Annotated in this window: 106 protein-coding genes and 3 tRNA genes (1 of these 109 running past the window's edge); 79 read left to right on the top strand and 30 right to left on the bottom strand. The window is 56.1% G+C overall.

Features of this window, described 5'->3' with window-relative positions; genetic code table 11:
• The 9 genes from Absy_RS00700 to leuB form a co-directional block, all read left to right on the top strand.
• Positions 1–372, top strand: partial view of a Spy/CpxP family protein refolding chaperone gene (locus Absy_RS00700; protein ID WP_048852799.1) — the 3' portion only. 147 nt of this gene lie to the left of the window's left edge; 372 of the gene's 519 nt are visible here — the last part of the coding sequence; its start codon lies off the left edge, out of view; the stop codon is at positions 370–372.
• Between the two features lie 116 nt (positions 373–488).
• Positions 489–1,889, top strand: a complete 1,401-nt coding sequence (gene ffh / locus Absy_RS00695) for a signal recognition particle protein (protein WP_048852798.1) — start codon at positions 489–491, stop codon at positions 1,887–1,889.
• Positions 1,890–1,949: 60 nt separating this feature from the next.
• Positions 1,950–2,300, top strand: a complete 351-nt coding sequence (rpsP, locus tag Absy_RS00690; RefSeq protein ID WP_048852797.1) for a 30S ribosomal protein S16 — start codon at positions 1,950–1,952, stop codon at positions 2,298–2,300.
• Between the two features lie 17 nt (positions 2,301–2,317).
• Entirely contained in the window at positions 2,318–2,857 is a 540-nt protein-coding gene (rimM, locus tag Absy_RS00685; RefSeq protein ID WP_048852796.1) for a ribosome maturation factor RimM, read from the top strand.
• Positions 2,854–3,603: a tRNA (guanosine(37)-N1)-methyltransferase TrmD gene (trmD, locus tag Absy_RS00680; protein WP_048852795.1), complete on the top strand. Its 750-nt coding sequence runs from the start codon at positions 2,854–2,856 to the stop codon at positions 3,601–3,603. Before rimM ends, trmD begins: the two co-directional genes overlap by 4 nt.
• Positions 3,604–3,616: 13 nt before the next feature.
• A complete protein-coding gene (gene rplS / locus Absy_RS00675; RefSeq protein ID WP_048852794.1) occupies positions 3,617–4,003 on the top strand; it encodes a 50S ribosomal protein L19 in 387 nt (128 codons plus the stop codon).
• Positions 4,004–4,151: 148 nt separating this feature from the next.
• Positions 4,152–5,555, top strand: coding sequence for a 3-isopropylmalate dehydratase large subunit (leuC, locus tag Absy_RS00670; protein ID WP_048852865.1), 1,404 nt, complete (start codon positions 4,152–4,154; stop codon positions 5,553–5,555).
• Positions 5,555–6,178, top strand: a complete 624-nt coding sequence (gene leuD / locus Absy_RS00665) for a 3-isopropylmalate dehydratase small subunit (RefSeq protein WP_048852793.1) — start codon at positions 5,555–5,557, stop codon at positions 6,176–6,178. Before leuC ends, leuD begins: the two co-directional genes overlap by 1 nt.
• Positions 6,179–6,201: 23 nt before the next feature.
• The gene (gene leuB / locus Absy_RS00660) at positions 6,202–7,326 is read left to right on the top strand and encodes a 3-isopropylmalate dehydrogenase (RefSeq protein WP_048852792.1); all 1,125 of its coding nucleotides are present in this window, start codon (positions 6,202–6,204) and stop codon (positions 7,324–7,326) included.
• Positions 7,327–7,490: 164 nt separating this feature from the next.
• On the opposite strand, the gene rpsU is transcribed toward leuB, so the two are convergent.
• Positions 7,491–7,694: a 30S ribosomal protein S21 gene (gene rpsU / locus Absy_RS00655; protein ID WP_003623949.1), complete on the bottom strand. Its 204-nt coding sequence runs from the start codon at positions 7,692–7,694 to the stop codon at positions 7,491–7,493.
• Positions 7,695–7,909: 215 nt separating this feature from the next.
• On the opposite strand from rpsU, the gene Absy_RS00650 reads away from it, so the two are divergent.
• From Absy_RS00650 to Absy_RS00630, 5 genes are all read left to right on the top strand, one after another.
• Complete coding sequence (locus Absy_RS00650; RefSeq protein ID WP_048852864.1) at positions 7,910–8,440, top strand: peptide deformylase; 531 nt, start codon at positions 7,910–7,912, stop codon at positions 8,438–8,440.
• A complete protein-coding gene (locus Absy_RS00645; RefSeq protein WP_048852790.1) occupies positions 8,437–9,102 on the top strand; it encodes a ubiquinone biosynthesis protein COQ9 in 666 nt (221 codons plus the stop codon). Before Absy_RS00650 ends, Absy_RS00645 begins: the two co-directional genes overlap by 4 nt.
• An 18-nt stretch (positions 9,103–9,120) precedes the next feature.
• Entirely contained in the window at positions 9,121–9,633 is a 513-nt protein-coding gene (locus Absy_RS00640; RefSeq protein ID WP_048852863.1) for a MarR family winged helix-turn-helix transcriptional regulator, read from the top strand.
• Positions 9,634–9,682: 49 nt separating this feature from the next.
• Entirely contained in the window at positions 9,683–10,357 is a 675-nt protein-coding gene (locus Absy_RS00635; protein ID WP_084596768.1) for a response regulator, read from the top strand.
• A 62-nt stretch (positions 10,358–10,419) separates the two neighbouring features.
• Complete coding sequence (locus tag Absy_RS00630; RefSeq protein WP_084596761.1) at positions 10,420–11,748, top strand: ATP-binding protein; 1,329 nt, start codon at positions 10,420–10,422, stop codon at positions 11,746–11,748.
• A 40-nt stretch (positions 11,749–11,788) separates the two neighbouring features.
• Here the strand turns inward: Absy_RS00630 and Absy_RS00625 are convergent, their stop codons facing one another.
• Complete coding sequence (locus tag Absy_RS00625; protein ID WP_084596759.1) at positions 11,789–12,349, bottom strand: outer membrane protein assembly factor BamE; 561 nt, start codon at positions 12,347–12,349, stop codon at positions 11,789–11,791.
• 254 nt (positions 12,350–12,603) lie between these two features.
• On the opposite strand from Absy_RS00625, the gene Absy_RS00620 reads away from it, so the two are divergent.
• The 7 genes from Absy_RS00620 to Absy_RS00590 all read left to right on the top strand — a co-directional run bounded on the left by Absy_RS00620 (position 12,604) and on the right by Absy_RS00590 (position 16,896).
• A complete protein-coding gene (locus tag Absy_RS00620) occupies positions 12,604–13,158 on the top strand; it encodes a DUF177 domain-containing protein (protein ID WP_048852786.1) in 555 nt (184 codons plus the stop codon).
• 172 nt (positions 13,159–13,330) lie between these two features.
• On the top strand, positions 13,331–13,534 hold the full coding sequence (rpmF, locus tag Absy_RS00615; RefSeq protein WP_048852785.1) for a 50S ribosomal protein L32: 204 nt from the start codon (positions 13,331–13,333) through the stop codon (positions 13,532–13,534).
• A gap of 85 nt (positions 13,535–13,619) precedes the next feature.
• Entirely contained in the window at positions 13,620–14,726 is a 1,107-nt protein-coding gene (gene plsX, locus Absy_RS00610; protein WP_048852784.1) for a phosphate acyltransferase PlsX, read from the top strand.
• Positions 14,727–14,798: 72 nt separating this feature from the next.
• Positions 14,799–15,764, top strand: a complete 966-nt coding sequence (locus Absy_RS00605; protein WP_048852783.1) for a beta-ketoacyl-ACP synthase III — start codon at positions 14,799–14,801, stop codon at positions 15,762–15,764.
• Positions 15,765–15,801: 37 nt separating this feature from the next.
• Positions 15,802–16,155, top strand: coding sequence for an integration host factor subunit alpha (locus Absy_RS00600; RefSeq protein WP_257006324.1), 354 nt, complete (start codon positions 15,802–15,804; stop codon positions 16,153–16,155).
• Entirely contained in the window at positions 16,145–16,744 is a 600-nt protein-coding gene (locus Absy_RS12985; protein WP_084596757.1) for a MerR family transcriptional regulator, read from the top strand. The genes Absy_RS00600 and Absy_RS12985 overlap by 11 nt, the downstream gene beginning before the upstream one ends.
• 78 nt (positions 16,745–16,822) lie before the next feature.
• A tRNA-Pro gene (locus tag Absy_RS00590) sits at positions 16,823–16,896 on the top strand.
• 65 nt (positions 16,897–16,961) lie between these two features.
• On the opposite strand, the gene Absy_RS00585 is transcribed toward Absy_RS00590, so the two are convergent.
• Positions 16,962–18,074, bottom strand: a complete 1,113-nt coding sequence (locus tag Absy_RS00585) for an AI-2E family transporter (RefSeq protein WP_048852781.1) — start codon at positions 18,072–18,074, stop codon at positions 16,962–16,964.
• A gap of 206 nt (positions 18,075–18,280) precedes the next feature.
• Between Absy_RS00585 and murJ the strand changes: the two genes are divergently transcribed.
• Positions 18,281–19,831, top strand: coding sequence for a murein biosynthesis integral membrane protein MurJ (gene murJ / locus Absy_RS00580; RefSeq protein ID WP_048852780.1), 1,551 nt, complete (start codon positions 18,281–18,283; stop codon positions 19,829–19,831).
• 27 nt (positions 19,832–19,858) lie between these two features.
• Positions 19,859–21,118, top strand: a complete 1,260-nt coding sequence (locus Absy_RS00575) for a UdgX family uracil-DNA binding protein (protein ID WP_048852779.1) — start codon at positions 19,859–19,861, stop codon at positions 21,116–21,118.
• Between the two features lie 55 nt (positions 21,119–21,173).
• Here Absy_RS00575 and Absy_RS00570 read toward each other — a convergent pair whose 3' ends face one another.
• From Absy_RS00570 to trxB, 4 genes are all read right to left on the bottom strand, one after another.
• Positions 21,174–21,464 (bottom strand): integration host factor subunit beta, encoded by a 291-nt coding sequence (locus Absy_RS00570; protein WP_048852778.1) that lies wholly within the window; start codon positions 21,462–21,464, stop codon positions 21,174–21,176.
• Positions 21,465–21,615: 151 nt separating this feature from the next.
• A complete protein-coding gene (locus Absy_RS00565; RefSeq protein ID WP_048852777.1) occupies positions 21,616–22,080 on the bottom strand; it encodes a MucR family transcriptional regulator in 465 nt (154 codons plus the stop codon).
• 488 nt (positions 22,081–22,568) lie between these two features.
• Positions 22,569–23,450, bottom strand: a complete 882-nt coding sequence (locus tag Absy_RS00560; protein ID WP_048852776.1) for a LysR family transcriptional regulator — start codon at positions 23,448–23,450, stop codon at positions 22,569–22,571.
• A gap of 103 nt (positions 23,451–23,553) precedes the next feature.
• A complete protein-coding gene (gene trxB / locus Absy_RS00555) occupies positions 23,554–24,507 on the bottom strand; it encodes a thioredoxin-disulfide reductase (protein WP_048852775.1) in 954 nt (317 codons plus the stop codon).
• Positions 24,508–24,712: 205 nt separating this feature from the next.
• On the opposite strand from trxB, the gene Absy_RS00550 reads away from it, so the two are divergent.
• The 8 genes from Absy_RS00550 (at position 24,713) to Absy_RS00515 (ending at position 32,228) form a co-directional block, all read left to right on the top strand.
• The gene (locus Absy_RS00550) at positions 24,713–25,198 is read left to right on the top strand and encodes an Lrp/AsnC family transcriptional regulator (RefSeq protein WP_173957995.1); all 486 of its coding nucleotides are present in this window, start codon (positions 24,713–24,715) and stop codon (positions 25,196–25,198) included.
• Positions 25,198–26,322: a glycosyltransferase gene (locus tag Absy_RS00545; protein ID WP_048852774.1), complete on the top strand. Its 1,125-nt coding sequence runs from the start codon at positions 25,198–25,200 to the stop codon at positions 26,320–26,322. The genes Absy_RS00550 and Absy_RS00545 overlap by 1 nt, the downstream gene beginning before the upstream one ends.
• A gap of 2 nt (positions 26,323–26,324) precedes the next feature.
• Positions 26,325–27,794, top strand: a complete 1,470-nt coding sequence (locus Absy_RS00540; RefSeq protein WP_245614644.1) for an ArnT family glycosyltransferase — start codon at positions 26,325–26,327, stop codon at positions 27,792–27,794.
• Positions 27,795–27,874: 80 nt separating this feature from the next.
• Positions 27,875–28,870, top strand: a complete 996-nt coding sequence (gshB, locus tag Absy_RS00535) for a glutathione synthase (RefSeq protein WP_048852773.1) — start codon at positions 27,875–27,877, stop codon at positions 28,868–28,870.
• 144 nt (positions 28,871–29,014) lie between these two features.
• A complete protein-coding gene (locus Absy_RS00530; RefSeq protein WP_048852859.1) occupies positions 29,015–29,710 on the top strand; it encodes a class I SAM-dependent methyltransferase in 696 nt (231 codons plus the stop codon).
• A gap of 154 nt (positions 29,711–29,864) precedes the next feature.
• Positions 29,865–31,133: a cbb3-type cytochrome c oxidase subunit I gene (locus Absy_RS00525; RefSeq protein ID WP_048852772.1), complete on the top strand. Its 1,269-nt coding sequence runs from the start codon at positions 29,865–29,867 to the stop codon at positions 31,131–31,133.
• Positions 31,130–32,089 carry a heme o synthase gene (locus tag Absy_RS00520; RefSeq protein WP_048852771.1) on the top strand — a complete coding sequence of 320 codons (960 nt, stop codon included), beginning with the start codon at positions 31,130–31,132 and terminating at the stop codon, positions 32,087–32,089. Before Absy_RS00525 ends, Absy_RS00520 begins: the two co-directional genes overlap by 4 nt.
• A 1-nt stretch (position 32,090) precedes the next feature.
• Complete coding sequence (locus Absy_RS00515) at positions 32,091–32,228, top strand: hypothetical protein (RefSeq protein ID WP_179287821.1); 138 nt, start codon at positions 32,091–32,093, stop codon at positions 32,226–32,228.
• A gap of 126 nt (positions 32,229–32,354) precedes the next feature.
• Here the strand turns inward: Absy_RS00515 and Absy_RS00510 are convergent, their stop codons facing one another.
• The 6 genes from Absy_RS00510 to Absy_RS00485 form a co-directional block, all read right to left on the bottom strand.
• On the bottom strand, positions 32,355–33,305 hold the full coding sequence (locus Absy_RS00510) for a Tim44 domain-containing protein (protein WP_048852770.1): 951 nt from the start codon (positions 33,303–33,305) through the stop codon (positions 32,355–32,357).
• A 24-nt stretch (positions 33,306–33,329) separates the two neighbouring features.
• Positions 33,330–34,670, bottom strand: a complete 1,341-nt coding sequence (locus tag Absy_RS00505) for a TldD/PmbA family protein (protein WP_048852769.1) — start codon at positions 34,668–34,670, stop codon at positions 33,330–33,332.
• Positions 34,667–35,932 (bottom strand): M16 family metallopeptidase, encoded by a 1,266-nt coding sequence (locus Absy_RS00500; RefSeq protein ID WP_048852768.1) that lies wholly within the window; start codon positions 35,930–35,932, stop codon positions 34,667–34,669. The genes Absy_RS00505 and Absy_RS00500 overlap by 4 nt, the downstream gene beginning before the upstream one ends.
• A 63-nt stretch (positions 35,933–35,995) precedes the next feature.
• Positions 35,996–37,396: a threonine synthase gene (gene thrC / locus Absy_RS00495; RefSeq protein ID WP_048852767.1), complete on the bottom strand. Its 1,401-nt coding sequence runs from the start codon at positions 37,394–37,396 to the stop codon at positions 35,996–35,998.
• A 66-nt stretch (positions 37,397–37,462) separates the two neighbouring features.
• A complete protein-coding gene (locus Absy_RS00490; protein ID WP_048852858.1) occupies positions 37,463–38,611 on the bottom strand; it encodes an L-dopachrome tautomerase-related protein in 1,149 nt (382 codons plus the stop codon).
• Between the two features lie 160 nt (positions 38,612–38,771).
• Positions 38,772–40,277, bottom strand: coding sequence for a carboxypeptidase M32 (locus tag Absy_RS00485; RefSeq protein WP_048852857.1), 1,506 nt, complete (start codon positions 40,275–40,277; stop codon positions 38,772–38,774).
• Positions 40,278–40,381: 104 nt separating this feature from the next.
• Here Absy_RS00485 and Absy_RS00480 point away from each other — a divergent pair, with 104 nt between their 5' ends.
• From Absy_RS00480 to Absy_RS00470, 3 genes are read left to right on the top strand one after another with little or no spacing between them, the layout of a single operon-like run.
• Positions 40,382–42,298, top strand: coding sequence for a tetratricopeptide repeat protein (locus Absy_RS00480; protein ID WP_048852856.1), 1,917 nt, complete (start codon positions 40,382–40,384; stop codon positions 42,296–42,298).
• A 34-nt stretch (positions 42,299–42,332) separates the two neighbouring features.
• Entirely contained in the window at positions 42,333–45,002 is a 2,670-nt protein-coding gene (mutS, locus tag Absy_RS00475) for a DNA mismatch repair protein MutS (RefSeq protein WP_048852855.1), read from the top strand.
• A gap of 45 nt (positions 45,003–45,047) precedes the next feature.
• On the top strand, positions 45,048–47,993 hold the full coding sequence (locus Absy_RS00470) for a [protein-PII] uridylyltransferase (protein WP_048852766.1): 2,946 nt from the start codon (positions 45,048–45,050) through the stop codon (positions 47,991–47,993).
• On the opposite strand, the gene Absy_RS00465 is transcribed toward Absy_RS00470, so the two are convergent.
• Positions 47,985–48,857 carry an NUDIX hydrolase gene (locus tag Absy_RS00465; protein WP_048852854.1) on the bottom strand — a complete coding sequence of 291 codons (873 nt, stop codon included), beginning with the start codon at positions 48,855–48,857 and terminating at the stop codon, positions 47,985–47,987. The two genes, Absy_RS00470 and Absy_RS00465, sit on opposite strands and share 9 nt — an antisense overlap.
• Positions 48,858–49,038: 181 nt before the next feature.
• Between Absy_RS00465 and Absy_RS00460 the strand changes: the two genes are divergently transcribed.
• From Absy_RS00460 to fusA, 4 genes are all read left to right on the top strand, one after another.
• The gene (locus Absy_RS00460) at positions 49,039–50,781 is read left to right on the top strand and encodes an ABCB family ABC transporter ATP-binding protein/permease (protein ID WP_048852853.1); all 1,743 of its coding nucleotides are present in this window, start codon (positions 49,039–49,041) and stop codon (positions 50,779–50,781) included.
• A 65-nt stretch (positions 50,782–50,846) separates the two neighbouring features.
• A complete protein-coding gene (locus Absy_RS00455; protein ID WP_048852852.1) occupies positions 50,847–51,161 on the top strand; it encodes a hypothetical protein in 315 nt (104 codons plus the stop codon).
• A 118-nt stretch (positions 51,162–51,279) separates the two neighbouring features.
• Positions 51,280–51,585, top strand: coding sequence for a 50S ribosomal protein L28 (gene rpmB / locus Absy_RS00450; RefSeq protein WP_048852765.1), 306 nt, complete (start codon positions 51,280–51,282; stop codon positions 51,583–51,585).
• Between the two features lie 231 nt (positions 51,586–51,816).
• Positions 51,817–53,904: an elongation factor G gene (gene fusA, locus Absy_RS00445; RefSeq protein WP_048852764.1), complete on the top strand. Its 2,088-nt coding sequence runs from the start codon at positions 51,817–51,819 to the stop codon at positions 53,902–53,904.
• A 246-nt stretch (positions 53,905–54,150) separates the two neighbouring features.
• Here the strand turns inward: fusA and Absy_RS00440 are convergent, their stop codons facing one another.
• Positions 54,151–56,949, bottom strand: a complete 2,799-nt coding sequence (locus tag Absy_RS00440; RefSeq protein WP_048852763.1) for a phosphoenolpyruvate carboxylase — start codon at positions 56,947–56,949, stop codon at positions 54,151–54,153.
• A 151-nt stretch (positions 56,950–57,100) separates the two neighbouring features.
• Between Absy_RS00440 and Absy_RS00435 the strand changes: the two genes are divergently transcribed.
• The 9 genes from Absy_RS00435 to Absy_RS00395 all read left to right on the top strand — a co-directional run bounded on the left by Absy_RS00435 (position 57,101) and on the right by Absy_RS00395 (position 65,260).
• Entirely contained in the window at positions 57,101–58,399 is a 1,299-nt protein-coding gene (locus tag Absy_RS00435; RefSeq protein ID WP_048852762.1) for a DUF445 domain-containing protein, read from the top strand.
• A 268-nt stretch (positions 58,400–58,667) separates the two neighbouring features.
• A complete protein-coding gene (locus tag Absy_RS00430) occupies positions 58,668–59,132 on the top strand; it encodes an SUF system Fe-S cluster assembly regulator (protein WP_048852761.1) in 465 nt (154 codons plus the stop codon).
• 3 nt (positions 59,133–59,135) lie between these two features.
• The gene (gene sufB / locus Absy_RS00425) at positions 59,136–60,620 is read left to right on the top strand and encodes a Fe-S cluster assembly protein SufB (protein ID WP_048852760.1); all 1,485 of its coding nucleotides are present in this window, start codon (positions 59,136–59,138) and stop codon (positions 60,618–60,620) included.
• Positions 60,621–60,633: 13 nt separating this feature from the next.
• Positions 60,634–61,404: a Fe-S cluster assembly ATPase SufC gene (sufC, locus tag Absy_RS00420; protein ID WP_048852759.1), complete on the top strand. Its 771-nt coding sequence runs from the start codon at positions 60,634–60,636 to the stop codon at positions 61,402–61,404.
• A 17-nt stretch (positions 61,405–61,421) separates the two neighbouring features.
• Positions 61,422–62,678, top strand: a complete 1,257-nt coding sequence (sufD, locus tag Absy_RS00415) for a Fe-S cluster assembly protein SufD (protein ID WP_181015886.1) — start codon at positions 61,422–61,424, stop codon at positions 62,676–62,678.
• Positions 62,678–63,931 carry an aminotransferase class V-fold PLP-dependent enzyme gene (locus Absy_RS00410; protein ID WP_048852757.1) on the top strand — a complete coding sequence of 418 codons (1,254 nt, stop codon included), beginning with the start codon at positions 62,678–62,680 and terminating at the stop codon, positions 63,929–63,931. The genes sufD and Absy_RS00410 overlap by 1 nt, the downstream gene beginning before the upstream one ends.
• The gene (sufU, locus tag Absy_RS00405) at positions 63,928–64,389 is read left to right on the top strand and encodes a Fe-S cluster assembly sulfur transfer protein SufU (RefSeq protein WP_048852756.1); all 462 of its coding nucleotides are present in this window, start codon (positions 63,928–63,930) and stop codon (positions 64,387–64,389) included. The genes Absy_RS00410 and sufU overlap by 4 nt, the downstream gene beginning before the upstream one ends.
• A complete protein-coding gene (locus Absy_RS00400; RefSeq protein ID WP_048852755.1) occupies positions 64,376–64,873 on the top strand; it encodes an SUF system Fe-S cluster assembly protein in 498 nt (165 codons plus the stop codon). Before sufU ends, Absy_RS00400 begins: the two co-directional genes overlap by 14 nt.
• A gap of 18 nt (positions 64,874–64,891) precedes the next feature.
• Positions 64,892–65,260 carry a HesB/IscA family protein gene (locus Absy_RS00395; RefSeq protein ID WP_048852754.1) on the top strand — a complete coding sequence of 123 codons (369 nt, stop codon included), beginning with the start codon at positions 64,892–64,894 and terminating at the stop codon, positions 65,258–65,260.
• Here Absy_RS00395 and Absy_RS00390 read toward each other — a convergent pair.
• The 3 genes from Absy_RS00390 to Absy_RS00380 form a co-directional block, all read right to left on the bottom strand.
• Positions 65,214–66,509 carry a class I SAM-dependent RNA methyltransferase gene (locus Absy_RS00390; RefSeq protein ID WP_048852753.1) on the bottom strand — a complete coding sequence of 432 codons (1,296 nt, stop codon included), beginning with the start codon at positions 66,507–66,509 and terminating at the stop codon, positions 65,214–65,216. The two genes, Absy_RS00395 and Absy_RS00390, sit on opposite strands and share 47 nt — an antisense overlap.
• A gap of 15 nt (positions 66,510–66,524) precedes the next feature.
• Positions 66,525–68,519 (bottom strand): DEAD/DEAH box helicase, encoded by a 1,995-nt coding sequence (locus tag Absy_RS00385; protein WP_048852752.1) that lies wholly within the window; start codon positions 68,517–68,519, stop codon positions 66,525–66,527.
• A 170-nt stretch (positions 68,520–68,689) separates the two neighbouring features.
• A complete protein-coding gene (locus Absy_RS00380; protein WP_048852751.1) occupies positions 68,690–69,145 on the bottom strand; it encodes a membrane protein in 456 nt (151 codons plus the stop codon).
• A 167-nt stretch (positions 69,146–69,312) separates the two neighbouring features.
• Between Absy_RS00380 and Absy_RS00375 the strand changes: the two genes are divergently transcribed.
• From Absy_RS00375 to Absy_RS00245, 27 genes are all read left to right on the top strand, one after another.
• Complete coding sequence (locus Absy_RS00375) at positions 69,313–70,800, top strand: bifunctional ADP-dependent NAD(P)H-hydrate dehydratase/NAD(P)H-hydrate epimerase (protein ID WP_048852750.1); 1,488 nt, start codon at positions 69,313–69,315, stop codon at positions 70,798–70,800.
• 35 nt (positions 70,801–70,835) lie between these two features.
• Positions 70,836–70,920 (top strand) — tRNA-Leu (locus Absy_RS00370).
• Between the two features lie 96 nt (positions 70,921–71,016).
• Entirely contained in the window at positions 71,017–72,351 is a 1,335-nt protein-coding gene (gene tig / locus Absy_RS00365) for a trigger factor (RefSeq protein ID WP_048852749.1), read from the top strand.
• Between the two features lie 172 nt (positions 72,352–72,523).
• A complete protein-coding gene (gene clpP, locus Absy_RS00360; protein WP_173958012.1) occupies positions 72,524–73,186 on the top strand; it encodes an ATP-dependent Clp endopeptidase proteolytic subunit ClpP in 663 nt (220 codons plus the stop codon).
• A gap of 120 nt (positions 73,187–73,306) precedes the next feature.
• Positions 73,307–74,572, top strand: a complete 1,266-nt coding sequence (gene clpX, locus Absy_RS00355) for an ATP-dependent Clp protease ATP-binding subunit ClpX (RefSeq protein ID WP_048852748.1) — start codon at positions 73,307–73,309, stop codon at positions 74,570–74,572.
• 201 nt (positions 74,573–74,773) lie between these two features.
• Positions 74,774–77,275, top strand: coding sequence for an endopeptidase La (gene lon / locus Absy_RS00350; protein WP_048852850.1), 2,502 nt, complete (start codon positions 74,774–74,776; stop codon positions 77,273–77,275).
• Positions 77,276–77,416: 141 nt separating this feature from the next.
• Entirely contained in the window at positions 77,417–77,704 is a 288-nt protein-coding gene (locus tag Absy_RS00345) for an HU family DNA-binding protein (protein WP_048852747.1), read from the top strand.
• Between the two features lie 90 nt (positions 77,705–77,794).
• Positions 77,795–77,869: transfer RNA gene (locus Absy_RS00340), tRNA-Val, on the top strand.
• A 214-nt stretch (positions 77,870–78,083) separates the two neighbouring features.
• Positions 78,084–78,449, top strand: a complete 366-nt coding sequence (locus Absy_RS00335) for an NADH-quinone oxidoreductase subunit A (protein ID WP_048852746.1) — start codon at positions 78,084–78,086, stop codon at positions 78,447–78,449.
• Between the two features lie 12 nt (positions 78,450–78,461).
• Entirely contained in the window at positions 78,462–79,025 is a 564-nt protein-coding gene (locus tag Absy_RS00330; RefSeq protein WP_025826157.1) for a NuoB/complex I 20 kDa subunit family protein, read from the top strand.
• Positions 79,018–79,680 carry an NADH-quinone oxidoreductase subunit C gene (locus tag Absy_RS00325; RefSeq protein WP_048852745.1) on the top strand — a complete coding sequence of 221 codons (663 nt, stop codon included), beginning with the start codon at positions 79,018–79,020 and terminating at the stop codon, positions 79,678–79,680. The genes Absy_RS00330 and Absy_RS00325 overlap by 8 nt, the downstream gene beginning before the upstream one ends.
• The gene (locus Absy_RS00320; protein ID WP_048852744.1) at positions 79,677–80,960 is read left to right on the top strand and encodes an NADH-quinone oxidoreductase subunit D; all 1,284 of its coding nucleotides are present in this window, start codon (positions 79,677–79,679) and stop codon (positions 80,958–80,960) included. Before Absy_RS00325 ends, Absy_RS00320 begins: the two co-directional genes overlap by 4 nt.
• Positions 80,957–81,592, top strand: coding sequence for a complex I 24 kDa subunit family protein (locus Absy_RS00315; RefSeq protein WP_048852743.1), 636 nt, complete (start codon positions 80,957–80,959; stop codon positions 81,590–81,592). The genes Absy_RS00320 and Absy_RS00315 overlap by 4 nt, the downstream gene beginning before the upstream one ends.
• A gap of 11 nt (positions 81,593–81,603) precedes the next feature.
• Complete coding sequence (gene nuoF, locus Absy_RS00310; protein WP_048852742.1) at positions 81,604–82,932, top strand: NADH-quinone oxidoreductase subunit NuoF; 1,329 nt, start codon at positions 81,604–81,606, stop codon at positions 82,930–82,932.
• Between the two features lie 5 nt (positions 82,933–82,937).
• Entirely contained in the window at positions 82,938–85,019 is a 2,082-nt protein-coding gene (gene nuoG, locus Absy_RS00305) for an NADH-quinone oxidoreductase subunit NuoG (RefSeq protein ID WP_048852741.1), read from the top strand.
• A gap of 4 nt (positions 85,020–85,023) precedes the next feature.
• On the top strand, positions 85,024–86,052 hold the full coding sequence (gene nuoH / locus Absy_RS00300) for an NADH-quinone oxidoreductase subunit NuoH (RefSeq protein ID WP_048852740.1): 1,029 nt from the start codon (positions 85,024–85,026) through the stop codon (positions 86,050–86,052).
• Positions 86,052–86,540, top strand: coding sequence for an NADH-quinone oxidoreductase subunit NuoI (gene nuoI, locus Absy_RS00295; RefSeq protein WP_048852739.1), 489 nt, complete (start codon positions 86,052–86,054; stop codon positions 86,538–86,540). Before nuoH ends, nuoI begins: the two co-directional genes overlap by 1 nt.
• A gap of 39 nt (positions 86,541–86,579) precedes the next feature.
• Entirely contained in the window at positions 86,580–87,293 is a 714-nt protein-coding gene (locus Absy_RS00290) for an NADH-quinone oxidoreductase subunit J (protein WP_048852738.1), read from the top strand.
• A complete protein-coding gene (nuoK, locus tag Absy_RS00285; protein ID WP_035371974.1) occupies positions 87,290–87,613 on the top strand; it encodes an NADH-quinone oxidoreductase subunit NuoK in 324 nt (107 codons plus the stop codon). The genes Absy_RS00290 and nuoK overlap by 4 nt, the downstream gene beginning before the upstream one ends.
• 8 nt (positions 87,614–87,621) lie before the next feature.
• The gene (gene nuoL, locus Absy_RS00280; protein ID WP_048852849.1) at positions 87,622–89,562 is read left to right on the top strand and encodes an NADH-quinone oxidoreductase subunit L; all 1,941 of its coding nucleotides are present in this window, start codon (positions 87,622–87,624) and stop codon (positions 89,560–89,562) included.
• Between the two features lie 62 nt (positions 89,563–89,624).
• Positions 89,625–91,067 (top strand): NADH-quinone oxidoreductase subunit NuoN, encoded by a 1,443-nt coding sequence (gene nuoN, locus Absy_RS00275; protein WP_048852737.1) that lies wholly within the window; start codon positions 89,625–89,627, stop codon positions 91,065–91,067.
• Complete coding sequence (locus Absy_RS00270) at positions 91,064–91,813, top strand: biotin--[acetyl-CoA-carboxylase] ligase (RefSeq protein ID WP_048852736.1); 750 nt, start codon at positions 91,064–91,066, stop codon at positions 91,811–91,813. The genes nuoN and Absy_RS00270 overlap by 4 nt, the downstream gene beginning before the upstream one ends.
• A 2-nt stretch (positions 91,814–91,815) precedes the next feature.
• The gene (locus Absy_RS00265; RefSeq protein ID WP_048852735.1) at positions 91,816–92,628 is read left to right on the top strand and encodes a type III pantothenate kinase; all 813 of its coding nucleotides are present in this window, start codon (positions 91,816–91,818) and stop codon (positions 92,626–92,628) included.
• Between the two features lie 9 nt (positions 92,629–92,637).
• On the top strand, positions 92,638–94,281 hold the full coding sequence (locus Absy_RS00260) for a ribonuclease J (RefSeq protein WP_048852734.1): 1,644 nt from the start codon (positions 92,638–92,640) through the stop codon (positions 94,279–94,281).
• Between the two features lie 144 nt (positions 94,282–94,425).
• Positions 94,426–95,742 (top strand): proline--tRNA ligase, encoded by a 1,317-nt coding sequence (gene proS / locus Absy_RS00255; RefSeq protein WP_048852733.1) that lies wholly within the window; start codon positions 94,426–94,428, stop codon positions 95,740–95,742.
• A 4-nt stretch (positions 95,743–95,746) separates the two neighbouring features.
• Positions 95,747–96,997 carry a lipoprotein-releasing ABC transporter permease subunit gene (locus Absy_RS00250; protein WP_048852732.1) on the top strand — a complete coding sequence of 417 codons (1,251 nt, stop codon included), beginning with the start codon at positions 95,747–95,749 and terminating at the stop codon, positions 96,995–96,997.
• A complete protein-coding gene (locus Absy_RS00245; protein WP_048852731.1) occupies positions 96,990–97,676 on the top strand; it encodes an ABC transporter ATP-binding protein in 687 nt (228 codons plus the stop codon). Before Absy_RS00250 ends, Absy_RS00245 begins: the two co-directional genes overlap by 8 nt.
• Positions 97,677–97,747: 71 nt before the next feature.
• Here the strand turns inward: Absy_RS00245 and Absy_RS00240 are convergent, their stop codons facing one another.
• Positions 97,748–98,275, bottom strand: a complete 528-nt coding sequence (locus Absy_RS00240; protein ID WP_048852730.1) for a glutathione peroxidase — start codon at positions 98,273–98,275, stop codon at positions 97,748–97,750.
• 223 nt (positions 98,276–98,498) lie between these two features.
• Between Absy_RS00240 and Absy_RS00235 the strand changes: the two genes are divergently transcribed.
• Both Absy_RS00235 and Absy_RS00230 read left to right on the top strand, forming a co-directional pair.
• The gene (locus Absy_RS00235) at positions 98,499–99,281 is read left to right on the top strand and encodes an IclR family transcriptional regulator (RefSeq protein ID WP_048852848.1); all 783 of its coding nucleotides are present in this window, start codon (positions 98,499–98,501) and stop codon (positions 99,279–99,281) included.
• Positions 99,282–99,313: 32 nt separating this feature from the next.
• Positions 99,314–100,180, top strand: coding sequence for a DUF3108 domain-containing protein (locus Absy_RS00230; protein ID WP_048852729.1), 867 nt, complete (start codon positions 99,314–99,316; stop codon positions 100,178–100,180).
• Between the two features lie 49 nt (positions 100,181–100,229).
• Here the strand turns inward: Absy_RS00230 and glmS are convergent, their stop codons facing one another.
• Both glmS and glmU read right to left on the bottom strand, forming a co-directional pair.
• Entirely contained in the window at positions 100,230–102,053 is a 1,824-nt protein-coding gene (glmS, locus tag Absy_RS00225; RefSeq protein ID WP_048852728.1) for a glutamine--fructose-6-phosphate transaminase (isomerizing), read from the bottom strand.
• Entirely contained in the window at positions 102,053–103,396 is a 1,344-nt protein-coding gene (gene glmU / locus Absy_RS00220) for a bifunctional UDP-N-acetylglucosamine diphosphorylase/glucosamine-1-phosphate N-acetyltransferase GlmU (protein ID WP_048852727.1), read from the bottom strand. Before glmU ends, glmS begins: the two co-directional genes overlap by 1 nt.
• A gap of 112 nt (positions 103,397–103,508) precedes the next feature.
• Between glmU and Absy_RS00215 the strand changes: the two genes are divergently transcribed.
• On the top strand, positions 103,509–104,207 hold the full coding sequence (locus Absy_RS00215; RefSeq protein WP_048852726.1) for an HAD hydrolase-like protein: 699 nt from the start codon (positions 103,509–103,511) through the stop codon (positions 104,205–104,207).
• On the opposite strand, the gene Absy_RS00210 is transcribed toward Absy_RS00215, so the two are convergent.
• From Absy_RS00210 to Absy_RS00190, 5 genes are read right to left on the bottom strand one after another with little or no spacing between them, the layout of a single operon-like run.
• The gene (locus Absy_RS00210) at positions 104,184–105,014 is read right to left on the bottom strand and encodes a nucleotidyltransferase family protein (protein ID WP_084596752.1); all 831 of its coding nucleotides are present in this window, start codon (positions 105,012–105,014) and stop codon (positions 104,184–104,186) included. The two genes, Absy_RS00215 and Absy_RS00210, sit on opposite strands and share 24 nt — an antisense overlap.
• Positions 105,011–105,796: a sterol desaturase family protein gene (locus tag Absy_RS00205; protein ID WP_048852725.1), complete on the bottom strand. Its 786-nt coding sequence runs from the start codon at positions 105,794–105,796 to the stop codon at positions 105,011–105,013. The genes Absy_RS00210 and Absy_RS00205 overlap by 4 nt, the downstream gene beginning before the upstream one ends.
• The gene (locus tag Absy_RS00200; protein WP_048852846.1) at positions 105,793–106,893 is read right to left on the bottom strand and encodes an LptF/LptG family permease; all 1,101 of its coding nucleotides are present in this window, start codon (positions 106,891–106,893) and stop codon (positions 105,793–105,795) included. Before Absy_RS00200 ends, Absy_RS00205 begins: the two co-directional genes overlap by 4 nt.
• Positions 106,894–106,906: 13 nt before the next feature.
• A complete protein-coding gene (locus Absy_RS00195; RefSeq protein ID WP_048852724.1) occupies positions 106,907–108,103 on the bottom strand; it encodes an LptF/LptG family permease in 1,197 nt (398 codons plus the stop codon).
• Complete coding sequence (locus tag Absy_RS00190) at positions 108,100–109,008, bottom strand: metallophosphoesterase family protein (RefSeq protein WP_245614639.1); 909 nt, start codon at positions 109,006–109,008, stop codon at positions 108,100–108,102. Before Absy_RS00190 ends, Absy_RS00195 begins: the two co-directional genes overlap by 4 nt.
• Before the next feature lie 131 nt (positions 109,009–109,139).
• Here Absy_RS00190 and Absy_RS00185 point away from each other — a divergent pair, with 131 nt between their 5' ends.
• The gene (locus Absy_RS00185; RefSeq protein WP_048852722.1) at positions 109,140–110,120 is read left to right on the top strand and encodes a diacylglycerol/lipid kinase family protein; all 981 of its coding nucleotides are present in this window, start codon (positions 109,140–109,142) and stop codon (positions 110,118–110,120) included.
• An 11-nt stretch (positions 110,121–110,131) separates the two neighbouring features.
• Positions 110,132–111,100 (top strand): hypothetical protein, encoded by a 969-nt coding sequence (locus Absy_RS00180; RefSeq protein ID WP_084596748.1) that lies wholly within the window; start codon positions 110,132–110,134, stop codon positions 111,098–111,100.
• Positions 111,101–111,106: 6 nt separating this feature from the next.
• On the opposite strand, the gene spt is transcribed toward Absy_RS00180, so the two are convergent.
• From spt to Absy_RS00160, 4 genes are all read right to left on the bottom strand, one after another.
• Positions 111,107–112,321, bottom strand: a complete 1,215-nt coding sequence (spt, locus tag Absy_RS00175; protein ID WP_048852721.1) for a serine palmitoyltransferase — start codon at positions 112,319–112,321, stop codon at positions 111,107–111,109.
• 6 nt (positions 112,322–112,327) lie between these two features.
• Positions 112,328–112,579 carry an acyl carrier protein gene (locus tag Absy_RS00170; RefSeq protein ID WP_025826198.1) on the bottom strand — a complete coding sequence of 84 codons (252 nt, stop codon included), beginning with the start codon at positions 112,577–112,579 and terminating at the stop codon, positions 112,328–112,330.
• A gap of 127 nt (positions 112,580–112,706) precedes the next feature.
• On the bottom strand, positions 112,707–114,473 hold the full coding sequence (locus Absy_RS00165; protein WP_095351325.1) for a fatty acyl-AMP ligase: 1,767 nt from the start codon (positions 114,471–114,473) through the stop codon (positions 112,707–112,709).
• Entirely contained in the window at positions 114,473–114,700 is a 228-nt protein-coding gene (locus Absy_RS00160) for a hypothetical protein (RefSeq protein WP_181015885.1), read from the bottom strand. The genes Absy_RS00165 and Absy_RS00160 overlap by 1 nt, the downstream gene beginning before the upstream one ends.
• Positions 114,701–115,343 lie beyond the last annotated feature (643 nt).

Genomic DNA, 115,343 nt, shown 5'->3' with positions numbered 1-115,343 from the left:
GATGGGCTGGATCTGAGCCGCAAACAGCGCAACCAGATTACGACGATCCTCAAAGAAGCGCACGATCAGGATCAGGCTCAGGACACGCAGGAGGAGTTTGAAAACCTGCATGAGCAGATTCAGGATCTGCTGAGTGTACCCGGTCCGCTTGATCAGGATAAAATTGCACAGGTGCAGCAGAAAATGGCAGCCCTGCGCGCGGAGCGCGAGGCAAGGCACCTCCAGACTGCCAGTCGGATTCATGATGTGCTGACCCCCGAGCAGCTTGCCCAGATGCGGGACCGGCAGAAGCGCATTCATGACCTGCTGGCACAGCTTAACGCGTTGCAGCACCCTGCCCAGCAGATTTCTTCTGACAGCTCAAAGAAGTAAAACCAAGAAGTTCCTTGACTCAGGGCCCGGTCATACCGTAAGCCCTGCAACAAATCAGGACCGCCACTCCGCGAGTGTTCGCGCAGTGGCGCGTCTCGTTATGGGGTATGTAGCACTTGTTCGAAGCTCTTTCAGGCAAGCTTTCCGGGGTTTTTGATGGTCTCGCCAAACGTGGCGCACTGTCCGAAGCCGATGTGATGGAGGCCATGCGCGAAGTGCGTCTGGCCATGCTGGATGCGGACGTCGCGCTCCCCGTTGTGAAGGACTTTGTTAACAAGGTTAAGGAACGTGCCGTAGGGCATGAGGTGCTGGAAAGCATCTCTCCCGGTCAGGCCGTTGCTAAAATTGTTAACGATGCGTTGATTGATGCGCTTGGTGGCGCAGGTGTTGTTCCGCTTAACCTGAATGCCATACCGCCAGTGCCGGTTCTTATGGTGGGGCTTCAGGGGTCTGGTAAAACCACCACGTCCGGTAAGCTCGCGCTGCGCCTTGCAACGCGTGAGCGCAAGAAAGTGCTGCTGGCTTCGCTCGATACGCAGCGCCCGGCTGCCCAGTTGCAGTTGGCGCAGCTCGCCCAGCAGGCCGGGGTTACGTCCCTGCCAATCATTGCTGGTCAGACGCCGGTGGAAATTGCCCAGCGCGCGCTCGATGTGGGTCGCCGCGAAGGGTACGATGTCGTTATCCTCGATACGGCGGGACGTCTTTCCATCGATGAAGCGTTGATGGAGGAAGTCCGCCAGATCCGGGATGTCACCCATCCGGCGGAAACTCTGCTGGTTGTGGATGCCATGACCGGGCAGGACGCGGTGAACACCGCCAAGGCGTTTAACGAGGCCGTGGGTGTGACCGGTGTTGTCATGACCCGTATGGATGGTGATGCGCGCGGTGGTGCTGCCCTGTCCATGAAGGCCATTACCGGCGCGCCCATTAAGCTGACAGGCTCGGGCGAAAAGCTGGATGCGCTGGATGAGTTCCATCCCGAGCGTGTTGCAGGCCGTATTCTGGGTCTGGGCGATATTGCGGGTCTGGTGGAAAAAGCGGCTGATACGCTTGACCACGAGGAAGGCGAGCGTCTGGCCCAGCGGATGATGGCTGGCAAGTTTGATCTGGATGACTATGCGTCCCAGATCCGCCAGATCAACAAGCTTGGCTCCATTTCCGGTATTCTGGGAATGTTGCCGGGTATGGGTAAGGTCAAGGAAGCGCTGGGGGACAAGGATCTTGATACGTCCGTCCTTAAAAAGCACCTTGCCATTATCGGTTCCATGACCCGTGGCGAACGTCGTGCGCCGGGGATCATCAAGGCATCACGCAAAAAGCGTATTGCTGCCGGGTCGGGGACAACAGTTCAGGACGTCAATAAACTGCTCAAGCAGTTTGATATGATGTCCACCATGATGAAGCGTTTTAACAAACTGGGCGTGAAAGGTCTCATGCGCCAGGGAATGTCTGCGCTCATGCCTAAAGGAATGGGTGGAGGCCCGCCGGGTGGTCCCGGTGGCTCTCCCTTCCGCTAAGTGCGGCCTGTTTCTGCCTAAGTTTTTCGGGTTTTGTTTTTTCGGTCTGGAGTATTCCGAATGAGTGTTAAAATTCGTCTTGCCCGCGCTGGTGCCAAGAAGCGTCCTTACTACCACATCGTTGTGGCAGACAGCCGCAGCCCGCGCGATGGCCGTTTTATTGAAAAAGTGGGTGCGTACAACCCAATGCTGCCATCTGACCATGCAGAGCGCGTGCGTCTGGTTAACGAACGCATTACCCACTGGCTCTCCCAGGGTGCGCAGCCGACCGATCGTGTTGCCCGATTCCTTGGTAACGCCGGTCTGATCGCCAAGCCGAGCTTCAACGAGCAGCCCAAGCAGTCTGCTCCCAAGAAGAAGGCTCAGGAACGTGCAGCCGCTGCCGCCAAAGCAGCAGAAGCCGCAGCCTGAACTGAACCGAGCTAGCCATGCAGCCTGACCTCATTCTGATTGGTGTTGTGGGTAAACCGCATGGAGTGCGCGGCCTTGTGCGTGTGCATTCCTATGCGGCAGACCCCGCGATGCTGGAGGAGTATGGGGTTCTGCTGGACGGGCAGGGCCGTAAATGGTCCCTGCGTTGGTGCGGTGCGGATGGCGTTGCCGAGATAAAAGATGCCAATGGCAAACCTCTGGCAGATCGGACTGCGGCTCAGGCGCTGGTGAATACCCGCCTGTTTGTGCCGCGCTCCTGCCTGCCAGAAACAGAGGAAGAAGAATTCTACCATGCCGATCTGATTGGTATGGAAGCATTCGAAAAAGGTCTTTCTCTGGGGCGTGTCATCATGGTGCATGATTACGGCGCTGGTGCCAGCCTTGAACTGGGCGATGGCTCCCTTGTTCCTTTTACCAAGGCATGTGTGCCCGAAGTAAAACTGGATGAGCGGACCATTGTGGTGGTTCGCCCCGAGGAAGTCTCGGGGGAGGAAGGGCGTGGTGTTGGCAAACGGCAGGCGGGGGCGCTGGCATGAGCTGGCAGGCCACCGTTATTACACTCTTCCCGGAAATGTTTCCGGGGCCTTTGGGGCTGTCCCTTGCCGGGCGAGCACTGGAGAATGGGGTGTGGACCTGCCGGACCGAAGACCTGCGTCAGCACGGTCTGGGTCGTCATCGTGCTGTTGATGATACACCGTTTGGTGGGGGCGCTGGCATGGTTATCCGCCCGGATGTGGCCGATGCGGCCTTGGCCGCAGCACAGACCACAACCGATCTGCCGTGTGTGTACTTAACACCACGGGGGCGTCCTCTGGCACAGGCCGATGTGCGGCGTTATGCGGCAGGGCCGGGTGTTATGCTGCTATGTGGCCGGTTTGAAGGGGTGGATGAGCGCTTTTTGCAGGCGCGGGGTGTCGAGCAGGTTTCCGTCGGGGATTATGTCCTGTCTGGTGGAGAGACTGCGGCTCTGGTTCTGCTGGATGCGTGTGTGCGTCTGCTCCCCGGTGTAATGGGCAGTGATCAGAGTGGTGTTGAGGAAAGTTTTTCCGATGGGCTGCTTGAATATCCGCATTATACCCGTCCGGCTGTATGGGAGGAGCGTGAGGTTCCCGAGGTTCTGCTTTCGGGGAATCATGCTGCCATAGCGCGGTGGCGTCAGGCACAGGCGGAAGAAATAACGCGGGAAAGAAGGCCGGATCTGTGGTCTGCCTGGCTTGCTCGCAAGAATGAAAACAGGGATGCAGCTGTGGGCGGGGCCGCACAGGCAGACCTAGGGGTTTGAGAAGGATACCGACATGAACATTATCCAGCAGTACGAAGCTGCAGAAATTGAACGTCTGACAGCCGCACGCGCAGTGCCAGTTTTTGATGCAGGTGACACGGTGCGTGTTTCCGTGCAGGTCAAGGAAGGCGAGCGCGTTCGTCTTCAGGCATTCGAAGGTGTTGTGATTGCCCGCTCCAACAAGGGCCTGAACAGCAACTTTACCGTGCGCAAGATTTCCAATGGTGAAGGTGTGGAACGTGTGTTCCCGCTGTATGCGCCGACCGTGGCCGAAATCAAGGTTGTGCGTCGTGGTAAAGTGCGTCGTGCAAAACTGTATTACCTGCGTGGCCGTAGCGGTAAGTCTGCCCGTATTGCAGAACGCCCGCGTGAAGTTGCTGCCCCGGCAGCAGCAGGCTAAAAGCCGCAAGGCTTTTGGGCACGATGCCAGACATGGCTTGTGTGAACCCGACTGGCCTATGGTCAGTCGGGTCTTTCTGATAAAACAGGGTGTAAGCAGCGGATAGCAAGAGGCTGTTTGCACGGATATAAAGTTAAGGAGGATGCGCATGGCTGCGCGTACGTTGTTCGACAAGATCTGGGACGATCATGTCGTGGAAACCCTTCCGGACGGCACCTCCATTCTTTATATCGACCGCCATCTGGTGCACGAGGTAACCAGCCCACAGGCGTTTGAGGGCCTGCGTCTGGCTGGCCGCAAACTGCGCCATCCGGAGCGGACAGTGGCTGTTGTGGACCATAACGTGCCCACATCCGACCGCAGTCAGCCGATTGAGGAAGAGGATAGCCGTAACCAGATTGAAACGCTGGAACGCAACGTTAAGGAATTTGGTGTTCCTTACTTTCCGCTTCTCTCGGCCAATCAGGGAATTGTGCATGTGGTTGGGCCGGAACAGGGGATTTCCCTGCCGGGTATGACCATTGTGTGCGGTGACTCCCATACCTCTACCCACGGTGCGTTGGGGTCGCTGGCGTTTGGCATCGGCACGTCCGAAGTTGAACATGTTATGGCAACGCAGACCATTTTGCAGCGCCCTGCCAAAAACATGCGTGTGAATGTGGAGGGTACGCCGGGTGCTGGTGTTTCCGCCAAGGACATCATGCTCGCAATTATTGGCCATATTGGTACTGCGGGCGGTACGGGCCATGTTATTGAATTTGCTGGCTCTGCCATCCGTGGGCTGGATATGGCTGGCCGCATGACCATCTGCAACATGGCTATCGAGGCTGGTGCCCGGGCTGGTCTGGTCGCACCGGATGAGACAACTTTTGAATATGTGCGCAACCGCCCCTTTGCTCCCAAGGGAGAAGCATTTGAGCAGGCTGTTGCGTACTGGAAAACCCTCTCCTCCGACGAAGGCGCGCATTTTGACCGTGAAGTCACTTTGCGTGCGGAGGATATTGGTCCAACGCTGACATGGGGCACCAGCCCCGAGACCGTGCTGGCCATTACCGATACCGTGCCTGACCCGGCACAGATCGAGGACGAAGCCGTAAAAACCCAGATGCAGCGGATGCTGGACTATATGGGGCTACAGGCCGGGCAGAAAATTGCAGGCACCCCAGTGGATGTGGTGTTTATTGGCTCCTGCACTAACAGCCGGATTGAAGACCTGCGCATGGCGGCCCAGATTGCAGCCGGGCGCAAGGTGGCTCCGGGTGTGCGGGCGATGATTGTACCGGGTTCGGGCAACGTCAAACGTCAGGCGGAAGAAGAAGGGCTGGACCGTATTTTTCTGGATGCCGGGTTTGAGTGGCGGGAGGCCGGGTGCTCCATGTGCCTTGGCATGAACCCCGACCGGCTGACCCCCGGCCAGCGTTGCGCCTCCACTTCCAACCGTAACTTTGAAGGACGGCAGGGGCCGGGCGGTCGTACGCATCTGCTTTCCCCCGCCATGGCGGCCGCTGCAGCGGTCACGGGTTGCCTGACCGATGTGAGGGAGCTGGCATAATGGAAAAGTTCGTCACGTTATCGGCCATTGCTGCGGCTTTGCCGGAAGCCAATATTGATACAGACAAGATCATTCCTGCCCGGTTCCTTAAAACCACGCAGCGCACGGGGCTTGGCAAACATGCGTTTGATGCCATGCGCTACCTGCCAGATGGTACGGAAAACCCGGATTTTGTGCTGAACAGGCAGCCTTGGCGCAAAGCCGAAATTCTGGTGACGTATGATAATCTTGGGTGTGGTTCCTCGCGCGAACATGCGCCCTGGGCGTTGCTGGACTTTGGTATCCGCTGCGTTATCGCCCCGTCTTTTGCTGATATTTTCTTTAACAACTGTTTCAAGAACGGCATTCTGCCCATCCGCCTCCCGCGTGAGATCTGTGATGAGCTGATGGGTGATGCCCAGATGGGCAGCAACGCCCGGCTTACGGTTGATTTGCCGCGTCAGGTGGTTATTCGCCCTAATGGCGAAGAAGTGCCGTTTGAGATTGATGCTTTTCGCAAGCACCTGCTGCTTGAGGGGCTGGATGATATTGGGCAGACCCTGCACCACGAAGGCAGTATTGCAACTTATGAACAACGGCAGGATCAGGCTAAATCCTGGTTGCCTACCATTCATTTTGACTGAACAGACCTTTACGGAGCATTGCCATGACCGAACCCAAGCAGCCCGTTAAACTCCTTGTCCTGCCCGGCGATGGTATTGGACCAGAAGTCGTGCGCGAAGTCGGCCGCATTATAGCGTGGCTGGAAAAAAAACGTGGCCTGACGTTTGAGCTGACCGAAGATCTGGTTGGTGGTGCCTCCTTGGCCGAATATGGCGTGCCAATCCGGGATGAGGTTATTGAAAAAGCATGGGCGGCAGATGCGGTTCTGTTTGGTTCGGTGGGGGACCCCAAATGGGGGCACGTCAGCTTTGACAAGCGACCGGAAGTTGCCATTCTCAAGCTGCGTCAGGAACTGGGGCTGTTTGCCAACCTGCGCCCTGCCAAAGTGTTTGATGCCCTGGTAGACTCCAGCACACTCAAACCCGATGTTGTACGCGGTCTGGACATTATGATCGTGCGTGAGACGGTAGGGGGTATCTACTTTGGTGATCCACGCGGGATTGAAACCCTGCCCGATGGTTCCAAACGTGGCATTAACACCGAGGTTTACACCACATCGGAAATCCAGCGCGTTGCCCGTGTTGCCTTTGATCTGGCCCGTAAGCGTGACAACCGTGTCTGCTCGGTTGAAAAATGTAACGTGATGGAAAGCGGCCTGCTGTGGAAAGAGGTCGTGACCGATGTGCACGCCCGTGAGTTCCCCGATGTCGCGCTTTCCCACATGCTGGCAGACAACTGCGCCATGCAGCTGGTGCGCAACCCACGCCAGTTTGATGTGTTGGTCACGGGGAATCTGTTTGGCGATATTCTGTCTGATCTGGCATCCATGCTGACGGGCAGCCTTGGTATGCTGCCATCCGCGACGCTGGGAGCAGAACAGGCCGATGGCCGTCGCCCGGCGCTGTACGAACCAATCCATGGTAGTGCGCCCGATATTGCTGGGCAGGGTATTGCTAACCCGATTGCGCAGATCCTCTCCTTTGCCATGCTGTTGCGCTATTCGCTCAACCTGCAAACAGAGGCGGATATGATTGAGCAGGCCGTTTCCAATGTTCTGGCCAGCGGTCTGCGTACGGCAGACATTATGGCTGATGGTATGGCACGCGTAGGTACGTCTGTTATGGGCGAAGCCATTGTGCGCGAACTGGACAAACTTCAGAGCAACTAAAAGCTCTTAATCATTCCATAAAAAAAAGCCGCTCACGACTGTGTGGCGGCTTTTTTTATGGGCATTGCCAATAAAATCACGCAATCACAAAAAACAGGCAAACAAAAAGGCCGGCACCATATGGCAACCGACCTTTAATGCCTGCAAAACAGGAGGAGGCTGGTTTAGAAGCCTTCGCGTTCCAGACGCTTCCGTTCCATTTTGCGCGCGCGGCGTACGGCTTCTGCCGCTTCACGGGCTTTGCGCTCGGACGGCTTTTCAAAGTGCCGACGCAGTTTCATTTCACGGAAGATGCCTTCGCGCTGCATTTTTTTCTTGAGCGCTTTAAGAGCCTGATCGACATTGTTGTCACGGACTAGAACGTGCACTTGGTCACTAACCCCTGTTCAAAAAAATCCGGCAAACCGGTTTTTGGGAAGCCATTATGGAAGGAGATCTGCGTTACCCTTCCGGGCTGCCGATTCCACTGTTGGCGGTCTCTATAACACGGCCTTAAGACAAGATACAATTCGTTCTTGCGTATCAGAACCGCACTTCCGTGTGTTTTATTGTGGATGTGCACAAAAACAGGAAAATAAAAAGCATGTCGGTTCTTGCCATTGCCCGCATGGGGCACCCCATTCTGCTGCAACGCGCCGTTGAAGTGGAGGATGTGAATGCTCCACAAATCAGGCTCCTGCTGCAAAACATGCGCGAAACCCTGACCGAGAGTGGGGGCGTTGGGCTTGCTGCGCCACAGGTGTATGTTTCGCTCCGGATGTTCCTTTATTCGGTGCCACCTGCCAGGAGTGAAGGGGAGGAAGATCCTCCGCGCTCCGTGCAGGCGTTGATCAACCCTGTGCTGGAACCTGTGGGTTCGGATACGGTGCCGCGGCTGGAGGGGTGCCTGTCCATTCCCGGTTTAAGGGGGGAGGTGCCGCGTTACCGGCAGGTGCGGTATAAGGGCTGGAACGAGCATGGCGTATGGGTGGAGGGTGTGGCATCAGGTTTTTGCGCCAATGTTATGCAGCACGAAATGGATCATCTGGACGGAATCCTCTATCCCATGCGTATGACAGACATGGCCCGCTTTGGTTTTGAGGCGGAAATAGGACGGTACGGGGTAAAGGCATGAGCATACTGCCGGGAAAATTGGAACAGGCTCTTTCTCTCGCGGTGGCAACGCTGGCGGCGGGGGTTATGCCTGCCCCTATGGAGCGGGATGCGGACCGGGATCAGGCTTTGCGCAAGCTGGCAGCCGTTGCAGGGGATAAAGGGTGGAGCATGGCTACACTGCGTGCTGCTGCAGGGCCGGATGCCGATCTGCTTTTCCCCGCAGGTGTGGTGGAAATGGTGGAGGCATGGTCCGACCTGTGTGACCGCGCCATGGTGGACGCCATGCTGGATACGGAAGAGCCACGGTTGAGCCAGCGGGTCCGGCAGGCCATTTTGCTCCGCCTGCCGCCAGATGAGCAGCGGCGTGCAGCGGCTGCAAAGGCAATGACGGTCTTTTTATCCATCAAAGGGCAAAAAGCCTTCAGGCGCGCATGGCTGCGTACGGTCAATGCTATATGGCAGGCTGCGCAGGATGATGCGACAGGTCTGACCTACGTGAGCAAAAGGTTAAGCCTTGGTGGGCTTTATGCCTCGGTTTTTCTGTACTGGCTGGCGCGCGGTAGCGATGCCGCAGGGTTTGAAGCCTTTGTTGATCGCCGTTTGGCAGATGTACTGCGTATTGGCCGCATAAAGGCCCGTTTTGGTGTGTCGGCCCCTCCATCATCCGCTCCGGCCCAGTAAGAGTTTTATGTGGCCATGATGCCAGCCCCCCATGAGCGCGCGGGTTCTGACCTGCTCTTTTTGCGAGAGGAGAGTCTGCGGCTGGCCCAAACGCTTATGTTCCTTGCTGCACGGGATATGGCCGAGGCTGTAGCACCCGTGCTGGAGGAAGATGGTCTGGGGCGTGCGCACTACAGGGTTTTGCAGGTTCTGGCTTTTAGCCCCGGTATTCCGGTCAGTCGTTTGCAGGACATTCTGGGCGTAACCAAGCAGAGTCTGGGCCGCACGTTGCAGGAACTGGATGCCCGGGCCTATCTGGAAAGCCGGGCAGGGCGGCAGGACAGGCGGCAGAAGCTGCTGTTTTTAAGCCCGACAGGTAAGGAGGCGGAAGCCCGACTGTTTGCAGTTATCCGGCAGAGGCTGGTTGCCGCATACCGGGAGGCCGGGGGAGCTGCGGTAGAGGGTTTTCGCCGTGTTATAAACGGCATGTTGTCCGAGCACAGCCGTGCTTTGCTAACCGAAGAGAGCGCAGGACGCAGGGAAGGGCGATAACGTGTCTGATCAGATAACGGCCACGGAAAGTGATGTTGCATCGCATGTTATGGTGGTGGACGATGACCCACGCCTGCGGCGTCTGTTGCAACGCTATTTGTTTGAGCACGGGTTCCGGGTCAGTGTTGCGGCCAATGCGGCAGAAGCCCGCCATACGCTGGAGGGCATACAGCCGGATGCACTTGTGCTGGATGTGACCATGCCGGGCGAAAACGGGCTGGAACTGACCCGTGCGCTCCGCGAGTCCGGGCAGGACCTGCCAATCCTGCTCCTGACCGCACGAGGGGAGCCGGAAGACCGCATAACAGGGCTGGAAGCCGGAGCGGATGACTATCTGGGCAAACCGTTTGAACCGCGAGAACTTCTGTTGCGGCTCAAGGCACATCTGCGTCGCCACCAGCCCCCACCGCCAACCGATAACCTGCGTATTGTGCGGCTGGGGGATAAGGAATTTGACCCGGTCAGACTGCTGCTCAGTGGTCCTGAAGGCAATATCCATATGACAGGGGGGGAGGCTGCCCTGCTCTGTGTTCTGGCACGCAAACCCAACGAAATTTTTACCCGCGAGGAAATCGCCAAGGCCATGGATATGACCGAGATCGGCGAGCGTGCGGTGGATGTGCAGGTCACTCGTCTGCGCCGTTGCATAGAGCCCGACCCGCGTGAGCCGCGCTTTTTGCATACGGTCCGTGGGCGGGGGTACGTGCTTAAACCGGGGCTTTAAGGCGTATGGCAGGCCGAAGGGGTTTTCGTCTTTTCCCACGGGGAGGGTGGAATGCGAGCACGATGGAAAAATCCGTCAGGCGCGTGTTGCCCCGCTCTCTTTTGGGGCGCTCGCTGCTGATTGTTCTGTTCCCTCTGCTTATCACGCAGGGAATCGCGCTTGAGCTTTATTACGGCAATTTTCTCAAGGTTGTGTCCCGGCGGCTTACCACTTCGGTTGCAGCAGAAATTGTATTGTCGCTCAATGCGCTGGAACGGCTTAAAAATCCGGCGGACAAGCAGTGGTTTATTGAGCAGGCCCGCGAGCAGCTCCAGCTGATAGAAATTTGGCGACCGGGTGGAAAACTGTCTCGCGTTGGGTCAACCCATGTGCTGGGACCAATGGATGATGACCTTGTGCGGGCATTGCACGAGGCCATTACCTACCCATTTTTTATTAGCTGGCGGCATTTCCACCATACAGTCCGTATTTACATCCAGTTGCCAGATGGTGTGCTGGAAATTGATGCCCCCAGAAAGCGGCTGGACATGGGGCAGATATGGCTTTTTGTAGCATGGACGGTGGGGAGCACCCTGCTGCTGTTCATTATTGCGGGCCTGTTCATGCGTAATCAGGTCCGTGCCATTCGCCAGCTTGCACAGGCGGCGGAACAGTTTGGCATGGGGCGGGATATTGGCCCCATACGCCCGGCAGGCGCGCAGGAAGTGCGTAAGGCTGCTGTGGCCTTCAACCGGATGCAGGATCGGATTACCCGCTTTGTTGCCCAACGTACGGGGGTTCTGGCGGGTGTTTCGCACGATCTGCGTACACCTCTGACACGTCTGCGGCTCTCCTTGGCCATGATGCCGCGTGAGGGCACCATTTGTGCTGCGCGCATGACCGAAGATCTGGATGAGATGATCGGCGATATTGCCGAAATGGAGCATATGATCGACAGCTACCTTTCCTTTGCCCGGGGGGAAGGTTCTGAGAGCGTCCAACTGGTTGAGATGGTTCCTTTTTTGGAAGATGTGGTTGGTGCAGCCCGGCGTGCCAATGTGCATGTTAGAGCGCTTGTGGTGGAGCCGGGTTTACGTGCCCACATGCGGCCGGATGCCATGCGGCGCGCTCTGGGTAACCTGTTTGATAATGCCCGCAGGCATGATGCCAGTGTGGTGCTGAGCGCACGCAGGGTTGCTGGAGGTGTGCGTATTCTGGTGGACGATGATGGACCGGGCATTCCACCAGACCGGCGTGCACAGGTGCTGCGTGCGTTTGAGAGCGGGCACGGTGGGGGCACTGGTCTGGGGCTGACCATAGCGCGGGATATTATTCGCGCACATGGGGGGGAAATGGAACTGGATGCCGCGCCAGAGGGTGGCTTGCGGGTCAGGCTATACCTGCCAAACTAGGGGCTTGCCACTTCTGCAGCAGGTTGAGCGGAGCGACCGTTTAGAGGGAGTTACCCGAACCGAAGTGCCCAGGCCCCGAATTGTTGTTGAACATGCCGCCCTGACCGCCTGCTGCGCCAGAGCCCATCATGTTCTGCATGGGGTTGTAGCGGCCGACATTGCCCAAAATCTGCTGGAGGGCGTTAATTTTGGTACCCGGTGTTGGGGTCACTTCGTTAATCATGGCTACGTGTATGCCGTCCTTGGCATTCAGCGTGCGCATACTTTCCAGTGTTCCGGCATTGTTGAACTTGAGCACAACAAGGTCCTGTTTGATCACACCGGGAAAATCCATGGGCACCAGATGGGTGGTCATGGAAATATAAATCCAGATGTTATCATCAAACGCCCCCTTGGTGGTGGGGGAGCCCATCAGGTCAATGGCATCGGCCCGTGTGCTGGAGCCGGGAACAAGCTGGCTGTATTCTTCCGGTTCGAGCAGTGAACCTCTGGGGGTCGGCGTGGGGCCAAAAACCTGACAGCCAGAGAGCACAAGAACAGTGGCAAGTGCTCCACAGGCACTTTTAAGGCGCATCATCTTGTTCTTGCGTGGCGGCGTCATCTGGTCAGGGTGTCCCAAACGTAAGATTGTGATCCATGATCGTCATCCAACTGGCAACGGCCATTCCTGTCCGATGCCCCAACACTCGCGGTGCGTCAATCGCTGAATGGCAAAAAGCACACGCTTTATGCGCTTCTGCCTTTGTCATTACTCCATAAAACTCTGCTTGTGTGGTAGATTGTGCGCACGGTGGCCGAAGCTTTGCCCCGAGCATGTTCCGCCCGCTTGTTTTAGCGTCATTTCAGGAGACTTCCATGACCGAAAAGCCAGAATTTTCTCGCCCTCTGGCCGTGCGCCGAATCGGAACACTGGGAACGGATATGACGGTGGAAGCCACACCGGATGAATGCCAGAAAGTTGCCAAAAGGCTGGGTTTGCAGGATGTGGCCATGCTGCGCTGCCGCTACCGCCTGAAAGATGATGGACGGGGCACTGTTACGGCCGAAGGCGCGTTGGCTGCGCGCTTTACGCAAACCTGCGTTGTGAGCATGGAGGCGTTTGAGGATGTGATGGCGGGTTCCTTTGTTGTCCGCTTTGTGCCCGCATCCCAGTTTGTGGAAGCCGATGCCCCGGATATGGACGCGATTGATGAAATTCCGTATGAAGGGCAGGACGTTGATCTGGGCGAGGCTGTGGTTGAGCAGTTTGCTCTGGATCTGGAACCCTACCCCCATGCGCCTGATGTTATTCTCCCTCCCGGTCTGATCATGGATGAGGACGAGGTGGAACGGCGCGGGGTTGAGGAAGAGTCTGAAAAAAAAGCCAGTCCTTTTGCCGGTCTGGCGCGCTGGCGGGGTGGAAACGCGTAACCATTCAAGGTGTGCGTGTTGGGTTTTCTTTTAGGATTGCTTGCGAAAACGCTGGCTGTCTGCTAGAGGCCGCGGCTCAGTGCTGGTGATAAACCTGTTATGTCGTCTGGCTGCGTTCGCGCGTGACCAGGTGTGTTGTTCTTAACCATTTTTATGAGAAGGGGCTGGGCTTATGGCTGTACCCAAAAAGAAAACCTCGCCTTCACGTCGTGGCATGCGTCGCAGCCATGAAGCTCTGCGCGCAGAAGCTCATGCTGAATGCTCCAACTGTGGCGAACTGAAGCGTCCTCACAATGTCTGCAGCCACTGCGGTCATTACGATGGCCGTGAAGTGATTGCAGCAGGCAAGGCACTCAAGGTCGCCGTTCGCGCCTGATTATTCAGGCGCGTAAACGCGTGTTGCATCCGTAGCACGCGGGATAATGGGGGTAAGGCATCTGCGGCATGGCAGAGAAGCAGGCATGAGCAAGACCGAGATTCCAGAAAGTTTTCCTTCCGATCCAGATGAGGTGTTCAACCTTGCCGTGGATGGAATGGGGGGCGATGGGGCTCCAGAAGTGGTTGTTGCCGGGCTTGCCCTTGCCGCCGAGCGGCACCGAAACATCAAGGTGCTTCTGATCGGGGATGAAGCGCGCCTGCTGCCTTTGCTGGCGAAGTATCCCAAGGCTGCGTCCATATGCACGGTGTGGCATACGGATGTGTCCATCTCCATGGACATGAAGCCAACATCCGCCCTGCGGATGCGTCAGTCCTCCATGCGACTTGCCATGGACGCCGTAGCCAGTGGGCGCGCCCAAGGGGTTGTGTCTGCCGGTAACAGTGGCGCCATGCTGGCTCTGGCCAAGATTGTTGTTAAAACACTTCCCGGTATTTCCCGGCCCGCCATGGCGGCCATCAGCCCAACCATCAAGGGCGATGTTGTCATGCTTGATCTGGGTGCCAACGTGGTGTGTGACTGGCGTAATCTGGTAGAGTTTGCCGTAATGGGTGAGGCCTTTGCCAAGTCTGTTCTGGGGCTGCCCGCACCAACGATTGGCTTGCTCAATATCGGGGCGGAAGAACTTAAAGGGGACGAAAAACTGCGCGTGGCGGCAGAAACGCTGCGCGAGAGTCCTCTTGCTGCCCAGTTCCACGGTTTTGTGGAAGGGCATGATATTACCGCAGGCACCACAGACGTGGTTGTAACTGACGGATTTACGGGAAATGTTGCCCTTAAAACCGGCGAAGGCGTGCTGAAAATGGCCACGACCCTTCTGCGCCGTGTTTTCCAGCGTGGGATTATTTCCCGCCTTGGGTATCTGCTTGTCCGTCCCGGACTTGAGCGGATGAAGGAGTGGCTGGACCCCCGTCGTTACAATGGCGCGGTTTTTGTGGGGCTTAATGGTGTGGTGGTCAAATCCCATGGTGGCACGGATGCCGAGGGGTTTGCCGCTGCAGTCGATGTGGCCATGGATATGGTCACGCATGGTTTTAATGAGAGCATTCGTGAGCGCCTTTCTCATATGGGAGCATTGCTGATGCGCCCACAGGTTGAGGAAGAATGTGAACCAGCCCTCCCGGTTTCCTGAATAAACGGGGCGAATGTATTGCGTGCGCAACGCCCGGAGTGGCGTGCGCTGGCGGATAATGAAAGAACGGTCATGGCAAAACGTTCGCGTCTGGTGGGTTTTGGCGGATTTCTGCCAGAAAGAGTTGTCACGAACGAAGAGCTGGCAACCCGCCTTGCAACTTCGGATGAATGGATCAGGACCCGTACCGGTATTACGCAGCGGCATGTAGCCGGACCGGAAGATACCGCAACAAGTATGGGAACCAGGGCCGCGCAGCGTGCTCTGGAGTATGCGGGTTTAAGTGCTCAGGACATCGATGTTGTTCTGGTTGCGACCTCTACCCCGGATCAGGCGTTTCCGGCCACGGCAGTGCGGATTCAGGCTGCTTTGGGTATGACCCATGGTTTTGGCTTTGATATTGCTGCGGCCTGCTCTGGCTTTATTTTTGCTTTGGCCACAGCGGATTCCTTTATTCGGTCTGGTCAGGTGCGTAATGCACTTGTGATCGGAAGCGAAGTGTATTCCCGCATTGTGGACTGGGAAGACAGAGGAACCTGCGTTCTGTTTGGTGATGGAGCAGGGGCCGTTGTGGTTTCAGCCACTGACGAATCCGATAGTCATGGCATTTTGTCCACGCATCTGCATTCGGACGGCACAACGGGTGACCTTTTGTATGTTGATGGCGCAGTTGGGCAGCCTGAAAAAAGTGGGCACCTGAAAATGAGCGGGCGGGACGTATTCCGCCATGCCGTTGCCAAATTATCCTCTTCGGTTGATGAAGCGCTGAACGCAGAAGGCTTGACCTATGCGGATGTGGACTGGCTTGTTCCTCATCAGGCCAACATCCGGATTATTGAAGGGGTGGCTAAAAAGCTGAGCCTTCCTGCCGAACGTGTGGTTGTAACGGTTGACCGGCACGCCAATACGTCTGCCGCGTCCATACCTCTGGCACTGGATGAAGCTGTCAGGGATGGGCGGATTCAAAAAGGTGAGCTGGTGCTTATGGAGGCACTGGGGGGCGGTTTGACCTGGGGCTCCGTGCTCGTTCGCCTGTGAATTATTGATAACAGACAAGTGACATCATTGTGAATGAATTGACGCGCCGCACAGGCGTGTTACCTTTCGTCACATGGAAACTGTCACGCGTGCATCTTTGATAGAGCAGATCTATCAGCAGGTAGGGTTGTCTCGTAAAGAGTCGTCTGTGCTCCTAGAAGATGTTCTGGAGACAGTTATGCAGGCGCTCGAGCGAGGCGAAAGTGTCAAAATCAGCGGTTTTGGCACGTTCTCAGTCCGTAAAAAGGGGCAGCGCTGCGGGCGTAACCCCAAAACAGGGGAAGAGGTACCGATTCTTCCCCGCTCCGTTTTGGTGTTCCGGTCCAGTCAGCTGCTCAGGGCCGAGGTCAACCATGAGGAGACAGAGCCGGGAGTCGAATATGACGATTAATGGCACGCCATCCATGCATGATGTTGAGCACGATACGCTGGATTCCCTGCCCGCAGAGGCAGAGTCTCTGGATGCGGAAAAAGGTCCGCAGGCTTTTCGTACCATTAGCGAAGTTGCAGATGAACTGCATGTTCCCCAGCATACCCTGCGCTTGTGGGAAACCCAGTTCCATCAGGTCCGCCCCTTAAAAAGAGGGGGAGGCCGACGCTATTACAGGCCTGATGATGTGGCGCTTTTAAGCCAGATTGCAGATCTGATTTACACTCAGGGTTATACGGTAAAAGGTGTTCAGCGCCTGTTACAGGAACGGCCTTTGGCACCACAACCGGATATGCAGACCTCTGCCGCCAATGGTGTGGAAGAAGCGCCTGTTGCTGCCGAAATGGCGGTGATTGAATCTGAGCAGGACGTTCCTGTTGTGGCGGATTACCAGCAGATTGAGACCGTAGCAGCGCAGTTGCCAGCGGCAGTGGAAGCAGGTCTGGAGCAAGCGCTTGTGCAGATAATGGGGCAGAATGTTCGTTTACGGTCTGACCTGAGCGATGTGCTTGTGGAGCTGGAAGCCATACGGCGCAAGATTTTGGCCTGATTATAAAAAAGATAAGAATAAAGGTGGTTATGGGCTTGTGCCCTTTATAGAGGGCTGCTAAACAGCCTTCACACTTAACGGGCAGTAGCGCAGTCTGGTAGCGCATCAGTCTGGGGGACTGGGGGTCGTGGGTTCGAATCCCGCCTGCCCGATATTTTTCCAAAATAAAATGCTTAATAACCCCACCCTTGGGGGGAAATGCAAAAGCCTTTACGGCTTATGCATTATTGCCGTATGCCCAGCGCCGCCAGATCAGGTTGAGTGCGGCCATGGCTGCCGGGCCAATAAACAGGCCAATCAACCCCCACATTTCCGCACCACCCAAAATGCCGAGCAGAACCCACAGGAATGGCAGTTTTGTTGTGCCGCCAATCAGGGTTGGGCGGACAAAGTGGTCGGCTACAAAAATAACGGTTGCGCCAATGCAGAAGGTCACAATAGCGGCAACAGATGCGCCAGAGACCAGAATCAGCAACGAGACCAAACTAATCGCTATCATTGCGCAAAACGGGATCATGGCTGCAACAGCCGTAATGACGCCAAACAAAGCAGGATGGGGAGCGTGGGCGAAAAGATACACAATGCCCATTAAAACCCCTTCGCCAATGCCGACCAGCACAAGGCCCTGAACAGAGCCATGGATGGATGCAACAATCTGGCGGGCAATGCTTTCCCCCCTGCGGCCAAAAGCCCGGCAGGACGCCACACGACACTGGCGGATAACGGAAACACCGTCCTTATACAGAAAAAACAGTGTTAGAATGGAAAAGCAGAACAACGTGCCACGGTGAGCAATCTGGCTCCCTAATGCACGGGTAACTGTAACCCCCTTGTTGTCCAGCGCGCCCAGCAGGCCGGAAACATCGCGCGGGTTAGCCAAGTGTGTTTCCCACAAATGAGTAATGGTGGCTGCACCAAATGGAAGTTCCTGAATAACATCGGGTACGGGAACACCAAATTTACGGGCATGATCCACCCATTCCAGAGCGTTTTGTGCCTCGCCAATGGCTTCAAGCGTGAGGAGTGTTAGGGGAATAACAAATAATAATGCCATAGCCGCAGTAAACAGGAGCGGCAGCAGTGTGCCGCGTGCTGCGTGTGGCCACATGCGGCACGCCCATGTGTAGAGCGGCCATGTGGCAATGGCAAAAACCCCCCCCCATGCAAGAGCAGGCAAAAAGCCCTGTATGGTGTAAAGAGCAACTGTCACAATAAAAAGCGCGAGAAGACTGCGTGCCATTTCCTGTCCCCGCTTGGAGCGCTGGCTGGCCTTGATCAGGCTACAGCGCTGGTGCGCGGGCACTAACGAAGATGGAGGCGTATTGGGCATGCGTGATGTGTCTTTCCAATGATCCTGTTTTGCACAGACCGCTCTTTATCGTGCTGTACACAGCATACTGTGTTGTGCACGAATAATATAGCACATGTGGTGCGTCCGGGTTTGTTCTGCCCGGTCTGGGCATGGATTGGCTGTATCTTTTTTCAAATATATCTCTAGTGTTCCGCTTCTTGCCTGCCTATTGAAGCGGATATTCCATGCTCAGAAATTTTCTGACCGTTGGTGGCTGGACCATGCTCAGCCGCATTCTCGGATTGATACGTGACCAGCTTCTGGCCGCCTTTATGGGGGCGGGTCCTTTGCAGGATGCGTATCAGGTTGCATTCCGTCTGCCTAACATGTTCCGTCGCCTGTTTGGGGAAGGGGCTTTTAACGCGGCCTTTGTTCCCATGTTTTCCACCGTTATGGTGCAGGATGGCAGGGATGAGGCCCGTCTGTTTGCCCGTCGTACGCTTGGGGTCATGCTGGCATGGCTGATTTTTCTGTGCGTGCTGGGCGAAGTGTTTATGCCGCAGGTGTTGCGGGTTATAGCTCCGGGCTTTTTGCAAAGTGGTGACCGCTACGCTCTGGCGGTCAGTCTGAGCCGCATTACTTTTCCCTATCTGGTCATGATCTGCGCTGCGGCTTTATTTGCCGGGGTGCTTAACGGTTTACATCGTTTTGGCATGGCTTCTGCTGCTTATCTGGCTTTTAATGTGGTGGGTATTATTGCCATTATTGGTGCTTCACCGTTTTTCCCAAGTGTTGCTTACGCTGCGGCGTGGGGGGTAACGGTCTCTGGCGTGGTCCAGTTGGGGTTGCTGGCATGGGCCTGCGAAAAGGCTCAGTTTGGTCTGATGCCACTTTGGCCCATGTTAACACCACGCATTCGATTGTTGCTGCGCCGTATGGTGCCGGGGCTGATCGGGAGCGGAGTTGGCCAGATCAATCTGACTGTTGATACAATAATTGGCACCTTGCTCCCTGCGGGGAGCGTGTCGCTCATGTATTTTGCAGACCGGATTAACCAGTTACCGCTAGGTGTGCTGGGGGCAGCCGCAGGCACCACACTTTTGCCAGTGCTCACGCGGCATTTAAGCGCTGGAGATATTGAGGGCGCACATGCGGCTCAGAGCCGGTCTATGGAATATGTGGTGCTGTTGACCCTGCCTGCTGTGGCCGGGCTGCTGGTGCTGGCCGGGCCTATTATGATTGTGCTGTTCGGTCATGGTTCTTTTACCGAGCATGATGCTCTGCTGTCAGCGCAATCTTTGCGGGCCTATGCCATTGGGCTGCCTGCTTTTATTCTGGTTAAAGTGCTCTCTCCAGCCTTTTTTGCAAGGGGAGATACCCGCACACCTGTTTATGTTGGCATTGGTGTGCTGCTGCTGAACTTTGTTCTGAACCTGTTGTTCATGAAGCCTCTGGCACATATGGGTCCACCTTTGGCCAGTAGTGTTACGGCCTGTGTGAATGTTGTATTCTTGGCAGTGCTGCTGCAACGCAAGAATGCGCTGCGTCTGTCTGGTGCAACACTATTCCATATGGGCCGCGTCAGTATTGGTGCGCTTCTTATGGGGTTGGGGCTTTGGGGTATTGAGCATGTGGTGGAGCTGCCGACCCTGTTTGTTACCAGAGCTCTTTGGCTGGCGGGCATGGTGTGCGGTGGCGGCGCTTTGTACGCTGTTCTTCTGCATGGCCTTGGGGTGGCTGATTTGGCTGCTATGGCTGCGCGTATTCAGCGACGGTTGTTGCGTAAGGCACAATAAATAAAACAGGGAAGGTAATGGCAGGTCATGTATGAGGTCGTTCTGGCGCATCAGGTCGATTTTGAGACATGGCGCAACGCTGCAAGGCATTATGTGCAGGCCGGTGTTGTGCCAGAGTCCGTGGTCTGGCGTGTAGCAGCAACAGAACAGGACCAGCCATGGACTCCGCGTGCGTTGCCGCAAGGTTTGGAGCCAGCCCAGCCCGCTTTTAATCTATCCCGTCGGTTTGTTGGTGCTCTGGGGCAGGCCCTACAGGTCTGCGATCCACAGCGTTTTGCCGTGCTTTATCGTATTCTGTATCGTCTTGAGCATGAAGCGCTTGATCTAACCAATATCCATGACCCCGATTTGCAGTGGCTTCGGTGCAGTATTGGTCAGGTCAAAGCAGATACGTTCCGGTTTAGAGATATTTTTTCGGCGTTTTGTGCGCAGCGCTCGGAGCATCTGCTGCATGATGTTCCCGAGCATTATATTCTCGAAGCGAATGCGCATTACTGTATGCAGCGCAATGCCCGACCATGGCGCGTTGTTACGCCATACAGGCGCATGGAGTGGACAGGGCATGGCATACGGTTTGCCGTAGGAACAGATAGAGCGGCTGAGGATGATTCTGTCGTATGGCAGGCAGATGGCGTTGGGGTCTGGCGTGGTTACGTGCGCAGCGTGTGGCCGCCCCACCTTGGGGATGTAACCTCAGCATCTTCTCTGACCAGACTTGGTGCTTTGGCAATGGATTGCCGGGCTTGTGGCTTATGGCACGCCGCATCCCGTACGGTTTTTGGGGAAGGGGCGGCGCAGGCCAGTATTATGCTGGTTGGTGAACAACCGGGTGACCAGGAAGACCGGCAAGGTCGGCCTTTTGTGGGGCCAGCCGGGCAGGTCTTGGATGATGCCTTGCAGGAAGCCGGATTACACCGTGACCAGCTTTACATTACCAATGCTGTTAAGCATTTTCATTTTATATGGAATGGAACGCGCAGGTTGCACCAAAAGCCCGAGGCAGAGCATATAGCTGCATGTCGGGTATGGTTGGAGGCAGAGCGGACAGCCGTTAAACCAAAGCTGCTTGTTATGCTGGGCGCAACGGCAGCACACAGTATTTTGCAAAAACCCACAACAATATCGCGCACCCGTTCCCGTATTTTTCCACTGGAAGACGGAACGCAAGGATTGGTGACAGTGCACCCTTCTTATCTGCTGCGTTTACCAGATGAAGCCAGCAAGCAGCGCGAATATGCACGATTTGTAGAAGATTTGCGTATGGCCGCCAGTTACGTGGCGCAGTAAGGCAGCCATCCATACTGGACCACAATGGGCCATGCAGCATGGCTCGGAAAGAACGTTATGCCTCATCCGCCTTGTTAAGGCGTTGATGCAGTTCTTTACCTGTTTTGAAAAAAGGAACCAGCTTTTTGCTGACCTTGACCTGCTCCCCCGTTTTGGGGTTGCGACCCAGGCGTGGTTCCCTTTCCTTAACGGAAAAAGCACCAAACCCACGCAACTCAACGCGGTTACCTGCTGCCAGACTGCTTGTTATGCCGCCAAAAACCGTATTTACCAGCAGCGTAGCCTCTCTAAGCTGCAAGTGGGGGTTTTTTTCTATAAGAATGGCAATAAGTTCAGACCGCGTCATGGAGCCCCCTGCCGGTTAGGGTGGAGTAGAAGGTCTGACGTCCATCTGTGTCAGACAGATGGCAGCATTCCGCCCTGTATGGCTGAGCGTCAAGATAAAAATGTGTGGCGATCGACCAAGAGTGCCAGACCGCCAGACCACATTTGTTATTTTAGGCCGTCGTTGCCTTTTTGCCGCGCTTTGCCCGACCGGACGTTTCGTCTTCATCCCCTGCAGCGTGGATCTTGCGGCCCAGACCGATCTCACGTGCCAGAGTGGAGCGACGTTCAGCATAGTTGGGAGCAACCATGGGGTAGTCTGCGGGCAGGTTCCAGCGTTCGCGGTACTGCTCGGGGGACATGCCATAAGCGCTCTGTAGGTGGCGCTTGAGCATTTTCAGTTTTTTACCGTCTTCAAGGCAGACGATATAGTCCGGGAAGACCGAACGTTTGACTGGAACAGCTGGCTGCAGTTTTTCAGGCTCGCTCTGCGGCTGGTCAGCCGTTTTGAGGGCTTGGAAAACTTCCTTGATCAGAACCGGAATGGCAGCAGGGTCCGTCTGGTTGTTGGAGACGTGCGCAGACACGATCTCGGATACAAGATCTAGGAGAGGCGAATAGTTCTGGATCTCACTCATGACAGGCCTAATTAAAATTCAGTGTGAATAATGAGAACCATAATCAATTATTGTGTGTTTGTGAACTAGCAATAAACAAAAAAACAAAAAATATGGATAGAACGATATAAAGTGTTACAATGTGGTGTCGAAATTTCAGTATTTGAATGGATTTACATAAACTATCTGTAATATTTCTATTCAGTAATACCTGTGGCGCAATGCTGCTCTGGCAAAGATGGGTCTCTTATCAATATTTTATGAATAGTCTGGAAATTTATAAAGTTGACTTGATAATATTCTATTGTGTCAGAAATATTAAAGCGCATTTGCAGGGCAGATGGAGCGCGTATCGGTGTTCGAAAAGCGATGCTTCCAGAGCCTGATTTGGCTGTTTGAATGATTTTGGGGGTGTAATATTGATACGGTACAAAACCGGAATAATCCAGATCCCGATGCCTCCCCTGTGGGAGCGTTAATCGGGATCTGGAAAAACGTTTTTGGTAGTCTTAGCGAATACCGAGTTCGCTCATAAGGAAGTCGCGGAACACAGCAACACGCTTGGAGCTCCGCAATTCTTCAGGGTAAACAAAGTAGGCATCAACTGTTGGGGTCGTAATTTCCGGTAAAATCTGGATCAGATCCGGGAATTTGCTGGCTGCATAAGATGGAATGGAGCCAATACCCAAACCGGCTGCGATGGCGGATGCCATGGCGGCCATGCTGTTGACTTCCAGGCGGGCAGGGCGGGTGTGGCTGCTGACCTGTCCGGCATCAGCCAGCCAGTTAATGTGTGCTACAGGGGGGTGGTGCTCACCAAACAGAACCAGTTGATGGTTCTTTACATCTTCCAGGGAGGCGGGCATCCCATGGCGTTCAATGTAGTGTGGTGCTGCAAAAATTGGTAAATTAAAGTCTGCCAGATGGCGCTGGATCAGGTCTGGCTGGCGTGGTGCGTGCATCCGCACTGCCACATCGGCCTCACGCATCCCCAGATCCAGATCATTGTCTTCCAGAATAAGGCAGATATCAATTTCAGGGTTTGCTTCCATAAATTTATGGAGTCGTGGCATAAGCCAGCAGTTGCCAAATCCTGTTGTGGTTGTAACCCGTAGGCGGCCTGCGGCTTTTTCCTTGCTTTCTGTCAGCAAGGTCTGTGTCATCTCCAGTTTGGAGAACACTTCCCGCACCGTTTTGTGCAAGGTTTCCCCTTGCTCAGTCAGGATCAATCCACGCGCATGGCGGTGGAATAGGGGCACCTGAAGAACATCTTCCAGAGCAGAAATCTGTCTGGATACGGCAGACTGGCTTAGGTTAAGCACATCCCCCGCGTGGGTAAAGGAACCGGCTTCCGCTACGGCATGGAAAACCCGGAGTTTGTCCCAGTCCACGCACGCCTCCTGCTAAATTGACTGAAATTACAAAAGCACAATACCATGCTTTCGAAGCTACTACGTGCAGTAATTACTGCATGTGGTCAAGGTATGGGCAGCTTTACGTTTTGGGTAATTCTGCCAGATACCGCTCTGCATCCAGTGCAGCCATGCATCCAGTGCCTGCCGCGGTTACGGCCTGCCGGTATATTTTGTCCTGTACATCGCCTGCGGCAAATACACCGGGGACAGATGTGCGGGTCGTTCCGGGGGTGGTTTCAATGTACCCTTCGTGGTCAAGAGCGAGTTGCCCCTTGAAGATTCCAGTCGTTGGGGCATGGCCAATGGCAATGAACAGGCCATCGGTTTCGAGCGTTGTTTCGCTCTGGTCCACAAGGTTGCGCAGGCGCACGCCACAAACCACTTCCGGCGTGCCGGTGGAAAGAATATCCTCCACGGCACTATTCCATATGACCGAAATTTTGGGATGGTTGAGTAGGCGGTCTTGAAGAATTTTTTCGGCACGCAAAGAGTCGCGGCGGTGGATGAGCGTTACGTGCGACGCATGGTGGGTCAGGTAAAGAGCCTCTTCAACTGCGGTGTTGCCGCCACCGACCACGGCAACTTTTTTGCCGCGGTAGAAAAAGCCATCGCATGTTGCACAGGCGGAAACCCCGCCACCCTGCAGCCGCTTTTCGCTGGGCAGGCCCAGCCAGCGTGCCTGCGCGCCAGTTGCAACAATAACAGCCCTGGCAACATAAACAGTTCCGGAATCCCCAGTCAGCCGGAAGGGGGAGCCAGCGCTGAAGTCCACGGATGTAATAATATCGTATTCAATCCGGGTGCCAACATTCTGGGCCTGCTCGGCCATCTGTTCCATAAGCCATGGGCCTTGCACGGCCTTGGCAAAACCGGGGTAGTTTTCCACGTCTGTTGTAATGGTCAGCTGGCCACCGGGCTGTAGCCCTGCGACCAGAACGGGGGACAGGTTGGCGCGTGCGGCATAAATGGCTGCGGTATAGCCAGCCGGGCCTGCGCCAATAACAAGCAGGTCAGTCGTAATGGTCTCGGTCATGCCAGAAGAATCCCCCAAAGTAGGAAGTGCGGGTGCTGTTATGCCGCGCAAGCGTGGTTCAAAGTGAATTTGGAAAAAAGGATATGACGGGTGACTTGGCGTTGAGCAAGGGTTGAGAGATGAGTTTGCGGCATGGCGGGTAGCATGGCATATACTCGCCGCTCTTTCTGGGAGTTCCATCTTGCACAGGATTGGGTCGGATAAGGTGACGGATCTGGACGCTGTTGATCTTCGTATCGTAGCTGAGCTGCAGGATGATGGTCGTATGACCAATGTCGAACTTGCACGGCGTGTTGGCATTTCAGCCCCTCCATGCCTGCGGCGTGTGCGCCGTCTGGAGGAGGAGGGGGTTATTCGCGGTTATCATGCCCAGCCGGATGCCACGGCCCTTGGCTGGCCAATTATCTTTTTTGCGCTCATCGGGCTGGATAGTCAGAAGGAAACAGTACTCTCCGCGTTTGAGCAGCAGCTTGCCGCCTGGCCGGAAGTCCGCGAATGCCACATGATTCGCGGTGGTGGGGATTTTCTGGTTCGGTTAATCGCGCGGGATGCCGCGCATGAGAATGTGTTGACCCGCCAGTTGACCGAAGCGCCCCATGTTATCCGGGTGCAGACATTGCAGACCATACGGACAAGTCTGGAACGCAAGGGAGTGCCCCTGCCGGATGCGCGGGAAGGAACGTCCGCATAATGTCCGCCGGACATGCGTTGGAGGGTACGGTTTGCGGGGGTAGCCCACAGATCAGCATTGTTGTTCCATGTTATAATGAAGTTGCCAACGTAGCCCCGCTGGTGACCATGCTGGAAAAAGTGCTGGCGGGTCGGTCGTGGGAAGTTATTTTTGTTGATGATCATTCGCCCGATGGCACAACAGGGGCCGTGCGCGAACAGGCACGGCAAAAACCCTATGTGCGCGGCATCTGCCGCATTGGCCGCAGAGGATTATCCTCCGCAGTGATTGAGGGAGTCCTGTCCTCCTCCGCGCAGGTTGTGGTGGTTATGGATGGTGACTTGCAGCATGATGAAAGCCGGATTGTCGCATTGATAGAGGCCGTAACCAGCGGCACCTGCGACATTGCCGTTGGCAGCCGCCATGTGGAGGGTGGTAGCAATGCCGGGCTGGCCAATGCGTGGCGTCGTGCGTTGTCCGATGGCGGAATATGGCTGGCGCAGTGTTTTCTACCTGTCAAACTGACAGACCCCATGAGTGGTTTTTTTGCCTTACGGCAGGAAACATTTGCCGCCATTGCACCACGTCTGTCTGGTGCAGGTTTTAAAATTCTGCTGGACCTGCTGCTATCATCCGAAAAACCGTTGACCGTGCAGGAAGTTGCCTGCGGTTTTCGCCCCCGTGTGGCAGGCGAGAGCAAGCTGGATGCTGTGGTTATGCTCCAGTTTGCAGCACTTTTGCTGGAAAAATTTTCCCGCGGGATGGTGCCGTTGCGGTTTGTTGCCTTTTGCCTTGTGGGTTTGGTTGGCGTTGGCGTTAATCTGGGGGTTATGCAAATGACCCGCCTCCTTGGCGTGGAGTTTTCCACGGCTCAGGGCATTGGCAGTGTTGCCGCCATGATTGTGAATTTTTTTCTGGATAACAGCTTTACATACCGGGACCGCCGCCTGCGTGGGCGGCGCTGCCTGTGGGGGCTGGTCTTGTTTATGCTGGTCTGTTCGGTGGGGGCTGTGGCCGATGTGGGTGTTGCCCATATGATGTATGCGCAGAGCTACAAGCTGAACGAGGCCAGTCTGGCGGGTGCTGTACTGGCTGTGGTTTGGAACTACGCCATGTCCGCAACAATTATCTGGAGAGCCCGGTAATTTTGCAAAGGCATTCCCTGGCGTCGGTTTATTGGGGGGGCGGGCTGATCGCCCTTACCCTGTTCCGTCTTGTGCTGGCCGCGTTTATTCCACTCGCACCGGACGAGGCCTACTACCGCATATGGGCACTGGCTCCTGCCGCGGGGTATTTTGACCATCCCCCCATGGTTGCAGTGTGGGTCCGGCTCGGCATGGCTCTGGCGGGCGATACGGCTGAGGGTGTGCGCCTTATGGGGCCACTTTCGGCTCTGTTGGGCACGCTGCTGGTTGTTCATGCCGCCTACTGTTGGTTGCAGCAGCAGGGCACGCAGGAACAGGCTTATAAAGGAGCCATACGGGCAGGGGCATTACTGAATGGTACTCTGGCTATCGGGCTGGGCACATTGGTTATGACCCCCGACACGCCTTTGCTGCTGTTTATGGCGCTTATGCTGTGGGCACTGGTGCGCGCCTGTGTTGGGCAGCAGCGTTCCATGTGGCTGGTCGTCGGGCTGGCGGCCGGGCTGGGGTTTGATAGTAAATATACGGCTTTGCTGCCTGTGGCTGGTCTTGTGGTGTGGCTGCTTGTTACAAAAGATGGGCGCAAATGGCTGATAACACCTTGGCCATGGCTTGCAGGGTGTGTGGCTGCCATTTGTGTTAGCCCGGTTATCTGGTGGAATGCCCACCATGCCTGGGCCAGTTTTCTCAAGCAGGGTGGGCGTGTAGGCGACTGGCAGCCTGCACGGGTGTTGACCTTTATGGGGGAACTGCTTGGTGGGCAGGTCGGGTTGGCCTCTCCTCTGGTTTTTGTGTTTTTTGTTGCCGGCATTGGTCTGCTTTGGAAAAAGCGGGATAGTTTTTCCCTGCTGCTGCTCTGCATGGTTGCATTGCCTATGGCTGTGTTTGTGCAACATGCTCTGGGGGCCAGAGTACAGGCTAACTGGCCGGTTGTGCTGTACCCCACCGCAGCACTTGCTGCGGCCCGTGTAACGTGGCCGTGGTGGAAAGGAGCCAGCTTTTTTGGCGTGGGGCTGGCGGGTATTGTGTGTGTGCAGGCCGCGTTTACGCCGTTTCGTCTCTCTCCACACATGGATATAACATTGCGGCAGATGGGCGGCTGGCCGGAATTTGCCCATGTCATTGCAACAGTGGTGCCTCAAGGTGTGCCGCTTGTGGCGGATGAATATGGTCTGGCATCCGAACTGGCGTTTTATGCGCCCGGGCGCACCGTGGTGGGGGTGGAGCCACGCTGGAAGTTGTTTAATCTGCCCCACCCAGCCTGTGGTGGGGAGGCATATCTGGTACTCAGCCATAGGCGGCAGGGACAGCCGGATGTGCGTTTTTTTGATGTGCTTGGCACATTGCCCGACCAGTCACGTAGTCGTGGCGGCATTGTGGCCGACAGTTATTCCCTCTTCCGTGTCAGGCTGCGTTGCCCGGTAGTGGGGCAGATGGACGATGCTGTTTACCTTCCCGCAGGGCATCGGTAATTCCGGTGTTTGCGTGTTGCCCGGAAACAGGGCAGGATAGCGCACAATCACGCTGTTAGTAGAAACAGGAATCCCAGTTTATGGCTTCTCCACGGCTTGTGGCGGTCCAGATGGACCCACTTGAGCATGTTAATATTGATGGGGATTCAACCTTCGCGCTCATGCTGGAGGCACAGGCCCGCGGGCATAGCCTGTTTGTTTATGAAGTGGCGTCCTTGGCGCTTGATGAAGGAACGGTTGAAGCTGGTGGCGCAACCCGTACCGATGTAACGGCTCTGGTGCGCCCGGTTACCGTACAGCGGGAAAAAGGGCGGCACGCCACATTTGGCGCGGCATCACGCCGGTCCCTGCGGAGCATGGATGTGGTGCTTATGCGCCAGGACCCACCGTTTGACATGGCTTACATTACAGCCACGCATATGCTCGACCATATCCACGGCACGGGGCCAGATCAGGCGCTGGTTGTCAACGATCCCCGCTGGGTGCGCGATTGCCCGGAAAAACTGCTGGTTACGCATTTTCCCCAGCTTATGCCGCCGACCCTTGTTACGTGGGATATTGAGCAGATTCGCGCCTTCCGAGCTAAATGGAAGGATATTATTGTCAAACCTCTGTTTGGTAATGGCGGTAGTGGTGTGTTCCGGATCAAGGCTGATGACCAGAACCTGAACGCCCTGCTGGAAATGCATTTTGCCCGCTCGCGCGAACCGCTAATGATCCAGCGTTATGAACCTGCGGTGACGGCGGGCGACAAACGGGTGATTCTGGTAGATGGCGACCCCATTGGTGCAATCAACCGCGTGCCATCGGGGGAAGACCACCGGTCCAACATGCATGTGGGTGGCGTTGCGCGCAAAGTGGAGTTAACCGAACGCGACCGCGAAATTTGTGCGGCGATTGGTCCTTTTCTGAAAGAACATGGCCTGATTTTTGTGGGTATTGATGTTATTGGGCAGTATCTGACGGAAATCAACGTGACATCCCCGACTGGTTTGCAGGAACTGGAACGGTTTGATGGCATTAATGGTGCCGCCAGCATATGGGATTGTATTGAACGTAAGTTATCTGTCCAATAAGCGCGGTCCGGGTCTGTTGGGCGGTACCATGCCGGGAAAAGTATGCTGCCACACAAGGACGCTTTTGTGGCATGTGCGGCAAGCAGGAAGGAAGAGAGTATAGTGGCTCTTGAAGAAATGTCCGTCAGCGGGCAGAGAGAGAACATGAGTGACGTTCTCCAAGAATACCCCTCCGGCGGAGGGGAAAGCCCGGTACCTCCTCCCTCGCGTTCTGCGCTGGATGCGGAGGCCGTCAAGGTGGCCTATCGGCGTTGGGCCAATGTTTATGACGTGGCCTTTGGCGGTATTTCCCGTTTTGGTCGCCTGCGGGCGGTGGACGCGGTCAATGGGCTGCCCGGCAGGGACGTGCTGGAAGTCGGAGTGGGCACAGGTCTTGCGCTCCCACATTACACTCAGGCCAAAGCCATTACCGGCATTGACCTTTCAACAGACATGCTGGCCAAAGCCCGCGAACGCGCCAAGCGCGACAGTCTGGCGAATGTAACAGCCCTGCTGGAAATGGACGCGGAAGAAACCACGTTCGAAGATAATTCTTTTGATATTGCAGTCGCCATGTTTGTGGCGTCAGTTGTGCCCCATCCGCGTAAACTGCTGCGCGAACTCAAGCGCGTTGTGCGTCCGGGTGGGTATATTCTGTTTGTTAATCACTTTCTGGCACCTGGCGGCATTCGTGGGGCTGTGGAGCACGCCATGGCGCGCGCTTCTCACTCGCTCGGCTGGCACCCTGATTTTGCCATGGAATCGCTTCTTCCGCGGGAAGATATTGCACGCGCCTATATTCAGCCGGTTCAGCCTTTTGGCCTTTTTACACTGGTTACGCTGGAAAATCTGCCAGAATAATAAACATGTGCGCTCCTGTTTTGGCAGGGGCGCTAGACATGCGTGGCTTGCTAACGCGTTTTTGTGCAATAAAGCGCCAAAATATGGTCGTTTTTTGTCTAGCGGGTTGAGGTGCTTGTAACCGCTCTCCCGCACAGAATATGGAACATGGAGCATGATCTCCGCTCACAGCCAGCTTAACGCCCCTTTGGTAACAGAGCATAAAACTGTTCATCAGCGGCAGGATTCTGCCGCGGGAACAGCCTATCTGCTGCTTGCTGCTACTGCGGCTCTTGTTGGGGGTGGTGCCTCGGTTCTGGCCGGATTGGGCATGTTACCGGCTTCTGGGGTGTGGGGGCGTCTGGCGCAGGCGCATCCGGCTCTGATGCTGCTTTATGTTGTGGTGCCCGCACTGGTTGGCGGTTTTGGTACACTCTGGCTGCCCCGCGCTTTGGGGCGTGAGCATATGCTGCTGGGGCGGCTTAATCTGGCATCTATTGCTATATTGGTTGTTGCCGCCGTGCTGACCTGCACACTGGCAGATGCCCGATTGGCTAATATGCTCTGGTCGCTGGGCGCGCTGACCTCGGCAATGGTGCTGCTGACGACTATTTTTGATAGCTGCGCAGATAGCCGCGAACAAACAACGTTTTCCCCTTTTGTCTGGGGGGAAATGCTCTCCGCTATTGTGCTGCTGCTGACGGTACCGGTTTTTGCCGCAGCAACCGTGCGGAGCTGGCTGTGGTCAGCTTATAATCCAGTTGTCGGTGCCGAGTATTTTGCCGCACCTGTTGGTCTGATTGTGTTGCTGGCAGGGTTTGGGATTGTGTTTGAAATGGCCACCCGGATCGGGCAGGTTAAAACAGCCCCTGTTGCCTATATTATGGCCGCAACCGCAGCCTCCGGGGTTGTGGCATGGGCAAAAAGCAGTCTTGCCCATGGTGCTGATAGCCAAACCGCGCAAATGGTTGGGAATGTGCTGCTGGGTGTATGCTCCCTTTCCGCCGTTTGTCTGGCTGGCCTGTGGCTTGCAGGAACATGGAAGGCGCGGGTCGCCCTGCGTACGCCATTACTGTGGGGTATGGGTTTTCTGGCTGTGGTTGCAGGCGGCTGGGTTGTGCAACTTGTGCAGGGGGCAGGGTTGCACCCTGCGTTGCAGCTTGGTGCGCTTTATGCCGTGTGCGGTGGGTTTTATCTCTGGCGGGGGGAAGCCTGCGGCTTCTGGTACCCGCAAAAACTTGCCCGGCTGCATTTTGTGCTTACGGCGGCGGCTACACTCTGCCTTTTTGTTCCAGCCATGCAGGTTATGGGCTGTGCACTGTTTGGTGTGGCGGCTCTGGCGTTTGTGCTGGCAGCGTTTATAAGCTTCCAGCGTGACATTCCTGTACACAGCACCCGCAACGGGGCTGCCGTATTGCAGACTGTGAGGGGAACATCCGCATGAGCGAGGCAAGCCTTTCCGCTCCCCAGGCCAGAAGGCCACGTTTTAAAACAGAGCAGGTTGGTACGCAGGCGCGGGACTGGCTGGCTCTGCTTAAACCGCGGGTGATCTCGCTGGTGGTGTTTACGGGTGCTGCTGGCATGTTTATGGCACCGGGGCATATGAACCCGTTTGTAGCCATGGTTACCATATTCTGCATCTGTTTGGCATCGGGCGCTGCCGGGGCCATTAACATGTGGTACGACCGGGATATAGATGCGGTCATGCAGCGGACCATTACACGTCCGGTGCCTTCTGGCCGTATTCCGCAGAACGAGGCTCTGGCTTACGGAGTTGGGCTTTCCTGCCTGTCTGTTTGTCTTATGTGGATTGCGACCAACACTTTGGCAGCTGCCATTCTGGCGTTTTCCATTTTCTTCTATTCTGTCATCTACACCATGTGGCTCAAGCGCTCTACGCCACAGAATATTGTTATTGGGGGTGCCGCTGGGGCATTCCCCCCCATGATCGGGTGGGCCGCGGCCACCGGCCATATGGCGCTTATGCCTGTTGTTATGTTTGGCATTGTGTTCTTCTGGACGCCACCGCATTTCTGGTCATTGGCGCTGTATGCCTGCAAGGATTATGGCCGCGCCGGTATTCCCATGCTCCCTGTGGTGCGTGGCGTGCGGCATACACGCTGGCAGATTTTTATTTACACACTGGTTCTGCTGGCTGTGTCTCTTATCCCGTCGTTTGTTGGTGCAAGCGGGTGGATTTATACAGTCACAGCCATTGTCCTCGGTCTTGGGTTTGTAGCTTGCGCGGTGCGCGTACTGCTGGAACCGCAAGACGCAAATGGGGTTAGCCAGAAGGGAGATAAAGCGGCGCGTGTATCCTTCCGCTTTTCACTGGCTTATCTGTTTTTTCTGTTCTGTGGCCTGCTAGGCGACCACTTCTTTCAGATATGGATGCACTGATATGACGGCAGTTCCCATGGATCAGACCCCAGAGCAACTGGAACGGCAGAAACGTCAGTCCCAGCGTGTGCGCGGCATGGTTGTGTTCATGTTGCTATTGGCTGTGATCATGTTTGGGCTAACGCTTTTCCACCCCTAACGGGACTGAGTGCCATTGGGCGGCGATAGCCGAGTGGATATTGGTCTTGCGGTGAATAGAATAAAAAACCCGCCATTCCGATCTGGAATGGCGGTTTTTTTAATTAACCGGGCTGTAAAAAATATCTTACCGCGCCTGCTGAATGGCTGAAAGCAGCCAGCGTCCACCGCGAGAAGGACGGACAAACGTCCAGACTTCGGTAATGGTCACAGGGTTGGTTGAACTGCCATCAATCACCTGCCCGGTGGCGTTGGTCGTCAGGTCAATCAGGCTGTAACGCATGGCAACGCTGGCGTAGTCCATGTTGTTTTCACGCCATGCTTCAGCCAGATCCCCTTGCAGGAAGCGTACGTCGGACACAACGTTGCGCGCGCCCTGACTGGCAAGTGTTGCCAGCTGTTCGTTGAAGTAGGAGACCATTTCGGCTGTTGCCATCTGCTGCAAAGCCGGAATGTTCTGCTGGTTCCATGCCGCCTGAATATCCATAAGCGTTTGCTGGAATGCCTGATAATCAGCCGTTGTAATCTGGATGGGTGCGCCACCCGCCGCCGGAGCGGCAGACGTAGGACCAGTTGCACTGCGCTGCGGTGCCATGCCAAAGCTGCTGCCGCCAGCATTGCCACGGCCAAAGCGGCGTACCAGCCACATAATAACCATGACCACCAGACCAATCTGGACCAGAAGTCCCAGAAAGCTGAAAAATCCGTGCATTCCACCCATAAAGCCGTGGCCGCTGAGCATACCAAACAGTCCGGCTCCCAAAAAGCCGCCAGCCAGACCGGTCAGGAATGGGTGGCGGTTCGGGTAGCCCATGGGCCGGGCAAAGGGGGCTCCCATCTGTGGTGCGCCATAGCCGGGAGTTGTTGGTGCCGTGCGGGGGGTGATGGAGCGTTCCATGGGGGCTGTGCTGTAAGGCGTTGTTCGCGTAACAGGTGGCGCACTCCATGTGTGGCTACCACGGCTTCCCATGGACCCACCCTGACCGGGCCGGGCATCGGCCTGTAAGGCCAACGGCCCGACAAGCAGACTGATACCCAGAAACGTGCTGAGGGTAGAACGTAGCAGACGTGGTTTCACTGGTTTTTGGTCTCCGGCTAACAGTTAAGCCCCGGCGGTATTCAGGGCGTCTGTACGTAATGTGGGGGCATCGGTGCCAAAACGGAATACCAGATCGTCCGCCAATGTGATGGAAGCAAAAATTTCCAGCAGATTGCCAGCCAGCGTAAAGCCCGCCACAGGCTCGGCAATCTGTCCATCACGGATCATAAAGCCGGAAGCACCACGGCTGTAATCACCCGTCAGGCCGTTAATGGAGGAGCCCATCATTTCTGTAATGTAGAGCCCTTCCTTTATGTCCGCCATCAACGCGGAAGGGGAGAGGGCTCCGGGTTCAAAAAACAGATTGCTGGCGGAAGGGCCGGGCGGGCTTGCTGTGCCACGGGCGGCACGGGCATTGCTTTGCAAGCCAAGCTGGCGGGCGCTGCGGCTGTCCAGCACCCAGCTTTGCAGCACGCCATTTTGCACCAGAGAGAGGGGAGCAACTGCCATGCCCTCACCATCAAACGGCCGGGAACGCAAACCTTTTACGCGGGTTGGGTCGTCTGTAATGCCAATGTTACTGGCAAAAACAGCCTGCCCCATTTTGTCTTTAAGGAACGATGTTCCCCGCGCAATAGCTGTGCCTGTAATGGCGCCCACAAAATGGCCCAGAAAACTGCCAGCAACCCGTGGGTCAAACACAACGGGGTAACGGCCTGTTTTGGGGCGGCTAGGGTTGAGGCGGGCTACGGCTTTTTCCCCCGCACTGTGGCCGAGTGTTGCCGCATCCTTAAGGTCCTGAAGCCAGACCGTGCCGTGGTAGTCGTAGTCGCGCTGCATACCATCTCCGGTTCCGGCCAGAACGCAGACCGAATTGGAGTGGCTGGTGCGGCTGTAGGTGCCAGCAAACCCGGTAGATGTTGCCAGTGTAATATCGGTCCGCCCCCAGGAGGCACTGCTGCCCGCGCTGTTGGTCACACCGTTTATGGCCAATGCGGCTTCTTCCCCAGTTCTGGCGCGTTCAAGCAGGGCCGCAGTATCTGGCTCGCTGGGGTCAGCCAGTTCCAGTGTGTTGGTCTGGAATGTCCCGACCAGTGCGTCCGGTGCCAGCCCTGCATACTGGTCATCTGGCAGAACGCGCGCCATGGCCAGCGCCTGATCGACCAACGCATCAAATTTGGCCGGGTCTGGTGTGGTGGTGGAAACAATGGCGTTTTTGCGTCCCACAAAAACCCTCAACCCCAGATCGGTTGTTTCCGAGCGTTCCAGTTCTTCTGTAACGCCATTGCGTACACCTGCACCCACGGCTGTGCTGCTGACAAAAACAGCATCTGCGGCATCGGCTCCGGCGGAGCGGGCGCGGTTAACCAGATCGGCAATAAGGTCGAGGGGCTGTTGCGTCATGCTGCCAGTGTCTCCTTGATGCTTTGCAGGGAAGGAATGTGGCCTATGGGGCCAAGGGCTGCAAGCGTGGGTGCGCCAGCAAAAATGCGGGCTGCTGCACGGCAGATATCTTCCTGCGTAACGGCTTCGATCTTATCAACCGTTTCCTGCGTGGGAATAACGCGGCCAAAAATCTGTAGCTGCCGGGCAATCTGCTCGCATCGGCTGCCTGTGCTTTCGAGGGACATCAGCAGGGAGGATTTGAGCTGGGCGCGCGCACGGACCAGTTCATCCGCACTAACGGATAGCTGAACCTTGCGAAGTTCCTCCAGAGTAACAGGAATAAGCTCGGCGCATTCCTTTTCTCCCGTGCCAGCATAAATGCCGAACACGCCGCCGCCTTCAAACGGAGCGTTGAAGGAATAGACAGAATAGACCAGCCCGCGCTTTTCCCGAATTTCCTGAAACAGGCGGGAGGACATTCCTCCACCCAGCAGGGTGGAAAGGAGTAAGGCCGCGTAATAATCCGGGTCGTGGTAGCCAGTGGAGGGAAAGCCCAGCACAATATGTGCCTGATCCAGTTCCTTGATCTGGCGGAACTCGCCTCCGGCGTACACGGCACGTTCCATGGTGGGGGCTGTCGCGGTTGGCAGGTCGGCAAAATGCTGCTCAACCTGCTGCACAACGGCGTTATGCTCCAGATTGCCAGCCGCGGCGATAATCATGTTGGATGGAGTGTAATGCGTACCCATGTAGGACATGAGCGTATCGCGCCGCATATCCCGGATCAGACCTTCCGTGCCCAGAATGGGGCGACCCATTGGCTGGTTGGGAAAAGCGGTTTCCTGAAAATGGTCAAACACCACATCATCCGGGGTGTCGTTCGCCTGGCCGATTTCTTGCAAAATCACGCCACGTTCGCGTTCCAGTTCGGCTGCGTCAAAGGTGGAATGGGTCAGAATATCGCCAATAATGTCGATCCCCAGCCCAAGATTTTCCTTGAGAAGCTTAACGTAAAACACCGTCTGTTCGCGGGCTGTGTAAGCATTGATATGCCCCCCCACGTTCTCAATTTCTTCCGCAATGCGCAGGGCGGAGCGGCTGGTGGTGCCTTTGAACGCCATGTGTTCAAGAAAATGGGAAACACCATTTTCGGCAGCTGTCTCGTTACGGGTTCCGGCCGAAACATAGGCACCGAAGGAAACAGTTTCCACGCGGTCCATGCGTTCTGTCACAACAGTCAGGCCAGAGGGCAGGCGGGTCAGCTTGATGGGGTCTGTCATTCTCGTCCTGAAAAACATCAGGGCCGCCAACCGGGCGGCCCTGCGATTGGGGAGGGTCTGTAATCAGCCTGCGTTGGACAGGACCGCTGCGCGGACCGCATCCTTAATGGCGTTTTCGGTTGCGGGTACGGTGCGGTAACGCTCTTCACGTTCAAACAGGTCAGCCAGATGCACGGGCAATGCGGGGTGAATACCCGTAGCCGCGACCATGGCATCGGGGAATTTGGCAGGGTGGGCCGTGGCCTCAGCGACCATGGGAATGCCCGGCTGGCGGAAGCGACGGCCTGCGGCAATGCCAATGGCCGTATGGGGGTCGGCCATATAGTTGGAGCGCTGGTGCAGGGTGCGGATTTCGGCCTCGGTCTGGGTATCATCCAGTGCCAGACCGGAGAATAGGGTGCGCGCATTCTGCCAGACTTCTGCCGGTACATCCATGTGCCCGGTGCTGCGGAAGCCGGTCATGGTCCGTGCGCAGGCAGCGGCATCGCGCCCAAGCAGTTCAAACAGCAGACGTTCAAAGTTGGAGGAAACCTGAATGTCCATGGAAGGGGACAGGCTAGGCACTACGCCTTTAATCGTCATGTCATTGGCGTTGAGGAACCGGGTCAGAATATCGTTACGGTTGGAACCGACGCAGAGCTGGCGGATAGGCAGCCCCATTTTGCGTGCAGCCCATGCAGCCAGAATGTTGCCAAAATTACCCGTGGGAACAGCAAACGAGACCTCGCGCTCAGGCGCACCCAGAGCAAGGGCTGCATGAACGTAGTAGGGGATCTGTGCAGCAATACGTGCCCAGTTGATGGAGTTGACCGCAGAAAGGTGCATTTCCCGCCGGAAGGGAATATCCGCAAACAGGCTTTTGACCAGATCCTGGCAATCATCAAACGTGCCTTCCACGGCCAGATTGGTCACGTTGGGTTCACGCACGGTGGTCATCTGCCTGCGCTGCACTTCGGATGTGCGACCCTTGGGGTGCAGAATGATAACGGACAGGCGTTTGCGACCACGGCAGGCCTCGATGGCAGCAGAACCGGTATCTCCCGATGTGGCACCTACGATGGTCACGTGGTCGTCACGCTGGGTCAATACATGTTCAAAAAGCTGGCCAAGAACCTGCATGGCCATATCCTTGAAGGCAAGGGTAGGTCCGTGGAACAGTTCCTGCACAAACAGCCCGTCTTCAACCTGTGTCAGCGGCACAATGGCCGGATGGTCAAAACCCGCATAGGCTTTGGCGCACAGGGTTTTAAGCGTGTCCTCGTCAATGTCCGGAGCGGTAAAGCGGGCCAGAATACGCGCGGCCAGTTCCGGGTAGGGCAAGCCGCGCATGGCCTGCCAGTCAGCCAGCGAGAACTCGGGCCATGTTTGTGGCAGGTACAGTCCGCCATCTTCGGCAAGGCCTGTCAGCAGAACATCGGAAAAAGAAAGGACGGGAGCATTCCCGCGTGTGGAAATGTAGTGCATGAGGGCGTTTATATCCTGAATGACGAATGCCGCGAAGTGGCCTTGTGCGATAAATTAAGGCACTGCCTAGTGCTGTGGTGGTGTGGTCGGCAGGGTTAGCTCGTAAATTGTGATCGGCCATCTGATGGAAGGGGCAGGCGCGCCAAAAGCCGTGCTGTGGTTGATCTGGCTGGCGGAAACAAACAGATGGCCATGCCCATCCAGCCCCGGTGTGGTTGGCCATTGCAGGCGCGGGTCGGTAATGAGCCTGCGCGGAACACGCCCTGTTGTGTAGCTGAGAATGCTCGATGTTGTGATGTCCGACCAGTACAGGGTGCCATCATTATCAATGGTCATACCGCCCAGCGATGGGGTTTTGAACCATTGCGTCACACTTTCCTCAAAAGCTGCGGGTGTTATGTCCGGGTCCGTAAATATGGCGGTGGACACGCGGGACAGGTACTGCCCCGGAGCCTGTAGCACCAGCCACGATCCATCGGGGCTTACGGCAACCATGCTGGCATCCACTGCGGCATAATGGCCCGTGCTGTCGCGTACCGGGCCTTCGGGTGTCACAATCGGGCGGCTGGCAATCAGGTCCGGGTGGTGGTCCAGAAAGCGCTTTGCCGTGGCGGAAGGAATATCGATGACCAAAAGGCCCGCAACGCCTGAATCCGGCACATAGGCTGTGCTGCCATGTACCGCAATGCCGGACAGGATGCTGGTGGGGCGCAGGGCTTGCGGAGCCACCGGTACAACCCGGAGCACCTTGTTGTCAGTCGGATCAATTTCAACCAGTTTGGGGGCAGCGGTAGCGGGCTTTTTGCGGTTTGGTACGCCGCTGTCCAGCACCCATATGTGCCCGTCCGCTGTTCGGGTCAGGCCTCCAAGGGCAATAAAGCGTTTGTCCGCATCGCCTTGGGGGGCGTTCCACTGAGCGTCCGGCCATGGTGCCAGCTCTCCGCTGGTGCTGCGCACAAAAAGCTGAGGCCCAGTGTTGCCAAGCCATGCCGGGGCTTCAAGCAGCATCCGGCCATCTGGCAGCACAAGAACGGCATCCCAGATCTGGGTGTTGGATTGCATAAAAGGCTGGAGCGCACTGGCAGGGAGTTCCGCAACCTTGGGCATATGCAACGCCCATGAAGGGCTACTGCCAAGCGGGAGTGCCAACAGGCCCGCCAGCAGACCAAAAGTTGCATGGCGGAGGGAGAATGGGCGGAGTTTGGGAACAGTCATGCGCGGAAGAGACCCGGTTGATAACGCAAAGGCAGAAGAATGAGTGCCTGAGTTTCTGCCCGATGGAGCGGTCGTGCAAACGCCTTCTGCGCAGGGCGGCTGTGCCGTAGAACTGCGCAGGGGCTGGCCGGAGCAGGCCAGCAGCATGGCGGCAGGGGCATCAGGCATCGGGCGCGCAGTCAATGTAACGGCGGTGGATGTGGGTCAGGTAGGCCGTGGCATCCAGTGGTTTGCCGGTTGCATCGCGCACAATCTGCGGCATGGTGGCGCTGCGTGCGCGGCCATGTACATTCTGGCGTAACCATGCCAGCAGGGGGGTAAAGTTGCCCTGCCCAATAGCGGGCAGAATGGTTGGGTCTGCAGCGCAGGCAGCCGTGCGCAACTGTGCGGCTGTCATGGCGCCAAGCGCATAGCAGGGGAAGTAACCGAACAGGCCCGCAGGCCAGTGAATATCCTGCAGGCAGCCGCGTCTGTCGTCCGGTACGTGCAGCCCCAGCAGGGCGTGGAGGCGGTTGTTAAAGGCCGCAGGCAGGTCGGACAGGGGCAGATCGCCGGAGATAAGGGCTTTTTCCAGTTCGTAACGTACCAGAATATGGGCGGGGTATGTGACCTCATCCGCATCAACACGAATAAAGCCGGGTTCAACATGGGTCAGGTGTCGGTGCAGGCTTGTGGCATCCCACCCCTGGGTGCCATCCGCTATGTCAAAAGCTGTGCGGACCTGCGGAGCCAGCCAGTTTGCAAAAGTGCGGGAGCGGCAGAACTGCATTTCCATCAGAAGGGACTGGCTTTCGTGCAGTGTCATGCCGCCAGACTGGCCAACGGGCTGGCTGGCCCATTCGGCAGGGAGTCCCATTTCGTATAGGGCATGTCCCGTTTCGTGCAGTACCCCCATCATGGCGGGAATAAAGTCGGCCTCCACATAGCGGGTGGTCAGGCGTACATCGTGTGTGGCTCCGCCGCAGAATGGGTGGGTGCTCACGTCCAGCCTGCCACGGGTTACATCAAACCCCATATGCTGCATCAGGCGGCGGCCAAGTGCCTCCTGCCGTGCAATGGGGAACGGACCAATGGGCTGGTCTGCTGCGGGCAGGTTGTTCTGCCGCTCCAGAACCGTTCCAATCAATTCTGGCAGGCTGGAGGCCAGAGACGTAAATATGGGGTCAATGTCTGTCTGCCGTGTGCCGGGGTCAAAACTGTCCAGCAGGGCATCATACGGGGTCAGGCCCATGGCCTGCCCGGTGGCTATGGCTGTCTCACGCGTCAGGCGCAGAACTTCGGCCAGATGGGGTTCAAGGCTTTTAAAATCACTTTCTTCCCGTGCGGTACGCCATGCCATTTCGCAGCGGGAGGTCGCCTGTGCGGAGGCTTCCACCAGATCACCGGGCAGGGCGGTGGCCTGCCGGTGTTGCCTGCGCATCTGCTCCAGATTGGCAGCGCGCCAGAGGTCATTGCCAGCATCGGCCTCGGCCAGCAGATCTGCCATAACGGGGGCTGTCAGAATTTCGTGCCGCAGCCCTTCCAGCATGGCCAGATTTTCCGCCCTGCGCTCGGCTGCGCCAGAGGGCATCATAACTTCCTTGTCCCACCCTAAAATGCCAAGGGCATCATTGAGGGAGGACAGGCGCGCAAAGTGGCGTTCGAGGGAAAGATAGGCTTTATTCATAACCCACATGGTACAGCATCATGCAGGCGCACGAAAAGTCTCTGTTCGTGCAAACGCGCCTGCAAAACAGGGTTGAGCCGCAAAACAGGGGTGCTTGGGGCAGTATGGGCGACAAAAAAGCGGAATATACCCAGCCATCCCCCACGGCCGATCTGGCATTGTCCTGCCTTGCAAGGGGGGATGCCGAGCAGGCCGAATCCCTTTTGCGCACGCATTTGCGCCATAATCCTGAGGATGCACAGGCATGGCACGCCATGGCCTGTGTTGCGCGGGCGGGTGGAAAAGCGGCCGTTGCAGTCGCACTTGCAAGCAAGGCTGTTGGCCTTGGCGCGGAACCTTTTTTCTATCTCACATTAGGTTTGGCCCTGCTGGAACTGGGGCATGTGGAGGAAGCGCGTGCCGCAGTGAATGTGGTTGTTCTGAGCACACCGCAGGACCCCCGTGCGCAGGACCCCCGTGCGCAGGATGCCATGGCCCAGATTATGGAGAAAATGGGCCGTCTGGATGAAGCCGAGCAGGCATTAAAAAAAGCTCTGGCCCTGCGCCCGCTGGAGCAGGTGCGGCATATGACCCTTGCCGCGTTTTTGGCCCGGCATGGCCGTGCGGAGGATGCTGCCGTCGTGTCCGCCAGAGCACTTGCGCTGGGGGGAGAGGCTGTAGCTGCGCATAACCTGCACGGCATGGTGCTGGAACAGGCCGGGCGTCTTGCGCAGGCCGAGCCGCATTTTGCCATTGTGGCGCAGGCCATGCCCGATAATGCACAGGCTTTGGCCAACCATGGTGCCGCCCTGTTTGCCCAGCAGCGCTATGGGGAGGCAGAATCTGCCTTGCGCTCCTCCGCAGCATTGGCACCGGCTGTGGTGCAGACGCGTGCAAACCTTGGGCTGGTGTGTTTGGCGCAGGGCGACTTGCATATGGCGGAGGCCGAACTGGCAACTGCTTACAGGTTGCAGCCATCTGATGCCCGTCTGGCCCTGAATTACGGCACGGTGCTGATGGACTTGGGGCGGAGGGAGGAGGCCGAGGCACTGTTTGTGCAGGCCATGCACTATGCCGCCACTACGCAGGATAAGGCACGTGCTACGCTGAACCTTGCAACCCTTTGCCTTGCGACGGGCAGATTTGCGCAGGGGTGGGCTCTGTTTGAAGCACGCAAGACCCTGCTTGCGCCGCCCTTACGCGTAGCATCCTTGCCGGAATGGGATGGTACGACCACGGCAAAAACGGTGCTGCTCTATGCGGAGCAGGGGTTGGGGGACAGTCTGCAATTCCTGCGGTATGTGGATGCTGCGGTCCAAAAAGCCCCCATTAACCTGCTGGTGCCACAAACCATGCAGCGTCTGGTGCAATGCCTGCTGCCCCGGTGGCACGGGCGTGTAAGCCTGTGTACGCCCGAGCAGGCCGCCATGGCCGATGTGCGGTGTAGCTTGTTAAGTCTGCCTTATGTGCTGGACATGGCCGGGCCATGGGCTTGGCAGGTGGAGGGGGCATGGGGTGCAAACCCGACAAAACCCGTCAGGTCCAAAAGTGTGCTGGTGGGGTTATGCTGGGCAGGCAATCCCCGCTACCAGTTTGATCTGCGGCGTTCCATCGCTCCGGGTTTGCTCAGGCATTTGGCAGGGGTGAGGGGTGTTCGCTTTCAGGCCCTGCAACCGTGCGCTGATTTTTTGACTGTTCCCATACCGGTATTGCCCCTGCCAGAGGGTGACCTGCTGGCCATGGCGCGCGTTATGGCCAGTCTGGATGTGGTGGTCAGTGTGGATACCATGGTCATCCATCTGGCTGGCCTTATGGGTAAGCCCGCATTGCTTTTGAACCGTTATGGCGGGGACTGGCGCTGGGGGGGCGGGTCTGTGGTGGCTGGCACGCCCCCCGGTGCGCTGGAGCGCAGTGTATGGTATCCCTCCGTGCAGATTGCCCGGCAGCCGGCTCCGGTAGGGGGAAAAGCCAGTTGGCTCCAGCCGCTCGCAGCCGCAGCACAATGGCTGGAGCAGGCTGTGCAGGCAAAGTCATCCGGGTAGTTGCTCCCACACAATGTCGCTTTATGATGCAGGTATGACACGTATCTCTCCCGATGGCGCCACGCCCGCTATGGCGCAATGGTTCACGCTTAAGGCGGAAAATCCTGAAGCCCTTCTGTTTTTTCGGATGGGTGATTTTTATGAACTATTTTTTGATGATGCCGTAGCGGCCGCCGCCGCGCTGGATATTGCCCTGACTGCCCGTGGCAACCATGGGGGGGAGCCCATAGCCATGTGCGGTGTGCCGGTTGCTGCGGCCCCTGCGTACCTCTCACGTCTGATTCGCCGGGGGTTCCGGGTGGCCGTGGCAGAACAGACCGAGGTCCCCCGCAAGGGGCGACCTGCCAGCAAAGGGCCATTGGCACGTGGCATTGTGCGGGTTGTGACCCCGGGCACATTAACCGAGGATGAGTTGCTGGAACCGGGGCGTTCCAACCTGCTTTTAGCCTTGGTCTGTTCGCCGGACGCAACAAAAGGCAAGCGCAAAAAAGAGGCGCAGCCCGATGCCGGGAGCGTGTTGGGTGCGGCGTGGATTGATGTGTCCACAGGTCTGTTCGAAACGGCATCTCTTCCCGCCAAGGCGTTGCCAGCCCTGCTCGGGCGGCTGGACCCTGCGGAAATTCTGACCATGGCCGATACCGAACTGGGGGATTACGAGGCCCGGCGTGCACCGGAGGCCACATTACCTGCGCCACAGAGTGCCAGGCAGCGTCTGGCGCAGGCCTTTGATGTGGCTAGCATTGAAGCGTTTGGCACCTTCTCGGATGAGGAGAGTATTGCCGCAGCCATGGCGGTTGACTACGTGCGCCGTAGTCAGGCTGGCAAGCTGCCGCGTCTGGCGCACCCTGTTCCGCAAAGTCAGAGCGGTGTGCTGGGCATAGACCCGGCAACCCGCGCCAGTCTGGACATTCTGCGTGCGCGGGATGGAGGGGTGGAGCACACTCTGTTTACTGCCATGAACCGGACAGTCAGCGCCGCAGGAGCCCGGATGCTGGCGGAATGGCTGGCATCCCCCCTGACGCAGGTGGAGGCCATAAGGGCACGGCAGGATGGATGGTGGTGGCTTAAGGAGCACACGGCCCGCGCAACCGCCTTGCGTGAATCGCTCAAAAAAGCCCCGGATATTGCACGTGCGCTGGGCAGGCTTTCCCTCGGGCGTGGCTTGCCGCGCGATATGGCTGGCATACGCGACGGGCTGGTAGCTGCGCGGGAGGCGGCCCATAGTCTGGCGCAGCCGGTTCCGGGCCAGCCGGAAGCACAGCTCCCGGCAATTCTGGTGCAGGCCATAGGGTGCTTGGGTGCGGCCCGTGATCTGGAGGCGGAGCTGCACACGGCACTGGCGGAAGACCTGCCCGCCCGGCTGGATGATGGCGGCGTTATTGCTACAGGCTACGATGCGGAACTGGATGAACACCGCACATTGCGGGATAATTCCCGCCGCCTGATTGCTGCCCTGCAAAGTGATTATGCAACCCGTTTTGAAGTTTCCAATCTGAAGATCCGTCACCATGCGCAGCTTGGTTACGTCATGGAAGTGCCGGTGGCCGCAAGTGCACGGCTAAAAGATCATCCGGACCTTATTCTGCGTCAGGGCACAGCCAGTATGGCGCGGTTTGCCACGGAGGAACTGGCCAGCCTGAATGTGCGGATTACCGAAGCAGCGGAAAAAGCTGCCCAGCGGGAAAAAATAGTATTTGCGGCGCTGACCGCCAAAGTGCTGGCCGAGCGCGAACTGCCGGAACTGGCGCAGGCTCTGGCCGTGCTGGATGTGCTGCAGTCCTGTGCGCTGCTGGCCACGGGGGGAACGTGGTGCAGGCCGGATGTGTGCGAGGATACATCCTTCCATCTGGAAGGGTGCCGCCACCCTGTGGTGGAAGCGGCATTGCCGCCCGGTGCACGCTTTACCCCCAATGGTTGTGTGCTGGCCCCCGAGCGGCGGATTATGCTGCTGACCGGGCCCAATATGGCTGGTAAATCCACCTTTCTGCGGCAGACGGCTCTGGCCGTTATTCTGGCGCAGGGGGGCTTTCCCATAGCGGCCGATCAGGCGCGGATTGGTATTGTGGACCAGCTTTTCTCCCGCGTGGGCGCATCGGACGATCTGGCGCGCGGGCGTTCCACCTTTATGGTGGAAATGACCGAAACCGCCGCCATTCTCAACCAGGCAGGGCCGCGCTCGCTTGTGGTGGTGGATGAAATAGGGCGCGGGACCGCCACACTGGATGGGTTGGCCATTGCATGGTCCGTGCTGGAGGCTTTGCATTCAACGGTGCGCTGTCGTGCAATTTTTGCAACCCATTTTCACGAACTGTCGCGTTTGGTGGACACGCTGCCCCGTTTGTGCCTGCATACCATGGCTGTGCGCGAGTGGCGCGGGCAGATCGTTTTTTTGCACGAAGTGCTTGCAGGATCAGCAAAAAAAAGCTGGGGTGTGCATGTGGCGCGTCTGGCAGGCGTGCCCGTAAGTGTGGTGGAACGGGCCGGGCGGCTGTTGCGGGAACTTGAACGTGCTGAAAATACCATACCCGAACCACTACCGCTTTTTGACACACAGAAGACATTACCCCCACCATACGAAAATACGTTAAAGAAACGGTTGATGGAGATTGACCCGGATAGTCTGACCCCAAGGGCCGCGCTGGATATTCTGTACGACCTGCGCAAGCAGGCCGGGCAGGAGCCGGACAGCCCCACCAATGGGTAACACCGCCCAATCCCAATCATCCTCAGGAGCTGAACCCGTACCCCTATGCCCACCTCTTCCGCACAGGCTGCCGCTGGGCAGCATACCGACATGTCCGTTCTGGCGACCCTGACGCCAGAAGCCCTTGCCGCGTGCCTGACGCGGGAGTTGAGAGACGCCACACCTGATGATGCGGCGATTCCGGCGCGTGATGAGGCTGTGGCGATTTTCCGGCGGCATCTGGGGCGGTATCAGGCGGATATACGCAAAAGATTTGAACAATACGAACTCAAGGGGGCTGCCGCAGCCAAAACCCTTGCTTCTTTTGCGGATGTCATGCTGCGCGCCATTGTGGATCTGGCCGTACGGGCAACAACACCGGATGAACCGGCCGCCATGCTTGGGCGCTCGGGTTTTGCCGTTGCGGCAACTGGCGGGTACGGGCGGGGCCTTTTGGCACCGTTCAGCGATATTGACCTGTTGTTCCTGATTGCCGAAGGCGCAGGCGAGCGCGCTCATCCGGTGGTTGAGTACGTTCTGTATTTTTTATGGGATCTGGGGGTCAAGGTTGGCCACGCCACCCGCACGATTGAGGAATGTATTGCTGAGGCATCCAAGGATACAACGGTCCGTACGGCCCTGCTGGATGCCCGCCTGCTGGAAGGGGACACGGCGCTGTTCGCCATGTTCGAGGCCCGGTACATCCTCTCCTGTGTCGAGGCCGGGGCTGCGGGCTTTATCCATGACAAACGGCGTGAGCGGCTGGAGCGGCACCGCAGGTTTGGGGATAGTCCGTATCTGGTCGAACCCAATATAAAAGAAGGGCGTGGCGGCCTGCGGGACCTGCAAACCCTATACTGGATGTGCCGCAATACTTTTGGCACCCGCCATGTGCGCGACCTGCTTGCTCCCGAATTTATATGGATGGGACTGCTGACCGAGCAGGAGGCTGCCCGTGCCCGCCGCTCATGGGATTTCCTGTGGACCGTGCGCCTGCACCTGCATTACGTGGCTGGGCGGGCGGAAGAACGGCTGACGTTTGATATGCAGCCGGTTATTGGCGCGCGAATGGGCTATACCCGCCATGGTCGCCAGAACGGGGTGGAGCGGTTTATGCGCCACTACTTCCTGACCGCGCGGGAAGTCATGCGGTTGACCCATGTGCTCGAACCCGCCGTCCTGCGGCAGGCGCAAGGTCCGGTTGCCAACGCTGCAAAGCCGGACGAGGCAATGCGCGAGGCCGGGTTTACGCTGCTGGATGGGCAAATCCTGCCTGATCGGGGTGTATCCTTCGATCAGGACCCCATTAAAATGATGCAGATTCTGGACTGGGCGCGCGTTCGCCGCCGTCCGCTGCACCCTCTGGCGCGGCACCAGCTTATCCGCTGGGAGCGCCGGGCCATTACACTGCGCGATAATCCGGAAGCCGCACGGATATTTCTGGACCTGCTCTGTGGGGACACAGCCGAGGACGAGCGCCCCCGCAGGCGTCCGGGGAGTGCGGTCTCCGCCAGTTCGGAGGAGAACACGCCAGTTTACTCCGCTGCATATGGCAGTCACCCCCCATCAGGCCATTCCTATTGGCTGCATATTTTGAACGAGACCGGCATATTTGGCCGCCTTATTCCCGATTGGGCCCGTATTGTCGGGCAGATGCAGTTTGATACCTACCATGTGTTCACGGTGGATGAGCACACGGTAGAAGCCATTCGTATTCTGGATGAAGTGGCAGCGGGGCGCATGGCGGATGAAATTCCGATTGCCTATGAGCTGATCAAGGGGCTGCATTCGCGCCGGGCACTTTATATGGCCGTTCTTTTGCACGATGTGGCCAAGGGGCGTGGCGGTGATCATTCTGAAATCGGGGCGGAAATAGCGGCAGAACTCTGCCCACGCCTTGGTATGTCGGGGGAAGAGACCGAAACGGTCTCGTGGCTGGTCCTGCATCATCTGCTGCTCAGCCATACCGCATTCCAGCGTGATATTGACGACCCCAAAACCATTCTGGACGTGGCGGATATTGTGCAGTCCCCCGAACGGCTGCGCCTTTTGCTTCTGCTGACCATTGTGGACATGCGCGCTGTTAGCTCGCGCGTGTGGAACGCATGGAAGGCCACGTTGCTGCGGGAGCTGTATCTGCGGGTGGCCGAGGTTCTGGCCGGTGGTCTGTCCACCACGGAGCGGGACGTACGAGTGCGCCATGCCAAGGATGTTACGGCCGAAATTCTGGGTGAGGAAGGTGTACCGCCCCGCGATATCGAGCGTTTTCTGGCGCTGGGTTATGCCGGGTACTGGCTATCCTTCGATTATGAAACGCACAGCCGCCATGCCCGCCTGATTCGTGATGCGGATGCACGGGAGGCTCCGCTTACGGTTGAAGTGCTGCCACTCCCGGCCCGAGGCGTGACCGAAGTTACGGTTTATACCGTGGACGTGCCGGGTCTGTTCTCCAAAATTGCTGGCGCGCTTGCCCTGGCAGGTGCATCCATTGTGGATGCGCGCATCCACACCATGACACATGGCATGGCGCTGGATACGTTCTGGATTCAGGACACATCGGGGCAGGCGTATGAGGAAACACACCGTCTGGCCCGTCTGACATCCCTGATCGAGCAGGGTTTGAGCGGACAGTTGGATATAGGGGTGGAAATTGCACGGGCTGGCTTTGGCCACATGCCATTGCGTATGCGTGCAATTCATGTTCCCCCCCGTGTTGTGGTGGATAACGGGGTGTCCAACACCTACACGGTTATCGAAATCAATGGCCGCGACCGTCCGGGGCTGCTGCATGATGTTACTGCAGCCATGAGCCGCGAGAACCTTCAGATCGCTTCGGCCCATATTACAACCTATGGGGTGCGGGCGGTGGACGTGTTCTACGTCAAGGATCTGTTTGGTCTGAAAATCACTGATAAAAAACGGCTGGAGGAAATCCGCGAACGTCTGCTGGCAGGGCTGAAGGAGGCAGAGGCCGAAGCCAGCGCCTGTGCAGACGCCCGTTATTCAGCCTGATACGGAGCTATGGCCCGGGCTGGCAGGGGAGAGCCCTTTGTCCAGTCCGGTCCGCAGGGTTATGCCTTCCTCACTGCCCGGGTCGATCAGCCCTGTGCGGAGGAAGAGGTCAATCAGCACCAGATTGACGTTAAATTTGAACTCATCCGTATCGCGGACAATGCGGTAGGCTTCCGCCAGAGGGAGTAGGGCAAAGGATTCAACCTCACCATCGGCGGCTTTGGGTTCAAAGCTTTCGGGGAGGTACAGATCGTAGCAGTAGAGTATGTCCCGGCGCAGCCCTTCTGGCCTGTTCAGGGCATAAACAAGTCTCCCGGCCTGCACGGCCTGTTCTGCCAGCTCTTCGGGGATGGAGGCTTCTTCCGCAGCTTCCTTGATCAGGGCTTCCCGCGGGGTGTGGCCTGCGGGCATTCCCCCTGCGACCAGATGGTCCAGTTTGGACGGGTCCAGCCGCTTGTTGGCCGCACGTCGGCCCGTCCATAGGTACAGACCATCGCTTTTGCGTACCAGTCCGTTCATATGCACGCCTGTTGCCACAAACCCGAACAATGGCAGCGCTCCGCGGTCAATACGCCCAACAACGGGCTGGTCCATGTCTGCACAGACGTCAAACAGTTCATGGTGGGATTTGTAAAACCCCTCCTTGTTCAGGGCTTCTCCCAATGCTTCCAGTCCGGTGGGATGGGGGATGTTAAACCCTTTTTCTGCCGTACCAAATCCGGCCTGTTCCATACGGGCGAACAGTTCGGGTGTAAGCCAGCCGGAGGGAGTGCCGCCAAGGCTGAGCGGTGCGCGCTTGCCGGGGAGCGTGGCGGTATTGCAGTTGTTCAGGTGCCGGAGGAACGGGTTTGCATTGGAGGGCATAAGGGCAATGGTCCTGTTTTGCTGCGCCATAACACGAGTGTTGTTATCGGGGCATAAAACGGGCATGGCAAGGCAGTAAGGGGTTGCAAAAACTGCCTGACGTGCCACATCCGGGGGCATGTCCCCCCGTAGAGCAGTGTCTGGCCCACTTAATAGGCCGGTTTCCTATACTTTTGCCCGTCTGTTGCCCTATTTATGGCCGCAGGAAAACAAAGGCCTGCGCTGGCGTGTTGTGCTGGTGCTGCTGGTCCTTGTGGCGGGCGAGCTTGCCACGCTGGCTGTGCCTATTGTGTATAGTCAGGTCGTGGACCGGTATGTGCATCCGCACAGTCTGGGCATGGCTCCTGCCTTGCTTATTGTGGGGTACGGGCTGGTGCGCCTGCTATCGGGGGCGCTGACCAATCTGAGGGATTCCCTGTTTGCTCCCGTGCGGTTCCGGGTTGCACGGCAGGCGGCCTATCGTAGCTTCCAGCATATGCACCGCCTTTCCCTGCGTTTTCATCTGGACAGGCGCACGGGTGGCGTTACACGGGCCATAGAGCGCGGGACAGAAGCGGTCGAGACCCTGCTGCGGATGCTCATGTCCATCTCGCCCACCATTTTGCAGGCGCTATTGGTGATGGTGGTGATCTGGCGGCTGTTCAACTGGTCCTATGTTGGCATGATCGCGCTTATGATCGTGACGTACATTGTGTTCACGGTTCGGTTTACGTCATGGCGGCTGGGTATTCGCCGCCGCATGAACGAAACCAATAGCGAAGCATCTGGCCGGGCGCTGGACAGTCTGCTGAATTACGAAACCGTGAAATATTTTGGCAATGAGGAGCACGAGGCCAAACGCTACGACAATGCGCAGGCCCGGTACGAAAAAGCGGCCATGAAGACCCAGTATTCTCTGGGGCTGCTCAACTTTGGTCAGGCCGCCATTATTGCCATCTCGCTCGCGGCGGTCATGCTGCTTGGCGGGCACGATGTGGAGGCAGGGCGCATTACGGTTGGGGAGTTTGTGATGGTGAACACCTACCTGCTCCAGCTTTACGGTCCATTGAATTTTCTGGGTTCGGTATATTCGGGCATCCGCACCGCTCTGGTGGATCTGGAACACATGCTGAGCCTGACGGAAGAGGATGTGGAAGTTGCAGACCCCCCAAATCCGCAGCCCATTGCCACACGACTGGCGGATTCAGCTCCGGCGCATGTTGCTTTCCGCGATGTATATTTTGGCTATCGGCCGGACCGGGAAATTCTGCACGGCATCAGTTTTGATGTGCGACCGGGGCATAAAATTGCGATTGTAGGCAGTACCGGGGCTGGTAAATCGACCATAAGCCGCCTTCTGTTCCGATTTTACGATACATGGTCTGGTGCGGTGCTGGTGGATGGGCAGGATGTGCGCGCTTACCGGCAGAAGGACCTCAGGGCGGCCATAGGCGTTGTCCCGCAGGATACGGTGCTGTTCAACGACAGCGTAGGCTACAACATAGCCTACGGCCGTTTGGGGGCATCTCCGGCGCAGGTGGAGGAGGCTGCCCGTCTGGCGCAGATCCATGATTTTATCATGACATTGCCAGAAGGGTACGAAACACAGGTCGGTGAGCGGGGGCTTAAGCTTTCTGGTGGAGAAAAACAGCGTGTGGCCATTGCCCGCACGATTTTAAAAGACCCACGCGTTCTTGTGCTTGACGAGGCCACAAGTGCGTTGGACACACATACGGAAAAAGAAATTCAGGCAGCCCTGAAAACCGTCTCGGCGCGCCGCACAACCCTTGTCATTGCCCACCGGCTTTCCACCATTGTGGACGCGGACGAAATTCTGGTTATGGGGCAGGGGCGGATTGTGGAGCGTGGCACACACACCGACCTTCTGGCGGCACAGGGGCAGTATGCAGCCATGTGGGCTGCACAGGCCACGGGGGAGGCCTGAACGCACAGGACGTTGCCATTACGCCGAATCCGGCGGATGTTGCACAAAACGCAAGGAGTAAAAACATGGCGGATACGCACGCACACGCCACAACAGAGGCACAAAATGCAGCAGGGGCAGGTGCCCGTACGGAAGTGCCCGAAGACCTGGCACGTTGCGCAATGGTGATCGAACATGCCATTGACCACCTGCGGAACGAAAAGTTCCCGCCTTTGGCTGTGGCCTCGGCATTGCTTGGTGGATCGCTGGGTGTGATGGCGCGCAGCATGGACAAAGAAACCATTTTGCGCATTCTCGACTCTGCCGCGCAAAGCGTGCGTTCGGGCGATGTTCATGCCTCCGTCATGGCTGATGGTGGCAACGAAAGCGAGAAAGCCTAAGCACAAACCCTTGACTGCAAGCGTTGGCTAAGTCATAAGCCGCGCCAATCCTGAATGTGGTCGCCGGGCGTTTGTCTCGGCCCTCTAGTTCCTTTTTGTTTAAGACAAGGATGAGACAATGTCCCGTCGTTGCCAGATCACCGGCAAAGGCGTGCTGACCGGAAATAACGTCAGTCATGCCAATAACAAGTCCCGTCGTCGCTTTCTGCCTAACCTGCAGGAAGCTTCCCTGACGTCCGAAATTCTGGGCTCTGCTGTCCGTATGCGTGTAAGCGCACGCGGCCTGCGCACCATTGAACACAATGGTGGCCTTGATGCGTTCCTGCTGAGCACGCCTAACCGCAAGCTCCCCACGGAAGCGCAGGTCATCAAGCGCCGTGTACAGCGCGTGCAGGCCAAGAAGCAGGCCGCTACAGGCGCCTGATTCAGGGCTTTGTTCTATACCGTATAAGCCGGGGTCTGCCGCATTGGGCGACAGGCTCCGGTTTCTGCGGTTCAGGCGTCTGCCACTCCTTGTCAGGCGCTTTTGTCTATCGGCCGGTGTCCGGCAGCCGGCTTCCTGAGAAAACTGTTTTTCAGGTGGCACTTACGGCGTTCGGCGGCCACAGGCGCGAGGGTTTTCCTGTCGCGCCTTACCTGTTTTCTGGAGGTTTTCGTGTCCGCCACAACTGATCTGTCCAAGATCCGTAATATCGGTATCACCGCGCACATTGACGCTGGTAAGACAACCACGACCGAACGCATTCTGTATTACACCGGCGTGTCCCACAAAATCGGTGAAGTGCACGAAGGCAACACCACCACGGACTACATGGCGCAGGAACGTGAGCGTGGTATTACCATCACCTCCGCCGCCGTGACCTGTGACTGGAAAGATCACCGGATCAACATTATCGACACCCCCGGACACATCGACTTCAACATCGAAGTGAACCGTTCGCTGCGCGTGCTCGATGGTGCTGTGTTCATTATCGAAGGTGTTGCCGGTGTTCAGCCGCAGTCCGAAACCAACTGGCGTCTGGCTGATCGCTACAACGTTCCGCGTATCATCTTCATCAACAAGCTCGACCGTACCGGCGCAGACTTCTACCGTGCATTCGACACGCTGAAGGAAAAGCTGGACATCGTTGCCATTCCGCTGCAGCTGCCCATCGGGGCGGAAGACCAGTTCCTTGGCGTTGTTGATCTGGTGGAAATGAAGGCCATCATCTGGGAAGGTGGTGAACTGGGCGCCAAGTTCCATGACGAAGAAATTCCGGCTGACCTGAAGGAAAAGGCTGCAGAAGCACGCCAGAACCTGCTGGACACGGCACTGGCTGTTGATGAAGCCGCCATGGAAGAATACTTCGAAAACGGCGACGTTTCCGTAGAAACCCTGAAGCGCTGCATCAAAAAAGGTGCGATTTCCGGCGAGTTCCGTCCGGTTCTGTGCGGCACCGCCTTCAAGAACAAGGGTGTGCAGCCGCTGCTCGATGGGATCATTGACTATCTGCCCGCTCCGAACGACGTTGAAGGCATCCGTTGCGCTCCGCCCGAAGGTGAGGACGAAGACGAAGCATCCCAGCCCATCCTGCCGGTTGACCCCAACGGCAAGTTTGCTGGTCTGGCGTTCAAGATCATCAACGACAAATACGGTACGCTGACCTTCGTGCGCGTCTATCGTGGCGTTCTCAAGACCGGTGATACCGTTCTGAACACCACCAAAGGCCACAAGGAACGTATTGGCCGTATTTACCAGATGCACGCTGACAAGCGCGTTGAACTGAGCGAAGTTCACGCTGGTGATATTGCTGCGTTCGTTGGTCTGAAAGACTCCCAGACGGGTGACACGCTGGCTGATGCATCCGATCCGGTTGTGCTGGAACGTATGTCCTTCCCGGTTCCGGTTATCGACATTTCTGTTGAGCCGAAAACCAAAGACGCCGTGGAAAAGATGACACTGGCCCTGCAGAAGCTGGCTGGTGAAGATCCCTCCCTGCAGCTCAAGACTGACCAGGAAACAGGCCAGACCATTCTGTCCGGTATGGGTGAACTGCATCTGGACATCATTATCGACCGTCTGCGTCGTGAATATGGTGTGGATGCAAACGTGGGTGCGCCGCAGGTTGCATACCGCGAAACCATCTCCAAACCGCATACCGAAACCTATACCCACAAGAAGCAGTCTGGTGGTTCCGGCCAGTTCGCAGAAGTGAAAATTGCGTTTGAACCGGTTGAACGGAACGCTGGTATCACTTTTGAAAACAAGATTGTCGGCGGTACCGTGCCTAAGGAATACATTCCTGCGGTTGAAAAAGGTATTCGTATGCAGTCTTCTACGGGTGTGCTGGCTGGCTTCCCCACGGTTGACTTCAAGTTTACCCTGCTCGACGGTAAGTACCATGACGTTGACTCGTCCGCTCTGGCGTTCGAAATCGCGGCAAAGGCCTGCTTCCGTGATGGCATGAAGAACGCTGGTCCGGTTATTCTGGAACCGATCATGGACGTGGAAGTGACCACACCCAACGACCACGTTGGTGACGTGGTGGGCGATCTTAACCGCCGCCGTGGGATGATCCAGAGCCAGGAAACTTCGGGTTCCACGGTTATGGTGCGTGCACATGTGCCGCTGAAGGAAATGTTTGGTTACATTTCCCACCTGCGTTCCATGACCAAGGGCCGTGCGTCCTTTACCATGCAGTTCCATCACTACGACCCCGTGCCGCGCAATGTGGCAGACGAAATTATGGCGCAGTCCCGCTAAGATTTCCTTCAACCTCGGGGTTGAAAAACGAGAAGGCCGCCTCCCTTAGGGAGGCGGCTTTTTTGTTGTTGATATTATTTGGAAACCGCTGCGCTGGAGCGAAAAGGTCGGCCGCGCCGGGTGGGTTATTGCGGCTATAAAAAAGGCACGAGAGAACGCCGGGTAGCGCTCTTTCGTGCCTTTATAAGTTCGTTCTTCAGGTGCTGCGACATGCAGGAAAAACCTGCCTGCCGCAGACGGAGGGATTTAGCCGAATGCTCCAATGTCGTGCATGAGTGCGACACTGATTTCGCGCAGCAGATCGAACATTTCTCCCATGGGGGTAAAGATATCCCGGTGTTCGCGCACGTAAATCCCTTCCTCACGTGGGCCACGTGGCTCATGGAAGTCCAGATCGGAAGGTCCTGTGCCGGTCGGGAAAATATATTTCATTTCCTTCAGTACAGTAGGAATATCCAGGCACAGGATGTGTTGCATCATCATGTCGTGGTTAAAGCCACCCCGGGGCATGAAAAAAGGAATGCGGCAGGCTAGCAGCCAGATGCGCTCAATGAGCATGATCCGTATGGCATGGAGCAGACGGATGCGTGGTTCCGTGCGTGGTGCGTGGGGCCATGCCTCACGCAGGGCCAGATGATCTGCCTGAATGCGGCGGAACATGGTGTGGAGTTCAGCCGAGAGGTTTAGATTTTCCAACCCGCCCATAAGTGTCAGAAAAGCTTTCTGGCGTTTGGGGGAGGTCTCCTCTGTTGCCCGGTCCAGCCAAAAGCCGGGGTCCAGCATACATACAACACTTTTCAGCACTTTATCGTCCGAGCAGGCCAGAGCATGGCGGGCAAAGTCCAACGCACGGTGGAAGCGGGGGCTGGAGGTGTTGAGTGCCTCAAATGTTTCCGGGTGGCGTTGCACAGCAGCACCAAGACCTTGCAGGGTGTTGGCGCACCAGCCGAGCTGCTGCAAAATCGCATTGTTGGGAATGGCCCGGAGTTGGCTGGGATGGGTAATCCGGCTCCGGGTTGCAGCCTCTGCACTTTGGCGTGCCGGTGGGCGGGAGCCCGTGCGGTCAATCAGGGCAGGGCCAAATGCACCAAGCAGGGCAGCGTAGCCGGGGTCTGCCACCAGCCCTTTCATATTATCGATTACGCTGGAGAAGAAATCGGCCGAAAAATCCGGGTTATCGTAGATCGGGTCACTTTTTTGCTGGTCGCAGAGGAACAGGTTTTCCGCAATGGTGGCCAGTGTGGCGGTTGCCAGTTCCGGGCTGCCAAAGAGCAGGTATCCATCACCACCCTGAAAAGCGGTTTCCTCCCGGCAGAGAATGCCGCTGTCATCAAAGCGTTTCCGCACATGGGCGGGGGAGAGATAGTCCAGCCGGTCCGCCATGCGGAAGGGGTGTGCACCGCGGCCAATGCTCTCGCCGTGGGTATCAAAGAACACGACTTCAACGTCGGTCAGGTTCCAGCGTACCAGCAGGTCATGAATACGCAGCCGCAGGCGTTCGATCTGGTAGGATGCCGCAAGCTGGCCAATGTAGCGCCCCGAATCCGAGTAACCAAACTGGAAGCATATCCGGCCAATACGCCGCACATAATCCCGCCAGGCCGGAGAGCGCAGGGCTTCCTCTACAATATGCTCGCCCTTGACCAGCGCATCCTCTGTTTCAAACAGGGGGGAAATTTCAATGTGATCGGCAACGCCAAAATATTTGGCAATCCAGAGGGCTGCCAGCAGGGTGTAGCCGGTTTCTGTTTCTGCGATCAAAAAGCGTACAGGGGTTGCCGCATCGACGTATTTGACAATCTGGGCAATTGTCATCATCAGCCGCCCGGCGGAAGATGGGTCGCTTAGCAGGGCGCCAAAATCGACCGGTACGGAGGTTACACCTTCCAGTGCTTCGTTAACGCGGTTCAGCAGGGCACGGCGTTGTGCCGGGTTTGTCGGGTCGTCCAACAGGTTTAGCTTCTGGCGCACGAAGTTGTGAATCTGGCTGGCATTCAGCCGCACATGTGTGTGGGCCAGCCCAAGGCCATGGGCCATAAATCCGGCGCGGGCAACGGCCAGTGGCAACTGCGCCGATGGCGGAGCTGCCTCTATGGCGTTTTGGAGCAGGTCGTTCAGGTCCGAGGCTGCGCTGAGGGCTGTTGTGTGGCCTTTGACCAGCAGTTCCGCAAAATGCGCAACGGCCTGCCCATCTGTTGGACCCGCTGGCACGGCGCTGATCTGTGCCTTAACGCAGTCTATGGCTTCTTGCAGTGTGTTGCTTAGTTCTGGGGCCAATACGCCCTCGTGGGCAATCTGGCGTTCCAGTCGCATAAGCTGGAATAGCTTCATGCGCAGCCGCAGGCGCAATGTGTCCCACCAGCCAATATCGGTCCGGCCGTCCGTATCGTAACCTACCCAACTGGTGGCAATGACCGGGCAGGGGGTAAGGCTGGTCCACTCATCTGTCCATGTCTCTCTGGCGGTGGAGAGAAGGGCGAGGTTCAGTTGGTCTATGGCATCACGCGCACGGGTTATGGCCTGTGCGGCCAGTGTAAATTCTTCTTCCAGTGTTGGGTGGGCTGCGCGGCGGTGTGTTGTAAAAAATGGTGCTGCCTGGGGGGGCACATCCTGCGATGCACTGCTTGCCAGCGCGCTGTAAACCGGATTGCCCAGCGCAAAGGTGGGGTGAGCCGTAAAAACCGCGGCAAACCGGGTGGATGATACGGCCTGGCGGTAAGCCTCAAATGTAGGGCTGGGCAGGTTTGCACGGATATGCTCGGCAACAGAGCGCAGCTTGTCCTGCGTGGTATCGGGTGCGGCACCCCCAACATAGCGGTGCAGATGGCGTGCGCGGCTTAAAAACGCCTGATCACGCAGGCTGCGCACCAGCTCGGTTACATCCGCAAAAGTGAGAGTTCCACTTTCCAGCGCCTCACTCAGGCGCAGGGCTGTGCCCATAACGGGGTTGGTGCCTTCCGCCGGTGTGCCGGTGGAGGACTGATTGGCAATGGAGGCGAGCACGCTCCCGATGCGAGGAGGAAGGGAAGAAAAATCCGTGTTCATGGCGCGCTCTATATCGTTGCATATTGAATCGGAAAAGAAACAAAACGATCAGGTTATTATTTTGTTCTTTCAGCTTTCCATGTCTGCTTTCTATGCGCAACCGCTTCACGCACACTTGGGGTAGGGCGGGTGGAGTGCTATTCATAAGCGTATGACAGCGCACACCCAAACGGAAGCGGACATCGCCGCCCGGCAGACACTCCGGCGATACAAGAATGCAGCCACAGGTTTGCTGGCTCTTATGGGAGGGGTGACTATTCTGGGCTATGCGGCCCCCGCCGCAGGCTGGGTAGAGGATGGTTTTTTTCTGGAAATGCTGCGTGCGGGTGCGCGTGCGGGTGTTGTGGGCGGGGTTGCTGACTGGTTTGCGGTTGTGGCGCTCTTTCGCCACCCGTTAGGGCTCCCTATTCCGCACACCGCCATCTTGCCCGCACAAAAAGACCGGCTTGCCCGTGCGCTGGGGCGGTTTGTTGCCAGTCAGGTCTTTACCGCCAGGGAGGTGGAGCGGGTTCTTGCCCGTGTGGATGTACCCGCTTTTGTGGCTAACCTGTTGGAAGACCCTGCAACACAGGATGCAGTTGTGGGGGCAATGGCGCGCTCCATGCCGCAACTGCTTGATCGACTGGAAGATGGCCGGGCGAGCAACGCCATAGGGCGGATTATGCCACGGCTGTTGGGAGGGAGCGATCTGGCTCCCGTTATTGCCAAGGCGCTGCGCAGTCTGGTGGATGATGACCGGCACCAGGAGGTGCTTTCCTATTTTTTAAGCCAACTCAAAGATGGGCTTAAGGCGAAGGAAGGAGCCCTGCGGGACATGATCGAAGATCGTGTGCGGGAGCAGGGTGGGCGTATTCTGGGCTGGGCCATTGGTGGCTCCATTGCCACCAAGGTGCTTACCGCCGCCGCACAGGAGCTGGACCGAATCGATCCGGAAAACTCCAGCCTGCGTGAGGGCTTTACCAGTTGGGTCAGACTCCAGATCGACCGGATAGAAACCGATCCCGAGCGGGGGCGTGAGTTTACGCAGGCTGTAACCTCCGTTCTGTCGCACGAAAGTGTGGTGGGCTGGTGGGGGGATATCTGGCTGCGTTTTCGCCGGATGGTGGAAACCGATGTGGAAGACCCGCAGGGGCGCATAGCCAACCTTGTGCGCGATGCTCTGGCGCGCATGGCCGGGCAGTTGAGGAACGATGCTGTTCTGCGTGAGCGCATAGTGGAACGTGTGGACGCAACTATTGGCAAAGCCCTGCCGTTTGTAAGGGACCAGATGGCGGAATTTATCGCACGCGTGGTTTCAGGCTGGAACGGGGTGGAAATCGCGGAAAAGCTGGAACTGCGGGTGGGTAAGGATCTCCAGTTCATTCGCTTTAATGGCACGCTGGTTGGCTTTGCCGTGGGGGCGCTCCTGTTTGCTGCCTTGCGGCTGACATTTGGAATCAACGCGCAATAACACGGGAGTGATACCCCTTCTGGCACAGGGTTCCGTGGGGAATACATGTGACCGCATGGCACTTGCGCAGATAGGGAAGAGCTACCCGGCGGATATGGGCGTAAGCTTGGAAAGAGCAGGCGCATACGGGTGAATGCAGATCACATATGCGTTGCAGGGCAGCAGGGAGCGGCGCGTAACAAGCGGTTTTGGGTTGACGTTGGCATCGCTTGTCGCCATGTATCCGAAACAGGACCATTCAGGTCTTTAATTAGGTGAAAGCCGGATTATGCTGAAACTTTCCCGTCTGGCGGACTATGCGATCGTCATACTTGTTAAGCTGGGAGAACAGGAGGGCGTGGTAACGTCCCCCGCTCTTGCTGCCATTACCGGTGTGCCAGAACCCACTGTTGCCAAAGTGCTCAAGGTTTTGTCCGCACATGGTTTTGTTCTGTCCCAGCGTGGTGCAAAAGGCGGTTATCGCTTGGCCCGGTCCTTGGCGGATATGTCTGTTGCCAGTGTTATTACCGCGGTAGATGGCCAGATTGCCCTGACCGCCTGCGTAGGCGGGCGTGAGTGCGATACCGGTCTGTCCTGCGGTTTGTGCGGTAGCTGGGACGTGATCAACACGGCAATACAGTCAACCTTGGAAGGGATATCGCTAGAGAGTATGCGTCCAAAGGAAGCATGTTCCACGGTTCTCTCCCAGATTAACAAGCTCAACGCCACCCAGACGATACGGGAAGGGGTCTGAACCATGCCAGCAGTTACTCAAACGCGCGAAGCGGTCGAAAAGCTGGGCCAGTCTACCTACAAATGGGGGTTTGAGACCGACATAGAAATGGATATGGCTCCCAAAGGGCTGAATGAGGACATTATCCGTCTGATTTCCAGCCGTAAGGAAGAGCCGGAATGGATGCTGGAGTGGCGGCTGGCTGCCTATAAAACATGGCAGGCCATGCAGGAGCCCAAATGGGCCAAGGTCGCTTACCCTCCCATCGATTATCAGGATGCCCATTACTACGCGGCTCCGCGCAAGAAGCCCGGTCCCAAATCGCTTGACGAGGTAGACCCCGAACTGCTGCGGACCTACGAAAAACTGGGCATCCCCCTGCATGAGCAGGCTTTGCTGGCCGGGGTGGAAGTGCCTGAGGGCGAGCGTATGCCCGTGGCTGTGGATGCTGTGTTTGATAGCGTGTCTGTTGCCACGACCTTCCGTAAAACGCTGGAGGAAGCCGGGGTTATTTTCTGCCCTATTTCCGAGGCTGTTAAGGAACATCCGGATCTGGTGCGCAAGTATTTGGGCACGGTTGTTCCTGCGGGGGATAATTTCTTTTCAGCGCTGAACTCCGCAGTATTTACGGATGGCTCGTTTGTGTATGTGCCCAAGGGGGTACGCTGCCCTATGGAGCTTTCCACCTACTTCCGGATCAATGCCCGGAATACCGGGCAGTTTGAGCGTACCCTGATTGTGGTGGAGGAAGGGGCTTCCGTTTCGTACCTGGAGGGTTGTACAGCCCCCATGCGGGATGAAAACCAGCTCCATGCCGCTGTGGTGGAGCTTGTCGCCATGGATGATGCCTCCATTAAATACTCCACCGTACAGAACTGGTACCCCGGGGATGAAAACGGGCGGGGGGGTATTTACAATTTTGTGACCAAACGTGGTGCATGTCGTGGCGCACGCTCCAAAATATCCTGGACACAGGTGGAAACCGGCTCCGCTATTACGTGGAAGTACCCATCCTGCATTCTGCAAGGTGAAGGTTCGGTGGGTGAGTTCTATTCCGTTGCGGTGACCAACAACCACCAGCAGGCCGATACCGGCACCAAAATGATCCATCTTGGCCGCAATACGCGTTCGACCATTATTGCCAAGACCATTAGTGCTGGCCGGTCAGACAGCACATACCGTGGGCTGGTGCGGGTACAGCCCAAGGCATCGGGTGCACGTAACTTTACCCAGTGCGATAGTCTGCTGATCGGTGACCAGTGCGGGGCCCATACGGTGCCCTACATTGAAAGCCGCAATATGAATGCGCGCATTGAACACGAAGCAACAACATCCAAAATTTCAGAAGACCAACTGTTTTACTGCCGCCAGCGTGGCCTGTCTGAGGAAGACGCAGTCGGCCTGATCGTAAACGGTTTTTGCCGCGATGTTCTTAAGGAACTGCCCATGGAATTTGCCGTGGAAGCACAAAAACTGTTGCAGATCAGCCTTGAAGGCAGCGTGGGTTAAGGGAGAGCAGAGTATGAGCCAGTTTTTGGAAATTTCCGGCCTTTGCGCACAAATTGACGCCGATGGGCAGGAAAAGCAGATTCTGCGTGGTGTGGACCTGAGTATTCCTCCGGGCGAAGTCCATGTGATCATGGGGCCAAATGGGTCGGGTAAGTCCACACTGTCCTACGTTCTGGCCGGACGTGAGGATTACGAGGTAACGGCCGGGACAGCCACGTTCCATGGGCAGGACCTGTTGGCCATGGAGCCGGAAGAACGTGCGGCTGCCGGGCTTTTTCTGGCGTTTCAGTCCCCTATCGAATTGCCGGGGGTCAATAACGCCAACTTCCTGCGTACGGCTGTTAATGCCGTAAGGCGTGCACGCGGGCAGGAAGAACTGGATGCCGTGGCGTTCCTTAAAATGGCGCGCGAGGCCGCCAAAGCTCTGTCCATGGCACCGGATATGCTTAAGCGGAATGTGAATGTCGGTTTTTCCGGTGGGGAGAAAAAACGCAACGAAGTGTTGCAGATGACTCTGCTCCAGCCAACATTTGCCATTCTGGATGAAACCGATAGTGGGCTGGACGTGGATGCCCTACGCATTGTGGCCGAAGGGGTTAATCGCCTGCGTGCTCCCACCTTCTCGGCTCTGGTGATCACGCACCATCAGAAGCTGCTGGATTATCTGGTGCCAGACCGCATTCATGTCATGGCGCGTGGGCGTATTATCCTTTCTGGCGGCCCGGAACTGGCGCGGCAGATTGATCAGGAAGGTTATACAAAATTTCTGGCGGAGGTGGCGTGAACGCACTCAGCAAAGATATGTCCGGTCCGTTAGCACTCTTCGCAAACAGGCTGAACACTCTTACCGGCGCTCAACGGCAGTCTGCTGCCGGGGCTCTGGCCAGAACAGGTCTGCCCGACCGCAAGTCCGAGGCATGGAAATACACTGCGTTGCGTGCACTGGGTAAGCAGGATTACCTGCAAGCCCCTGCACAGGTGGATGAGGCGGCTGTACGCGCCCTGCTGGATGGCGTTTTTCAGGCGCATCCCGCAATGGCAGCCCTCCCACGGGTTGTGTTTGTTAACGGTCGCCATGCCCCGGCATTCAGTGTTGCACCGGACGATGTGGATCTGTCCTTTTTTGGGCAGAATGCCGAGTTTGGCTTGCAGGCCGCTCCAGACCGGGACCCGCTGGTTGCCCTGAATACGGCGCTGGCGGAAGATGGGCTGGTGCTGCGCGTGCCTGCCGGGGAGGATGCAGGGCACCTCATGCTCATCTCCCTCGGTGTGGCGCAAGAGCAGCCGGTCTCTTTCCATCCAAGGCATACGGTCGTGGTGGAAAAGGATGCATATTTACGGCTGATCAGTGTGCAGGCAGGGCAGGGGACGTATTTCCATAATCCGGTTATGGATATCCGTGTCGAGGATGGCGCAACGCTGGAGCATGTTACGTTGCAGACGGAGGGTGCTCAGGCAATCAGTCTTGGGACCCTGTATGCCCATGTTGGCCATAAAAGCGTTTATGACAGCTTTGTGCTGGGGCTGGGTGGTCAGCTTGTGCGGCATGAGGTCCATGCCCGTCTGGCATCTCCGCGTGGTGTTGTGCATGTGAATGGCGCGCAGCGCTTGGCTGGCCAGCAGGTGGGGGACATTACCAGCGTTATTACCCATGCCGCATCCGACTGTATTTCCCGCCAGACAGTGCGGAATGTGCTGGATGGTCATGCACGCGGTGTTTTTCAGGGCAAGGTGCTGGTTGAGCAGGTTGCCCTGAAAACAGACGGCTACCAGATGAATCAGGCGTTGCTCCTCTCTCCCGATGCGGAGATAGATGCCAAGCCAGAGCTGGAAATTTATGCTGATGACGTGCGGTGCAGCCATGGTGCAACCGTTGGTGCGCTGGATGATGACCAGCTGTTTTACCTGCGGAGCCGCGGTATTTCCGTGCAGGAAGCACGGCAGATGCTGATAGATGCATTTTTGGATGAAGCCATCGCCCTTGTGGTGGATGCTACGGCCCAGACTTTCTGCCGCGCAGTCATGGCGGCCCGGTTTGCACAAAAGGGAGAAGCGTGATGGCCACGCATACCGCCAAATCCCCAGCTGCTTCCCAACTGGATGTGCAGGCTATTCGTGCGCAGTTCCCCATTCTGGCGGAAAAGGTGCATGATCGTCCGCTGGTTTTTTTGGACAGTGCTGCATCAGCCCAAAAGCCCAATGCGGTTATAGACAGCATGGCCAATACCATGCGCCACCAGTACGCCAACATCCATCGCGGTCTGCATTGGATGAGCGAACGCACGACTGAGGCGTATGAGGGTGTGCGGGATCTGGTTGCCGGTTTTCTGAACGCACCCTCGCGTGAGGAAATCGTATTTACACGTAACAGCACGGAAGCCATCAATCTGGTGGCGCACTCTTTTGGTGCGCTGCTCAGGCCCGGTCAGGCCGTGCTCATTTCGCAAATGGAGCACCATGCCAACCTTGTTCCATGGCAGATGCTGCGCGATAGAGCCGGAATTGAACTGCGTATAGCTCCGATTACCGATGACGGTGATCTGGATATGGAAGCGTACAAAGCTTTTCTGGCCGATGGTAAGGTTGGACTTGTGGCGATTACGCACATGTCCAACGTGCTCGGAACCATAACCCCTGCCTCACAGATAGCGGAAGTTGCCCACGCAGCCGGGGCGCTGGTGCTGTTTGATGGCAGCCAGGCCGTTGTGCACCACAAAACGGATGTACAGGCACTGGATGCAGATTTTTATACGTTTACCGGGCATAAGCTGTACGGCCCAACAGGCATTGGTGTGCTATGGGCACGCCGTGCTCTGTTGGAACAGATGCCCCCGTTCCTTGGTGGGGGAGATATGATCTCCACCGTAACTTTTGAACGTTCCACATGGGCTAACATTCCGCATAAGTTTGAGGCGGGAACACCTGCCATCGTGGAAACCATGGGCTTAGGCGCGGCCATAGAGTGGGTTAGTCAAGTCGGGTTTGATGCGATTGCGGCACATGAGGCAGCACTTACGGCCCATGCGCTCCAGCGGCTGGCCACAGTGCCGGGGCTTAAAATTGTGGGGAACCCCAGAATGCGTGGTGGGGTTGTCTCCTTCACCATGGAGGATGTGCACCCGCACGATATTGCAACCCTGCTGGATCGCAACGGTATTGCCATAAGGGCGGGGCATCATTGTGCAGAGCCGCTTATGCGCCGCCTGGGCTTGAGTGCAACAGCCCGTGCAAGCTTTGGTATTTACACCCAGAAAGAAGAAATTGACGTGCTGGCAGATACGCTGGTGCGCATTCGGGATTTTTTTGTGTGAACTCCAGCACTGCGGAACGTGATGCCCTGTATGACAGGCTGATTGTGGAGCGTGCGCGCAAGCCCCTCCACGCTGGACGGCTGGATGCACCAGACGTGCAGGGCGAAGGTCGTAACCCGCTATGTGGCGATAAAACACATCTGGATATTGCCCTGAACGGGCACCATATTCAGGATATCCGGCACCAGACCCGTGGATGTGCCATCTGTTCTGCCGCAGCAGATCTGATGGCGGAGCGTTTGCGGGGGGAGACTGTTACACAGGCTCTTCAGGTCGCTGATCGGTTTAAGGCTTTGCTGGTGGAACCATCATCGTCTGCTGTGGTGGAAAAATCCCACCAAGTTCCCTTGGGTGCTCTGGAGGTTTTTGCTCCATTGCGCTCCCACAAAGCACGAATACGCTGCGCAGAACTGCCTTGGGTTGCGCTGGAGGAGGCTTTTTCTCATGTCGATGGTTGAAGAAGGCATTCAGGTGCAAAAACAGGCAGTTCCCCCGGCGCAGGAGTTGCCGGTTGAGCGTGTTCTTCACGCAGAGCACGACGGGGCCGATGCACCATCTGCCAAAGTAGAGGGATGGACCCCAGATGGGGATGAACCAGCACAGGCTGGCTCGACTTCAAAAGAGAGTGCACTCCCCGGCCCTGCATCGGAGGATGCGGTGGTGGAAGCTATTGCGACCGTCCATGACCCGGAAATTCCGGTCAATATTTACGAACTGGGCCTGATCTACGCCATAGACCTGTATGATGACGGACGTGTGCGTGTTGAAATGACGCTCACTGCACCGAACTGCCCCAGCGCGCAGGAGTTACCTATTCAGGTCAAGGATGCGGTGGAAAAAGTACCGGGCGTAAAATCGGCCGAAGTGGAAGTTGTGTGGGACCCGCCGTGGGATATGTCGCGCATGAGCGATGAGGCCCGGCTGGCCCTGAACATGTTTTGACCGAAAGGATGGAGTGATATGTCACAAACTGCGACCATTTCATCGACCAAAAGGGAATTACCCCCTCTTATGCGCCTGACGGATGCTGCGGCTACTCGCCTGCGGCATTTGTATGCCACGGCGCACGCAGGCGAGTTGCTGCGTATTTCCGTTTCTACCAAAGGGTGCTCCGGCAAAGCCTACGATATGGCCTTTGTACCACAGAGCGGAGAAGGGGATGAAGTCGTTAAGGACCACGGTCTGACCCTGCTGGTGGACCGCAAGGCCACCCTCTTCCTGATCGGCTCGGAAATGGATTACCGCGAAAACGACTTGGAAGAGGGGTTTGTATTTATAAACCCTAATGAGAAAGGGCGTTGCGGCTGCGGCGAGAGCTTTCACGTTTAAAAGCGCAGACGGCTTCGGTTTCGGCAGACCATAAAAACTGATCAATGACCGAGACCGTTTCCAGCCTGTATCCTGCGGATGCCAGCTGACTCGCATCGTTACTCAGGGCGGCCGGGTTGCAACTGACGTAAATAACGTAATCGGGCTTGCCTAGGGCAATCTGCCGCATTTGCAGTTTAGCCCCTGCATGGGGTGGGTCCAGAACGACCACATCGGCCTTACCAAGGTCTTTCCCCATAATTGGTTGGCGGTTCAGATCCCGGCAGACAGGTGTTACGCGTGATTTTCCTACCGCTTTAAGAGCAGCCACGGCAGGCTCATACCCTTCGTAGGCCTGCACCTGGCAGCGTTCTCCCAAAGGTAGGGTTAATGTCCCACATCCTGCATAGAGCTCTATCAGACTCGCCCGTTTGCCCAGCCGTGCCGGTAAGGCATCGAGCACAGATTGCTGAATAGCCTGTTCGCTTTGGGCTGTGGCCTGCAAAAAGGCTCCAGGTGGAGGTGTTAGCGTATGGCCTGCAATGGTTTGGAATACGGGGGCACGCTGAACAGCCGTTTCGTACGGAGCAGAGGACTTCAAGCGCTGCCAGCTAATCCGAGGAATGTTTAAGTCTTCGGCCAGAGCCGTCAGACGTTGGCGGTCTGTTGCAATGAGTGGCGAATCGGTGCTGAGCAGAATATCCAGCCCCGAATCCAGTAGGTTGATCTGAAGGTCCGCCATTTTGTGCACGGCGTTCAGGCTGCGCAGAGTCGTCCGGAGTGCTGGCAGGCTGGCCATAATTGTTGGGTGCAGCACCGCACAACTGGTCATGTCCGTTACGGTCTGGCTGCCTTTGGCATGAAGGCCAATGACAATGCCTTCTTCAGTCCGGCGCACGGCCAGATCGGCCCGTCGGCGGCTATGGGGCTGAACCTGAACACTGCTTATACTGGCAGGCATTGCAAACCCGGCTTTTTCCAGCGCATGGCGCACAAGGTCCGTTTTCCATGCCAGCAGGGCAGGGCGGTCCATATATTGCAATGTGCATCCGCCACACTGTTCAAACAAAGGGCAGGATGGCGTTGTTCTGTGGGGGGAGGCGCTGAGAATATTGACCAGTTGACCCCGCCCGTTGGGTTGCAGGCGAATGCTCACCTGTTCGCCGGGCAGTGTATCTGCAACAAATACGGTACGCCCGTCAGGCAGGCGCGCCGCACCATCTCCCTGCGTTGCAAGGTGGGAGATGGTTACTTCCAGTATGTCAGACACAAATTTTCCTTGGGGTCAGGATGCCGCGTCAGAGACGTGGGCCATATCCTGCTCGGTCTCTGCATTTTCAAGCGTTCCGGGTGTCGCCGGGCGCGAGGAATTGCGGCGGGGGAGCAGCATAAAGGCGGGCGTAAGGTCACCAAACCCTGCAAATTCACCGGCGGGTGCGGGCGGAATTTCATCCCGCTGGTTGCGACCACCTTTATGGGGTTGCGGGCGTGCAGTCGATTGTGGCTGAGCCGGGCGTTGTGCCTCCCGCTCGCGTACGGGTTCGCGCTCCGGCTGTGTATCCCGCTGGGGGCGGGCAGGCTCGCGCTGTACAGCGGCTTTGTCTTTGCGATTCTGGTTCCCGCGTGCCTGCCCACCACGTGCAGGGCGTTTTTCTTCAGACCACTCCAGTTGCTGTATACCATCCACGTTCAGGCGCGGAATGGGTTTGCCAGTTAACTGTTCAATGGCTTCTGCCAGAGTTTTGTCATACGGCGTGGCTATGCTGAAGGCATGACCTTCGCGGCCCGCGCGGCCTGTACGACCGATACGGTGGACGTAGTCTTCCGCGTGGAAGGGCAGATCAAAATTGAACACGTGGGACAGGCCGCCAATATCAATCCCGCGGGCGGCAACATCCGAGCAGACCAGAACCTTCAGATCCCCGTTCTTGAATTTTTCCAGCGTGGAAAAACGGACAGACTGTGGGAGATCCCCATGCAGGGCACCAACGGAAAAACCGTGCTTGGTAAGGGATTTGGTTAAAATATCCACATCGCGCTTACGGTTACAGAACACAATGGCATTCTGCAATTTGGGGTCTTTGAGCAGCAGGCGCAGGGTTTCGCGCTTGCTGAACTCATCAACAATAACCAGCCCTGTTGTAATGGTCGATGCCACGGAAGACTGGCGTGTAACCGTAATTTCCTTGGGGGAATGCAGGAACGCATCGGCCAGTTTGCGAATGGGTGGCGCCATTGTGGCGGAGAAAAAGAGTGTTTGCCGGGAGGGAGGGAGCAGCCCGACAATTTTTTCAATGTCGGGAATAAATCCCATATCCAGCATCCGGTCTGCTTCATCAATGACCAGAATTTTGGTGTGGTTCAGCAGGAGTCCGCCCCGTTCAAACAGGTCGAGCAGGCGGCCAGGTGTTGCAATCAGCACATCCACGCCACGGTTGAGCACATCTTTCTGGTCGGCCATGCTCTCGCCACCGATCAGCAGCGCATGGTTGAGCTTGAGGTGCTTGCCATACTGTACAAAGTTTTCGGCAACCTGAAGAGCCAGCTCGCGTGTGGGTTCCAGAATGAGCGAACGCGGCATACGGGCACGTGCGCGGGAATCGCTCAGGATTTCCAGCATGGGCAGGGTAAAGGAGGCTGTTTTGCCTGTGCCAGTCTGGGCAACCCCCAGAACATCGCGCGCCATAAGCACGGCAGGAATAGCCTGTGCCTGAATGGGGGTGGGGTGTTTATACCCCATCTCATCAATGGCTTGCAGAATGGGTTTGGAGAGTTCCAGATCTGCAAAGGTAATGGTGGGCTCTTCTTCCACAGTGGCTGCGGCCGGAGCGCTTGCCTGTGCGGGGGACGGTGTTTGCTCCTCCGCCTCTGCTTCGGGAGCAGGTGTTTCGGCGGCCTGAGCGCTCGGAGCCGGTGCATCCTGTTCGGTTAGGATCACGGCTTCAGGTGCGGGGGCGGCCTTGGTGCGTCTTCTGGCGGGCGCACGTGTTTTTTTAGGTGCAGTCTTTGGGGCAGCCTCTTCCTCGGAAGGAGGCTCTACCGCCACATCTGTCGTAGCTACAGGGTCCACTACCGATTCGGCTTTGGTGGCACGGCGGCGCGGAACCCGCTTTTTGGGGGCGGGTTTGACCTCGGCGGGAGCCTCTGCATCTGCCATGGGGGCGGTGTCATCCACCTCGGCACCCTGCGTGTCCAATGCGGTTGAACTGGCGGGAACCGCCGCCTTTTTCCGGCTGCGAGTTGTCGTCTTGCGGGGGCGGGCGGTTGTTTTGGCTGTCAATATACTCTCGGAACTAGGTCTGTCGTTGTCAGCTTACTGGGGGCTTTGTTCATGTCCGGCAAAAGACCGTTTGCCGGTTGTTCCATGGAATTTCAAAGCCACTCAGGCGCTAGTTCCGATAAAGGTCTTTGTGCCTAAAATCAAGTTTTTGGCAGGAATACATCTTATCTTCACACAAAAGGATGCCCCAAGCAGGCCGACAGCACGGCAAGGATTCCCAGCGCTACAATAATCAGCACCTGTTTGCGCACCGAGTCGAAGCCGGATGCCTGTGGCCGTATGGCCCGGCGCAGCTTTTGGTAAGTGCCCATGTACATCCGCACAAACAGAACTGCCATAATCAGCCCCAGTAGCTGCATGGCGTTGGTTGTCCATGGTGCATTGGCAAACCCGCCCTCGTGCAGGACCAGCATCCAGCCGGTAATCAGTGCCGTGGGAATGGCATGGGTCAGACCTTTAAAAAAGCGGGCCATGGTCTGTAAATGCACGGAGTTGCGCTGCGTCTGGTCCAGAAGGTTCAGGCTTGGGCGCAGAATAACGGCTGCGTAAGCGCCACCACCAACCCACATGATGATGCTGACGAGGTGAAGAGCAAGAACAAGGCTCCAGAGAATGGAATGAGGCATGGTGTCTCCGCGTTGTCACGGTTGTGGGGGTCGGGGTGGGCGCAGCGGCTCCCTTTGGGAGCGTCATGCCCGGTGCGTATCTGCCTGACTGATTGCCAAGGGGACGGGGCGGTTGCAAGGGGCTATTGTGTCTGTGTCAATTCCACGGTCCGTGCGGAGCTTATGCCATGCAAGCCAGTTATCCCTCATCCCTGAGCCTTTATACCCCAGTGCAGATGGGGGAGGTGGATCGGCAGAGTGCCGCGCACGTGCCGGTTTGTGTGCTGATGGAAAATGCCGGTCGGGCCGTTGCGCGGGCCATACAGCGGTATGAGCGGCGTGCACGGGTGCTGGTGCTGTGCGGGCCGGGTAACAATGGTGGGGATGGGTATGTTGCTGCCCGGCATTTGGCCAGTATGGGGTGGCCGGTGGCGGTGGCCGAACTTGTTCCCCCGCGTGAGGGCACGGATGCCGGGCGTGCGGCTGCCGCTTTTGCCGGGCCACGTGTGCCGTTTGGGGTGGAAGAGGCCGGGCGTGCGGATCTGGTGGTCGATGCCGTGTTTGGCGCCGGGCTTAGCCGGGATGTCAGTGGCCTTGTAGCGGAAACCCTTCAGGCTGCCCGCCGGATTGTTGCGATTGACATTCCATCAGGGTTGGATGGTGCAACAGGGCAGGTGCGGGGGTATGCGCCACATGCGGCCATGACGGTAACATTCTGCCGGTTTAAGCCGGGGCACCTACTCTACCCCGCATTAGGAATGATGGGGCGCCTGATTCTGGCCGACATTGGTGTGCCCGATACTGTTCTGGCGGCTGTGCCCGCCAATACATGGCTGAACGAACCGGGATTGTGGTCGCTGCCTGTTCTGGGTGCGCAGAGCAATAAATATACGCGTGGTGTGGTGAGTATTTGTGCAGGCCAGTCCATGCCGGGAGCTGCAAGCCTGTGCGCATCTGGTGCGCGATCGGTCGGTGCGGGGCTTGTGCGTGTTGCGGCAGGCGAAGCCGCTCCAGCATACAGGTTGGGGCCACCGGGGGTAATTGTGGATGAAGCCTCCTTGCAGCAATTGCTGGACGATAAACGCAGGCATGTATGGGTCTGTGGTCCGGGGCTGAGCGAGGCTGAGGTGGAGCAGGTTCTGCCCCGGCTGGTGGATTCGGGGCGTTGTGTGCTGGCTGATGCCGGTGCTTTAACAGCATGCGCCGGACAGCCTGATAAGCTGCGTGGTGTTGCGGTTATTACGCCTCATACGGGTGAATTTGCACGTGTGTTTGGGGCTGTTGGGGCTAATCCGCCAGAGCAGGTGCGCAAGACGGCCCAGCAGATCAATGCTGTAGTAGTGCTCAAGGGCGCTTCCACCATGATTGCCGCGCCAGATGGGCGGCTGGCAATTAACATCCATGCCACGGCGGCACTGGGTACTGCCGGGTCGGGAGATACGCTGTCTGGCGTTATTGCGGCCTTGCTGGCGGCTGGAATGCCCGCATGGGAGGCTGCTTGTGCAGGTGTCTGGCTGCATGGGGAGGCAGGCTTGCAGGCTGGTCCGTGGCCGGTTGCGGAGGATCTGGACCGTTACCTTGGAAAGGCGCGGCAGAAGGCTGCGCAGATGCAGGGAATGGCCGGTATTGTGCAAAATCGGTTTCGGTGTCTTGCCGTGCCCGACACTTTGGGCTAAGTCCACGCATCTTGCCGACGGTGAGTATAGTGTGCGCGGGCGTGGTGGAATTGGTAGACACGCCAGATTTAGGTTCTGGTGACGCAAGTCGTGGGGGTTCAAGTCCCTCCGCCCGTACCAATAGATTTTTTCATGCTCCCGTCCGCAGTCCACCGCCGCCTTTGGCGTAGTTGCGGTGGGTGACTGATTTTTTGTACCGAGAGGAAGGCCTGGCCGATGCAGGTTACCGAGACCCTTTCTGAAGGGCTGAAGCGTGGTTTCACAGTTACAGTTCCGGCTGCGGAGCTTGAGGCTAAGCGGGATGCGCGCCTTAAGGAAGTTGCTGGCAACCTGAACCTGCCGGGCTTCCGTCCGGGCAAGGTGCCTGTCTCTCTGGCACGCCAGCGCTACGGCGCCGCAATCTGGGGCGAAGTGCTTGAACAGGCCGTCTCCGATGCCATCCGCACCGTGTTTGAAGAACGCGGCCTCCGCCCTGCTGGTCAGCCTCAGGTTGATCTGGTCTCCGGTCAGGAAGACAAGGGTACGGATCTGGAATTCAAGGTGGAAAGCGAAATTCTGCCAGAAATCACAGTGCCGGATCTGTCCGACCTCGCGTTGACCCGCCTGAAAGCTCCTGTGAGCGATGAAGCGGTGAACAAGGTTCTGGAAGACATTGCCAAGCGTGGTCGCACGTTTGAAGTGATCGAAGAAGTCCGCCCTGCCGTTAAGGGTGATGTTGTTGCCATTGACTTTGTGGGCAAGCAGGACGGCGTTGCTTTTGACGGCGGCACGGCAGAAGACGTGAACGTCGAGATCGGTGGTGAAGGCTTTATTCCGGGCTTTGCTGAACAGATCGAAGGCATGAAGCCGGGTGAAGAAAAAGTCATTAACGTGACCTTCCCTGCCGATTACGGTGCAGAAGAACTGGCTGGCAAAGAAGCGACCTTCGACATCAAGGTAAAGCAGCTTAAAAAAGCTGTAGATGCCCCGGTGGATGAAGAGCTTGCCAAAAACATGGGCTTTGAAAGCCTTGAGCAGCTCAAGGATCTGGTTCGCAAGCAGATCGAAGGCGAGTACGAGCAGATGTCCCGCCTGCGCATCAAGCGCGACCTGTTGGACATCCTGTCCAGCAAGGCGGACTTCCCTGCTCCCGAAGGTATGGTGGAAGCCGAATTCCAGCAGATATGGAGCCGTGTGGAAGCTGACCGCAAGGCTGGCGAACTGGACGACGAAGACAAAGGCAAGGACGAAGAAACCCTGCGCGCTGATTACCGCAAAATTGCGGAACGCCGTGTGCGTCTGGGGCTCCTGCTGGCAGAAATTGGCCGTAAAAACGGTATTTCCGTAAGCGCGGAAGAACTGGGGCGTGCCGTGCGGGCGGAAGCCATGCGCTACTCTGGTCAGGAAAAGCAGGTCTTTGAATTCTTCCAGAAGAATCCGCAGGCCGCTGAATCCCTGCGCGGACCGATTTTTGAAAACAAGGTTGTCGATTATCTGATCGAGCTTGCCAAGGTCACGGACAAGGACGTGAGTTTGGAGGAGCTATCAGATATTCCCCCAGCTAATATCTGATAAAACCGCTCTGTCCCGCCAGTGTGAACTGGCGGGACATTCTTTTTGGGGCTGTTTTTCTTTTCTGGGGTGGCATCTTGCCACTTTATCTCTATCTTGAATCAGTGTGCCTGACCCTGGTTTCTGTCCATGGCAGAGGCAGGGAGGGGATGATTAAGTTTTTTGTACGGGAATGAGTGGTATGAGGGATCGTGATCCCGTTGAGATTTTCAGCAATGCACTGGTGCCGATGGTGGTCGAACAGACCTCCCGAGGTGAACGGGCTTTTGATATCTATTCCCGCCTTTTGCAGGAACGGATCATCTTCCTGACCGGGCCTGTCTATGATCAGGTTGCTTCGCTCATTTCTGCGCAGCTTCTGTATCTGGAAAGCGTGAACCCGACCAAGGAAATTTCCTTCTACATCAATAGCCCCGGCGGCGTTGTGTCGGCTGGTTTGGCTATTTATGACACCATGCAGTACATCCGCAGTCCGGTTAGCACGGTGTGCATCGGTCAGGCGGCTTCCATGGGGTCGCTGTTGCTTGCCGGTGGCGAGAAGGGGCGCAGATTTGCCCTGCCAAATGCACGCGTCATGGTGCATCAGCCTTCTGGCGGTGCGCAGGGGCAGGCGAGTGATATTGAAATTCAGGCGAAGGAAATTCTTATTATCCGTCAGCGCCTGAACGAAATCTACCGTGAACATACAGGCCGTACACTGGAAGAAATCGAGCAGAAGCTTGAGCGTGACAGCTACATGTCCGCCGAGGAGGCTCAGTCTTTCGGTATTGTGGACGAAGTGATCAGCCACCACAAAGCGGCGGAAGCAGGTAAAAAGGATAAAGACCATCCTTAATCTGGCATACTTTAAGCTTCCTGTTACAATAAGGGAGCTGTCTGTCCTCAGGCAGGCAGAAATGATCCGGGACTCGGCTCCCGGCTCTGTTGGGCCTGGGATGATCGGGGGAGTGGGCTGATGAGTACAAAGTCCGGAGATTCCAAGAACACGCTGTACTGCTCGTTCTGCGGCAAGTCACAGCATGAGGTGCGTAAGCTCATTGCTGGCCCTACCGTGTTTATCTGCGATGAATGCGTCGAACTCTGCATGGACATCATCCGTGAAGAGAACAAAACCATGCAGGTCAAATCGCGAGAGGGCGTTCCTACTCCCAAGGAAATCTGCAAGGTTCTGGATGACTACGTTATTGGTCAGATGCAGGCCAAAAAGGTGCTCTCTGTAGCGGTTCATAACCACTACAAGCGTCTGTCTCAGGTGACCAAGGCTGGTGATGTTGAAATTGCCAAGTCCAACATCCTGCTGATCGGGCCAACGGGTTCGGGCAAAACGCTGCTGGCTCAGACCCTGGCGCGTATTCTGGATGTGCCGTTTACCATGGCGGATGCCACAACCCTGACAGAAGCGGGGTATGTGGGGGAAGATGTTGAAAACATCATCCTCAAGCTGTTGCAGGCATCGGACTACAATGTGGAACGCGCCCAGCGTGGGATTGTTTATATTGATGAAATCGACAAGATTTCCAAAAAATCAGACAATCCTTCCATCACCCGCGATGTAAGCGGCGAGGGTGTGCAGCAGGCCCTGCTTAAACTTATGGAAGGTACGGTTGCCTCCGTTCCTCCGCAGGGTGGTCGCAAGCATCCGCAGCAGGAATTCCTGCAGGTGGATACGACCAACATGCTCTTTATCTGCGGTGGTGCTTTTGCCGGGCTGGATAAAATTATTTCGGCACGCGGCAAGGGCACGGGCATTGGTTTTGGTGCAGATGTGCGCTCGCTGGATGAACGTCGGACGGGAGAAATCCTGCACGATGTTGAGCCAGAAGATCTGATGAAGTTTGGTTTGATCCCTGAATTCATCGGGCGTCTGCCAGTGCTGGCAACGCTGGGTGATCTGGATGAGGCCGCGCTGATCAAAATTCTGACCGAACCGAAGAACGCACTGGTCAAGCAGTACCAGCGCCTCTTCCAGATGGAAGATGTGCAACTGTCCTTTACGGATGATGCGCTCAAGGCGATTGCCGATAGAGCCATTGTTCGCAAGACAGGTGCCCGTGGGCTGCGCTCCATTATGGAGAGCATTCTCATGTCTACCATGTTTGACCTGCCAGGACTGGACACGGTTGAGGAAGTCGTTGTGAACCGCGAGGTGGCAGACGGCAAAACCAGCCCGGTTTATGTCTATGGTAAGAAAAAAGACGTGCCGGCAGAGCAATCTGCCTAAGCAGGTCTGAGTTTTGGCGTAAGCAGCACGAGCGGGTCACCTGTTCGTGCTGTTCTTGCCTCTGCCCTATTGTTTCGGGTTGTGGGCATAACAACATAAGAAAAACAGGGGTGTCTCCTTTTGGAGGTGCCTCCCTCAGTGCAGGGGTATGCCGCTACACGGGTGCCCAGCACCGATCGTCCTTATCGGGAGGTCATAACGATGGCTGATAACGAAAAACCGGCACCACGGCGCAGGCGCAAAAGCGATCAGGCTGCTACAGCTGTGCCCTCACAGTCTGTTCCTGCGGTTGAAAAAACGGCTGTAGAAGCCGAGAGCAAAAGTGGTCATGTGGCTGTTCTGCCGCTGCGCGATATTGTGGTGTTCCCGCACATGATTGTCCCCTTGTTTGTGGGGCGGGAAAAATCCGTACGGGCTCTGGACTCGGTCACAAAAGATGACCGGCATATTCTGCTGGTTGCCCAGAAAGATGCAGCACAGGATGACCCAACACCCGATGATATTTATCGGGTTGGTACGCTCTCCACCATTTTGCAGTTGCTCAAACTTCCCGATGGCACAGTCAAGGTGTTGGTCGAAGGTGTACGCCGTGTGCGCGTTAAGGCGCTGCATGAGGTCAACGGTCACTTTGAGGCGGACATTGAAGAAATGCCTGCCGAGGCAGCCGTTGGACCAGAAGCTGAGGCCTTGGGGCGTTCCATCGTGTCGCAGTTTGAGCAGTATATGAAGCTCAACAAGAAAATTGCGTCCGAGGTTCTTGTATCCCTGAACCAGATTAATGACCTGTCCAAGCTGGCGGACACGGTGACAAGCCATCTGTCCCTCAAGATTTCCGAAAAACAGGAAATTCTTGAATCGCCCACAGTGCAGGGGCAACTGGAAAAAGTTTTTGGTCATATTGAAGCAGAAATTGATGTGCTTCAGGTGGAAAAGAAAATTCGCAATCGTGTCAAACGCCAGATGGAAAAGACACAGCGCGAGTACTATCTGAACGAACAGCTTAAAGCTATTCAGAAAGAACTGGGCGAAGGCGAAGACGGCAAGGACGAAACAGCAGAAATTGAAGAGCGGATCGCCAAGACCAAGCTCTCCAAGGAAGCGCGTGAAAAAGCTGTTGCCGAGCTGAAAAAACTGCGTGGCATGAGCATGATGTCCGCTGAGTCTGGTGTGGTTCGGAATTATCTGGACTGGATTTTGAGCATCCCGTGGAAAAAACGGACCAAGGTGCGCCATGATCTGGTTGAGGCAGAAGATATTCTGGATGCTGACCACTACGGTCTGGAAAAAGTTAAAGAGCGTATTTTGGAGTATCTGGCAGTCCAGAGCCGCTCCCAAAAGCTCAAAGGACCGATTCTGTGCCTCGTAGGCCCACCGGGGGTGGGTAAGACGTCTCTTGCCCGTTCCATCGCCAAAGCAACCGGTCGGCACTACGTCCGCATGTCCCTTGGTGGTGTGCGGGATGAGGCCGAAATTCGTGGGCATCGCCGTACCTATATAGGCTCCATGCCGGGTAAGATCATTCAGGGTATGAAAAAAGCAAAGGTTTCCAACCCTTTGTTCCTGCTCGATGAAATTGACAAGCTTGGGTCCGATTGGCGTGGTGACCCGGCATCTGCCCTGCTCGAAGTGCTTGATCCGGAACAGAACGGTACGTTTGCCGACCATTATCTGGAGGTCGATTATGACCTGTCGGATGTCATGTTTGTAACAACGGCCAATAGTCTGGATATGCCCCAGCCGCTGCTGGACCGTATGGAGATCATCCGGCTCTCTGGTTACACAGAAGATGAAAAGGTCGAGATTGCCAAACGGCACCTGATTAACAAGCAGATTGAGGCGCATAACCTCAAGGCTGGTGAGTGGTCGATCAACGAGGAAGCCCTGCGTGACCTGATTCGCTACTACACGCGCGAGGCGGGTGTGCGTAATCTGGAGCGCGAACTAGCCAAGTTGGCCCGTAAGGCAGTCAAGGAGATCGTGACCGGTAAAGCCAAAAAAGTCTCGGTAACTGCACGTAATCTGGAAAAATACGCGGGCGTGCAGCGCTTCCGTTACGGTGAGACCGAAGCGGAAGATATGGTCGGTGTTGTAACCGGCCTTGCATGGACCGAGGTGGGCGGGGAAATCCTGACCATTGAGAGCGTGATGGTGCCTGGTAAAGGCGGCATCGTAGAAACTGGCAAACTTGGTGATGTTATGAAGGAGAGCATCTCTGCCGCGTTCTCGTTCGTGCGGAGTCGGGCTGCCAGCTTTGGAATCGTTCCTACAATCTTCGACAAGCGCAGTTTTCATGTGCATGTCCCCGAAGGTGCGACTCCTAAAGATGGCCCATCTGCTGGCGTTGCCATGGTGACATCTCTGGTAAGTGTACTGACCGGCATACCTGTTCGGCGCGATGTTGCCATGACCGGAGAGATCACGCTCAGAGGGCGTGTGCTGGCAATTGGCGGGTTAAAGGAAAAGCTTCTTGCTGCACTGCGTTCGGGCATTCGGACAGTGTTTATTCCGCAGGAAAATGAGAAAGATCTGGCGGAAATTCCAGATAGCGTGAAGAAAAATCTGGAAATCGTACCCGTTTCGCATGTGGACGAAGTTCTGGCGCGAGCTCTGGTAAGCAAGCCCCAGCCGATTCACTGGGAGGATGTGCCAGAACCCGTGCCCGCAAATGGCACACAGGCAGCGGTTCCTGTGCTGCCACATTAACCAAAATGCACAAGATAGCCGAAGATTGCGTTTGCTTGGTTGACGTAGGAAAAAACGGCTTCATAGTGCGTTCAGGCAGCGGAGAGGCGGACGAAACCCGCCCGCCGCTCCTATAAATTGAAAGAAAGTGAAAGGCGTAAGATGGAGAAGCCGCTTAACAAGCAGGAGCTCGTCTCAGCAGTAGCAGAGGCCGTTGACCTGCCGAAGGCTAAGGCCGGAGAAGTGGTCGACGCCGTATTCGGTGCGATTGAAAAAGCTCTGTCCAAAAAGCAGGAAGTGCGTCTGGTGGGCTTTGGCACATTCGTGACGGCATCCCGCAAGGCCGCCAAAGGCCGTAATCCCCGTACCGGCGAGGAAATTGATATTCCGGCTTCCACCTCTGTCCGCTTTAAGCCGGGCAAGGCTCTGAAGGATGCTGTAAGCAACTAATTAAGCCTTCAGACTTTTTTTTCAGAACGGCCGGCAATTTCTTTTAAAAAAGGGGTTGCCGGCCGTTTTGTTTTATGACACATAGGGCGCGGGCGATTAGCTTAGCGGTAGAGCATCTCGTTTACACCGAGAGGGTCGGCGGTTCGATCCCGTCATCGCCCACCACTCCCAACATTTTATGTTGTGGAGCAGGGGTTAGTAACCTCTGCTTTTTCAGTATGCCTCAGTATGAGGCCGCTGTTATTTCCTTACAAAATCTCTGTTCACAACAAAGTGGCTGCAACCCAACGCGTTCGTGCGTGGTCGTCTGCATGTGGTGGGTCTAGGGTAACTGCATCAAATAGCTTTTTACAGCTTGTCTTGTGTGCAGGAACTTTCCATGCAGTCTGTTCTAGGTGATTACGCCCCAGTTCTGATTTTTGGTTGTGTTGCGGTTGTGATTGCCGCCGCCATGCTTGGCATGGCTTTGGTATGCGGCCACCAAAAACCGTACCCCGAAAAACTTACGGCATATGAGTGCGGGTTTGGCCCATTTGATGATGCCAGACGCCGCTTTGACGTGCGTTTTTATCTGGTCGCCATCCTTTTTATTATTTTTGATCTGGAAGTCGCTTTTCTGTTCCCCTGGGCGGTCAGCCTTGGGCGGATCGGTTTGTTCGGCTTTTTGTCCATGCTTGGTTTTTTGGCCGTGCTGGGGATCGGCTTTTTATATGAATGGCGCAAAGGCGCGCTGGATTGGGATTGAGGGAACACCAGCATGACCACACATCACGATGAAAACGCCATTATGTGGAACAGGGAAGCACTCCCCCCCGGACCAGAGCAGGATGCGGTGGTGCGGGGTATAACAGGGGTTCTGGCCGAAAAAGGGTTTGTGGTGGCCAGTCTGGACAAGCTGGTCAATTGGGGGCGTACAGGCAGTCTGTGGCCTATGTCCTTTGGTCTGGCGTGCTGTGCGGTGGAAATGATTCACGCATACATGCCGCGCTACGATCTGGACCGTATGGGCATTATCCCCCGCGGATCGCCGCGGCAGTCAGATGTTATGATCGTTGCGGGAACACTGACCAACAAAATGGCACCAGTGCTGCGCCGTTTGTATGAGCAGATGGCCGAGCCACGTTGGGTTATTTCCATGGGGTCGTGCGCCAATGGTGGGGGCTATTACCACTACTCCTATTCCGTGGTGCGTGGGTGCGACCGAATTGTGCCTGTGGATGTGTATGTGCCGGGCTGCCCGCCAACAGCGGAGGCCCTGATCTACGGCATTATGTTACTCCAGAAAAAAATTCGTCGGACAGGGACTATTCTCCGTGGCTGATATTTCCGTAAATCCAAGGCAAGCTCGGCTGGAGGGACAACTATGTTCCCTGGCTTTTGCTTTTCTGTCCTCCCAGCCGCATGTTTCTTATGCAGCGGTGGAAAAGGGGGAGCTTGTGGTGCGCACAACACGTGCGCATCTTGTGCCGTTTCTTACGCTCTTGCGGGATGATCCACGTTACAGATTTGAGCAGTTGATGGATCTGTGTGGTGTGGATTTTCCTGCCAGACCAGAGCGGTTTGAGGTCGTTTATAACCTGTTATCCGTTACGTATAACCGGCGTATTCGCGTTGTAGTCTGTACAGACGAATATAGTGCTGTTCCGTCGGTGCATCATCTCTGGCCCTGTGCAACATGGTGGGAGCGGGAATGTTACGACCTGTTTGGTGTGCTGTTCTCTGGCCAGCCAGATTTGCGGCGCATTTTAACGGACAACGGGTTTGAGGGGCATCCACTGCGCAAGGATTTTCCACTGACCGGGTATGAGGAGGTCAGGTACGATGTGGAGCGTAGGCAGGTTGTTAAAGAACCTGTTTCGTTAACACAGGATTTTCGTGATTTTGATTTTGTTTCACCATGGGAAGGTATGCTGACCTTGCCGGGGGATGAAAAAGCACACGAGGTCCGGCAGGGTATGAAGAGGTCTGGTCAATGACTGAGCAGAACAATTCCGAATCTCTCGCTTTTGCACAGGCTGTTTTGCGAGAAGATATTCCGCAAAGCCTTGTTTCTGACAATAAGGTTGTCGAAACAGAAAACCGGGTGGTCGAAATTGACTCCCACGCTCTCAACTTTGGGCCGCAGCATCCATCCGCGCATGGTGTGCTAAGGCTGGTATTGGAGATGGAAGGGGAGCTTGTTGCCCGTGCGGTGCCGCATATAGGACTTTTGCACCGTGGTACGGAAAAGCTCATTGAATATAAGACATATCAAAAAGCCCTGCCTTATTTTGACCGGTTGGATTACGTTTCTCCTATGTGCGAGGAGCAGGCTTTTGCTCTGGCAACCGAAAAATTACTGGGGATCGACATTCCAGAGCGCGCAAAATGGCTTCGTGTCATGTTTGCGGAAATTACCCGTATTCTTAACCATATTCTTAATCTTACGGCTATGGGTCTGGATTGCGGTGCAGTCACGCCAGCTTTGTGGGGTTATGAAGAGCGCGAAAAGTTACTGGAGTTTTACGAATCCGCTTCTGGCGCACGTTTCCATGCCAATTATTTTAGGCCTGGTGGTGTTGCACGGGATATTCCAGCCAGTCTGGAAGACCGCATTGGCGTATGGGCCAAAGAGTTTCCATCCTGGATTGATGAGCTTGAAGGTCTGTTGACTGAGAACCGGATATGGAAACAACGAACCGTAGGTATTGGAGTTTTTACAACAGAACAGGCTCTGGCATGGGGGTTTAGTGGTCCCTGCCTGCGTGCTTCTGGTGTTCCGTGGGATCTCAGGCGCAACCAGCCATACGATAATTACCATAAAGTCGATTTTCAGGTGCCGGTCACAAGGCAGGGTGACTCCTATGACCGTTATCTGGTGCGCGTTGCAGAAATGCGTGAGAGCGTGAAAATTATCGAGCAATGCCTCAATCAGATGCAGCCCGGCGATGTAAAGGTGCAGGACCCCAAGTTCAGCCCACCACCACGGGCGGACATGAAGCGCTCCATGGAGGCCCTGATTCATCACTTCAAGCTTTTTAGCGAAGGGTATCATGTTCCTGCGGGTTCTACTTATACCGCTGTGGAAAGCCCAAAAGGAGAGTTTGGTGTTTATCTGGTGGCAGATGGCAGTAACAGACCTTATCGCTGCAAAATCCGGCCAACAGGCTTTGCACATTTGCAGGCAATAGATGAACTTTCGCGGCGCGGTATGCTGGCCGATATGGTGGCTATTATCGGATCGCTGGATCTTGTGTTTGGGGAAGTCGATCGATGAATGCAGCATGGACCCCGGCTGAGCAACCGGACAGCTTTGTGTTTGATTCCGCATCGGAAGAAGAAATAAAAGGCGTTCTCAGTAAATATCCGCAAGAGCGTAAAGCCAGTGCGGTTATGCCCTTGTTGTATATTGCACAAAGACAAATGGGACGACTGACTGGCAGTGCATGGGTGCCAGTGGTGGCGATGGATGTTATTGCCCAGCGTCTGGATATGGCCGCTATTCGGGTTTACGAAGTGGCGTCTTTTTACACCATGTTCAATACACGTCCGATTGGTCGGTACCATTTGCAGGTTTGCACAACCACACCCTGCTGGTTGCGGGGGTCTGACGATGTGGTTGAAGCGTGCCAGAAAGCCACAGGCATCCAGCATTTTGGGGAAACCAGTGCAGATGGTCTTTTTACCATGACCGAGGTGGAATGCCTTGGTGCCTGCGCCAATGCACCGATTTTGCAAGTTGATGATGATTTTTACGAAGATATGACAGCCCAGAGTACGGCTGCGGTTATTGCCGAATTGCGGGCAGGGCGGAGGCCAACACCAGGACCAAGCGTTAACCGCAGCGTTTCCGCTCCAGCAGGTGGGCGCAAGACCTTGCTGTCCTCTTCCACCGCAGAGAAAGAATAGGAGAGACGGCCATGCTGGCAGACAAGGACCGGATCTTTACCAACCTGTATGGGCAGGATGACTGGGGGCTGGAGGCTGCGCGCAAGCGGGGTGACTGGTCCAATACCGCAGAGATTATTGCCAAAGGCAGGGATGCAATTATTGCGGAAATGAAGGCATCTGGCCTGCGTGGGCGCGGGGGAGCGGGTTTTCCCACCGGGTTGAAGTGGTCATTTATGCCCAAGCAGTCGGATGGGCGACCACATTATCTGGTCATCAACGGAGATGAGTCAGAACCCGGTACCTGCAAGGACCGAGAGGTCATGCGCCATGAGCCGCATAAGCTGATAGAAAGCGCAATGATTGCATCTTTTGCGATGGGTGCTCATGCTTCCTACATTTACATCCGAGGGGAATTTTGCCGCGAGGCCGAACGGTTGCAAGCGGCAATAGATGAGGCATATGCTGCTGGTCTATTAGGTAAAAATGCTGCTGGCAGCGGGTGGGATTTTGATTTTCGTATTCACCGCGGTGCAGGGGCCTATATTTGCGGCGAAGAAACAGCTTTGCTGGAAAGTCTTGAAGGCAAAAAAGGCCAGCCCCGTATGAAGCCCCCTTTCCCTGCTGGGGTGGGGTTATATGGTTGCCCGACAACCGTAAACAATGTGGAAAGCATTGCCGTTACATCCACCATTATGCGCCGCGGAGCCGCGTGGTTTGCAGGTTTGGGGCGGCCTAATAATGCTGGGTCCAAACTTATGGCTATTTCTGGTCATGTGAATACACCCTGTGTGTTTGAAGAAGAATTGGGTGTGCCATTAAAAGAAATTATTGAAAAACACGGCGGAGGCGTGAGGGGCGGGTGGGATAATCTGCTGGCTGTTATTCCGGGTGGATGCTCCGTACCACTGCTGCCTAAATCCATTTGTGAAACAGTTTTGATGGATTACGATAGCTTGCGGGCCGAGCGTTCAGGTCTGGGAACGGCCTGTATGATTGTTATGGATAAATCGACCGATATTGTAAAAGCCATTGCCCGGTTCTCAAAATTTTTCAAGCATGAGAGTTGCGGTCAGTGCACGCCATGCCGGGAGGGAACTGGCTGGATGATGCGCATGATGGATCGCATGGTGCAAGGTAAAGCAGATATTGAAGAAATTGATCTGCTGGAACAGGTCACACGGCAGGTAGAAGGTCATACGATCTGCGCATTGGGCGATGCCGCAGCATGGCCCATTCAGGGGCTTATCCGGCATTTCCGCCCGGAAATGGAGGAACGTATTCGCCAGTACAAAGCTGCGTATGGCAGCACAGGGCTGGTACAGGTGCCCGCTGGTGGCGTTCCGGTAGCAGTGGAGTAACGGCAATGGTCAGGGTTATAGTTGATGGCACGCCGGTTGATGTTGCTCCCGGCTCCAGCGCTTTGCAGGCCTGCGAGGCCGCAGGGAAGGAAATTCCGCGTTTTTGTTACCATGAGCGCCTGTCCGTTGCGGGTAATTGCCGCATGTGTCTGGTGGAAGTGGCGCGCGCGCCCAAGCCTGTTGCATCCTGTGGTTTTCCTGTATCCGATGGCATGCAGATTTTTACGGATACCGAGGTCGTGCGGCGAGCGCGGCGTGCGGTTATGGAATTTCTGCTCATCAACCATCCGCTGGATTGCCCCATATGCGACCAGGGTGGGGAGTGTGATCTGCAGGACCAGGCTTATGGCTATGGGTCCGGAATTTCGCGCTACAAGGAAGATAAGCGGGCAGTAACGGACAAGGATCTGGGGCCGCTGGTCAAAACAGTCATGACCCGCTGCATCCAGTGCACGCGGTGTGTGCGTTTTAGTACCGAGGTGGCAGGCACACCGGAACTAGGTCTGGTCTCCCGCGGGGAAAATGCGGAAATCACGACCTATGTTGAAAAAGCGCTGACTTCAGAACTGTCTGGCAACCTCATCGATGTCTGTCCGGTGGGTGCGTTAACAGCCAAGCCTTCTGCTTTTCATGCACGGTCATGGGAATACAAAAAAACAGATAGCATTGATGTTATGGATGCTCTGGGCACCAACATTCAGGTTCAGGCCCGTGGTGGCGAGGTCATGCGTATTGTCCCGCGTGTGAATGATGAGGTGAACGAAGAATGGCTGTCTGATAAAGGACGCTTTTCCATTGATGGTCTTAAACGCAAAAGACTGGATCGCCCTTGGGTTCGCGTGCATGGAAAACTTTCTTCCGTATCATGGAAGGATGCGCTTATTGCCCTTGCCCGCCGGTTTGATGGTGTTCCGGGGGATAAAATCGGAGCGATTGCTGGCGATCTGTGTGATGCAGAAAGCCTTTGTGCACTTAAAGATCTTTTGCAGGGAATGGGGTCTTCCAATCTGGATTGCCGGCAGGATGGCGCGTGGTACGATACGAGTGCCCGTTCGGGCTATCTGTTTAACAGTGATGTTAGCGGCATAGATCAGGCAGATGCGCTTTTGCTGGTAGGCACTATGCCCCGGCATGAAGCCCCAGTGCTCAATGCACGCATACGCAAACGGTTTGTGGATGCAGGTCGTGGCGGCTTTCCCATTGGCATGATTGGCGAACCCTCGGCGGATATGACTTACGATGTGAGCATTCTGGGGAGTGGGCCAGATGTGCTGGCGGACATTCTGAGCGGGAAAAATGCGTTTGCCGAGGTTCTGAAAAACGCCAAAAATCCCATGATCATTTTAGGGCATTCGGCTCTTACCCGCCGGGATGCTCCGGCAATTTATAATGCCTGCCGTGAGCTTGCACAGTCCTGCGGTGCCATAACTCCAGAGTGGCATGGTTTGAATATTCTGCATACGGCGGCATCCCGCGTTGGTGCGCTGGATCTGGGATTTTTACCGGGCGCACATGGGTGCGATGCTGCAAGTATGCTCCGTGGGAGTGTGGAAATCCTGTGGCTTATGGGCGCGGATGATGTGCAGTTGGACCGTATTCCGCCCGAAACATTTGTCGTCTATCTTGGGCACCATGGGGATGCGGCCGCCAAAAGGGCAGATATTATCTTGCCCGGAGCGGCCTATACCGAAAAAGCAGGCACATATGTCAATACGGCAGGAAGAGTGCAGCGCGCTTTTCGTGCGGTTTTTGCTCCCGGAGAAGCGCGGGAAGACTGGCGTATTATCCGGGCTTTTTCCGAAGTTGTCGGTCATACCTTGCCATACAATACGCTGGAGCAACTTCGTGCGCATATGGCGCAGGTCAATCCGGTGTTTGATGCAACCAATGGGGTATTCCCCCACCAGATAAGCGGGCCCGTGGTGCTCGTTACTGTGGCCGGAATGCGGGAGGGAGAGCTTGCGGCAGCACCTTTCCGTCCGGTGATACAGGATTATTACCAGACCAACCCCATAAGCCGCGCCAGCCCGACGATGGCTGAATGTTCAAAAGTCTATGGCACCGTGCGTGCAGTGGCAGCGGAGTAGGGTAATGGCACATTTTTTCTACCAAACTTTTGTTGGCCAGATCCTGCTGATCCTGCTTGAAACATTGGCCGTTCTGGTGCCGCTGCTCATAGGTGTTGCCTACCTTACGCTTATGGAGCGCAAGGTTATGGCCGCCATGCAGCGCCGCCGTGGGCCAAATGTGAATGGGCCTTTTGGTCTGTTGCAGGCTTTTGCTGATGCGATCAAGATGATTGTAAAGGAAACGGTCATTCCTGCCGGTGCCAACAGGGCGTTATTCCTGTTTGCGCCTTTTTTGACCTTCTCACTGGCCATGGCAGCCTGGGCCGTTATTCCAACAGGGAATGGCCTTGCTGTTGCCAACATTAATGTTGGTATTCTGTACTTGCTCGCCATGTCATCCCTTGGGGTTTACGGAATGCTCATTGCAGGGTGGGCTTCCAATTCGCGCTATGCTTTTTTGGGTGGCTTGCGTTCAGCCGCGCAAATGGTCTCTTACGAGGTGTCCATAGGGCTTGTTATTGTTTCGGTATTGCTGGCTGTAGGAAGCCTGAATCTGAACGATATTGTGCTGGCGCAGCAACACATATGGTTCTGCGTGCCCATGTTCCCTATGTTTATCGTATTCTTTATTTCTGCTCTGGCAGAAACAAACCGTGCTCCGTTTGACCTGCCTGAAGGCGAGAGCGAACTGGTGGCCGGTTTTTTTGTTGAATATTCGTCACTCGCCTTTGGCCTGTTTTTTCTGGGCGAATATGCCAACATGATCCTTATGTCCTCCATGGTGAGCATTCTGTTCCTTGGCGGATGGTTGCCACCACTGGGTATTGCCCCACTGACCTGGATACCGGGCCCATTGTGGCTGATTTTTAAAATCCTGTTTTGCCTGTTCGTCTTTATCTGGGTGCGTGCGACGTTCCCCCGGTATCGTTACGACCAGTTGATGCGACTGGGATGGAAGGTTTTTCTTCCTTTCTCTTTGCTGTGGATGATCGGCACGGCTGGTTTTCTTATGGCAACAGGTCTGCTGCCTCATATGGGAGGGGTGAATTAATGAGCGCTCTAGGCACCACATTGCGGTCTTTCCTGCTTAAGGAACTGGCTGCGGGTATGGTCTCCACATTCCGTATGATGTTTCAGCCCAAGGTCACGCTGAACTACCCGTATGAAAAAGGGCCATTGTCGCATCGCTTCAGGGGAGAACATGCGTTGCGGCGCTACCCTAATGGAGAAGAGCGCTGCATTGCGTGCAAACTGTGCGAAGCAACATGCCCGGCTGAGGCCATTACCATTGAGGCCGAGGAGCGTGATGATGGCTCCCGCCGCACTACGCGTTACGACATTGACATGACCAAATGCATTTATTGCGGCCTGTGTGAGGAGGCCTGCCCGGTAGATGCGATTGTTGAAGGTCCAAACTACGAATTTGCCACGGAAACCCGTGAAGAGCTTATGTATGACAAGAACAAGCTACTGGCGAATGGAGACCGTTGGGAGTCTCTGCTCGCGCGGAGGCTCGAACTCGATGCACCGTATCGTTGAGCCAATGCAGACCATGACGTCAGGGCAGGAGATTGGCCAATGATGGCACAGCTCGTTTTTTATGTTTTTGCGACAGTACTGCTGCTTTCGGCCTGTATGGTCATTAGCGCACGCAATCCGGTTCATGCCGTTCTGTTTCTCATTCTCGGTTTTTTTAATGCGGCGGGGTTGTTTTTGGTCGCTGGCGCCGAGTTTTTGGCCATGTTGCTGGTCATTGTTTACGTTGGAGCCGTGGCGGTTCTTTTTCTGTTTGTCGTGATGATGCTGGATATAGATTTCAGCCGTCTGCGTGAAGGCTTCCAGCGCTACGCCCCATTGGGGTTGTGTATTGGTGGTGTGCTTCTGGCTGAACTGGTTATGGCGTTCAGCAACTGGCGTATGGTTCCTTCGGGCGTGGTTGCGCCTTTGCCGGTTGATCCGGGGTTAAGCAATACTGCTGCTTTGGGCACGGTTATTTACACGCATTACGTTCTGCTTTTTCAGGCATGTGGTCTGGTCCTGCTTGTTGCCATGATTGGCGCGATCGTGCTGACCCTGCGAGATACCCCAACAGGCCGCCGTCAGAACATTGGCAGGCAACATGCACGCACACGTGAAGAAACGCTGGAGCTGGTTAATCTGCCACTTGGCGAAAACGTGTTTGAGCAGGGAGGTTTCCTGCGGCCCAAAGGCTCTTATTACGAAGTTGCGGTTCCCGGCTCCTATGGTGCGGGTGAGCCGGAAAAGACGGAAACTGAGGAGAAGGGCGCATGAACCCGGCCATAGCGTCTGTAGGGCTTGGACCTTACCTGTTTGTCAGCGCCGCACTTCTGGTTCTGGGGGTGTTTGGTATTTTTCTCAACCGCAAGAACATTATCGTTCTGCTCATGTCCATGGAGCTTATCCTGCTCTCTGCCAACCTGAATCTGGTGGCGTTTTCTTCGGCTCATGGCGACCTGTCTGGGCAGGTCATGGTGCTGTTTGTGCTGACCATTGCTGCCGCCGAGGCTGCCATCGGTCTGGCTATTGTTACGGTGTATTTCCGTAATCGCGGCTCCATCCAGGTCGAAGACGTGACGATGATGAAGGGATGAGCAGCGTTATGCAAACAGAACTCAACCTGTTTTCCGTTGCCGTGCTTACACCTCTGGCAGGTGCGGCTGTTGCTGGTCTGGGTGGCCGGTTTATGGGCGATGCTCTGGCCAAGGTTGTAACCATTGCCTGCATGGCTGTGGCGGCACTGTGCAGCGTAGGGGCTTTGTACCATGCTTGGCTGAACGGCTTTCCGCACGCCAGCGTGCCACTGGCGCAATGGGTGCATGCGGGTGGGTTTGATGCAACATGGACCCTGCGGTTTGATACGCTCTCCGTTACCATGACGTCCATGGTGCTGCTGGTTTCCCTGCTCGTGCATTGTTACAGCATTGGCTACATGAGCCATGAGAGTATGCCGACATACAGGTTTTTCTCTTATCTTTCGCTGTTTACGTTTGCCATGCTCATGCTGGTTTCCTCCAACGATCTGATCCAGCTCTTTTTTGGGTGGGAAGGCGTCGGGCTCGCCAGCTATCTGCTGATTGGTTACTGGTATGACCGTCCTTCCGCAACGGCTGCTGCCATAAAGGCCTTTGTTGTTAACCGTGTGGCCGATCTGTTTTTCCTTGTTGGTATTGGCCTGATTTACGTTCTGTTCCATTCCGTGCAGTACGATGCCATTTTTGCGGCTGTGCCAGATGTGCTGAATGTGCCCTACGCAGTGGGTGGTGTGTCCTTCCGAATGCTGGAGGTGATCTGCCTGCTGCTGTTTGTGGGGGCAATGGGCAAATCGGCCCAACTCTTCCTGCACACATGGCTGCCAGATGCCATGGAAGGCCCAACGCCGGTTTCTGCTCTTATTCATGCGGCTACAATGGTGACTGCTGGCGTATTTCTTATGGCGCGTATGTCCCCGTTGCTGGAATTTGCGCCGGGTACACGTACCTTTGTTATTCTTATTGGTGCGACAACCTGTTTTTTTGCGGCAACAGTTGGCATGGTTCAGCCGGACATCAAACGGACCATTGCATATTCCACCTGCTCCCAGCTTGGTTACATGTTTGCTGCCGTGGGGGTTGGTGCGTATCAGGCTGCCGTATTCCATTTGACTACACATGCTTTTTTCAAGGCTCTTCTGTTCCTTGCCGCAGGTTCGGTCATTCATGCCATGCATGATGAGCAGAATATGTTCCGGATGGGTGGGCTGTGGAAAAAACTGCCAGTGACCTATGTGGTTATGTGGCTGGGTAGTCTGGCACTGGCCGGGGTATTCCCCTTTGCGGGTTACTGGTCAAAAGATGCCATTCTTAACGCGCTATGGGCATCGGATGCATCTTACAGCCATTATGCCTGGGCTATGGGAACCATTACGGCATTTTTGACTGCTTTTTACAGCTGGCGGCTCCTGTTTCTGGTCTTTCATGGCAAAGCGCATGATGACCATGCCCGTGACAATGCGCACGAAAGTCCAGCCGTCATGACTGTGCCTTTGCTGGTGCTTTCCATCGGAGCGGTTCTGGCCGGTGTGCTGCTTGCGCCTTTTTATATTGGTGCACAGCAGGGTGCGTTCTGGAACGGGGCCATTATGAACGGGCCTGCCAATCATATCATGGAAGCTTTTGAGCATGTGCCATCCTTTGTGGCGTTGCTCCCCAGTCTTGCCGGGCTTGCGGGTATTGCACTGGCTTTTGTGTTCTATATCAGTGCGCCCCATGTGCCTCAGGCGCTGGCGCGCTCCTGTGGTCCACTTTACCGCTTTTTGCTGAACAAATGGTATTTTGACGAACTTTACGATGCCATTTTTGTGCGCCCCTATGCTGCTTTGGCCCGTGTGCTGTGGAAAGAAGGGGACGAAGGTGTTGTGGAAGGTCTGCCGCTCGATGTTGTGCGTGCAACACGGGATGGCGCGTTGCAGGCTGTTAAACTTCAGACCGGTTCCATTGCCATTTATGCCTTTACCATGCTGGCAGGGCTTGTGGTGCTGCTGACCGTTGCGCTGTGTGGGTGATCTAGCATGACCAATGCCATTCCGACCTTGTTCTCTTTCTATCCTCTGCGGAGTGCAGCGCGATGAGTGCGACAGTGTTTAACTGGACTATAGCTCTGCCTGAAATTACCCTTGCTTTATCAGGCATTATCATCCTTGTGGCGGGTGTGCTCCAGCGTAAGGGGGAGGGGTTTTTTCCAGCTGCCATTCTTAGCCTTGGCGCGTTTTTGCTCTGTGGTTTTCTGGTGCTGCTCTCACCTTCCGGGGCGGGGTATGCTGGTACGTTTGTGAATGACGGCTTTGCCCGGTTTATGAAGGTGCTTATTCTGGCGGGTGGGTTTGTGGCTGTCGCATTGTGCGTGAGCTACCGTACCAGTGAGCGCCAGCCCTTGCCGTTTGAGACCCCTGTGCTCATGCTGTTTTCCACACTGGGGGCCATGCTCATGGCGTCTTCGGCAAATCTGATGACGTTGTTTGTCGGTCTGGAGTTATCCTCGCTCTCCATATACATCCTGTGTGCGCTTGAACGGGACAATGTGTTTTCATCCGAAGCAGGGATGAAGTATTTTATCCTTGGTTCGTTGGCATCTGGTTTGCTGTTATATGGTATTTCCCTGGTGTACGGATATGCGGGCACTATGGAATATACAGGGCTGGTTGCGGCAGTCCGGGCTTCTTCCATGCCGCCCATGGGGTTGGTGGTTGGGATTGTCTTTGTTGTGGTAGGGTTGTGTTTCAAACTTTCTGCCGTGCCATTCCATATGTGGACGCCAGATGTGTACCAGGGTGCGCCCACACCTGTTACGGCCTATATGGCTGGTGCTCCCAAATTTGCGGCATTTGCCCTGTTTTTGCGTGTTATGGCCGGCCCATTCGGCTCCATGGCACCACGCTGGCAGATTTTGATTGAGACTGTATCCATCCTGTCCATGGTCTATGGGGCTTTTGCGGCTATTCCCCAAACCAATATCAAACGGCTTATGGCCTATTCCTCCATTGGTCATATGGGGTACGCGTTAATGGGGCTTGCTGCGGCATCTACGGCTGGCACGCAGGCCACGCTTATTTATCTTGCTGCCTATTTTGTTATGAATGCCGGTGTGTTTGCAGGTATTGCAGCCATGCGGCGCAATGGGCGGGAGGTTAACTCCATAGCGGATCTGGCAGGGTTGGGGCGCTCTGACCCGGCAATGGCGCTGGCACTTGCCGTTTTTATGTTCAGTATGGTAGGAGCGCCCCCTCTGGCTGGCTTTTTTGGCAAGTTTATGGTTTTTGCCGCAGCCTGGCAGTCTGGCCTTTATGTGCTGGTCTCTATTGGTGCATTGTCCAGCGTAGTGGGTGCCTATTATTATCTGCGGATTGTAAAAGTCATGTATTTTGATGCGCCAGCGCATGAGCTGGACCGGCCTGCACCAAGCCTGCTGTTTGTCTCCGGTGGTATGGGCATTGCAACCGTTGCCTTTGCCGTGGGGTTGGGGCCGCTTATGTCTGTGGCGCATCAGGCCGCACTTGCTCTGGCTGGATGAGTAGGGCAGACCATTTCTGGCAGCTTTCCTGTTTTGATGAGCTGCCATCTACTTCCGATTACTGTCTGGATGTCTGTCGGGCAGGCCATGGGGCTGCCGGACAGGCTGTGCTGGCATACCGGCAGACCAAAGGCCGTGGCAGCCGTGGCCGGAACTGGCTGGACGCAGGGCAGGGGCTGGCATTGAGCGTAGTGCTGGATGCATCCCACGCAGGATCAGATGCGTTGGGGGGGTGGCCTTTTGTGGCCTCCCTTGGTTTTTATGACGGGTTATTGCGTGCCGTTCCCGCAGCCGGTTCCCGCCTCATGATCAAATGGCCGAATGATATTCTCCTTGATGGGCAGAAAATGGGCGGTATTCTCATTGAGCGTGAAGGGGATTTTGTTCTGATTGGCCTTGGTGCCAACCTTGTGTCGGCCCCGCAACAGAGTATGGTGGAACGGCCTGTAGCCTGTCTGGCGCAGTGTGGTTGTGTCCCGGATGTTAAAACTGTGGCGCAGCATGTGCTGGATGGGCTGGCCTGGTGGCAGCAGGAATGGCAGCAAAAAGGATTTGCCAGTGTTCGCTCTGCATGGCTTGAGCGGGCGCATCCTTTGGGCACCCCCCTTGTGGTCAAGGGCGGGACTACTTATGAGGAAGGGCACTTTGCAGGTCTGGCGGAAGATGGACGCCTGCTGCTGAGCACGGAAAACGGGATGAAGACAATCGCAACAGGGGATATTCTGCTTATGGAAAAGGGCGCATAGCAGTGCTACTTGTCATTGACGCAGGGAATACCAATGTTGTGTTTGCAGTACACAATGGTGAGAAGTGGCGCGGTGTGTGGCGCATTACCATGCAGCCCCAGCGGACTTCGGACGAATATGGCGTATGGTTGCAGGCTCTGCTCAAAACGCAGGGCTTAACGCCCGATGATATTGAAGGTGCGGTTATTGGCACAGTGGTGCCAGCAGCATTGTACCATTTGCGCGCTTTGTGCCGCCAGTGGTTTGCAGTAGAGCCTTTGCTTGCTTCTGCCAGGCTGGACTGGGGGTTTGCCATCAAGATGGATAACCCGGACGAAGTCGGGGTGGACCGTCTGCTCAATGGGCTTGCTGCTCACCACACCTACGGCGGCCCGTTGACGGTGATTGATTTTGGAACAGCCACCACGTTTGATGTGGTGGATAAGGAAGGAAGCTACTGCGGCGGTGTTATTGCGCCCGGCATCAATCTGTCGGTCGAGGCATTGCATCAGGCCGCAGCCCGGCTACCACGGATTGGTGTTGGTCGGCCGGTAGGAGAATCTGCTATCGGGCGGAATACAGTTGCAGCCATGCGCTCAGGGGTATTCTGGGGGTATGTCGGGTTGATCGAAGGGATCGTTGAGAGGATCCGCCGTGAAGTGGGGCCTACGATGAAGGTGCTCGCAACAGGTGGTCTGGCTCCGCTCTTTTCGGAGGGTACGTCTGTTTTTGACCATGTGGATTCAATGCTGACCCTCAATGGGTTGCGCTTGCTGGCGGGGAGGAACCCCCTGCCGAAACTGACAGTAGATCGAGATTTTTTGGTTGAAGGATAACAGGATAATATGACTGAACAGAACGGCGATCTTGCCTTTCTGCCCTTGGGTGGAACGGGTGAGATCGGCATGAACCTCAACCTGTATCGTCAGGGCGATACATGGTTGGCTATTGATTGCGGTATTGGTTTTAGCGGGAACGACACCCCGGAAGCAGAAATTCTGGTCCCGGACCCGGCCTTTATTGTGGAACGCAGGAACAAGCTGGCCGGGTTGGTCATTACCCATGCCCACGAGGACCATATTGGTGCTGTGGCGCATGTGTGGCCAATGCTGCAATGCCCGATTTACGTTACCCCGTTTGCCAGTGCCGTGCTGCGCCGTAAACTGGCAGAAGCGCGCCTTATGGATGTGCCCATTCGTGTGGTCATGCCAGGAGCACGCTTTAATGTGGGGCCGTTTGATATTGAATTTGTGCCGGTTACACACTCCGTACCCGAAGCGCAGTCCATGGTGCTGCGTACACCCGCTGGCGTTGTGGTGCACACAGGGGACTGGAAGTTTGACCCCGAACCTCTGGTTGGCCCCGCTACAGACCTGAACCGTCTGGCCGAAATTGGTCAGGAGGGTGTTCTTGCGCTGGTCTGTGACAGCACGAATGTCATGAAGCCCGGCCCGTCGCGCTCCGAGTCCGAAGTGCGTGTGAGCATGACGGAACTGGTTGCCAGCCTTAAGGGGCGCATTGCAGTGACCTGTTTTGCCTCCAACGTGGCGCGGGTGGAAACCATTGCCATGGCGGCGCAGGCAGCAGGCCGTACTGTTGTTCTGGTGGGCCGCTCCCTGCGCAACCTCGATACCGCAGCGCGTGAATGTGGGTATCTGTCCGGGGTGTTGCCGTTCCTGAGCGAGCAGGACGTTAACGATGTACCCGACGACCAGCTGCTTATGATCATTACGGGCAGTCAGGGCGAGCCACGCTCTGCCCTTTCGCGCATTTCCATGGATGTGCACCCCAATATTTCCCTCGGGGAAGGGGATACGGTCATTTATTCCAGCCGTATGATCCCGGGTAACGAGCGGGCGATTATGGCTGTGCAGGACAATCTGGCCAAGCGCGGTGTTAAGGTCATTACTGACCGTGAACACTTTGTGCATGTTTCTGGCCATGCCACGGGCGGGGATGTGCAGAAGATGTACGAACTGCTCAAGCCCCAGCATGTTGTGCCAGTCCACGGCGAATGGCGGCACTTAACGGCTCAGGCCGCTCTTGCGCAGGAAATGGGGATTGCGCCCATTCTGTTGGAAGATGGCGATATTCTGCGCCTGTCTCCGGGTAAGCTGGAAGTGGTGGATACGGCACCAACAGGGCGTCTGGCGCTGGATGGGAACCGCCTGCTCCCCATGAATGGTGGTGTTTTGGCAGCGCGGCGCAAAATGCTGTTCAATGGCATTGTTATTGGCAGCTTTGCGGTGGATGACGAAGGTTTTGTTATTGGCGACCCCAAAGTAAGCGCACCGGGGCTGCTTGACCCGGATGATCTGGAAAGCGTGCGCGTGCGTGAAGAATTTGCCAACGCGCTGGATGTGATCCCCGATGAGTTGCGTAGCGAGGATGGAGCCTTCCGCGAGGCTGCCAAAACGGCCCTGCGCCGCGCATTGGGGCGTAAGCTCCAAAAGCGTCCGCTCGTGGATGTGCACGTGCTCCGCGTGTAAGCCAATTGATCATGGCCTGAAGCAGGAAAGCCCGGTTTTGCCGGGTTTTCTTTCGTTCATGGCTGTTTTACAATTTATTGATAGACAACATAGGCGCGCCTCTCTTTTTGCCGGAGGTCTGCCCTCTTACAAGGCTGAATGCACATGCGTCTTTCGCGCAGCTTTCTTCCCACTCTCAAGGAAAATCCGGCAGAGGCGCAAATCGTCTCGCACAGGCTTATGCTGCGTGCTGGCCTTATCCGGCAGACGGCATCGGGTATTTATGCCTGGTTGCCAGCCGGTCTAAAGGTGCTGCGTAATATTAGCCAGATCGTGCGCGAGGAACAGGACCGGGTAGAAGCGCAGGAAGTGCTTATGCCAACCTTGCAGTCCGCAGACCTGTGGCGCCGTTCCGGTCGGTACGATGCTTATGGACCGGAAATGCTGCGTATACAGGACCGCCATAAACGCGAGTTGCTGTACGGGCCGACCAATGAGGAAATGGTGACGGATCTGTTCGGTCAGACGATCAAGTCATACAAGGAGCTGCCGCAGGTTCTCTACCATATTCAATGGAAATTCCGTGACGAAATGCGCCCCCGTTTTGGTGTGATGCGCGGTCGCGAATTCCTGATGAAAGACGCTTACAGCTTTGATGTGGACTATGCTTCAGCTGTGGCAACCTATCGGCGCATGATGCTGGCTTACCTGCGCACCTTCCAGCGTTTGGGTGTGCGGGCTGTTCCCATGCGGGCTGATACGGGGCCGATTGGGGGGGATTTGAGTCATGAATTTCTGATTCTGGCCCCAACGGGCGAAAGTGGCGTGTTCTACGATGCCGCATTGGATGAGCAGGACTGGCTGGATGAACCTGTGGACACCAACAGTCCAGAAGAGCTGGAAGCCTTCTTTAACCGCGTAACAACACCTTATGCCGCGACGGACGAAATGCATGATGCTACCGCGTGGGAAGCTGTGCCAGAAGCCCGTCGCCGCGAAGGCCGTGGGGTTGAGGTCGGGCATATCTTCTATTTTGGCACCAAATACACGGAATCCATGGGGGTGAGCGTTAGCGGAGCCGATGGCGCGCAGTTCTTCCCGGAGATGGGGTCTTACGGCATTGGTGTTTCCCGTCTGGCGGGGGCGATTATTGAAGCCTGCCATGATGAAAATGGGATTATCTGGCCAGATTCCGTAGCGCCCTTCAGGGCCGCTATTCTGAACCTGAAGTCAGGTGACGAATTGTGCGATGCCGTGTGCGAACAGATTTACAGCAAGGCTCCAGAAGCCTTTTTGTATGATGACCGTTCCGAACGGGCTGGCGTTAAGTTTGCGGATGCAGACCTGATGGGCCATCCATGGCAGATTGTTGTTGGCCCACGCAGTGCCAAGGAAGGTCGGGTGGAACTCAAGCGCCGGGCAACCGGCGAACGGCAGGAACTGAGTGTGGACGAAGCACTGGCTCTGGTTCTGGCAGGCTAAGACGATGTTCGGTCCTTTCGAGCGTGCGGTGGCTGGCCGTTACCTTCGTGCGCGGCGGGGGGAGCGATTTGTTTCCATCATCGCCATTTTCTCATTAGTGGGCATTGCTCTTGGCGTTGCTACGCTCATTATTGTTATGGCGGTGATGAACGGCTTTCAGGCCGACCTTATGGGGCGCATTCTGGGCCTGAATGGTGACCTGACCGTTTATGGCGCAGGGCGTACCATCTCCCAGTATGAGGATGTTGCACAGGAAGTCCGTTCCGTACCGAATGTGCTGAGCGCAACGCCTATTATAGAAGGGCAGGTGCTGGTCAGTGCTGGTTCATACAGTGCTGGCGGTGTTGTGCACGGCATTACGGCGCAGGGTCTTCAGGATCTTAAAGCTGTCAGTTCATCTCTTGTGGCAGGTTCCCTTGACCAGTTTGGGCAGGGAGATGACTCCATTGTGGTCGGTGTGACCATGGCCGAGCGGGCGGGGTTGTCCATAGGGTCGCGCCTTACACTGGTTTCGCCAGAAGGGGCAGCTACTGCGTTTGGCACAGTTCCGCGTGTGCGGTCCTACCATGTGAGTGCTATTTTTGATGCCGGGGTGAATGATTATAACTCCAGCGTTGTGTTCCTTCCCATGCATGCGGCCCAGATTTATTTTCAAATGCCGGGCAAGGTAACCCAGATTCAGGTTGCGACAAAGGATGCGGAACATGTGCGCCCCGTGACCATGGCTATTGTCAAAGCGGTGGATGATCCTGGTTTGCGGGTGCTGGACTGGACAACAGCCAACAATGCCCTGTTTGGAGCGGTTCAGGTTGAGCAGAATGTTATGTTCCTGATCCTGACGCTGATTATTGTTGTTGCAGCATTTAATGTCATTTCGTCCCTTATCATGATGGTAAAGGACAAAACGGCAGATATTGCCGTGCTTCGTACCATTGGTGCCAGCCGTGGCGCCATTATGCGTATTTTTTTAATGTGTGGAGCGTCAGTCGGGGTGACTGGCACTGTTGCTGGTACGGCTCTGGGTGTTGTGTTCTGCATGAACATCGAGCGTATTCGCCAGTTGCTCCAGAGCCTTACGGGCACCAACCTGTTTAATCCAGAGGTCTATTACCTCGAACATCTGCCAGCCAAACTGGAATGGGGGCAGGTGGGCGAGGTTATTGCCATGGCGCTCCTGCTTTCTCTTCTGGCAACATTGTATCCGGCTTGGCGTGCAGCCAGAACAGACCCGGTCGAGGCGCTCCGTCATGAGTGATAATGTGGTTTTGCGGCTGCAGGACGTTCAAAAAACTTACCGCAGTGGTGAGCATGATAGACTGCCCATTTTGCAGGGGGCAGATTTTACCCTGCACGCGGGGGAAATTGTTGCCCTTGTAGCGCCTTCGGGCACAGGTAAATCCACCTTGCTGCATCTGGCTGGCCTGCTGGATACGCCAGATGCAGGTGATATTGTTATTGGTGGGCAATCCACCAAAAGCATGGCCGATGCAGGTCGGACCGCCCTGCGGCGGGATGAAATTGGTTTTGTTTACCAGTTCCATCATCTACTCGGTGAGTTTACTGCGCGCGAGAATGTTGTGCTGCCGCAAATGATTGCCGGTGTGCCCAAGCGTGCGGCGCGGCAGGAGGCCGAACGCCTTTTGGAGATGTTCGGTCTGGCCCACCGGGTTGATCATCTTCCAGGCAAGCTTTCGGGCGGGGAGCAGCAGCGTGTCGCTATTGCTCGGGCGCTGGCTAACACGCCCTCTTTGCTTCTGGCGGATGAACCAACCGGGAATTTGGACGTGCACACGGCCGATGCCGTATTTACCGAACTACTGGAGGCTGTGCGTAAGCGTGGTCTGGCAGCGCTGGTTGCCACCCATAATGAAGAGCTTTTACCGCGCATGGACCGCGTGGTTACGCTGCGGGATGGCAGGCTGGTCACACGCTGAGTGCAATAAAAAAGCGGCATAACCCCGCCTAAGGTGGCGGGGTGCCGCTTTTTTATAATGGTTTCTGCCGGTTAGGCTGGCAGCAAGGCCCGTTCAACAGCATTGCGCACACGCGCAGATGTAGGTGGTGTGAGGCAGGAAAACCATGCCACGGGCTGACCGTTGCGACCGGTTAAATATTTGAAAAAATTCCAACGGGGGCGGGCCAGAAAACCCAGTTCCTCATTCAGCCATCTGAACAGCGGTATGGCCTCCGGGCCTTTAACCGGGCTGCGGGCAGCCATAAGAAAACTGACGCCATAATTTTTTTGACAAAAAGAGGCGATCTCTTCAGATGTTCCGGGTTCCTGTTGCCCAAAGTCATTACTGGGAACGCCAATAACAACCAGCCCTGCTTTATGGAACTGTGTCCAGAGAGCCTGTAGCCCTTCGTACTGTGGCGTAAACCCACATTTGGAGGCTGTGTTGACAATCAGGATTGGCTGACCCCGATACGTGCTCAGATCAATGCTGGAGCCATCCAGTGCGGGTAGGGTAAAATCGTAAATGCTTGTTGCCAAGGTAATGCCCTTTTGCGGCTTTTGTGGCAGGAAAGGCATTCTATGTAGCGCACCACAGAAGAAGGAGCGAGATGTTATGAGGTCTGCCTGTAGTGGGTGGAAGCCTGCTGCCCTGTTCCGGGTTCTTGTGCCAGACTTCCACCACATCTTGTGCGCGGCAAGATCGTGTTCCGCTTTTTGTTGTTCATTATATTGAACTCGATCCCGTATGTGGAATATGAAGATATGAGCCTCTCCTGTCAACATGGAAAATAAGAATAACATGTCCAAATCGCAGGATACGGTTCCCGCTCTGCGCCGGGCCGTTCGCATTCTTGATCTGGTTAAGCAGGCCAGCAAACCGCCTCTGGCGGCCGATGTGGCCAGACAGCTCGATTTACCGCGCAGTACAGCCCATGGACTCCTGGCCGTTATGCAGGAACTGGGATTACTGGAAAAAACCGCAACCCAAGGGTACCGGCTTGGTACACGTCTGCTCGACTGGGCCGGAGATGTTACGGAAAAGCGGGATCTTGTGACCGAGTTTTACCATGTGCTCGAGACTCGCTCGGATCTGGAGTCTTTTACTGTCACGCTCACCATGCTGGAGGGGGCGGAGGTCGTTTATGTCGCCTGCCGCAACAGTGCGACCGTGCTTGGTGCATCTTTTCGGGTTGGGATGCGTCTGCCTGCCATATTTACAGCAACAGGCAATGCCATACTGGCAGGCATGGACGATGCGTCTTTTAGGGAGTGGCTGGCACTGCATCCGGTCACGACATGGCCTCAGCCATTAACGCCCAATGGCATATGTTCCGTAACAACGCTGGTGCGTGAGATTGGTGAAATCAAAGAGCGTGGATATGCCGTGGATGATGAGCAGGTGCATGATGGGCTTTGGTGCTTTGGTGCGGTCGTAAAGGACCATTCCGGTCGCGCGCTGGCTGGTATAGGCATTAGTCTGCCGCAAACAGAGCTTGGGCGGTACAGTGTTGCCCGGCTGGGGGCCGTGGCTTCGCGGTTGGCGGAGGCAGTGTCCTTCCGCCTTGGTTATCGCGCAGGGTAAACAATGCTGTGACGGGCGGACAGGAAAAAACAATGCGTTTTGCCGGTGTGCTGGCTAAAATGAGTTCCAGCTACCTATGCCACCGTGTTGTGTGCGGTATTGCGCTGGTCTGGGGAAGCAGCTTTTTGCCTGTGCCCATTAGTGCTTTTCAGCCACAGGCAAAGGCTCAGGAGGCTGCGGTTCAAACCTCAGCGCGGTATTTGATCAGTGTGCATGGGCTGCACGCGCTAACAGCCAATGTTGCCTACAGATTGGCAAGTAATGCTTATAGCGGTGTTGCTCAGGTGCAAACGGCAGGTTTGTTCGGTCTGTTTGTACAGACCGATATGCGTATGCAGGGCACAGGGCAGTTTTTGCCCAATGGACTGGCTGAACCCGCACAGTATGACAGTGCAGGTTCCTACAATCGTGCTCAAAGCCATTTGCATATGGTGTATAAGGCGGGTGTGCCGCAGATTACTGTGCAGGAACCTGCATTGGATAACCGCGAGGATGTACCCGCAACAGAGCGGGCTGGCTCGCAGGATGTTGTGGCGGTGCTTGTGGGGCTGCTGCACCAGATGCAGACCCAGAAGCGGTGCCAGGAAGTTCCCCAGAAGCTGTTTGATGGATTACGTCTTAGCACATTGAATGTGCGCAACACCGGCTTTGAGCGACCACCCGCTGCGGCCTCCAAAGAATGGGGGCAGGAGGCGTGGACCTGTAATTTTGTTTTGCAGCAGGTCAGGGGATTTAAGGCAAATAGCCAGTTGAGTAAACTCAGGCAGCCACAGATTGGCCGGGTCTGGTTTGAGGATATTCCTCACATTGGCATGTCTGTTGTGAGGATGGAAATTGAACACCCCAAAATGGGGCATATTGTTATACGTTTGGATGCAACGCCCACGCAGGCACCATAAGGTGCATTGTGGGCACTGGCGGTCAAAATCGCCAGTGCCCGCCGGGGCCCTATTCCACTGTTACGGATTTTGCCAGATTACGGGGTTGGTCGACGTCCGTCCCCTTAAGTACAGCGACTTCGTATGCCAGCATCTGCACCGGAATGGTTTGCAGGATGGGGGCTACAAAGTCATGCACGCGCGGCAGAACCACAACCTGTTCTGCAATAGCAGAGACCCGTTCCGCACCTTCTGTATCAGTAAAGACCAGCAGGCGGCCCCCACGGGCTTTTGCTTCTTGCAGGTTGGATAGGGTTTTATCAAACAGAGGTGTCGAGGGCACGCTGGCAACAATGGGAACGGTGCGGTCGATCAGGGAAATGGGGCCATGCTTCATTTCACCGGCGGCATAGGCCTCGGCATGAATATAGGAAATTTCCTTGAGCTTGAGCGCGCCTTCCATGGCTACGGGGAACATACTGCCGCGGCCAAGATAGAGCACGTCGCGCGCTTCGGCCACAATGCTGGCCATCTGCCGAATGGCTGCCCCTTGATTGAAGACTTCTGCCGCACGGCTGGGCAGGTCCATAAGGGCTGCAACCAGTTCCTCTTCCCCCAGTGGGTCCAGTTTGCCCCGTGCGCGTGCTGTGGCAATGGTCAGGCAGGCCAGAATGGTCAGCTGTGCGGTAAAAGCTTTGGTGGACGCGACCGAAATTTCCGGTCCGGCCACAGTACCCAGAATGACATCGCTTTCACGCGCCATGGTGCTATGTTCAACATTGAGCACGGATAGGATGTGAATGGCATCTGCCCGCAGGCTCCGCAGGGCGGCCAGTGTATCGGCTGTTTCCCCCGATTGGGAGATAAGCAGCCCGAGCGAACCCGGAGTAAGGGGCGGGTTGCGGTAGCGCATTTCACTGGCAACATCGATATCGACCGGCAGGCGCGCAATTTCTTCCAGCCAGTAGCGCCCGACCATACCTGCGTAAAAGGCTGAGCCGCAGGCGGTAATAACCGCACGGGGTACGGTGGCCAGATCAAACGGCAGGTCTGGTAGCGTGACCTTGCGTGTTGCGGGATCGATCATGCGCTGGAGGGTCTGCCCGATGACCAGAGGGTGCTCGTGCAGTTCTTTTTCCATGTAATGGCGGTAGCCATCCTTGCCGATGGAACCAGCGGTGAGAGCGGTAATCTGCACCGGACGTTCCAGCGGTGTGCCATCGAACGTCATGAATTCAGCGCCCTGAGGCGTAATCACCACGCAATCACCATTTTCCATATAGGTAATACGGCGTGTCAGGGGGGCCAGAGCAAGGGAATCCGAACCAAGGAACAGTTCATCATCGCCAAAGCCCACGGCCAGTGGCGCATTGTTGCAAGCCCCGATCATCAGCCCCTCATGGCCTGCAAAGATCATGGCGATCGCGTAGGCACCCTCCAGACGTTTGAGTGCCTTAAGAGCAGAATCCCTGGGGGATAATCCCTGTTGCAGATAATAATCTACTAACAGGGCAATGGTTTCGCTATCGGTTTCGGTTTCAAAAACCTGACCGGCGGCTTCGAGTTCCTGCCGCAGTGTTTCAAAATTTTCAATAATGCCGTTGTGCACAATTGCCACGCGTTGCGTGCCGTGTGGATGGGCATTGCAGGTTGTGGGGGCACCATGCGTTGCCCAGCGGGTATGACCAATACCGGTTTTGCCTGCAAGGGGTTCGCGTTCCAGCAGGCTTGCCAGATTATCCAGCTTACCGGCAGCGCGCCGGCGTTCTACGCGCCCATCAACCAGCGTGGCAATGCCAGCGGAATCATACCCTCGGTATTCAAGCCGACGTAGCCCCTCCAAAACAATGGGGGTTGCATGGCGTAACCCGACAACGCCGCATATTCCGCACATCAGCCATTTTCCTTTTTTGCTTTAAGGGCGTCTTTGAACAATTTGCCACGCTCTGGTTTGGTGGTCTGGCGCGCCCGGCCCAGAGCCAGCGCATCTGCTGGTACAGTATCGGTAATGGTGCTGCCTGCGGCGATCAGGGCATTGTCTCCTATTTCTACAGGTGCAACGAGCACAGAATTAGAACCGACAAAGGTGTTTTTGCCAATGGATGTGTTGTGTTTGAACACCCCATCATAATTACACACAATGGTCCCCGCGCCGATGTTGGTGTGTGCACCAACCTGCGCATTTCCTATATAGGACAGATGGTTAACTTTAACACCCTCGGCCAGTGTTGCGCTTTTAAGCTCAACAAAATTACCTATACGGGCATTTTCCCCAACGGTGGTCTCTGGCCGCAGGCGGGCGTAAGGGCCAATAACGGCACCGGCATGGACCTCGCAACCTTCAAGATGGCTAAAGGCGCGAATAACCGCCCCTTCATGCACGGTTACGCCGGGGCCAAAAACCACATTGGGTTCGACCAGTACATCGGCAGCGAGTTGCGTGTCGCTTGCTAAAAATACGGTTTCCGGGGCAACCAGAGTTACCCCATTATCCATGGCGTTCTGGCGCAGGCGTTTTTGGAGCGCGGCTTCGGCTTGCGCCAGTTCGCTACGGGAGTTTACGCCACGGAGTTCATCCTCCGCAGCTTCCACCGCACGGACCTGCGCATGGTCTGCAACCGCCAGATCCACAACATCGGTCAGGTAAAATTCGCCTTTGGCGTTATGGTTGCGCACGGCATGGAGCCAGCGGCGGAAGTCTGCTGCATCAGCGCACAACACACCTGCATTGCACAGATCTATGGCTCGTTCTTCGGCTGTGGCATCCGACCATTCCACAATGCGTTCCACATTACCCGCGTTGGCAACAACGCGGCCATAGCGTGCCGGGTCTGCGGGGCGCATGGCCAGCAACGCCAGCCCTACGCCGGGTTTACGCCGCTCTTCCAGTAATGCCGCAAGCGTCTGTGCGGAAATAAGCGGGTTGTCAGCATAAAGAACGGCAACATCACCATCACCAAACCACTGTTCCGCCTGTAAGGCTGCATGGGCGGTGCCCAGCCGGTCGTGCTGGACCACGACAGGGTATGGAGCAGCAACTTCTGCCACATCTGCCATGTCTGGCCCAATAACAACCACCAGACGGTCGAACACTTCTGCCGCGCTCTTCAACAGATGTGCGAGCATTGGCCCACCGGCAAGATGTTGCAGCGCCTTGGGGCGGGAGGACTTCATGCGGGTGCCTAGACCTGCGGCCAGAAGAACCGCTGTGGCTGGGCGGAATGAGGAATGAGACATCATGATTGATGCGGTAAGCCACGCTCCAGCATGTGTCAAACGTCTCGCCTATGGAAAAACTCCGTGCCAGTATCATAAAACTTTTCCGAAATTTACGAGGCGGAGGAACACCATGTCTGCTGTGCGTCTTGCGGTGTTTGATATGGACGGAACTTTACTGGATTCTTTGCCGGATTTAGCCGCGTGCTGCCGCGATATTCTGGAGCAGTGCGGACTGCCATTATTGTCTGATACACAGGTACGTACGATGATCGGCAGTGGTGTGCAGGTGCTGCTTGAACGCGCATTTAAAGCCAGCATGGACATGCAACAGGCAGTCACGGGCCATGTTCCAGACCTCCCTTTTTCTACCGAGGAGGCTGTCAGTCGCTTTATGGAGGTTTACACACCGCGTGCGACCCGGTTGTCCCGCCTCTTCCCCGGCACGGAGGAAGCACTGCTGGATTTGCGGGCGCAGGGCTGGGCATTGGCTGTATGCACCAACAAACCAGAACAGGCTGCACGCCGCATTCTGGCAGATTTTAAACTGACGGATTTATTTGCCGCCGTCGGTGGTGGGGATAGTTTTGTGGCGCGTAAACCGGATGTCCGGCACCTGCTGGGAACTATTGCCCAAGCTGGAGGGACCCCTGAAAAAAGCGTGATGGTGGGGGATATGCCCCCCGATTATCTGGCTGCTCAGGCGGCAGGTTGTCCGTTTGTGTTTGCCTGTTGGGGGTACGGCACGGCCCAGCAGGTTAGAAACCCCAGGCTGCAAGCCGCGACCATGCGGGATGTCCCCGCATTGCTAGCCCGCTGTATTCCGATCTGATGCAGGAGCAGAGTCCTGGAAGTGTCCATATTGGTGTGTGAGCTCCGGGGCCAGTTTTTGTGCCAGCACAATGTCAGCTTCTTTATCCACGTCCACAGCGGCTCTTCCATCAGAGAGGGGGAGCAACTCAGCTCTGGCGCTTGTGAGCTTATAGATGCGGGCATAAAGAGCCTGTGTGGAAAGGCGGCCCGTAATGGCACGCAACAGAATGCCCAAGCCCAGTGTCCACGCGACCCGCAAAGGGCGCTTGCGATTTTTTTCCACTGTACGCCACAGGTCCGCTACCCGGGCGGAAACCGATGTTTTGAAGTAAAACAGGTTACAGCCCGAGAACACCATATCCGTCAGCCGGATGTAGGTCCGCTTGGTTTGTGGCACGGCCTGCTGGATGGAAGCCTGCGTAGCCACACCCACGGCAATATCCGTCTGGGTACATGGAGCGTTGAGCAGCTCTTCCACCCATTCAGGCTGGAGGAGAGCATTATCAGCCGTGGTGACCAGCAGGGGGGTGCCAAACCGGGCAAGGTTGTCCAGTACGCTGGCACTTGGTCCCTCTGGCTTGGAAGGGATGACCTGCACGGAGGAGGGCAGGAGACCTTGCAGAATGGCAGGGTCTTCCAGACAGACGACAACCCGAGTAATGGCCGGAACGGCCTGTAGCGCCCGTACAACCCGCACGACCATAGGCACGCCATCAATCGGCAGGAGAGCTTTGTGAGAAACGCCCCCCGCTATTGCGACCGGGTCTGGTTTGCCCGGACGCGTTCCTGCAAGAACAAGAGCTGTTACAGCAGGGGGCATTGTCATGCTGCTGCGCGTTTTTGTTCAGGGCGGGCGCCATCTGGCCGATCGCGCGGAGGTGCGCCGGTCAGGTCCATGACCCATGGGTAGCGCGCGGCTTCGGCGACATCATAGCCCAGATTGAACACAGTGGGGCTTCGTGGGCGGGCTTTGGCATCCACGTAGTAAGAACCAAGAACCCGGTCCACCACAAAGCTGGTAATGCCAAAATTACCATCTTCATCATGGAAGTGGTGCAGCACGTGCCGGGCCTTCATGCGCTGGATCCATGCCGAGCGCGGCTTGTAGTTCAGATGCTGGATGCAATGGAAAAATTCATAAATGCAGGTAATGGCTACACCGGTGCCAAAAGCAGCTGCCGCCGTACCAAGACCACCGATCAGATATCCGATGGGGAGCGTAATAACGGCAATTGTTGGCAGGGTTGTAACAGGTGCACCAAAAAGTACATCCAGCAGATGCGGGTCCTGATGATGGTCAAAATGGATGCGTTTCCACAGGGCAGCAGTCCATTTGATCTTGTAGAGCAGCCGCCCGTGCAGGACGTAACGGTGCAGCAGATACCAGACCACAGGGTACACCAGCACCACAGCGACCATGGCACAGAGTGTTTTGGACCAGCCCGCAAAAAAATGAGCCGATGCAAAGCAACTGGCAAGAACAAGAGCAAAATAGAGCAGAATGGTTGGATACGTCAGATAGGCGATCCACAACTGCCGGAGATCCATCTTGCCCAGATCAAAACTACGGCCAGTTTTGAGGGAGGGATTGTTGAGAGTTCCGCTCATCGTGTTTCGTTCCTCAGAAGCACGGTGAGTGCTCCCAATGTAAAAATGATCAACGCGGGCACTGTTGCAATCGGAGGCGGGAGCAGACCGGCATTGCCCATGGCCCGCAACAGTCCCTGCACAACAATAAACAGCAGCCCGGCTCCCAAACACCATACTGGAAGCCAACTACGTGTCCCCGTGCGTGGAGGGATATAGATTACTGGCATTGCGATCAACAGTAGAACCAGCAGCGAGGCAGGGCGCAGGAAGCGTTCCATAAGCCCGGCCTTGAGAAAACCGGGGCTTGAATCGGAGGGAAGCTGCCCGCGCAGCATTCCAATAACCGTAGAGGTCGAGAGGGGCGCATTCCCTGCGGACAGGCGGATAAAGTCTTGAGGGCGCAGAGTCGTTTGCCACGGCATTTCTGCAACGTGGGGCAGGCGGTCGACCTTCTGGTTTTGCAGGTCAATGCCCAGACCATCCACATCGTAAAGAAGCCAGCCGTAGGCGCCAATATAATGGGCATTGTGCGCATGGAGGGTTTTAACCAGCATGTGCTGCTCATTGCGCAGGTAAATATCCACAGTGCCCAGTATGTTGCCACCATCGGCTACATGACCAACTGCATTCAGGTTTGTACCATCATGGAACCAGAAGGAATGGCCTTGCTCGGGGTGTGGGTCAGTACGATTCCACCATGCCGCCAGAGCCTGTTCGGAACGCGGTGTAATCTGGTCATCCAGCACAACACCAGCAAGGCCAATGAGCAACGTTGCAGGTACCAGATATTTATATAACCCGAAGGTCGATAGCCCCGCGGCGCGCAGAATTGCCATTTCGCTCGCAAGGGTAAGCTGTGTGAGCATAAGCAGCGCACCGATAAGCATACTCAACGGCAGTGCGCCAGAGAGCAGGAACGGCAAACGCATGAACGCATAGTTCAGGATGCCCAGCACGCCCTGATGTCGCTGCAGAATGGGGGTTGTCTGCTCCAGCAGGGCCAGAATTTCCAGCAGGCTGACCAGAACACCGCAGCAGAACAGCACACGGAACAGCAGCGCGCCGGAAAGGTAGCGCAGCAGAACGTAACGTGTGTTGGAGGTGGCTTTGCTCATCATAGGGTTTTCTTCATGCCGAGCGGGGGAGGCTTGCCTGTGCCCTGCGGGCACGCCAGAGCGTTAACGTGCCTGAGCGGTAGAGAAGCAGCGCCACGCAGAGGATGATAAAAACAAGGGCTGGTGCCCATATGATCAGGACCGACATTTTTTTGGTGGCGACCATACTGTGCCCGAACTGCAGAATATGGTCGAAACTGACCATGAGAATAAAGGCAATGGGCAGACCGGCATTGTTGCGCTGGCGTTTGCGCGACATGGCCAGAGCCGTTGCCAGCAGTGGAATAAAGGGAATGGTCAGGCTGCGGGCAAGGCGGAAGTGTAGTTCCGACCACATATGTGGCTGGGAGATGCTGCGGTCCTGCCGGATGAGATTACGGATCAGTTCTGGTGATGTCAGTTCCCGCTCATCCTCGCCTCTCTGCCGGAAAGGGGAGCGGTGGGCAGCGTGGGTCAGGTAGCGTGTGGAATGTTCGAACATGGTCAGGCTGGGCGGTTTGTCTTTTGAGTCAGAGACAATAATGCCGTCTTCCAGATCCAGCTGCACAGCGCTTCCATCTGGCGCAATGCGGATATGGCCCTTGCGCGCGGTAATGTTGCGTTCCTGATGGTCGGATGTGTCGTGGATAAACACATTGGTCAGTTCTGAACCACTTTGGGTCACATTTTCTGCAACCAGTGTGAGATCCGAGGAGGGGCGGGCAAACATCTGTGGCTGCAGGCGGGGTGACCATCCGGTATGGCTGGCAATGTAAAAAGCCGCACGGAAGTCATAGCGCGCATGGGGTTGAATAAAGCCGTACAGCAGAAAGGACAGAATACCCAGCCCAATGCCGAGGTGGATATAGGGCCGCGTTATCCGTAGCAGAGAGAGGCCACTGCTGTTGGCAGCGTCTATTTCCTCATTCTGGCTCATACGGCGCATAACGGCAAAAACCGATACGCAAAGAGCAGCAGGTATGGCAAGCCCAAGATAATGGGGCAGAAGCGCCGTTAGCAGTTCAACAAAAGTGCCCAGATTGTTGTTGCCCGCTGCCAGCAGATTAAAAAGAACCAGAAGACGCTCAAGCAGCAACGCCGTCATGACCACGGCAAGCGCTATGGAAAATGGCGGGATAACCTGGTTGATCAGGTAACGGTCTAGCGTTGTGGGCATGAACCGCTGGATCATGCGGCGTAGAGCGGACACGTTCGGCATAGAAGGTGTCATACTGCTGTTTTGGTTAAATGGCGATGCAGTGTGTAAACTTTGGTCGCCTGATTATCATGGATGGCGCCGTCTGTGCCGAGTGCCCTGCGCTGAACACTTATCTCCCATGTTCTGGGGTGAGGCGTGACAGTAATCCGGTTCCACCCGGCAGCTTTGTCTGGGCTGCCAGCAATATGGGAGGCTGAGGTTGTGCCAATAACAGGGATGCGTGTGCCCGGAATGGTGCAGGCAGTTGCGCGGTGGGAGTGGCCATGCAACACCATTTCCGCCCCTTCCTGTCGCAGAATATCCTGAAGAATGTTCAGGTCCACCAGTCCTTTACGTTTGCCCACCAGTTTGGCGACCGGGGGGTGGTGTAGCAGCACAATGCGGCATAAACCAGACAGGCCAAGGTTTTTTAGTGTTGAGGCCAGCAGATCAAGCTGGTCCTGCCCCGCCCGACCCGTGGCCAGAAAAGGAAAAGTGGGGACGGCCGTATTCAGCCCCACAAGCGCTACATGTTCACGGATCAGCACCGATGGCGCTTTTTCATTGTTTTGCGGGTGAAGCCAGTCAGTCCATAGAGCGCGTTTTTCTGAACTGTTTTCACGCACCATGGCTTCATGGTTGCCGGGTACAAGCAGGGTAGGGGGCAGATTTTGTTCTTTTAACCACTGCTGTGCCGCACGGAACTCGTCTGCCAGGCCCAGATTAGTCATATCTCCGGTTAAGGCTACCAGATCGGGACTGTTCTGGTGAATGTCCTGCATAACCTGTTCAAGTGCTGGAGGGACATGCACGTGTTTGCGCTTTGTGTGCCAGCTTAACAGGCTTAAAACACGCTTTATCCGCCATTCCCGCCATGATGGCAGGCCGGTCAGGGGCAGATGCGGGTCCGAAAGATGGGCAATAAGAACGCTGGCCAAAAAAATTACGTCTCCAGTCCGGGGCGCTGCCAGCGTACAGTATGTGACAAGCGCGCTCTGGCTCTTTATACCACTGAGCCGAGCCGGGGCAAAAGCACCGACCTTTCACATGTGCAATGTAGAGTACCTGAGTGTCCGACCATCTTGCCCTTATTTATAATCCATTCAGTCGGAAAAATCTGAAGAATGGACCGGATTACCTCAAAGCCATTCAGGCACTGCCGAATATCCTTTTTTACGCGCCTGATACACACGATGCCTTGCAAAGTGTTGTGGAAGACCTGCGTGCGCGCAAACCAGCCTGTATTGTTGTAGATGGCGGGGATGGCACGGTAGGCAAGGTGTTGAGCGCTTTGTACGCATCTACGTGGCCTGTTGAGGAATGGCCCCCGGTTGCGGTTTTCCCATCCGGCAATACCAACCTGATTGCGGCGGATGTCGGGTATGGAAAAAGAGGCGCGGAAGCGCTGCGCTTTTTGCAGGCTGAGCTTTGCTCAGGTCAGGCCATGCTCAAACTCAAGCAACGGTGCCCCCTTATTGTGCAGCGTAATGGCCATGAAGGGGCCGCGGTGCTGGGTTTTTTTGGGGGAATGGGAGCTTTTGGTCGCGGTATCAGCATTGCGCACCAACCAGCAGTGCTCAACCGTTACGCGCATGATATGGCTGTTGTGGCCACTTTGGCTATGACGGTTATGCAGCTTTTGCGTCCCCGCCAGCGTGCTGGCTGGCTGGCTGGAGCATTTGCCCGATTGACGTACGATGGGCAGGTTAGCAGGGTGCGGAACCATTTTATGGTACTTTGTACGGCCCTGAACACTCTTCCCTATGGTGTTTGGCCCTTCTGGCGGGCTGGCGGAGCCACTGTGCGTGGTATGCACTATCTGGACGTGGCCGCATATCCGCCCTCCCTTATGCGAGCTGTGTGGACCCTGCTGCGCGGTCGTGCGCCAGAATGGCTGCGTAGGACGCCCGCTTACCAGAGTGGTTCCGTGCAGATACTTAAGATACAGACAACAGACAGCTTTGTTTTGGATGGTGAGATTCTGGAACCCGGGGAGGAAGAGGATTTTACCATTCTGGCAGGTCCTGTTGTGTCCTTCCTTTACGCGTAATGGCAGGCAGAATGGTTATAACCGATCCCGCTACCCGGAAGATGGCGCTTAGTCAGGTCAGGCACAATCTGGCACAGGAACTGGCAATGCCAGTGGCACCAGAGGTAACGCTTTTTGTAAAACAGATGCTGGGGGCCGTAAGGCCAATGGGCGTGCTGTTTTACGGTTCTGGCCTGCGGAGCGGGATTGATGAGGACACGCTGCTCGACTTTTATATTATTGTACGCAGGCAGGCAGACTGGCCGCGTTCCAGACTGGCCTGCATAGCCAATGCAGTAATGCCACCTAATGTGGAATATCAGGAACTTAAGGTCGCTGGTCGGACCATGCGCGCCAAAGTGGCAGTTCTCTCGTTAACGCAGCTACATGCGTTAACTGGATTTTCTGCTGTGAATACCACGGTGTGGGCACGTTTTTCCCAACCGGTAAGGCTGGTCTGGCAAAACAATGCTCAGGCGGAACAGGTTATAACGCAGTGTATTGTTCGGGCCAATGTAACGGCAGCAAAATGGGCAGCTCTGCTTGGACCGGACAAAGCCAGTCCGATCGCGTTTTGGAACGCGCTTTATGCCAGTACGTATAAAGCGGAATTGCGTGTTGAAAATGGTCAGCGGAGCAATAGCCTGGTGGAGGCCAATTTAGATCGCTACAGGCATATGCTCCTGCCTTGCTGGCACATTGCAGGCATCAATTTTGAACAGGATGCAACCAGCGTAGCGCCCATACTATCAGTCCAGCAAAAAGAAAAAGCACAGCGCCAATGGCGGCTGCGAGCAGGACTTGGGCGTCCGCTTAACATTTTACGGCTGATCAAGGCTGTTTATACATTTAAGGGCAGTGCCCGCTATGCAGCATGGAAAGTCCGTCGGCATAGTGGAATGGAGATTGTATTAAGCCCGTTTGCGGAAAAACATCCGTTACTGGCCGCCCCCCCAGTGCTGTGGAAGCTCTGGCGGGGCGGAGCGTTTAGGCAACGCTAAAGCGATTCAGGCCGCGTTAGCCTGCATGGGAATACCACAATCCACAGCAGCTTGATGGAAAATAGCCAAAGTCTGCTCAATCTGTGCAGGCGTATGTGTTGCCATAACCGAGCAGCGCAGCAAGGGGCGGGAGTCCGGGGTTGCTGGCGGCAGGCTGAGGTTAACATAAACCCCAAGTTCCAAAAGCCTGTTCCACATGGGAATGGCTTGCTCCACGGTTTCCAGCGTGACCGCAATAACGGGGCTGACCCGTGTGCTGGCATTAAGCCCGAGATCCATAAAGCCTTTATGCAACTGGGCGGCATTGGCCATAAGCTGCTGGCGCAGTTCAGGATGCGCGACCATGTCTTCAAGAGCTGCACCAGTTGCCGCAATGACTTCTGGCGGAAGCGATGCCGTAAACATGTAAGGTCGGCAGTTCAGGCGCACCAGTTCCAGTTCCGGATGGTCAGATACGCAGTATCCACCAACCGTACCAAGACTTTTGGAAAAAGTGCCAACAATAAAGTCCACATCGGCCTCGGCACCTTCGGCCTCGGCTGCTCCTCGTCCGTTTTCGCCCAGTACGCCAAAAGAGTGGGCTTCATCAACCATCAGGTAAGCGCCGGTTTCCCGCTTGATCGCCGCAAATTCGGCCATGGGGGCTACGTTACCCGTCATGGAATAAATGCCTTCTACAACAATCAGTTTGGCGCTGTTGGGGGCATCCAGACGTTTCAGGCGTTTGTAAAGATCATCCGGGCTGTTATGCCGGAAGCGAATGATCTGTGCGTTGCCAAGGCGGCTGCCATCATAAATGCTGGCATGGCTATCAGCGTCCAAAAACAGATAATCGTCTTTTCCGGCCAGGGCCGAAATCATTCCCAGATTGGCCTGATATCCGGTGGAGAACACCATGGCATCACGCCGTTTGAAAAAATCGGCAATCTGGCGTTCCAGACGGCGGTGGAGAGACTGCGTTCCATTGGCAATGCGGGAGCCTGTTGTGCCAACGCCATAGGTTGCTGCCGCTGCCTGCGCGGCTTCAATCGCCCGTTTTGACTGGCTAAGGCCCAGATAGTTGTTGGTCCCGAACAGCAGGGTTTCCCGCCCTTCGATAATGCCAACAGTGGAGGACAGAGGCTTTTCAATGACAACGGCAAAAGGGTTGCGTCCACCAGCCGTAACAATGGAGCCAAGAGCGCCCGCAAGGCCCTCAAATTTGGAAAACAGTGAAGTCATCCACGCTTACCCTTTGTTCTTCAGGTCAACAATGCAGGCAGCAAGGTCATTGATCGTGCGAATATCCGCCAGTTTGTCGAGCGGAACCGACACGTCCAGACTGTCTTCCACTTCCATGACAAAGTTCATGACCGCGAGAGAGTCAAAAGCCAGATCTTCCATGATCTTGCAGTTGCCGTCGATGTCGCGCGGAACTTTAGGGTTGGCAAGAAGCTTTTGGATGATCAGCGCGGAAACGCTTTCAACGGTTTCGCTCATGTTGGGTCCTTCATCCTTTATGGCATTTTATATCAAGCCGAGCTTCTGCCCGCCGTGGCCGCGTTATGAGAGAAAAAACCAGATTTGACTAGCCTTTCCCTCACAGGCAGTGCGTTGTCATTGGTAATCAGGCAACTTCGGGTTGCTGGGCAAATGCCCCATTGACGTACATGGTACGGGCTTTGGCACGCGTGAGCTTGCCCGAAGATGTCTGCGGCAGCGTGTGCGGAGGAACCAGAACAACCGATACATCGACCCCGTGCAGCCTGCGGAACAGGTTGACAGTTTCGGTGCGGAGGGCTTCACGCGCTTCAGGGTTGGTCGTGCGGCACTGGACCAGAGCCACAATTTCCTCATGACTGTCTTTTTCAAGAGAAAACACGGCAACATCGCGGCTGCGGAGTGTGGGAATATGGGTTTCCGCCGACCATTCCAGATCCTGCGGCCAGATATTGCGACCATTAATAATGATCAGATCCTTGGCGCGGCCTGTAACCACAATCTGGCCATTCAGCATGTACCCCAGATCGCCTGTATTCAGCCACTTATCTTTATCAAGCACCTGAGAGGTTTCTTCTGGCATACGGAAATAGCCGGACATAAGGCTGGGGCCGCGAACGTAAATTGTACCGATTTCACGGTCCTTGAGTACATGCCCATCAGGGTCACGCACTTCCATGGCATGTCCGGGCAGAACGCGGCCGCAAACAACAAATGTGCGGCTTGGCGTGTTAGGTGTTGCTGGAGCCCGAGCGATCCCTTTGTTTTCCAGGAGGGGAAGATCAATGGTATCGGTTTCTATGCCGGTATCAAGCGGGACAAAGCTTATGGCCAGAGTTGCTTCCGCCATGCCGTAGCTGGCAACAAAAGCTTCGGCCTTAAATCCGGCAGGCGCAAAGCGCTCTGCAAATTCCTGAAGAATATGTGCCCGGATCATATCGCCGCCAATTCCGGCAACACGCCAGCAGGAGAGGTCAAGCTCGGCTGCGGCTGGGCGACGGGCACAAAGTTCGTAACCAAACGATGGGCTGTAGGCGATGGTGCCCCGGTTTCGGCTGATCAGGTCAAGCCAGACGTGGGGGCGGCGGGCAAATTCACGCGTTGGCAGCAGGTCGACCGTTAGCTGGCAGGTCATCGGTGTCAAAAAGAAGCCGACAAGCCCCATGTCATGGTACAGCGGTAGCCAGGACACGCAGCGATCACCAGTTTCGCGGACCTGCAAGCCATCATGGGCAATGGCTGCAACATTGGCCATTCCAGAGCGCTGGGATACACAAACACCCATGGGAAAGCGCGTGCTTCCAGATGAAAACTGAAGGTAAGAGAGGGCATCGGGGTGAACCTGCCCCAATTCCATATCGGGCACGGGCCGTGCCATCAGGTCACTGGGGGAGCCCGCAAAAACAAGGCCAAGCCCCTCAACAATTTCGTCCGTCCAGCCTTCTATAATCGCTGGAATAACCACAGCACTGGCCTGTGCACTGGTGATCATCCCGCGCAGGGTGCTCAGGTAAGCATCCTTGCCGCCAAAAGCGACTGGTAGCGGCAGGGGGGCGGCAACAAGACCGGCATACTGGCAGCCAAAAAATATACGGGCAAAATCTCCATCGCTTTCAGCCACAATGGCCACGCGATCACCCGTTTGCAACCCCATGCCCAGCAGACGCTTTGCGGTCTCAATAGCTTGGAGCCGTAGCGTGCGGTAAGGCAAGGCTTCAAGCAGAACGCCTTTGCCAGAATAAATATTAAACCCGGCCGTTCCCTGCGCAGCATAATCCAGCGCATCAGGGAAAGTCGCAAAATCACCGTAACGGCGCGGCTGTCCAGACGCGGAGGGAAGCGGCTGAAGCGTTGCTTCCGTGGTGGGTGCAGAGGCTGGGTTCATAATGTTCATCAGTTGGCCATTCGAAGAAAATCAGAAAGTGCGGCGGCGCCAACCGGCGCAATAAGTCCGTCCCCCAGAAGGTCGAACGTGAGGCGTATATAGTCTTTTTGCAGATTTATGAAAGTATCATGGCACTGGATGAACTGTTCAACATCATTCGGCAATGTATCGCCGTGTGTGATTGCGCAGGGCTTGTATGGGGTGCTGGATGGTCCGGCTATGCTTGAATGTGGCATGATATATTCCGCAGAAAATCAGGCTGAAAAGGCGTTTCCATGCAATGGCAGGATGCCAGATTATGAGGGTTCGAAAGCCCTGCAATAATATCGTGTCGTCTGCTCTCATACAAAGGGCAATTAAGGCTGAAATAAGGAAGATTGCGAGCTTGCAGGAGGAAACCTGCGGCTTAATCAAGCGTTAATCGTGCAATGGATGGCAATGTGGGTTCGCGATTTGTCACGCAGGTTTGGGAGCCTGATAGCGTCTATATAGAACCAGTGGCCTGAGTTAACATCGTGGATTGTAAAGCCTTTTATATCGCGCATCTTGGTTATCAGGGATGATACCTGATGATCAAAGTGTACAACGCGCTAGGCGTTGCATGGTAAGTTTTCCGGAAATCTAAAGTAACAAAACGTGTTGATGTTTTGCCTCAAATCGCCCCGAATTTTGGCTGGCGGGCGTTTGGTATGCGATTCTTCGGGGGTGCCGGGCGAGCAACGCGACGTGTTACAAATCAGGGCATAAAGCGACGTCACTTTATGATGGTAGCGTAACCGCACAACACTACATGCTTTGTTTTTGGAAAATGAGGCAAAATCGACATTGAAAGAAAAATTTCATTTTTTTTGTGATTAGTGATTGACGAGTGAGTGTTTG

The sequence above is a fragment of the Acetobacter syzygii genome (genome assembly GCF_000964225.1).
Taxonomy (GTDB): Bacteria; Pseudomonadota; Alphaproteobacteria; order Acetobacterales; family Acetobacteraceae; genus Acetobacter; species Acetobacter syzygii.
Note: the sequence above shows the minus strand (reverse complement) of the source record. Positions and strands in the feature narration are given on the sequence as shown.

Coding starts and splice junctions, on each gene's coding strand:
- Absy_RS00250 (WP_048852732.1), top strand. CDS start 95,747: ATGTTCGGTCCTTTCGAGCGTGCGGTGGCTGGCCGTTACCTTCGTGCG.
- nuoI (WP_048852739.1), top strand. CDS start 86,052: ATGAGCGCTCTAGGCACCACATTGCGGTCTTTCCTGCTTAAGGAACTG.
- nuoH (WP_048852740.1), top strand. CDS start 85,024: ATGGCACATTTTTTCTACCAAACTTTTGTTGGCCAGATCCTGCTGATC.
- leuC (WP_048852865.1), top strand. CDS start 4,152: ATGGCTGCGCGTACGTTGTTCGACAAGATCTGGGACGATCATGTCGTG.
- Absy_RS00260 (WP_048852734.1), top strand. CDS start 92,638: ATGACTGAACAGAACGGCGATCTTGCCTTTCTGCCCTTGGGTGGAACG.
- leuB (WP_048852792.1), top strand. CDS start 6,202: ATGACCGAACCCAAGCAGCCCGTTAAACTCCTTGTCCTGCCCGGCGAT.
- Absy_RS00180 (WP_084596748.1), top strand. CDS start 110,132: ATGGTTATAACCGATCCCGCTACCCGGAAGATGGCGCTTAGTCAGGTC.
- nuoL (WP_048852849.1), top strand. CDS start 87,622: ATGCAAACAGAACTCAACCTGTTTTCCGTTGCCGTGCTTACACCTCTG.
- Absy_RS00290 (WP_048852738.1), top strand. CDS start 86,580: ATGATGGCACAGCTCGTTTTTTATGTTTTTGCGACAGTACTGCTGCTT.
- Absy_RS00645 (WP_048852790.1), top strand. CDS start 8,437: ATGAGCATACTGCCGGGAAAATTGGAACAGGCTCTTTCTCTCGCGGTG.
- Absy_RS00440 (WP_048852763.1), bottom strand. CDS start 56,949: ATGAACACGGATTTTTCTTCCCTTCCTCCTCGCATCGGGAGCGTGCTC.
- Absy_RS00480 (WP_048852856.1), top strand. CDS start 40,382: ATGGGCGACAAAAAAGCGGAATATACCCAGCCATCCCCCACGGCCGAT.
- Absy_RS00505 (WP_048852769.1), bottom strand. CDS start 34,670: ATGACGCAACAGCCCCTCGACCTTATTGCCGATCTGGTTAACCGCGCC.
- murJ (WP_048852780.1), top strand. CDS start 18,281: ATGCTCAGAAATTTTCTGACCGTTGGTGGCTGGACCATGCTCAGCCGC.
- Absy_RS00565 (WP_048852777.1), bottom strand. CDS start 22,080: ATGAGTGAGATCCAGAACTATTCGCCTCTCCTAGATCTTGTATCCGAG.
- rpmF (WP_048852785.1), top strand. CDS start 13,331: ATGGCTGTACCCAAAAAGAAAACCTCGCCTTCACGTCGTGGCATGCGT.
- trmD (WP_048852795.1), top strand. CDS start 2,854: ATGAGCTGGCAGGCCACCGTTATTACACTCTTCCCGGAAATGTTTCCG.
- Absy_RS00430 (WP_048852761.1), top strand. CDS start 58,668: ATGCTGAAACTTTCCCGTCTGGCGGACTATGCGATCGTCATACTTGTT.
- Absy_RS00435 (WP_048852762.1), top strand. CDS start 57,101: ATGACAGCGCACACCCAAACGGAAGCGGACATCGCCGCCCGGCAGACA.
- Absy_RS00605 (WP_048852783.1), top strand. CDS start 14,799: ATGGCAAAACGTTCGCGTCTGGTGGGTTTTGGCGGATTTCTGCCAGAA.
- Absy_RS00330 (WP_025826157.1), top strand. CDS start 78,462: ATGACCACACATCACGATGAAAACGCCATTATGTGGAACAGGGAAGCA.
- Absy_RS00490 (WP_048852858.1), bottom strand. CDS start 38,611: ATGACTGTTCCCAAACTCCGCCCATTCTCCCTCCGCCATGCAACTTTT.
- lon (WP_048852850.1), top strand. CDS start 74,774: ATGGCTGATAACGAAAAACCGGCACCACGGCGCAGGCGCAAAAGCGAT.
- Absy_RS00210 (WP_084596752.1), bottom strand. CDS start 105,014: ATGACAATGCCCCCTGCTGTAACAGCTCTTGTTCTTGCAGGAACGCGT.
- leuD (WP_048852793.1), top strand. CDS start 5,555: ATGGAAAAGTTCGTCACGTTATCGGCCATTGCTGCGGCTTTGCCGGAA.
- Absy_RS00625 (WP_084596759.1), bottom strand. CDS start 12,349: ATGACGCCGCCACGCAAGAACAAGATGATGCGCCTTAAAAGTGCCTGT.
- Absy_RS00240 (WP_048852730.1), bottom strand. CDS start 98,275: ATGCCTTTCCTGCCACAAAAGCCGCAAAAGGGCATTACCTTGGCAACA.
- Absy_RS00470 (WP_048852766.1), top strand. CDS start 45,048: ATGCCCACCTCTTCCGCACAGGCTGCCGCTGGGCAGCATACCGACATG.
- Absy_RS00165 (WP_095351325.1), bottom strand. CDS start 114,473: ATGAACATTATGAACCCAGCCTCTGCACCCACCACGGAAGCAACGCTT.
- Absy_RS00500 (WP_048852768.1), bottom strand. CDS start 35,932: ATGACAGACCCCATCAAGCTGACCCGCCTGCCCTCTGGCCTGACTGTT.
- Absy_RS00640 (WP_048852863.1), top strand. CDS start 9,121: ATGCCAGCCCCCCATGAGCGCGCGGGTTCTGACCTGCTCTTTTTGCGA.
- proS (WP_048852733.1), top strand. CDS start 94,426: ATGCGTCTTTCGCGCAGCTTTCTTCCCACTCTCAAGGAAAATCCGGCA.
- nuoF (WP_048852742.1), top strand. CDS start 81,604: ATGCTGGCAGACAAGGACCGGATCTTTACCAACCTGTATGGGCAGGAT.
- nuoG (WP_048852741.1), top strand. CDS start 82,938: ATGGTCAGGGTTATAGTTGATGGCACGCCGGTTGATGTTGCTCCCGGC.
- Absy_RS00525 (WP_048852772.1), top strand. CDS start 29,865: ATGATCTCCGCTCACAGCCAGCTTAACGCCCCTTTGGTAACAGAGCAT.
- Absy_RS00270 (WP_048852736.1), top strand. CDS start 91,064: ATGAGTAGGGCAGACCATTTCTGGCAGCTTTCCTGTTTTGATGAGCTG.
- spt (WP_048852721.1), bottom strand. CDS start 112,321: ATGACTTCACTGTTTTCCAAATTTGAGGGCCTTGCGGGCGCTCTTGGC.
- Absy_RS00410 (WP_048852757.1), top strand. CDS start 62,678: ATGGCCACGCATACCGCCAAATCCCCAGCTGCTTCCCAACTGGATGTG.
- Absy_RS12985 (WP_084596757.1), top strand. CDS start 16,145: ATGACGATTAATGGCACGCCATCCATGCATGATGTTGAGCACGATACG.
- Absy_RS00200 (WP_048852846.1), bottom strand. CDS start 106,893: ATGAGCAAAGCCACCTCCAACACACGTTACGTTCTGCTGCGCTACCTT.
- Absy_RS00345 (WP_048852747.1), top strand. CDS start 77,417: ATGGAGAAGCCGCTTAACAAGCAGGAGCTCGTCTCAGCAGTAGCAGAG.
- sufC (WP_048852759.1), top strand. CDS start 60,634: ATGAGCCAGTTTTTGGAAATTTCCGGCCTTTGCGCACAAATTGACGCC.
- rplS (WP_048852794.1), top strand. CDS start 3,617: ATGAACATTATCCAGCAGTACGAAGCTGCAGAAATTGAACGTCTGACA.
- Absy_RS00515 (WP_179287821.1), top strand. CDS start 32,091: ATGACGGCAGTTCCCATGGATCAGACCCCAGAGCAACTGGAACGGCAG.
- Absy_RS00320 (WP_048852744.1), top strand. CDS start 79,677: ATGACTGAGCAGAACAATTCCGAATCTCTCGCTTTTGCACAGGCTGTT.
- sufD (WP_181015886.1), top strand. CDS start 61,422: ATGTCCGGTCCGTTAGCACTCTTCGCAAACAGGCTGAACACTCTTACC.
- Absy_RS00635 (WP_084596768.1), top strand. CDS start 9,683: ATGGTGGTGGACGATGACCCACGCCTGCGGCGTCTGTTGCAACGCTAT.
- rpmB (WP_048852765.1), top strand. CDS start 51,280: ATGTCCCGTCGTTGCCAGATCACCGGCAAAGGCGTGCTGACCGGAAAT.
- Absy_RS00520 (WP_048852771.1), top strand. CDS start 31,130: ATGAGCGAGGCAAGCCTTTCCGCTCCCCAGGCCAGAAGGCCACGTTTT.
- Absy_RS00380 (WP_048852751.1), bottom strand. CDS start 69,145: ATGCCTCATTCCATTCTCTGGAGCCTTGTTCTTGCTCTTCACCTCGTC.
- clpP (WP_173958012.1), top strand. CDS start 72,524: ATGAGTGGTATGAGGGATCGTGATCCCGTTGAGATTTTCAGCAATGCA.
- rimM (WP_048852796.1), top strand. CDS start 2,318: ATGCAGCCTGACCTCATTCTGATTGGTGTTGTGGGTAAACCGCATGGA.
- glmU (WP_048852727.1), bottom strand. CDS start 103,396: ATGTCTCATTCCTCATTCCGCCCAGCCACAGCGGTTCTTCTGGCCGCA.
- Absy_RS00315 (WP_048852743.1), top strand. CDS start 80,957: ATGAATGCAGCATGGACCCCGGCTGAGCAACCGGACAGCTTTGTGTTT.
- rpsP (WP_048852797.1), top strand. CDS start 1,950: ATGAGTGTTAAAATTCGTCTTGCCCGCGCTGGTGCCAAGAAGCGTCCT.
- Absy_RS00465 (WP_048852854.1), bottom strand. CDS start 48,857: ATGCCCTCCAATGCAAACCCGTTCCTCCGGCACCTGAACAACTGCAAT.
- trxB (WP_048852775.1), bottom strand. CDS start 24,507: ATGACCGAGACCATTACGACTGACCTGCTTGTTATTGGCGCAGGCCCG.
- Absy_RS00335 (WP_048852746.1), top strand. CDS start 78,084: ATGCAGTCTGTTCTAGGTGATTACGCCCCAGTTCTGATTTTTGGTTGT.
- thrC (WP_048852767.1), bottom strand. CDS start 37,396: ATGCACTACATTTCCACACGCGGGAATGCTCCCGTCCTTTCTTTTTCC.
- mutS (WP_048852855.1), top strand. CDS start 42,333: ATGACACGTATCTCTCCCGATGGCGCCACGCCCGCTATGGCGCAATGG.
- Absy_RS00375 (WP_048852750.1), top strand. CDS start 69,313: ATGCAAGCCAGTTATCCCTCATCCCTGAGCCTTTATACCCCAGTGCAG.
- plsX (WP_048852784.1), top strand. CDS start 13,620: ATGAGCAAGACCGAGATTCCAGAAAGTTTTCCTTCCGATCCAGATGAG.
- Absy_RS00245 (WP_048852731.1), top strand. CDS start 96,990: ATGAGTGATAATGTGGTTTTGCGGCTGCAGGACGTTCAAAAAACTTAC.
- tig (WP_048852749.1), top strand. CDS start 71,017: ATGCAGGTTACCGAGACCCTTTCTGAAGGGCTGAAGCGTGGTTTCACA.
- Absy_RS00235 (WP_048852848.1), top strand. CDS start 98,499: ATGTCCAAATCGCAGGATACGGTTCCCGCTCTGCGCCGGGCCGTTCGC.
- Absy_RS00395 (WP_048852754.1), top strand. CDS start 64,892: ATGTCACAAACTGCGACCATTTCATCGACCAAAAGGGAATTACCCCCT.
- nuoK (WP_035371974.1), top strand. CDS start 87,290: ATGAACCCGGCCATAGCGTCTGTAGGGCTTGGACCTTACCTGTTTGTC.
- Absy_RS00485 (WP_048852857.1), bottom strand. CDS start 40,277: ATGAATAAAGCCTATCTTTCCCTCGAACGCCACTTTGCGCGCCTGTCC.
- Absy_RS00230 (WP_048852729.1), top strand. CDS start 99,314: ATGCGTTTTGCCGGTGTGCTGGCTAAAATGAGTTCCAGCTACCTATGC.
- Absy_RS00160 (WP_181015885.1), bottom strand. CDS start 114,700: ATGCCACATTCAAGCATAGCCGGACCATCCAGCACCCCATACAAGCCC.
- Absy_RS00400 (WP_048852755.1), top strand. CDS start 64,376: ATGTCGATGGTTGAAGAAGGCATTCAGGTGCAAAAACAGGCAGTTCCC.
- Absy_RS00215 (WP_048852726.1), top strand. CDS start 103,509: ATGTCTGCTGTGCGTCTTGCGGTGTTTGATATGGACGGAACTTTACTG.
- Absy_RS00195 (WP_048852724.1), bottom strand. CDS start 108,103: ATGACACCTTCTATGCCGAACGTGTCCGCTCTACGCCGCATGATCCAG.
- Absy_RS00575 (WP_048852779.1), top strand. CDS start 19,859: ATGTATGAGGTCGTTCTGGCGCATCAGGTCGATTTTGAGACATGGCGC.
- Absy_RS00650 (WP_048852864.1), top strand. CDS start 7,910: ATGTCGGTTCTTGCCATTGCCCGCATGGGGCACCCCATTCTGCTGCAA.
- Absy_RS00170 (WP_025826198.1), bottom strand. CDS start 112,579: ATGAGCGAAACCGTTGAAAGCGTTTCCGCGCTGATCATCCAAAAGCTT.
- Absy_RS00205 (WP_048852725.1), bottom strand. CDS start 105,796: ATGAGCGGAACTCTCAACAATCCCTCCCTCAAAACTGGCCGTAGTTTT.
- clpX (WP_048852748.1), top strand. CDS start 73,307: ATGAGTACAAAGTCCGGAGATTCCAAGAACACGCTGTACTGCTCGTTC.
- sufB (WP_048852760.1), top strand. CDS start 59,136: ATGCCAGCAGTTACTCAAACGCGCGAAGCGGTCGAAAAGCTGGGCCAG.
- glmS (WP_048852728.1), bottom strand. CDS start 102,053: ATGTGCGGAATATGCGGCGTTGTCGGGTTACGCCATGCAACCCCCATT.
- Absy_RS00530 (WP_048852859.1), top strand. CDS start 29,015: ATGAGTGACGTTCTCCAAGAATACCCCTCCGGCGGAGGGGAAAGCCCG.
- Absy_RS00620 (WP_048852786.1), top strand. CDS start 12,604: ATGACCGAAAAGCCAGAATTTTCTCGCCCTCTGGCCGTGCGCCGAATC.
- nuoN (WP_048852737.1), top strand. CDS start 89,625: ATGAGTGCGACAGTGTTTAACTGGACTATAGCTCTGCCTGAAATTACC.
- Absy_RS00570 (WP_048852778.1), bottom strand. CDS start 21,464: ATGACGCGGTCTGAACTTATTGCCATTCTTATAGAAAAAAACCCCCAC.
- Absy_RS00585 (WP_048852781.1), bottom strand. CDS start 18,074: ATGCCCAATACGCCTCCATCTTCGTTAGTGCCCGCGCACCAGCGCTGT.
- Absy_RS00545 (WP_048852774.1), top strand. CDS start 25,198: ATGTCCGCCGGACATGCGTTGGAGGGTACGGTTTGCGGGGGTAGCCCA.
- gshB (WP_048852773.1), top strand. CDS start 27,875: ATGGCTTCTCCACGGCTTGTGGCGGTCCAGATGGACCCACTTGAGCAT.
- Absy_RS00455 (WP_048852852.1), top strand. CDS start 50,847: ATGGCGGATACGCACGCACACGCCACAACAGAGGCACAAAATGCAGCA.
- Absy_RS00630 (WP_084596761.1), top strand. CDS start 10,420: ATGGAAAAATCCGTCAGGCGCGTGTTGCCCCGCTCTCTTTTGGGGCGC.